The organism is Microbulbifer maximicatervae (SeqCode) (genome assembly GCF_052467385.1).
The window spans coordinates 1129376-1244718 of record NZ_CP174311.1; the positions used below are offsets into that span (position 1 = coordinate 1129376).

Annotated in this window: 111 protein-coding genes (2 of these 111 running past the window's edge); 81 read left to right on the forward strand and 30 right to left on the reverse strand. The window is 48.3% G+C overall.

Going from position 1 to position 115343, the window contains the following annotated elements; all coding sequences use genetic code 11:
- The 14 genes from ACJJIR_RS04920 to ACJJIR_RS04985 all read left to right on the forward strand — a co-directional run.
- Positions 1-404 carry the 3' portion of a LuxE/PaaK family acyltransferase gene (locus tag ACJJIR_RS04920; protein ID WP_152454489.1) on the forward strand. Its footprint begins 784 nt before the window's first position, so only the last 404 of its 1188 coding nucleotides appear in the window; the start codon falls outside the window, past its left edge; its stop codon occupies positions 402-404.
- A 28-nt stretch (positions 405-432) separates the two neighbouring features.
- Entirely contained in the window at positions 433-813 is a 381-nt protein-coding gene (locus ACJJIR_RS04925; protein ID WP_152454488.1) for an iron-sulfur cluster assembly scaffold protein, read from the forward strand.
- Positions 810-1991, forward strand: coding sequence for a cysteine desulfurase family protein (locus ACJJIR_RS04930; RefSeq protein WP_152454487.1), 1182 nt, complete (start codon positions 810-812; stop codon positions 1989-1991). The genes ACJJIR_RS04925 and ACJJIR_RS04930 overlap by 4 nt, the downstream gene beginning before the upstream one ends.
- Positions 1992-2003: 12 nt before the next feature.
- Entirely contained in the window at positions 2004-3713 is a 1710-nt protein-coding gene (locus ACJJIR_RS04935; protein WP_152454486.1) for a fatty acyl-AMP ligase, read from the forward strand.
- Positions 3714-3734: 21 nt separating this feature from the next.
- Entirely contained in the window at positions 3735-4007 is a 273-nt protein-coding gene (locus tag ACJJIR_RS04940) for an acyl carrier protein (protein WP_216646255.1), read from the forward strand.
- Positions 4007-5074 carry a flavin-containing monooxygenase gene (locus ACJJIR_RS04945; RefSeq protein WP_152454485.1) on the forward strand — a complete coding sequence of 356 codons (1068 nt, stop codon included), beginning with the start codon at positions 4007-4009 and terminating at the stop codon, positions 5072-5074. Before ACJJIR_RS04940 ends, ACJJIR_RS04945 begins: the two co-directional genes overlap by 1 nt.
- Complete coding sequence (locus ACJJIR_RS04950) at positions 5071-7416, forward strand: efflux RND transporter permease subunit (protein ID WP_152454484.1); 2346 nt, start codon at positions 5071-5073, stop codon at positions 7414-7416. The genes ACJJIR_RS04945 and ACJJIR_RS04950 overlap by 4 nt, the downstream gene beginning before the upstream one ends.
- Entirely contained in the window at positions 7406-8203 is a 798-nt protein-coding gene (locus ACJJIR_RS04955; RefSeq protein WP_152454483.1) for an outer membrane lipoprotein-sorting protein, read from the forward strand. The genes ACJJIR_RS04950 and ACJJIR_RS04955 overlap by 11 nt, the downstream gene beginning before the upstream one ends.
- Positions 8204-8207: 4 nt before the next feature.
- Positions 8208-9395, forward strand: a complete 1188-nt coding sequence (locus ACJJIR_RS04960) for a hypothetical protein (RefSeq protein WP_444907522.1) — start codon at positions 8208-8210, stop codon at positions 9393-9395.
- 54 nt (positions 9396-9449) lie between these two features.
- Positions 9450-10163, forward strand: coding sequence for a 4'-phosphopantetheinyl transferase family protein (locus tag ACJJIR_RS04965; protein ID WP_172975418.1), 714 nt, complete (start codon positions 9450-9452; stop codon positions 10161-10163).
- A 67-nt stretch (positions 10164-10230) separates the two neighbouring features.
- On the forward strand, positions 10231-10923 hold the full coding sequence (locus ACJJIR_RS04970; RefSeq protein WP_282933835.1) for a MaoC family dehydratase: 693 nt from the start codon (positions 10231-10233) through the stop codon (positions 10921-10923).
- 322 nt (positions 10924-11245) lie between these two features.
- Positions 11246-11554 (forward strand): transposase, encoded by a 309-nt coding sequence (locus tag ACJJIR_RS04975; protein ID WP_282933834.1) that lies wholly within the window; start codon positions 11246-11248, stop codon positions 11552-11554.
- Positions 11555-11562: 8 nt separating this feature from the next.
- Positions 11563-12408, forward strand: coding sequence for an IS3 family transposase (locus ACJJIR_RS04980; RefSeq protein ID WP_282933833.1), 846 nt, complete (start codon positions 11563-11565; stop codon positions 12406-12408).
- 438 nt (positions 12409-12846) lie between these two features.
- Complete coding sequence (locus tag ACJJIR_RS04985; RefSeq protein ID WP_413662993.1) at positions 12847-13032, forward strand: hypothetical protein; 186 nt, start codon at positions 12847-12849, stop codon at positions 13030-13032.
- Positions 13033-13229: 197 nt separating this feature from the next.
- Here ACJJIR_RS04985 and ACJJIR_RS04990 read toward each other — a convergent pair whose 3' ends face one another.
- Positions 13230-15503, reverse strand: a complete 2274-nt coding sequence (locus ACJJIR_RS04990; protein ID WP_444907523.1) for a nitric-oxide reductase large subunit — start codon at positions 15501-15503, stop codon at positions 13230-13232.
- Between the two features lie 767 nt (positions 15504-16270).
- On the opposite strand from ACJJIR_RS04990, the gene ACJJIR_RS04995 reads away from it, so the two are divergent.
- A complete protein-coding gene (locus tag ACJJIR_RS04995) occupies positions 16271-16738 on the forward strand; it encodes an RrF2 family transcriptional regulator (RefSeq protein ID WP_413662991.1) in 468 nt (155 codons plus the stop codon).
- Between the two features lie 449 nt (positions 16739-17187).
- Here the strand turns inward: ACJJIR_RS04995 and ACJJIR_RS05000 are convergent, their stop codons facing one another.
- Entirely contained in the window at positions 17188-17457 is a 270-nt protein-coding gene (locus ACJJIR_RS05000; RefSeq protein WP_108734168.1) for a YMGG-like glycine zipper-containing protein, read from the reverse strand.
- A 148-nt stretch (positions 17458-17605) separates the two neighbouring features.
- Between ACJJIR_RS05000 and ACJJIR_RS05005 the strand changes: the two genes are divergently transcribed.
- Complete coding sequence (locus tag ACJJIR_RS05005; RefSeq protein WP_282933831.1) at positions 17606-17815, forward strand: DUF3820 family protein; 210 nt, start codon at positions 17606-17608, stop codon at positions 17813-17815.
- A 368-nt stretch (positions 17816-18183) separates the two neighbouring features.
- On the opposite strand, the gene ACJJIR_RS05010 is transcribed toward ACJJIR_RS05005, so the two are convergent.
- The 5 genes from ACJJIR_RS05010 to gltA all read right to left on the reverse strand — a co-directional run bounded on the left by ACJJIR_RS05010 (position 18184) and on the right by gltA (position 24757).
- Entirely contained in the window at positions 18184-18732 is a 549-nt protein-coding gene (locus tag ACJJIR_RS05010) for a Tll0287-like domain-containing protein (protein WP_282933830.1), read from the reverse strand.
- An 11-nt stretch (positions 18733-18743) separates the two neighbouring features.
- Positions 18744-20096 carry a cytochrome c3 family protein gene (locus tag ACJJIR_RS05015; protein ID WP_444907524.1) on the reverse strand — a complete coding sequence of 451 codons (1353 nt, stop codon included), beginning with the start codon at positions 20094-20096 and terminating at the stop codon, positions 18744-18746.
- The gene (locus tag ACJJIR_RS05020; RefSeq protein ID WP_444907525.1) at positions 20097-22124 is read right to left on the reverse strand and encodes an FAD-dependent oxidoreductase; all 2028 of its coding nucleotides are present in this window, start codon (positions 22122-22124) and stop codon (positions 20097-20099) included.
- 489 nt (positions 22125-22613) lie between these two features.
- The gene (locus ACJJIR_RS05025) at positions 22614-23150 is read right to left on the reverse strand and encodes a hemerythrin domain-containing protein (protein ID WP_413662988.1); all 537 of its coding nucleotides are present in this window, start codon (positions 23148-23150) and stop codon (positions 22614-22616) included.
- 317 nt (positions 23151-23467) lie between these two features.
- Complete coding sequence (gene gltA / locus ACJJIR_RS05030) at positions 23468-24757, reverse strand: citrate synthase (RefSeq protein WP_444907526.1); 1290 nt, start codon at positions 24755-24757, stop codon at positions 23468-23470.
- 439 nt (positions 24758-25196) lie between these two features.
- On the opposite strand from gltA, the gene sdhC reads away from it, so the two are divergent.
- The 10 genes from sdhC to ACJJIR_RS05080 all read left to right on the forward strand — a co-directional run bounded on the left by sdhC (position 25197) and on the right by ACJJIR_RS05080 (position 37632).
- Positions 25197-25571, forward strand: coding sequence for a succinate dehydrogenase, cytochrome b556 subunit (gene sdhC / locus ACJJIR_RS05035; RefSeq protein ID WP_282933825.1), 375 nt, complete (start codon positions 25197-25199; stop codon positions 25569-25571).
- The gene (sdhD, locus tag ACJJIR_RS05040; RefSeq protein ID WP_282933824.1) at positions 25565-25933 is read left to right on the forward strand and encodes a succinate dehydrogenase, hydrophobic membrane anchor protein; all 369 of its coding nucleotides are present in this window, start codon (positions 25565-25567) and stop codon (positions 25931-25933) included. Before sdhC ends, sdhD begins: the two co-directional genes overlap by 7 nt.
- 3 nt (positions 25934-25936) lie before the next feature.
- Positions 25937-27709 (forward strand): succinate dehydrogenase flavoprotein subunit, encoded by a 1773-nt coding sequence (sdhA, locus tag ACJJIR_RS05045; RefSeq protein ID WP_282933823.1) that lies wholly within the window; start codon positions 25937-25939, stop codon positions 27707-27709.
- A gap of 19 nt (positions 27710-27728) precedes the next feature.
- A complete protein-coding gene (locus ACJJIR_RS05050) occupies positions 27729-28433 on the forward strand; it encodes a succinate dehydrogenase iron-sulfur subunit (protein WP_282933822.1) in 705 nt (234 codons plus the stop codon).
- 211 nt (positions 28434-28644) lie between these two features.
- Positions 28645-31476 (forward strand): 2-oxoglutarate dehydrogenase E1 component, encoded by a 2832-nt coding sequence (locus ACJJIR_RS05055; protein ID WP_282933821.1) that lies wholly within the window; start codon positions 28645-28647, stop codon positions 31474-31476.
- A 46-nt stretch (positions 31477-31522) separates the two neighbouring features.
- Entirely contained in the window at positions 31523-32722 is a 1200-nt protein-coding gene (gene odhB / locus ACJJIR_RS05060; RefSeq protein WP_282933820.1) for a 2-oxoglutarate dehydrogenase complex dihydrolipoyllysine-residue succinyltransferase, read from the forward strand.
- A gap of 65 nt (positions 32723-32787) precedes the next feature.
- Positions 32788-34230 carry a dihydrolipoyl dehydrogenase gene (gene lpdA / locus ACJJIR_RS05065; protein WP_282933819.1) on the forward strand — a complete coding sequence of 481 codons (1443 nt, stop codon included), beginning with the start codon at positions 32788-32790 and terminating at the stop codon, positions 34228-34230.
- Between the two features lie 161 nt (positions 34231-34391).
- On the forward strand, positions 34392-35558 hold the full coding sequence (gene sucC / locus ACJJIR_RS05070; protein WP_282933818.1) for an ADP-forming succinate--CoA ligase subunit beta: 1167 nt from the start codon (positions 34392-34394) through the stop codon (positions 35556-35558).
- Between the two features lie 2 nt (positions 35559-35560).
- Positions 35561-36433, forward strand: a complete 873-nt coding sequence (sucD, locus tag ACJJIR_RS05075) for a succinate--CoA ligase subunit alpha (protein WP_108734154.1) — start codon at positions 35561-35563, stop codon at positions 36431-36433.
- A 479-nt stretch (positions 36434-36912) separates the two neighbouring features.
- Entirely contained in the window at positions 36913-37632 is a 720-nt protein-coding gene (locus ACJJIR_RS05080) for a M12 family metallopeptidase (protein WP_413662985.1), read from the forward strand.
- A 114-nt stretch (positions 37633-37746) separates the two neighbouring features.
- Here the strand turns inward: ACJJIR_RS05080 and ACJJIR_RS05085 are convergent, their stop codons facing one another.
- Both ACJJIR_RS05085 and ACJJIR_RS05090 read right to left on the reverse strand, forming a co-directional pair.
- Positions 37747-39132 carry an MATE family efflux transporter gene (locus ACJJIR_RS05085; RefSeq protein ID WP_444907527.1) on the reverse strand — a complete coding sequence of 462 codons (1386 nt, stop codon included), beginning with the start codon at positions 39130-39132 and terminating at the stop codon, positions 37747-37749.
- 12 nt (positions 39133-39144) lie between these two features.
- Positions 39145-39711, reverse strand: coding sequence for a DUF2239 family protein (locus ACJJIR_RS05090; protein WP_413662983.1), 567 nt, complete (start codon positions 39709-39711; stop codon positions 39145-39147).
- A 254-nt stretch (positions 39712-39965) separates the two neighbouring features.
- On the opposite strand from ACJJIR_RS05090, the gene mtnP reads away from it, so the two are divergent.
- The 6 genes from mtnP to ACJJIR_RS05120 are packed head-to-tail and all read left to right on the forward strand — an operon-like array spanning position 39966 to position 45337.
- Entirely contained in the window at positions 39966-40865 is a 900-nt protein-coding gene (mtnP, locus tag ACJJIR_RS05095) for an S-methyl-5'-thioadenosine phosphorylase (RefSeq protein ID WP_444907528.1), read from the forward strand.
- A 5-nt stretch (positions 40866-40870) separates the two neighbouring features.
- The gene (arsS, locus tag ACJJIR_RS05100; protein ID WP_444907529.1) at positions 40871-41818 is read left to right on the forward strand and encodes an arsenosugar biosynthesis radical SAM (seleno)protein ArsS; all 948 of its coding nucleotides are present in this window, start codon (positions 40871-40873) and stop codon (positions 41816-41818) included.
- A 32-nt stretch (positions 41819-41850) separates the two neighbouring features.
- Complete coding sequence (locus tag ACJJIR_RS05105) at positions 41851-42534, forward strand: TVP38/TMEM64 family protein (RefSeq protein WP_444907530.1); 684 nt, start codon at positions 41851-41853, stop codon at positions 42532-42534.
- A gap of 7 nt (positions 42535-42541) precedes the next feature.
- A complete protein-coding gene (locus ACJJIR_RS05110) occupies positions 42542-44017 on the forward strand; it encodes a dihydrolipoyl dehydrogenase family protein (RefSeq protein WP_444907531.1) in 1476 nt (491 codons plus the stop codon).
- Positions 44017-44691, forward strand: a complete 675-nt coding sequence (locus tag ACJJIR_RS05115) for a TIGR04283 family arsenosugar biosynthesis glycosyltransferase (protein ID WP_444907532.1) — start codon at positions 44017-44019, stop codon at positions 44689-44691. The genes ACJJIR_RS05110 and ACJJIR_RS05115 overlap by 1 nt, the downstream gene beginning before the upstream one ends.
- On the forward strand, positions 44684-45337 hold the full coding sequence (locus ACJJIR_RS05120) for a TIGR04282 family arsenosugar biosynthesis glycosyltransferase (protein WP_444907533.1): 654 nt from the start codon (positions 44684-44686) through the stop codon (positions 45335-45337). The genes ACJJIR_RS05115 and ACJJIR_RS05120 overlap by 8 nt, the downstream gene beginning before the upstream one ends.
- Before the next feature lie 25 nt (positions 45338-45362).
- Here the strand turns inward: ACJJIR_RS05120 and ACJJIR_RS05125 are convergent, their stop codons facing one another.
- Positions 45363-45767, reverse strand: a complete 405-nt coding sequence (locus ACJJIR_RS05125) for a hypothetical protein (protein ID WP_444907534.1) — start codon at positions 45765-45767, stop codon at positions 45363-45365.
- A gap of 94 nt (positions 45768-45861) precedes the next feature.
- The gene (gene mltF / locus ACJJIR_RS05130) at positions 45862-47340 is read right to left on the reverse strand and encodes a membrane-bound lytic murein transglycosylase MltF (protein WP_413662975.1); all 1479 of its coding nucleotides are present in this window, start codon (positions 47338-47340) and stop codon (positions 45862-45864) included.
- Positions 47341-47753: 413 nt separating this feature from the next.
- Between mltF and purL the strand changes: the two genes are divergently transcribed.
- The 3 genes from purL (at position 47754) to ACJJIR_RS05145 (ending at position 53426) form a co-directional block, all read left to right on the forward strand.
- A complete protein-coding gene (gene purL, locus ACJJIR_RS05135; RefSeq protein ID WP_444907535.1) occupies positions 47754-51620 on the forward strand; it encodes a phosphoribosylformylglycinamidine synthase in 3867 nt (1288 codons plus the stop codon).
- 394 nt (positions 51621-52014) lie between these two features.
- A complete protein-coding gene (locus tag ACJJIR_RS05140; RefSeq protein WP_282933807.1) occupies positions 52015-52338 on the forward strand; it encodes a TfoX/Sxy family protein in 324 nt (107 codons plus the stop codon).
- Positions 52339-52541: 203 nt separating this feature from the next.
- Entirely contained in the window at positions 52542-53426 is an 885-nt protein-coding gene (locus ACJJIR_RS05145) for an aldo/keto reductase (RefSeq protein ID WP_444907536.1), read from the forward strand.
- On the opposite strand, the gene ACJJIR_RS05150 is transcribed toward ACJJIR_RS05145, so the two are convergent.
- Together ACJJIR_RS05150 and ACJJIR_RS05155 are read right to left on the reverse strand one after the other, a co-directional pair.
- Positions 53423-53923, reverse strand: a complete 501-nt coding sequence (locus tag ACJJIR_RS05150) for a TrmH family RNA methyltransferase (protein ID WP_444907537.1) — start codon at positions 53921-53923, stop codon at positions 53423-53425. The genes ACJJIR_RS05145 and ACJJIR_RS05150 overlap by 4 nt on opposite strands.
- Positions 53924-53997: 74 nt before the next feature.
- Positions 53998-54594 carry an SLATT domain-containing protein gene (locus tag ACJJIR_RS05155; RefSeq protein WP_444907538.1) on the reverse strand — a complete coding sequence of 199 codons (597 nt, stop codon included), beginning with the start codon at positions 54592-54594 and terminating at the stop codon, positions 53998-54000.
- 397 nt (positions 54595-54991) lie between these two features.
- On the opposite strand from ACJJIR_RS05155, the gene ACJJIR_RS05160 reads away from it, so the two are divergent.
- The 3 genes from ACJJIR_RS05160 (at position 54992) to ACJJIR_RS05170 (ending at position 59613) form a co-directional block, all read left to right on the forward strand.
- Entirely contained in the window at positions 54992-56371 is a 1380-nt protein-coding gene (locus ACJJIR_RS05160; RefSeq protein ID WP_413662969.1) for an SLC13 family permease, read from the forward strand.
- An 84-nt stretch (positions 56372-56455) separates the two neighbouring features.
- The gene (locus ACJJIR_RS05165; protein WP_444907539.1) at positions 56456-58639 is read left to right on the forward strand and encodes a S9 family peptidase; all 2184 of its coding nucleotides are present in this window, start codon (positions 56456-56458) and stop codon (positions 58637-58639) included.
- Positions 58640-58944: 305 nt separating this feature from the next.
- Positions 58945-59613, forward strand: a complete 669-nt coding sequence (locus ACJJIR_RS05170) for a DNA-3-methyladenine glycosylase I (protein ID WP_444907540.1) — start codon at positions 58945-58947, stop codon at positions 59611-59613.
- A 68-nt stretch (positions 59614-59681) separates the two neighbouring features.
- Here the strand turns inward: ACJJIR_RS05170 and ACJJIR_RS05175 are convergent, their stop codons facing one another.
- Positions 59682-60470 (reverse strand): SIMPL domain-containing protein, encoded by a 789-nt coding sequence (locus ACJJIR_RS05175; RefSeq protein ID WP_444907541.1) that lies wholly within the window; start codon positions 60468-60470, stop codon positions 59682-59684.
- 373 nt (positions 60471-60843) lie between these two features.
- On the opposite strand from ACJJIR_RS05175, the gene ACJJIR_RS05180 reads away from it, so the two are divergent.
- Positions 60844-63027, forward strand: coding sequence for a hypothetical protein (locus tag ACJJIR_RS05180; protein ID WP_444907542.1), 2184 nt, complete (start codon positions 60844-60846; stop codon positions 63025-63027).
- Positions 63028-63163: 136 nt separating this feature from the next.
- Here ACJJIR_RS05180 and ACJJIR_RS05185 read toward each other — a convergent pair whose 3' ends face one another.
- The gene (locus ACJJIR_RS05185) at positions 63164-63772 is read right to left on the reverse strand and encodes a class I SAM-dependent methyltransferase (protein WP_444907543.1); all 609 of its coding nucleotides are present in this window, start codon (positions 63770-63772) and stop codon (positions 63164-63166) included.
- A gap of 638 nt (positions 63773-64410) precedes the next feature.
- On the opposite strand from ACJJIR_RS05185, the gene ACJJIR_RS05190 reads away from it, so the two are divergent.
- A complete protein-coding gene (locus tag ACJJIR_RS05190; protein ID WP_444907544.1) occupies positions 64411-65628 on the forward strand; it encodes a hypothetical protein in 1218 nt (405 codons plus the stop codon).
- An 86-nt stretch (positions 65629-65714) separates the two neighbouring features.
- On the opposite strand, the gene ACJJIR_RS05195 is transcribed toward ACJJIR_RS05190, so the two are convergent.
- Positions 65715-66629 (reverse strand): alpha/beta hydrolase, encoded by a 915-nt coding sequence (locus ACJJIR_RS05195; RefSeq protein WP_444907545.1) that lies wholly within the window; start codon positions 66627-66629, stop codon positions 65715-65717.
- Positions 66630-66701: 72 nt separating this feature from the next.
- Between ACJJIR_RS05195 and ACJJIR_RS05200 the strand changes: the two genes are divergently transcribed.
- Positions 66702-67232, forward strand: coding sequence for a redoxin domain-containing protein (locus ACJJIR_RS05200; protein ID WP_444907546.1), 531 nt, complete (start codon positions 66702-66704; stop codon positions 67230-67232).
- Positions 67233-67325: 93 nt separating this feature from the next.
- Entirely contained in the window at positions 67326-67769 is a 444-nt protein-coding gene (locus tag ACJJIR_RS05205) for a hypothetical protein (RefSeq protein ID WP_444896442.1), read from the forward strand.
- A 152-nt stretch (positions 67770-67921) separates the two neighbouring features.
- Here ACJJIR_RS05205 and ACJJIR_RS05210 read toward each other — a convergent pair whose 3' ends face one another.
- The 6 genes from ACJJIR_RS05210 to ACJJIR_RS05235 all read right to left on the reverse strand — a co-directional run bounded on the left by ACJJIR_RS05210 (position 67922) and on the right by ACJJIR_RS05235 (position 76146).
- On the reverse strand, positions 67922-68308 hold the full coding sequence (locus ACJJIR_RS05210; protein WP_444907547.1) for a DUF2750 domain-containing protein: 387 nt from the start codon (positions 68306-68308) through the stop codon (positions 67922-67924).
- 312 nt (positions 68309-68620) lie between these two features.
- Positions 68621-69865 (reverse strand): ribonucleotide-diphosphate reductase subunit beta, encoded by a 1245-nt coding sequence (locus ACJJIR_RS05215; protein WP_108734126.1) that lies wholly within the window; start codon positions 69863-69865, stop codon positions 68621-68623.
- A gap of 74 nt (positions 69866-69939) precedes the next feature.
- Entirely contained in the window at positions 69940-70074 is a 135-nt protein-coding gene (locus ACJJIR_RS05220) for a hypothetical protein (protein WP_444907548.1), read from the reverse strand.
- Between the two features lie 203 nt (positions 70075-70277).
- Positions 70278-73217, reverse strand: a complete 2940-nt coding sequence (locus ACJJIR_RS05225; RefSeq protein WP_444907549.1) for a ribonucleoside-diphosphate reductase subunit alpha — start codon at positions 73215-73217, stop codon at positions 70278-70280.
- Between the two features lie 807 nt (positions 73218-74024).
- On the reverse strand, positions 74025-74939 hold the full coding sequence (gene argF / locus ACJJIR_RS05230) for an ornithine carbamoyltransferase (protein ID WP_444907550.1): 915 nt from the start codon (positions 74937-74939) through the stop codon (positions 74025-74027).
- 22 nt (positions 74940-74961) lie between these two features.
- Entirely contained in the window at positions 74962-76146 is a 1185-nt protein-coding gene (locus tag ACJJIR_RS05235; RefSeq protein WP_444896447.1) for an acetylornithine transaminase, read from the reverse strand.
- Between the two features lie 316 nt (positions 76147-76462).
- On the opposite strand from ACJJIR_RS05235, the gene grxD reads away from it, so the two are divergent.
- Entirely contained in the window at positions 76463-76795 is a 333-nt protein-coding gene (gene grxD, locus ACJJIR_RS05240) for a Grx4 family monothiol glutaredoxin (RefSeq protein ID WP_282933784.1), read from the forward strand.
- A gap of 110 nt (positions 76796-76905) precedes the next feature.
- Here grxD and bfr read toward each other — a convergent pair whose 3' ends face one another.
- Complete coding sequence (bfr, locus tag ACJJIR_RS05245) at positions 76906-77397, reverse strand: bacterioferritin (protein ID WP_020412720.1); 492 nt, start codon at positions 77395-77397, stop codon at positions 76906-76908.
- Positions 77398-77577: 180 nt separating this feature from the next.
- On the opposite strand from bfr, the gene ACJJIR_RS05250 reads away from it, so the two are divergent.
- Complete coding sequence (locus tag ACJJIR_RS05250) at positions 77578-77838, forward strand: hypothetical protein (protein ID WP_444907551.1); 261 nt, start codon at positions 77578-77580, stop codon at positions 77836-77838.
- A gap of 663 nt (positions 77839-78501) precedes the next feature.
- Here the strand turns inward: ACJJIR_RS05250 and ACJJIR_RS05255 are convergent.
- Positions 78502-78732: a bacterioferritin-associated ferredoxin gene (locus ACJJIR_RS05255; RefSeq protein WP_413662956.1), complete on the reverse strand. Its 231-nt coding sequence runs from the start codon at positions 78730-78732 to the stop codon at positions 78502-78504.
- Positions 78733-79046: 314 nt separating this feature from the next.
- Between ACJJIR_RS05255 and ACJJIR_RS05260 the strand changes: the two genes are divergently transcribed.
- From ACJJIR_RS05260 to ACJJIR_RS05290, 7 genes are all read left to right on the forward strand, one after another.
- Positions 79047-79649: a peroxiredoxin gene (locus ACJJIR_RS05260; protein WP_143730920.1), complete on the forward strand. Its 603-nt coding sequence runs from the start codon at positions 79047-79049 to the stop codon at positions 79647-79649.
- Positions 79650-79890: 241 nt separating this feature from the next.
- Positions 79891-81093 (forward strand): serine hydrolase domain-containing protein, encoded by a 1203-nt coding sequence (locus ACJJIR_RS05265; protein ID WP_444907552.1) that lies wholly within the window; start codon positions 79891-79893, stop codon positions 81091-81093.
- Between the two features lie 100 nt (positions 81094-81193).
- Positions 81194-83113 (forward strand): molecular chaperone HtpG, encoded by a 1920-nt coding sequence (gene htpG, locus ACJJIR_RS05270; protein WP_444907553.1) that lies wholly within the window; start codon positions 81194-81196, stop codon positions 83111-83113.
- 246 nt (positions 83114-83359) lie between these two features.
- A complete protein-coding gene (locus ACJJIR_RS05275) occupies positions 83360-84391 on the forward strand; it encodes an NAD(P)H-dependent glycerol-3-phosphate dehydrogenase (RefSeq protein ID WP_413662953.1) in 1032 nt (343 codons plus the stop codon).
- Between the two features lie 13 nt (positions 84392-84404).
- On the forward strand, positions 84405-84887 hold the full coding sequence (locus ACJJIR_RS05280; RefSeq protein WP_444893086.1) for a DUF4389 domain-containing protein: 483 nt from the start codon (positions 84405-84407) through the stop codon (positions 84885-84887).
- Positions 84888-85012: 125 nt separating this feature from the next.
- Positions 85013-85465: a phosphohistidine phosphatase SixA gene (gene sixA / locus ACJJIR_RS05285; protein WP_444907554.1), complete on the forward strand. Its 453-nt coding sequence runs from the start codon at positions 85013-85015 to the stop codon at positions 85463-85465.
- A gap of 121 nt (positions 85466-85586) precedes the next feature.
- Complete coding sequence (locus ACJJIR_RS05290; RefSeq protein WP_444907555.1) at positions 85587-86465, forward strand: alpha/beta fold hydrolase; 879 nt, start codon at positions 85587-85589, stop codon at positions 86463-86465.
- Here the strand turns inward: ACJJIR_RS05290 and ACJJIR_RS05295 are convergent.
- Both ACJJIR_RS05295 and folE read right to left on the reverse strand, forming a co-directional pair.
- On the reverse strand, positions 86462-86806 hold the full coding sequence (locus ACJJIR_RS05295) for a 5-carboxymethyl-2-hydroxymuconate Delta-isomerase (protein ID WP_282933776.1): 345 nt from the start codon (positions 86804-86806) through the stop codon (positions 86462-86464). The genes ACJJIR_RS05290 and ACJJIR_RS05295 overlap by 4 nt on opposite strands.
- A gap of 54 nt (positions 86807-86860) precedes the next feature.
- The gene (folE, locus tag ACJJIR_RS05300) at positions 86861-87403 is read right to left on the reverse strand and encodes a GTP cyclohydrolase I FolE (protein WP_282933775.1); all 543 of its coding nucleotides are present in this window, start codon (positions 87401-87403) and stop codon (positions 86861-86863) included.
- A 342-nt stretch (positions 87404-87745) separates the two neighbouring features.
- Between folE and prmB the strand changes: the two genes are divergently transcribed.
- Both prmB and aroC read left to right on the forward strand, forming a co-directional pair.
- Positions 87746-88669, forward strand: a complete 924-nt coding sequence (gene prmB / locus ACJJIR_RS05305; RefSeq protein WP_444907556.1) for a 50S ribosomal protein L3 N(5)-glutamine methyltransferase — start codon at positions 87746-87748, stop codon at positions 88667-88669.
- A gap of 173 nt (positions 88670-88842) precedes the next feature.
- Positions 88843-89919, forward strand: a complete 1077-nt coding sequence (gene aroC / locus ACJJIR_RS05310; RefSeq protein ID WP_444907557.1) for a chorismate synthase — start codon at positions 88843-88845, stop codon at positions 89917-89919.
- Between the two features lie 58 nt (positions 89920-89977).
- Here the strand turns inward: aroC and ACJJIR_RS05315 are convergent, their stop codons facing one another.
- A complete protein-coding gene (locus tag ACJJIR_RS05315) occupies positions 89978-91057 on the reverse strand; it encodes an integron integrase (protein WP_444907558.1) in 1080 nt (359 codons plus the stop codon).
- Positions 91058-91501: 444 nt separating this feature from the next.
- On the opposite strand from ACJJIR_RS05315, the gene ACJJIR_RS05320 reads away from it, so the two are divergent.
- The 13 genes from ACJJIR_RS05320 to ACJJIR_RS05380 all read left to right on the forward strand — a co-directional run bounded on the left by ACJJIR_RS05320 (position 91502) and on the right by ACJJIR_RS05380 (position 99920).
- The gene (locus ACJJIR_RS05320; protein ID WP_444907559.1) at positions 91502-91798 is read left to right on the forward strand and encodes a hypothetical protein; all 297 of its coding nucleotides are present in this window, start codon (positions 91502-91504) and stop codon (positions 91796-91798) included.
- A 1271-nt stretch (positions 91799-93069) separates the two neighbouring features.
- Entirely contained in the window at positions 93070-93399 is a 330-nt protein-coding gene (locus ACJJIR_RS05325) for a hypothetical protein (protein ID WP_444907560.1), read from the forward strand.
- Positions 93400-93495: 96 nt separating this feature from the next.
- Positions 93496-93909 (forward strand): hypothetical protein, encoded by a 414-nt coding sequence (locus ACJJIR_RS05330; protein ID WP_444896917.1) that lies wholly within the window; start codon positions 93496-93498, stop codon positions 93907-93909.
- Between the two features lie 105 nt (positions 93910-94014).
- A complete protein-coding gene (locus ACJJIR_RS05335) occupies positions 94015-94416 on the forward strand; it encodes a hypothetical protein (RefSeq protein WP_444907561.1) in 402 nt (133 codons plus the stop codon).
- 86 nt (positions 94417-94502) lie between these two features.
- Positions 94503-95096, forward strand: a complete 594-nt coding sequence (locus tag ACJJIR_RS05340; protein ID WP_444907562.1) for a hypothetical protein — start codon at positions 94503-94505, stop codon at positions 95094-95096.
- Positions 95097-95214: 118 nt separating this feature from the next.
- Positions 95215-95664, forward strand: a complete 450-nt coding sequence (locus ACJJIR_RS05345; RefSeq protein WP_444907563.1) for a hypothetical protein — start codon at positions 95215-95217, stop codon at positions 95662-95664.
- 329 nt (positions 95665-95993) lie between these two features.
- Entirely contained in the window at positions 95994-96461 is a 468-nt protein-coding gene (locus tag ACJJIR_RS05350) for a TonB family protein (protein ID WP_444907564.1), read from the forward strand.
- Between the two features lie 281 nt (positions 96462-96742).
- Positions 96743-96892, forward strand: a complete 150-nt coding sequence (locus ACJJIR_RS05355) for a hypothetical protein (RefSeq protein ID WP_444907565.1) — start codon at positions 96743-96745, stop codon at positions 96890-96892.
- Between the two features lie 142 nt (positions 96893-97034).
- Positions 97035-97298, forward strand: coding sequence for a CPCC family cysteine-rich protein (locus ACJJIR_RS05360; RefSeq protein WP_444908403.1), 264 nt, complete (start codon positions 97035-97037; stop codon positions 97296-97298).
- A 108-nt stretch (positions 97299-97406) separates the two neighbouring features.
- Positions 97407-97796 carry a hypothetical protein gene (locus ACJJIR_RS05365; protein WP_444907566.1) on the forward strand — a complete coding sequence of 130 codons (390 nt, stop codon included), beginning with the start codon at positions 97407-97409 and terminating at the stop codon, positions 97794-97796.
- 582 nt (positions 97797-98378) lie between these two features.
- Entirely contained in the window at positions 98379-98690 is a 312-nt protein-coding gene (locus ACJJIR_RS05370; RefSeq protein WP_444907567.1) for a hypothetical protein, read from the forward strand.
- A gap of 512 nt (positions 98691-99202) precedes the next feature.
- Complete coding sequence (locus ACJJIR_RS05375) at positions 99203-99592, forward strand: DUF6678 family protein (RefSeq protein WP_413662489.1); 390 nt, start codon at positions 99203-99205, stop codon at positions 99590-99592.
- A gap of 73 nt (positions 99593-99665) precedes the next feature.
- Positions 99666-99920 carry a hypothetical protein gene (locus ACJJIR_RS05380; RefSeq protein ID WP_444907568.1) on the forward strand — a complete coding sequence of 85 codons (255 nt, stop codon included), beginning with the start codon at positions 99666-99668 and terminating at the stop codon, positions 99918-99920.
- 28 nt (positions 99921-99948) lie between these two features.
- On the opposite strand, the gene ACJJIR_RS05385 is transcribed toward ACJJIR_RS05380, so the two are convergent.
- Complete coding sequence (locus ACJJIR_RS05385; protein ID WP_444907569.1) at positions 99949-100890, reverse strand: IS110 family RNA-guided transposase; 942 nt, start codon at positions 100888-100890, stop codon at positions 99949-99951.
- 200 nt (positions 100891-101090) lie between these two features.
- Positions 101091-101279, reverse strand: coding sequence for a hypothetical protein (locus tag ACJJIR_RS05390; RefSeq protein ID WP_444907570.1), 189 nt, complete (start codon positions 101277-101279; stop codon positions 101091-101093).
- 334 nt (positions 101280-101613) lie between these two features.
- Here ACJJIR_RS05390 and ACJJIR_RS05395 point away from each other — a divergent pair, with 334 nt between their 5' ends.
- From ACJJIR_RS05395 to ACJJIR_RS05460, 14 genes are all read left to right on the forward strand, one after another.
- Entirely contained in the window at positions 101614-102006 is a 393-nt protein-coding gene (locus tag ACJJIR_RS05395; RefSeq protein WP_444907571.1) for a hypothetical protein, read from the forward strand.
- Between the two features lie 895 nt (positions 102007-102901).
- Entirely contained in the window at positions 102902-103279 is a 378-nt protein-coding gene (locus ACJJIR_RS05400; RefSeq protein WP_444907572.1) for a hypothetical protein, read from the forward strand.
- A gap of 165 nt (positions 103280-103444) precedes the next feature.
- Positions 103445-103744, forward strand: a complete 300-nt coding sequence (locus ACJJIR_RS05405; RefSeq protein ID WP_444907573.1) for a hypothetical protein — start codon at positions 103445-103447, stop codon at positions 103742-103744.
- Positions 103745-103846: 102 nt separating this feature from the next.
- The gene (locus ACJJIR_RS05410) at positions 103847-104305 is read left to right on the forward strand and encodes a hypothetical protein (RefSeq protein WP_444907574.1); all 459 of its coding nucleotides are present in this window, start codon (positions 103847-103849) and stop codon (positions 104303-104305) included.
- 115 nt (positions 104306-104420) lie between these two features.
- A complete protein-coding gene (locus ACJJIR_RS05415; RefSeq protein WP_444907575.1) occupies positions 104421-105005 on the forward strand; it encodes a hypothetical protein in 585 nt (194 codons plus the stop codon).
- Positions 105006-105190: 185 nt separating this feature from the next.
- Positions 105191-105499 carry a transposase gene (locus ACJJIR_RS05420; protein WP_444907576.1) on the forward strand — a complete coding sequence of 103 codons (309 nt, stop codon included), beginning with the start codon at positions 105191-105193 and terminating at the stop codon, positions 105497-105499.
- Positions 105500-105507: 8 nt separating this feature from the next.
- Complete coding sequence (locus ACJJIR_RS05425) at positions 105508-106353, forward strand: IS3 family transposase (protein ID WP_444907577.1); 846 nt, start codon at positions 105508-105510, stop codon at positions 106351-106353.
- A 1127-nt stretch (positions 106354-107480) separates the two neighbouring features.
- Entirely contained in the window at positions 107481-107933 is a 453-nt protein-coding gene (locus ACJJIR_RS05430) for a hypothetical protein (RefSeq protein WP_444907578.1), read from the forward strand.
- Positions 107934-108035: 102 nt separating this feature from the next.
- Positions 108036-108395 (forward strand): hypothetical protein, encoded by a 360-nt coding sequence (locus tag ACJJIR_RS05435; RefSeq protein ID WP_444907579.1) that lies wholly within the window; start codon positions 108036-108038, stop codon positions 108393-108395.
- A 152-nt stretch (positions 108396-108547) separates the two neighbouring features.
- Positions 108548-109093 carry an energy transducer TonB gene (locus ACJJIR_RS05440; protein WP_444907580.1) on the forward strand — a complete coding sequence of 182 codons (546 nt, stop codon included), beginning with the start codon at positions 108548-108550 and terminating at the stop codon, positions 109091-109093.
- 188 nt (positions 109094-109281) lie between these two features.
- Positions 109282-109401: a transposase gene (locus ACJJIR_RS05445; RefSeq protein ID WP_444907581.1), complete on the forward strand. Its 120-nt coding sequence runs from the start codon at positions 109282-109284 to the stop codon at positions 109399-109401.
- Positions 109402-109816: 415 nt separating this feature from the next.
- Positions 109817-110749: a hypothetical protein gene (locus ACJJIR_RS05450; protein WP_444907582.1), complete on the forward strand. Its 933-nt coding sequence runs from the start codon at positions 109817-109819 to the stop codon at positions 110747-110749.
- A gap of 122 nt (positions 110750-110871) precedes the next feature.
- Positions 110872-111129 carry a macro domain-containing protein gene (locus ACJJIR_RS05455; protein WP_444907583.1) on the forward strand — a complete coding sequence of 86 codons (258 nt, stop codon included), beginning with the start codon at positions 110872-110874 and terminating at the stop codon, positions 111127-111129.
- Positions 111130-111561: 432 nt separating this feature from the next.
- Complete coding sequence (locus ACJJIR_RS05460; RefSeq protein ID WP_444907584.1) at positions 111562-113502, forward strand: hypothetical protein; 1941 nt, start codon at positions 111562-111564, stop codon at positions 113500-113502.
- A 270-nt stretch (positions 113503-113772) separates the two neighbouring features.
- Here ACJJIR_RS05460 and ACJJIR_RS05465 read toward each other — a convergent pair whose 3' ends face one another.
- Positions 113773-114441: a FecR family protein gene (locus ACJJIR_RS05465; RefSeq protein ID WP_444907585.1), complete on the reverse strand. Its 669-nt coding sequence runs from the start codon at positions 114439-114441 to the stop codon at positions 113773-113775.
- A gap of 556 nt (positions 114442-114997) precedes the next feature.
- Between ACJJIR_RS05465 and ACJJIR_RS05470 the strand changes: the two genes are divergently transcribed.
- Positions 114998-115343, forward strand: partial view of a TauD/TfdA family dioxygenase gene (locus ACJJIR_RS05470; RefSeq protein ID WP_282933761.1) — the beginning only. Its footprint extends 443 nt past the window's final position; only the first 346 of its 789 coding nucleotides appear in the window; the start codon lies at positions 114998-115000; its stop codon lies beyond the right edge, outside the window.

Below are 115343 nucleotides of genomic sequence, written 5' to 3' on the forward strand. Positions count from 1 at the left end.
ACTTGGGCGTTGAAGAGAGCCAGATCCGTGACATCTACGCCTTGGTTGAATCCAATGTCATTGCTATTGACGATGAGTATGGAATCAAGCATGTCTCCCCCTTCGTTCATTTCTCGGTAAGAGACCCCAAACAACTAGATCGAGAGGTCGAACCGGGCCAGACCGGCCAATTGGCAATTCTTGACCCTCTCGCACGTTCGACGCCTGGTTTCATGCTTACTGAGGACTTGGTGCGACTGTTGCCTGAAGCGAGTCGTTCGGGAAGAAGTGGTCAACGCATGCAGTATGTAATGCGCCTACCTGAGTCAAAAGAATTTGGTTGCTGTGCGGTTAATTTAGATAAGCGGCTTGAAGATTTGGACGCAGAGCAGGCTGCTAGCGGCAGTTGTCCAGTCGTCGCCTAATTACAGCTGTCCAAGATGGAGCTACAACATGTACAACGACATCATCATTGACAACTTTTCCGACCCGGCTCATGTCGGTGATATCAACGAACCCAATTACGAATATGAAATTGGCAATCCAGTATGTGGAGATCGGATTCGCGTTCAGATCAACATCACCAATGGACTGATTGACAGTGCTCGCTTTAGAGCTTGGGGCTGCGCTACTTCGGTGGCGACGGCCAACATTTTCTGTGCCTCGCTTGAGGGGTTGGCACCGGAACAGCTTGCCGGGAGAACAAGTAGCGAAATAGAAGGCATGCTTGGTGAACTAGAGCCATCACAACACCATTGTGTTGAGATTTTGCAGCAGCTTCATCATAGGTTGCTGAGCTTAGTTGGCAAAGATTGTCGGGAGGTGATGCCATGACAAATGCTCACTCGATTGAGGGTTACTTCGACTACAACGCCACAACCCCGGTGTCGGAGGCTGTAGCTACGGCTATGTCCTCTGCGCTTCGGCTCTTTGCTAATCCATCGGGGCGTACGCTTCCTTCGACCAGTAATCGTGAGCTAATCCAGCGAGCAAAGACCCATGTCGCTAGCCTACTGGGTACCGCGCCGGAAAAAGTTTTCTTTACCTCCGGCGGTTCTGAAGCCAATAACTGGGCTATTAAAGGAAGCCTGATGAACGACCTGGGTAGGGCCGGCCATATCCTAACCACGGCGATTGAGCACCCTTCAGTTCTAGAAACTATCCGATACTGCGCCCACCAATTCGGATTCGAAGTCACCTGCTTGAAGCCGGGACCGAGTGGCGCCGTCAGTTTTGAGGCTGTCGCTGAAGCTATCCGGCCTGACACCAGATTGATTTCCATGATGTATGCGAACAATGAAACCGGCGTTATTCAACCTGTGGATCAGGTGGCAAGGCTGACCCGCTCCCGAGGCATTCCGTTCCATGTCGACGCAGTGCAAGCAGTAGGTAAGCGGCCTCTTGATGTCGAGGCATTAGGTGCTGATTTTGTTTCTTTTTCCGCACACAAATTCTATGGTCCCAAGGGTATTGGCGGCCTATATATCCAGAATATAGATCGCATATCTCCCTTGATTCATGGTGGTGGACAAGAGATGGCAATGCGCTCTGGTACCGAGAATTTGGTCGCTATCGCCGGACTCGGTGAGGCTGCTGACGAATGTCGCAGGGAGCTTGAGTACTGGGATCATCACTGTCTGAAGTGCAAACAGCACTTGATCGAACAGCTTGGCAAATCCTCTATCGAAACACATATCAATGGTGCTAGTCATTATGAGGGGGCGATTTCCAATACCTTAAACCTATCGATTCCAGGCATTCGGGGTGAGGCGCTTGCTCTGTTAATGGAAAAGAAAGATGGGATTGTGGTGTCGATTGGCTCTGCATGCAGTAACAACAAGACCCGTCAACTATCGCCTGTATTACAAGGAATGGGGCTAAGTGATGAAGAAATACAAAGTGCGATCAGGATTAGCTTCGGCCGCTTTACCAGCCTTGATGATATAGATCGTTTTGTTGATTCATTGCAGCGGTGCGTGGCACAGCTCAAAAGCATGAGCTTTAAAGGGTGAGGAGTTGGGCTCATGACGGATAAGATTTTTCCAGCTCAGCGCTTCATGGATCAGTTCGCCCGACACGTGGTTAATGAGCCTAGCCGTACCGCCTGCGTATTCCAGCCTCATGGGCCTGATAGTGCTCTATCGCTGAGTTACGGTGAACTGAATCAGCAGGTACTGGAACGGGCCCGACTGTTAGTCGAGCGCGGATATAGAGGCCAGCCGCTTGCTCTGCTTTTCCCTGCTGGTCTTGATTTTGTGGTCAACTTCCTCGCCTGCCTCGCGGCTGGCGTCATTGCTGTACCCCTGAACCTGAGTCGCAATGCTCAGCAATTAGAGCGCACTGTTCGTATTCTTGGTGATGCAAAGACCAAAGCCATTCTGACGACCGCTGAGACTCGTGAACAGCTATTTGAGCAATTAGCAGAATTACCGGCGATTAATTTGGGCGACCAGGCCTGGATTGATGAGCAGCAGGTTGGTGCTGCTAAAGATGTAGAGTTACCTCTTCCGGCTCCAGATGAGTTGGCGTTTGTTCAGTACACCTCAGGCTCTACTGATCTACCCAAAGGTGTGATGGTAAGTCACGCCAACATTATCGATAACCAATTGGCTATCCAGCAGGCGTGTGGCCACCGCGAAGGTGTAATTGCTGGCGGCTGGCTGCCACAGTTCCACGATATGGGACTGATAGGCCATATGCTGCAGCCATTGTTCCTTGGTGGTACCTACGTCTTCATGCCACCGATGAAGTTCGTTCAGCGTCCACGCCGGTGGTTAGAATTGATATCTCACTATCGAATTCATAGCTCTGCTGCACCTAATTTTGGCTATGAGCACTGCATCAAGTTCATAGGTGAGCGAGAGGACTTATCGGGATTAGACCTGAGTTGCTGGAAGGTGGCTTTGAATGGCTCTGAGCCTGTCAGCGCCGACACTATGAGGATATTTGCTGAACGTTTCCAGCCTTACGGTTTTTCCTCTACTGCTTTCTTTCCCTGCTACGGCATGGCTGAAACCACTTTGTTTGTCTCTGGAGGACCGAAAGGCGTAGGCATTGAAACCCTGGCTTTCGATCCCGCAGCATTTGACTCTGGTCGACTGCAATCTACTGGTGAGGGGCGTCAAGTGGTTAGCTGCGGTCGTATCACGCCAAGGATGATTTTGAAGGTTGTTGATCCGGAGAGTGGCCGGCTAGCAGATGAGGGTTGTATTGGTGAGATATGGATTAGTGGTGCCTCAATAGCACAAGGTTATCTTAACAACCTTGAGATTAGTAAGCAGCAATTCGGTGCTCGTATATCGCCCTGCGACGGTCATTATTACCTCAAAACCGGGGACATGGGCTTCGTCCGTGACAATAAGTTGTATATCACCGGGCGGATTAAGGAAATGTTAATCCTGCGCGGCCGCAACCTTTATCCATACGATATTGAACGTACCTGTAGTGACCATCCTGATGCGGCAGGCAATAACGGAGCCTCGGTTTTCACTGTGGATAGCAATGGCCAAAACCGACTGGCAGCCATTGTTGAGATTCGCCGCCACGCCTTTCTTAACCGAAACCACGATGAACTCCGACAGGAGCTGCGTGAGGCAGTGATGTTGGCACATGATGTCGCCCTCGACCAGCTTTTGCTGGTCAAGCCTGGCGGTATTCCGAAAACCACCAGCGGCAAAGTTCGTAGGACTGCCTGCAGGGATCTGATTGCAGCCGAAGAGGCGCAGCTCGCATGAACCGTTGATAGGAAATATAAGATGACGAATGAATTTAGAATGAAAAACCTGGTGGAACAGATCACAGATTTTATCGCTGCTAAGACACCAGAATTTTCGATTGATAAGCACAGTGACACCTCTTTCTCAAGTCTAGGTCTAGACTCGGCAGACCATGTCCAGCTATCGACTATGGTGGAGGACCACCTCTCTGTTGACATCGATCCGACGCTAGCCTTCGACTACCCAACGATTAACGCTCTTGTGGCACATCTCGAAAAGAATTTTTCAAGAACAGCTTTGGAGCGCAGTTGATGTCGCGACTTGATTGCATAGTTATCGGTGGAGGCCAGTTCGGTCTTCACACCGCACGAATGCTGCAGCAGGCTGATCTCAACTACCTTCTGCTTGAACGGGATAGTATTGGCGACGTTTGGCGTAACCGGCTCGAAGGTATGAAGCTATTCACTTCACGTCAATTCTGTGCCCTGCCAGGACTAGCCTTTCCGGGCGATCCTGAGGGCTTCCCGACTACAGTAGAAATAGCTGATTATTTGGTCAGCTATGCAGGCCACTTTGATCTTCAGGTTCGAGAAGGCTGTGAAGTTGTTGGTCTCGATCGCCTTTCGAACGGCAGTTTTCAGGTCGACCTTGCCGACGGCACGTCTCTGCTCGCCACCAGTATCGTCAATGCAACTGGTGCTAATCAGATACCCCAGGTGCCGGCGATAAGTTCCCAACTTGCTGGAGAGGTGCAGCAACTAGACGGTAGTCTCGCCTCAACCGATGTCATTTCTGATGGCCACACTGTTGCCGTTATTGGGGATGGTGCTACTGGGCGTCAGATCGTGGACCGGCTAGCGGGACGTTGCAATGTGTTTTTGGCCACGGGTTCCCCACGTGGCCTGCCTCCCAACCGTTTGTTCGGACGTGATATTTTTTGGTGGCTTGATCGCTTGCGTATCCTTTCCGCCGATAAGAACAGCCTCATCGCGAAGATATTAAAAAAGCGTAACCCTGTCCCCTGTGGTGAATACAACAATAGACGGCTGAAGGCTAAAGGCGTAAAGATTGTTGGCCGTGCTTTGGAGTGCTCTGGCCGTCAAATCCGTTTCGACTCCGTCGGTTGGCATGACATAGATACAGTGATTTGGGCAACAGGCTATTGCGACCGAACGAGCTGGCTAAAGTTGCCGCACTGTGTCGATGAGAGGGGCTTCATTGAAAACTATGGAAGGACTCCAGAGCCTGGGCTTTTCTTAGTGGGACGTAAATGGCTTAGTTGTCGAGCGTCGGAGCTGGTAATGGGGGTTGAGAAGGATGTAGAGCGAGTAATGGTGCCGCTGCGAGCCTTTTTATCCGAAAGGAAAGAAATACCTTGAACAAAAATATAAAGACCGATTGGATCATTCGCTCTGGCGCCAGTAAGTGGCTATTAGCGCTGGTGCTGTTGCTCACATTGATGTCGGCTGTTGGCCTAAAACGGATGGGGCTGGCCAGTGATTATCGCGTTTTCTTCGATGATAACGATCGTGACCTACTGCGCTTGGAGCAGATGCAAGATACTTATAGCACGACTGATAACGTGTTCATCATGATTGAACCGGTGGATGACAACATCTACAACCAGCGTACTCTGAGCCTTATACATGAAATGACACGCGCGTTGTGGCGGACGGCCCATGTCTCTCGAGTAGATTCGCTAACGAACTTCCCCTATAGCTCTGCTGAAGACGATGATATTTTGATTGAGGAGTTCGTCTACGAGCTTGACGAATTGACGCCGCAAAGGATCGCCTTTATTGAAACTGCCGCTAGTAGTGAGAGGGACTTGGTTGGCAATTTGGTTAGTAAGAACGGACGATTTACCGCGATCAATGCGACCATTCGGTTGCCAGGGTTAGACCATAAGGCCGAAGTGCTAGCCGTTACCGGTGCTGTCGATGAATTGATTAAGTCATTCAAGATGGAATATCCGGATCATCGTTTTTTTGTCACCGGTGTGGTGGAGATGAACGGTGCCTTTTTCCAGGCGGCAAAAAAAGACTTCATCACGCTGATACCGTTGATGATCCTTTTTGTGCTGGTCAGCGCTGCTCTAATTCTCGGATCACCTGCTGCAGGTGGCGCTATTTTGACGGTAGTAGTGTTGGCACTGCTAGGGTCTTTGGGTCTAGCTGGTTGGCTCGGTATTCAATTGTCTGCGCCATCAGTATCGGCTCCAATCATCATGTTCACGGTGATAGTAGCGTCGGCCATCCACATCCTCAGCTATATTCAGCGCCAGATACGCAGTGGTGTTTCTCGTGAAGAAGCAGTCTTGCAATCCTACCGGCGCAATCTCAAGCCGATTGCGGTGAGCCATGTCACTACTATTATCGGTTTTCTGGCGATGAATTTCAGTGACTCACCGCCGTTTCGAGATCTTGGCAATATAGTTGCCTTAGGTGTGCTCTTCTCGCTACTTTTGTCGTTGACGGTTCTACCACAGCTTCTGCTGCGTATTCGTTTTTCAACGCGGGAAACAGGTGCCAACCGACTGATTAATCGCATGGCTTTGTTGTCAGGCTGGGTTATCGCTTACCGCCAGCGGATATTGTGGCTAATGCTACCTTTGTCCCTATGCGTCGCTGCACTCAGTCCATTGAATCAATTAAACGATGATTTAATCCGCTATTTTGATGAGTCGCAGCCCTTCCGTGCTGATTCTGAACGTATCGATCGCCACTTTTCTGGTATTTATACAATCGATTACTCGCTCTCGGTACCAGAGCAGAACGGTATGTTTCAGCCAGAGTTTTTACAGTTTCTTGATACATTCGATGACTGGCTACATGAGCAGCCAGAAGTTTTTACAACTGCAAGCCCCCTGCACCGAATCAAGGATCTTAACCGTTTGATGAATGGTGGTGATGAGGACTCTTACCGGTTACCTGGCGATACAATTACCGCTGCACAGCAGTTCCTGCTATACGAGATGTCGTTGCCGTTTGGTCGTGATGTGACCCATCAGGTGAATTTGAATAAATCCTCGGTGAAACTGACTGCACGATTAAAGAATCTAAGCTCGGTGGGCTTAATTGCTTTTGAAAAACGGGTCGAAGAGTGGTTATTGCAAAACCAACCTCGCTCCATTGATATCTATCACAGCAGTCCCGCAGTGATTTTTTCCCACATTGGTCAATCAAATATTGTAAGTCTCCTTGAAGGTGCCTCGCTAGCGTTTGTGGTGATTTCATTGACGTTGATGCTGGTATTCCGCTCACTCGATATTGGTCTATTGAGCTTGGTTCCAAACCTGCTTCCAGTCGCGGCAGCATTTGGATTTTGGTATCTCGTTAATGGTCAAATCTCAATGGGGCTGGCTGGGGTGTCGGCAATGGCGATCGGCATAATCGTCGATGATACAGTTCACTTCCTCTATCAGTATGTCAACGGTCTAAAGCGGGGGCTCAGTCCTGAAGATAGCGTAAGCGAAACCATTAGTAAGACTATGGGTGGGATCGTGATTAGCTCAATGCTGCTAGTGATAGGCTTCCTTCTATTGTCGACCTCGGCGTTCGAGAAAAATGCCCAGATGGGTATGCTCACGGGGATGTCTATTGTGTTGGCATTGGTGTTTGACTTGATATTACTACCGGCCTTGGTTCTAACCTTTATGCGCAGGACACGTACGTCGAACCTGCAATTTCGTACCGACAAGGAACTAAATAATGCGAACTGATTACCGTCTCCTCCTTCCAGTGACAATACTTTGTGGCCTAATCGGTTTGCCGGTTCAAGGCGCTGCTAGCGATGTTAGAAAGGGGCGGGAGGTCGCAGTGGCAGTGGATAACCGTGATCTTGGTTACGGCGACAGTGTTGCCGAATTGACGATGATTCTACGCAACAGGGCCGGAGATGAAACTCGACGTGAACTGCAGATCAGCTCACTTGAGAGTCACGAGGGTGGAGACAAATCGTTAATCCGCTTCAATTTTCCTGCCGATATCCGGGGCACGGCGCTTCTAACGCATCCGCAGTTAGAGGATACCGATAAGCAGTGGTTATATTTGCCTGCCTATTCCCGTATTAAGAGGATCTCATCTCGCAATAAGAGTGGTGCGTTCGTCGGTAGTGAGTTTTCGTTCGAGGACTTGTCTGATAAGGCGGTCGACGATTTCCGCTATACCTACGTGAGAGAGGAATCATGCGAAGATGGTGCCCTGGTTTGTGACGTAATTGACCGAGTGCCAGAAGACTCTCACTCTGCATATAGCCGGCAGCGGGTCTGGGTTGATCAGAGTGCTCGACGTATCTTCCGTATAGACTATTTCGACCGTAAGGAAACGCTGCTCAAGACTTTTTCCGCAAGGGATTTTCGCCTCTACGACGATCGTTATTGGAGGCCCATGGAGGTGGTTATGCATAATCAGCAGAGTGGAAACGTAACGATCTTAAGCTATAGCCGCATCGAGTTTGGTACCGGTCTCTCAGTTGCGAATTTCCATCGCAATACACTCCGGGATTAAGGGTATGGGGGTCTTGCGTTTAGCGTTTTGGGTGCAGCTGTGTCTAAGCCTTACCATTATGCCGGTCCTCGCAGAGGTCAAGGTTGACAAGTATTCTGTTGATATCGCGGCCACGGCTCGTATATTTGCAGAAGAGGAGTCGCTGGCCATTGATGATAGCTACCGCTTCGGACCGGGGCTGGAAATTGAAGCAAATGCTGAGGGGGATATTGGTGATACTGGCTATAAGCTGCGGTTGTTTGGTAGCTGGGATAAGCAGGATGGGGAGCGTCGTTATGCCGATATCCGCCAAGCCAGCCTTCACTGGCGCCGTGATCAGTTATCGCTGAATCTTGGTGTTAGCACTTTCTTTTGGGGCGTTTCTGAATCTCTGAATATAGTCAATGTACTTAATCAGGCTGACTTGCGCCAAGCTATCGACGGAAAGGAAAAGATGGGGCAGACCTTCGCATCTTTAGGTCTGCGTTTTGATAACGGCGAACTATCGATATTCTATCTGCCAACTTTTCGTGAGCGAGAATTTCCAGAGCGCCCGTCATTCGGACTACCGATTTCGGACCGGGCACTTTTTGAAAGCTCGAATAGAGGTGGAGATGTTGCTCTGCGAGGCCATTTTTACGCTGGTGATTTAGAAACAGGGATCGGTTACTTCAGAGGCACTAGGCGGGCGCCACTACTGGTAAGGCCTAGCCCTTCAGCGACGATGTTGACTCCCTTTTACATCGAAACCGAGAATTTTTTACTGGACACACTTTATCTCCTCGGCGACACGACCTTGAAGTTGGAAGCGAAAACTGGTCGCGAACTGGAGCAAGGTTTCTTTGCTGCAAACGTTGGCCTTGAGCACCCGATTTATTCGCTACCGGATAGTATGCAAGATCTGTCCTTGATCGCCGAATATCTAATCAACGATAGGGATGAGCAAGCTGAAACATTAGGTCAGAACGATCTCTTTGTCGGCCTTAGAGCTAGCTTCGGTGATACCGGTGACAGCGAATTTCGAGGGGTCATAAGTTATGACTTCGATAGTCATGGCAACTACCTCGACTTAGGCTTAGAACACCGTCTGAGCGATTATTTTAGAATCGAAACTCGGGCGTTTTTATTCCTCAATGTGGGCCGCAGTGATACTTGGCTGTATCCAGTACGGGATGAGGATTTTATCGAGTTTAAGTTGCATTATTCTTTTTGAGCGGACCCTATGAAGACTGGAGTTAACAGGGATATAGGTCTTTGGATTGCTACCGTGAAGGAGTTTGAAACTCTAATCGAGCATGATCCGCAAACTGTCTTCACCACAGTTAGCGAGGCTGAGCAGAAAAGATATAGTGGGATTGTTAATCGAGCGGCGGGCCTACATTTTCTGCTTGGTCGTTACCTATTGCGTTATGTTTTATCCGCTAAAAGTGGCGTAAGTATTTTGCCGGCAGATTGGGAAATTTTCCCTGATGAGCAAGGCAGGCCTAGAGTTTTAAACCAAAGTGTGGCCCCAATAAAATTTAGTATTTCTCATGCTAGTGGTGTGGTCGCGATTGCGCTTAGCTCTACCGTTGATCCAGGTATAGATCTGGAGCCCCTTGCTCGTGAACTGGGCTCAGGTCTAAATTTCAGGCATTTACTTAGTCCAGAGCAATATGACCAGGTAATGACTATCCCAAGCACTGCTCACTGTGAATTGTTAACAAGGGTTTGGTGCATTAAAGAGTCTGTGTCCAAAGTGTGTGGTTTGGGGCTTCGACTGCCTTTTTCTACGATCGAGTTTGATCTTGTATCTTTGCTTAACTCGCAACCAGCCACGTGGCTTGAGTGTAAGGTAAGAGAAATGGGGAGCTTTTGGTTTAACCTTTGCACGTTGGCGCAACGCTATTGGCTTTGTGTAGCGATGGAGTCGCCGGCGTTGTCGCCTTTGGGTCGATTGGAAACAAACCATTTTAACCTACTCAGCCGCAAGGCGTTTTAGAAACAAGACGTGGAGTTGGAAGTAGCTGCCGCACAAAATTAATTTTAGGTCCAGTTACGCTGCTTCAATGTCATTAATACAGGATGAGATGATGGACGTGCTCGAGTACATCAGGGAAAAGGAAAGGTTGCTTAGGGCTCGGATTAACAATTTGGACCTCAAAAGCACCCATGATAATCACCTGCATCAGTTGTCCTATTACATCAGTAACTTGCTTAAAAATTCATGGACTTCGAAAGCTGGGCCGGTTGTTGATCCTGCTACCAATCGTGAATTACAAGTCATTAAGAACCCTAAGGCCATCGCTTTCTACCAAGACTGGCAAGCACGTATTGGTCAGCAGATATATATTGGGCGCTGGATTGTAGTTGACCAGTCGCGCATTGACAGTTTTGCCGAAGTAACTGGAGACCGCCAGTGGATTCATATTGATCCAGAACGAGCAAGGGCTGAATCGCCGTTTGGAGGCACAATTGCCCACGGCTTTTTGGTCCTATCGCTAATTCCCGAGCTCACCGATGCTGTCAATCCGGAAAAACCGCCTTACCCTGAAGCTAGAATGATTATAAACTGCGGCCTTGAACAGGTGCGTTTTCCTTATCCAGTTAAGACTGGCAATCGTATCCGAGCTCGTACGACTTTAAAGTCCCTGGTGCCATCGAAGCGTAGTGTGGAAATGATCAATCATATTGAGGTAGAGGTTGAAGGTTCAGGTCGCCTGGTTTGTGTTGCGGATAGTGTGCTGAAACTTTACTTCTGAATTCAAAATGCACGCGCACCCTCCCGGCACTTACTAATTATCATAGGCAAACTGGGAGGAGAGTAATTCTCGATTGATCGCTCTTGCAAGAGCGCAGAATTAGCCATCTCTGGATAGAGATATGAACCTTGAGTATCTGTGATTATCGAAAGGTGTATTCCTGCTATCTGATAGGGAATTTCAGAGGCTATGGGGGCTGGGGTTTATTAATTTCCCTGGTTAAGTAGGGAAATGCAGCTGGGGGCGGCGTTAGACGTAAGACTTACCCACGTTTAGTAGACACCCTGTATAGTTAGGTTTAGGCCTAACACGGAGGTGTATCATGGGTAAGAAAAGAACTCAGGCGTATACGGAGGAGTTCCGCAGAGAAGCAGTTAAGAGAGCGGAAAAGGCTGGAGCAACAACGGCTTCTGTGGCGCGAGAGCTAGGCGTCAGCGCACAGCAGATCTACAACTGGCGTCGTCAATTTAATCGACTGTCTGATAAGCAGTTCAATAGTTTAGACGGTGTCGACTATTCCAAACAGGAAAGCGCTGAAGTTCGCAAACTCAAGAAGGAGCTGCATGAAGCTCGTCAGGAGGTTGAGTTTCTAAAAAAGGCAGCTGCGTACTTTGCGAACCACCAAGAGTAAAGTACGCATTGATACAAGAGCATGTAGGGTCATTCCCGGTTAGCTTGATGTGTCGGTGTTTAGAAGTCTCAAGATCGGGTTATTATCGATGGCGGGGGCGATTGCCATCTGCTCGCACGATTAGAGAGATACGAACAATCGAGAAAATCCGAGAGACGTTTGTTGAGTTTAAAGGTCGTTATGGCGCGCCTAGAATTGCTTGCGAGCTTCAAGAGTTAGGTGAGCCATGCTCGCGGAACTACGTCGCTAAGCTTATGCAACAGGAACATATTAAAGCGAGAAACGGCAAAGGCTTTCGATATAGTCAGCCCGTAGAGGGGAGCATTAACGTCTCCGCCAACTTACTTAAGCGTTGCTTTGATGTGGATCGACCAAATTGCCGCTGGACCAGTGACATTACGTATATCTGGGTTCTGGATAGGTGGCTATACCTCGCGGTAGTTATGGATCTGTACTCTCGACGTATTGTAGGTTGGGCATTCGACTCGCAGATGACCGATGAATTGACACGTCGAGCATTGAAAATGGCCCTAGAGCGACGACCAATAAAGCCTGGACTGCTAGTTCACTCTGACAGGGGTGTGCAATATCGATCGCAGAAATACCAGGATCTCTTGTCCGAAAGCAAGTGCAAGCCGAGTATGAGTCGCCAGGCTAACTGTTGGGATAATGCGGCAATGGAATCATTCTTTAGCAGGCTAAAAGTCGAGCTGGTCTATGCCGGAACATTCGAAAGCGAAGAGCAAGCAAAATCTGAGGTGTTTGAATACATTGAGATTTTCTACAATAGAGTTCGTAGGCACTCTGCATTGGGCTATGTAAGTCCAGCAGAGTATGAGCGAAAATACGCATAGTTAGAGTGTCTACTTTTTGTGGGCAAGACCAACGTGTCTTTACCACCTAGATAACTCTTTTATTTCTGACCTTTCTGACTGAGCGCTCCATTGCCGAGGATTAGTGGCTGCGTTGCTACAAATCTAGATGGATTCCATCAAAGATCGGGTGGTTCACTTGTAATGATGAGGTATGAGCGCTAGATTTGTAACCAACCAATAAGCAAATAAATAGAAAGAATTTTTTTAATAAAGATTTTTTTGGTATGCTATATCTAATTTTTTCTTTTTTTAGGATAAAATTGTCGGTATGTGTGTGTAATTTGAAGCAACTTACCTCTTCATTTATCTCACCTGTTTGATACCCCAAAGGTACATTTAGGCTCTTGAAGTGATTAGTGTTCAAACTTTATTGTTCCAAAATAAAATTAGTGTTCAAACTTTATTGTGCGAGAACAAATGGGAGATGTTATTCCTTTCAAAAGAAAAACCGCTTGGCAAAAGCACAAGGGCAGCACCCTGTGCAGGGAAGGTTTTCATAAATGGAAAGTGGTCACCGAGCGCAAGTTCGACGTAAAGCAGGGAAAGTTGGTTACTGAATATCGCTGTGAACGCTGTGGAAAAACGAAAATTAAACACTTGTAAATTTTCTCTCTCCAAATCCGATATTCATGGGGCAGTTCAATTAATAGTTAAGTAATTTACTCTCCCCTGTTAAGAAAATTGTCAAAACTCAGTGTCTTTAATACGGGTGATTACTGAGAAAAGATATTTTGGGGACAGCAAATAATGCAACGTTACTGTTGAGTTACGCAGTAACGTTGCATAGGTTTATATGTAAATTAAGAGGCTTGCCCTGATAGATAGTCTACTGAACTGTGCCTCTTTAGGTTCAGCACACCTTGTGTTACTTGCCATGTGATAGCCAGTGCACCGACGATAAACACCACATCACCAATAGTTCGTATCCATCTTAGAGTAACTAGCGTTCCACTTTGCATTAGGGTTTCACTGCGGGCATACCAAAGGCCTTCTGAAGCGCTCGCCATAAACTGGATAATACCGACAGGTAAAAGGCTGGTGAACAACATTAAAGCCAAACCCATATTCATCCACCAGAATGCCGTTTTCATTAATTTCTCGCTAAATATAAACTGGGGGCGAATATATCTAAGAACGAGTAAACTAAAGCCCAAAGCCAAGAACCCATATACTCCAAACAATGCACCATGGGCATGTGTGGCCGTGGTATTTAAGCCCTGAAGATAATATAACGCTATCGGTGGGTTAATAGTAAAGCCAAGTACGCCTGCTCCTAACATATTCCAGAAAGCAACAGCTACAAAAAACATCAAAGGCCATTTAATTTTTACCATCCAGGGTGCACGATTTTTTAAGCTATAGTGATCCCAGGCTTCATAACCCAATAAGATAAGTGGGACCACTTCGAGCGCACTAAATGTGGCCCCTACCGCCATAACTGGTGTTGTCGTCCCTGAGAAATATAGGTGGTGAAAAGTTCCCGGTACACCCCCTAGTAGAAATAATGAAGCTGATGCTAGAGAAGTCACAGTAGCCATGCGTTTAGATACAAGGCCCATATTGAAGAAGATAAATGCAAGCGCAGTTGTAGCAAAAACTTCAAAGAAACCTTCTACCCATAAGTGCACTATCCACCAGCGCCAAAACTCCATGACCGATATGTGTGTGCGCTCGCCATAAAAGAAGCCTGCACCATAAAATAATCCTATGGCAATTACGGAGGCGGCAAACAGGGCTAGCAGGTTTTTATCACCCTTTTGCTTTAATACTGGAACAATACCGCGCAGCATTAATGCCAACCATAGTACGATGCCGGCAAATTTACCGATTTGCCATAGTCTACCAAGATCTACAAATTCATATCCTTGATGGCCCAGCCAAAAGCTGAGCTCTGGTGGCAGAGTTTGTGCAATGGCTAGATAATTGCCGACAAATGATCCAATAACGACTGCTATCAATGCCCAAAACAATATATCAACACCAAGTTTTTGGAACTTAGGATCTTTACCACCGTTGATGATTGGAGCAAGAAATAGCCCGGCAGCTAAAAATCCTGTAGCTATCCAAAATAGAGCAGCCTGTATATGCCAGGTGCGTACCAGGCTGTATGGAAACCACTCCGATGTCTCTATCCCATAGAACCCTTGTCCTTCGACAGTATAGTGGGCAGTAAAACCACCTAAAAAAACTTGGAAAGTAAATAGTCCTACTATAGCTAGTAAGTATTTTCCAAGAGCTTTCTGTGAGGGGGTTAATTTGAAGGTGCTGATTGGATCTTGCTTGGGGGCAGTAGGGTGTTTGTCTTCAGTGCGTAGGAAGGCCCATGCCCAAACTAGGGCGCCAATGCCGGCAATCAATAAGACCACGCTAATAATAGACCAAATAATATTTTCGCTAGTTGGCTTATTATCAATTAATGGTTCGTGGGGCCAATTGTTAGTGTAGGTTGCGCCACCTGTTGAACGCTCGGTTGAAGCTACCCAAGATGTCCAAAAGAAGAACTCTGTAAGTCGTGCTCGGCGATCAGCATCGGGCAGTGTAACCTCTTTCATTGCGTAATTTGCGCGGGTTGGCTGTAAAGTGGGGTCACCTCCAAAAAGTGCATCATAATATTTTGCGGTTTGCTCTATAGCTGTGACTCTTCGCTTAGATAAAGTGGCAATTCCAGATTCGCTGCTATAGGTGTTGGTTCTATAATCTAATTTAAGGTCATACAGAAGTTTGTGTTTTTCCCTTTTGGATAAAGATTCATATGGTAGGCCAAATTCCTCTTTTGCCGCTATTGATAACCAATTAATTAGCTCTCGATGTAACCAATCAGCGGTCCAGTCTGGGGCTTGGTAGGCACCATGCCCCCAAATAGATCCCAGTTGCATTCCTCCAACGGATTGCCAAGAAGTTTGACCATCTAAAATTTTATCTTTAGTGGTCAGTATTTTGCCATTTTCTGAGACAAAGGCGTCAGGTATCGGAGGTGCCTTCCGATATATTTCACTGCCAAAATATCCGAGTATTGAAAAGGTTACAGTTAAAACGCCGATCAATGTCCACCAAAGAAATTTGTAAGTTCTCATCAGAGTTATCCTTGCCAATATAAATTGGCTTTTTTAGCAATATGCTATTTAAACTATTAATTTTCGTATATCTCCCTAGGCTGCTTGTAAACCAAAACATCGTAAACATCGGGTATCTCTAATTTTTTGGAGTGGATCTATGATGCCTGATTGAGTGTTAATAGGTTTTAAGCCTGACTTTTCGCGTTCTTGCTTAGCTGCGTTGATCTCATGAGATTGGCCTCCAGTAGAGGCGTTAACTTGCAACAGAAAAAACATAAACTCTCCTTTTCCTTGTGTTGCTTGAATAAATCAAATTGAGAATGGGCTTCTCAAAATAATGTTTGGTCTTGTAAGACATTGAATTTTTAGGTGACCGATACCTTGTATTTGGGTAATGAAAAAGGGCCAATAATCGTTGTTAACCTGCCGCCCCTGGGTAGAGTTTGTGTAAGCGAATATATCGAAGTTCACTTCTTGGCCTCTTAAATTAATTAGCGGCCTTAAATTCAGGAAAGCAGCCCCTGACTTCAGAGCGCTTTCGCTCGAAATTCCTCTAATAGCTTTTGGGGCAGTCATAAATAGCACATTCGGCTGTAACCGTAGCCTAAGGGCTAGGTTGAACGAGCATTTGAGACTGAGCATTCTCTACCCCTTTATCTATACATGTATATGAGATGCATCTTTTACGTGGCAATTTACACCTAAATTCCAATGATGTAAAATAGATGCATCTTTAAATTTTCAAGGGATGAAAATTCTTGGCTTCACAATGAGGGACTTTGCCAATGAAGATCACGCAATTTACCGACTACTCTTTGCGAGTGTTGATGTACCTTGCTATACAGGATCGAGAGTTAGTAACCATCAGAGAAGTTGCTGAGCGCTACCAAATATCTAAAAACCATCTAATGAAGGTGGTACAAGAGTTGAATCTCAAAGGCTACTTGATTGCAACCCGGGGTAAGTATGGTGGCATTCGGCTAAGCCGAGCTCCTGAAGACATTAATGTTGGAGAGCTAGTTCGATTATTGGAGCAAGATACCGTGTTAGTAGAATGCTTTGGGACAAATAATCAATGTGTCATAACTCCTGCGTGTAGGTTGAAGAAAATGTTCGCCGAGGCTATGGAAAGTTTTTTTATTTGTTTGGAGCAATACACCTTGGAAGACCTAGTATCCGGCCCGAGTCAGACTGACCTTATCAATATACTAGCTTTTCCTGCGAAAATTGAGAGGGCGCAGCAAGGTCCCTAGGTTAGGCTTATCTTATATTTGCTTGAGGGAGAAAAAGTACAGTTTTCCATTCAAAGCCTGGAAGATTCATACTCTAGGGCCCTTATTACATAAAGGGCTTTGTATTCCGCCAGATGAAAAGCCTATCTTCAATTTCCTCTCACCCTATATCAGGTAGCCACTCAATGCACGTTGGTCTAAGGGGGGGGTATTGGGAATGCTTCCTGGAGTAGGGAAATACTCAGCACAAATTTATTGCTCCTGCTCAAGCGCAATGCCTTTATCTGAGAGATGGTTACTGAATATCGTTATGAATGCTGTGGTAAAACGAAAGCGAGGATTGTGTCAATTTTGTCTTATAGGAACCAGTTTAATTGGGAGTCGGCTTCCCTGCCTGCCTCAGTAGTGCGAGTATCGGAGTACAATGACACTCGCAACATACTGATTAAATACTTAAAAACAGCAGCGAATTAATAACGATAGTAGCGACCGCGATAACGATAGTAATCCCTGCGCTTTCTTTCCCTATCATAGAGGTAGCCTGCACCTGCACCAATAACCGCACCTGCGGCAGTGCCACCGGGGCGTCCGCCACTGATCAAGGCACCTGTTACTGCGCCTATACCGACGCCGGTGCCTATTCGGCGGTCGGTATCACTCATATTGGCGCAGCCCGTACCTCCAAGGCTTGCAGTCAATACTGCGGCCAAGCTGAGATATTTGATAGCTTTGATACGCATAGACACCTCTATTACTGGAAGGTTGAGGTATAAAGAATCGGCGCAGGCCGACTATTTCGGAGCCAGTGTAGAGTCCGCATGCACTGGCAACAAATCCAAATTGGGAGTTTCATTCCCTTTTTTTGTCGATATTTAGGTGGTTGTAAAGGTGTTCGAAAAACAAGACTTGGTAGAACTGGCTCGACTCAAAATGCCATTTGGAAAATACTCGGGCCGGGTTTTAATAGATTTGCCTGAGGAGTACCTGCTTTGGTTCGCAAAAAAGGGGTTTCCAGAGGGGCGTCTAGGACAGTTGATGGCATTAGCCCTGGAGATAAAAGTAGAGGGATTGCAGGGGCTTATTGATCCACTGCGCTGACCTTTTAGCAGGTTTTCCCAGTATTGCAATCACCTTGGTCGGTTTGCTCTGCGGGACTTTGACATTAATATAGTAATGCCTAGGTGTGCTTTGCGGAGCGAAGCCCAAGAAAAAGCGGGCCGTAATGGAGACTGGACTGACCCGGAAATAGGCCCACAGCGGGTAACCACTGGTCTGAATGATTTCAGCGAGGTAGTAGCGGGAGTAGAGCCAGTCAGCTTAAAAGAGGGAGCGGTCGAAACGAATTCGGCCGCCACTCTTTTAAATTATTCTAAACTCAGTTCTCACCGACTAATATCCGCCGGCAATATTTTGTGAGAGAGTTGCCCGACTCGAAAGTCGGACGTAGCTATCTACTGACTAACTGATCAGAGTGGGATTCGGATAACAACACCACCCATAGTGTGGCCCAGCTCAAAGTCAGTGCGCGGGCTGTCTACGTGATCGTTGTGACAGCTCACGCAAGCAGGTGAAACACCTACATCCGCATATACTGCAGTGAAGTACTCGGTATCACCTAGTTTTTCGCGGCCGTAAAAATTTTTCCCTGGGTTGTCGATTACGTACTGCAAGCCCTCTTTTTCCATCTCAGTGCGCGGTTTGTTTTGCTTGTTGATTGGCCACAGGGAGAGCAGGGCATAGTTAAAGCCAGACTCATTTTCGGCAACACGCTCAGCTCCCATACGCATCATCTGCGCGGGGAGTGGTAGCAGTTTCTTATCTTGCCAGTGCTCATCAGCATCGAGGATTTTCTCCTCGTTCTGCAGGCGGTTTACAACCTTGTTGGTGTAGTTGGCCCTGTCTGCCTCGATAACGGCAAAGATGGCATCCGCCATTCGCTCCGGAGCAACTCCCTGGTTTTTCTCACAGCCGGTGAGCAGTGCCAGTCCAGCGATAATACAAGCGGCAATACGCATATTTTCCCCTCCTATTGGGATTGATTTTGCTTGTTTTTGCTATTGGTAATCCTTGCAATACGCTCGCGGATCAGCTCGAATGTTTCATGCTTCTCTGCGGGTTTATGCTTGAAATTATTGTTAATCAGAGTTTTGTCAGCCAGGGCAGCAAGGGAGAATTCGGCTCCATGACAGCTCAGGCAAACGGGCATCATTTTTTCATTGGGGCGAAGGTTATGATTTTGATTATGGTTAACTACAACCTGTTCGCCATGGGTTTCCCGTGGTAAATGGCAGCTGGCACAGCTTACGCCACCTTCTGGGTTTGAATTCCAGGTATCGAAGTGAGGGGACTCTTTGTAAGAGAGACTGTGCTCATCACTGTGGCAACCCAGGCAAGCCTCTACAGCGGCAAATTGCAGATTTACTTCATGGGGCCCGTGACAACTGACACAGCTCAATTCATCCGTTGCGCTGGCATTCATGGGAAGGCGGGCCTGTTGCGGGGAGATGGCGCCGACCTGCTGGATAAAGCCCTCTTCCAGCTTGTTGGACATGCGCATTCCATGTTTTCCTTGAGTGAAGGATTCTTTTTGATCGCTGTGGCAACTAGCACATTGCTCGACAATCTCAACACTACTGAATTGCATTTGCCCATCGACGTGACAGCTGCTGCAGTTCACCTCTGTTTGTGCGTGAATACTCTGTGCCCAGACCGTTGCGATTTCTGCAGTCTGGCTAGAGCTGCTAATGTCTGCTTCGCTAACTTTTAAAGGGGCTTTATCTGAATGCTCATTTAGCCAGGACTGAACGGCTGTACGAGCGGGTAGCTTGGCAGTTTCCAATAGATCAGGTTGATTAACATGGGCGATAAGGAAGTCTTCATACAGGGAGCCATTATCGTGATAGTTGTGGCAGCCCGCACTCGCGCAGGTTTCAAATCCCAGGTCTTTGTGACTACTGCGCTCCTCGGCAATATCGTTGTGGCAGTGAAAGCAAAAGTCGCCCGCCAGGGTTACGCCCATCTCTCCTGTGATCTGTGGTTTGTGTTCAGTGTGACAACTTACACATAGCCGTGCGTCAAGAGTTTCCAGAAGTACAGCATTGCGCGGATCTAAAAATTTCTGCCGGGGGTGTGAGTCGTCTACAAGCTCCAGTTCTTCCGCATGGCAATTCAGGCAAGCTTGCTGAACAGCATCCTCACCGGCAAAGCCATCGGTATGGCAGGAAGTACAAGCCAGCTCAATTTGATGGTGACCGTGCGTGGCATCTCCACTGATAAATAGAGATTTATCGTCAACGTTAAGGTTGTATGCCACCGCAGAGCCGATAGCCAGCGTTAGCAATACACCGTAATGCCAGAATTTAAATTGATATGATTTCATCTAGAAGTAATAAACCGCAAAAATATGGTAGGCGAGAAGGACCGGTAAGGCCCAGAGCAGGGCATAGTGAACTCGGGACCACCATTTTCGGTGTTCGCGAAGTTTCAGGTCAGTCCAATGGTGGTTGCGCGCCATAAAAACGCCGACGAGAGAACCAGTTGCGGTTGCAGTTAGAAATACCAGCATCAATGCTAAATTCAGGTTTTCACCAAGGCGGAAGCCTGAATGTACAGCGAGTGCAAGTAGAGCGATTAAACCTGTAACGCTGTGTGCATAGCGCCAGTGATCGACATGCCCAATGCTAAGTTTATTCCAACGTTTCCTGATACTGAGAGCGGCAGTAAATAGGCACATAGCGAGAATGGTATAGCCCGTAACCTGCTTCCAAAAATTGTCGTACCAGAGCTTTTCCCAAAAAAGTGCAGTCTGTACTGAGGGGGAAACTGGAGCTGGCGGCATCAGGAAAGCCAGGGCTATCAGGATTAATGATAGAACAGAAGTTATCAATATCCCCTTGGAGTGTCGCATTACCAAGTTGGGAGCTGGCACATCCAGAAGCTCAGCCATTAGCGGGCGGCAACTACCGCAAACAGACCCGGCTGTTGTCGCTTGTTGCAATTCGTTTAAATTGCGCTTCCCAGCGGAAATAGCCTTGCATAATTCCCCTTTGGTGACAGAGTTGCACTGGCAGACCAGATAACTATCGGGAAAATCTTTAATGCTATTGCCGCTTTTTTTGGCAAAAACTCGCCCTTCGCTTTCAAAGTCTTTCAGTGTGCGGAGAGAGATTTTTTGCTCCTGTGCTACGGTCTGGCGCAATTCATTGGCTTCATCCCAGCTGCCAATATAAATGGCCCCAACGATGTATTCGCCTTTGATAAATAAGCGTCTATAGATCCCCTTAAAACGATTGCGATAGACATGGCTCTCAACGCCCTCTTCCTGATTGAGGTTTTCCGGGGTTACCTCTCCCATTATTCCGCAGGGAATATGGGCAATTTTCAGCTGAATATCGGTATAAGTGCCGGAGTAGGGCTGCGAGAGAGATTTACCGCTATGGTTGCGACGAATATGTGAGCAGCAGCTTTCAGCTTGTTCGTAGCCCGGTCGGACCAATTGGTAGACTTTCTTGTCAAACTCAGCGCACTCGCCTACGGCGTAAATATCCGGGTCGGAAGTTTGCATCCATTCATTGACTACGATTCCGCATTTAGTTGAAAGTCCGCTCTGTTCGGCCAGGCTAATTTCCGGCTTAATTCCTGTGCACAACACGATAGCGTCGACGGGAATTTTTTCGCCACTTTCAAAAGTGAGTAGGCGCTTGCTATCGCTCTCTTCAATGGATGTTAGGGAGTCCGAAATTTTTAACTCTACACCCAGTGCAGTGAGTGCGGACTTTAGGAACTCTTCTCCTTCTTCACCCAGGAGCCCGCTGAGTAAGTGTCCTCTGGATTGTAAAGTGATGTTGTTTTTAGGTGTTTTTAACGCGGTTGCAGCTTCAAGGCCCAGAGCACCAGCACCGATAACACAGATGTCTGCATTCTGCTCCCTTAACTCAAGTAAATCATTGGTGTTACGCAGACTTCGAAAAGGGTAAACACCAGGCAGATCCGCACCCGGAATCTTCGGAATAATAGGATTTGATCCAGTCGCTATTATTAGCTTGGAATAAGGTTGTATATTCCCTGCAGCATCGGTGACTGTTTTTTGGGAGCGATCAATAGAGACTATTTTACGGTCAATATATTCTGCCAGGCGGTGGTCACTTTGACTGAGAATAGGGTTATCAAGCTCCTCCAACTCTACATGGCTTGATAGATATTGAGAAAGTTTAACCCGGTTGTAGGGAGACTCTGTTTCTGCTCCATAGATAACAATTTGAGCTTCATCACAGAATTCTAATAACTTTTGTGCGCAACGCACACCCACCGGACCAGTACCGATAATTACATAAATTGGGTAACTGTTATCATTAGTGTGGATGCCGCTTGGTAATTGCTCGACAAGTGTGTCGTCTAGCTCAGTCATACCTCCCCCCGACTGCTTTGATTTTCTATTAGTCTTTGTATTTTTAATTTGTCTGCCAGATGGCCTGCTAATTTTCTTAGACTAATATCCCACTCTTTGGTGTTTTTTTGAATTCTAATCCCTATATGTTTAAACAAAATTAAATAAACGTCTAGTACCGATTAGAACATGACGATAGAGAATTGGGTGTAAAGTAAGGTCAGGTCGGAAAATAAGGCTGGATTTAACTGATGCGCACAGTTTTTTTGGGGGGCTAAATGTATCTTGCCCAAATTCAGTGCTTAAATTTAATTTGGCTGTGAAAAATTGGTGGGGTGAGGGAAGTGCTTTCCAGTTACTTTGTGACCGCTGAGCGGCCAAAAAATATGCGGCCCCGTCCTTGTGGGCTGCGGACTGTAAAATAGTATGCCTATTGTAAAGATTTGTTTCTTATCGGCATTCCTAGGTTAAATATCTCACTACTCCTGATAAAAAAACTAAACGTTGCTTTTAGGAGGGTTGGTAAAGGACGTAGAGTTCTTTTTCTTCTAGGGCAGTACGACGAGTTAGTGCTTCACCGATTTTCTGATAATCCATTTTGAAATCGCGAACCATTTCAGGAGTGAAGGCTTCGTGGTTATAGCGTTTGCAAAATTGCACAACCGCATTTGCAATTTCATTCATATCGGTGCGGAAATCTTTAACTACTTGCAGTGTGTGGGCATCGCCAGCCAGTGCTTGCTCCAGGTATACGTAAAAACGTACATTTTCTTTGATTAGATGGGCCTGGAAGCCAGATTTAAATTGGGTCAGTAGCTGCGACAACTGGCGGTAGTTCTGCTTCTCATAACCCTCTGACCACATGCGCTGAAAAATACTGATCAAGGTGCGGTGATCGTCTTCAAGGGCTTTGATTAGAGTGGGATCGTAAGAGATTGTGCGGGCACCTTTAGCTCCTGCATAAGAGCTGCGAGTATATTTTTCCTCAAGGTCCGCCGCGTCTTCTGTTTTGTTACTTCGGAACATTCCAGAAATAAAACTAAGCATGAATTTAGTCTCAGTAAATTTAAAGGTTTGTTATTAGGTCTGATCGCGCCGCGAAGTTGGGGGTAACTTAAAGAAAGCAAAGCTATTTGGGTCCCGGCGGGCGTGGCGGATTTTACATTGGATGACAGTTGGTTTAACTGTTATGGAAGGGGCGAGTAAAGCAAAATTTTCAAAGTGGGACTTGTGTCACATTTTAGATCTTTGCTTTTTAATTTTTATCGAAATGCAGTTGATTATCGCCAGTGGAATCAAAATAAATTTAAATATCTAATTAATAAAAAACCCGGCATAGCCGGGTTTTTTTAATTGCTTTGAGCTTAGCGTTGCTCGAGCGGTACAAAATCGCGCTGAGGGTAGCCGGTATACAGCTGGCGAGGACGACCAATTTTGTACGGATTGGAAATCATTTCATTCCAGTGTGCAATCCAGCCTGAAGTACGGCCGGTGGCGAAAATTACGGTGAACATATCGGTGGGGATACCGATAGCCTTCATAATAATGCCGGAGTAGAAATCTACGTTCGGGTAGAGTTTCTTCTCTACGAAGTAATCGTCCTCAAGGGCGATTTTCTCCAGCTTCTTGGCGATCTTCAGCAGAGGATCATTTTCTGCACCCATGGCACCCAGAACTTCATCACAGATGCCCTGCATTACGCGGGAGCGAGGATCGAAGTTCTTGTAGACGCGGTGACCAAAGCCCATCAGGCGGAAGGGGTCATTCTTATCTTTGGCGCGCTTCACGAATTCGTCGATACGGCTTTCGTCGCCAATTTCCTGCAGCATGTTCAATACCGCTTCGTTGGCACCGCCGTGAGCGGGTCCCCACAAAGTGGCAATGCCGGAAGAAATACAGGCGAACGGATTGGCACCAGAAGAGCCAGCCAGGCGAACAGTGGAGGTGGAGGCGTTCTGCTCGTGGTCTGCGTGCAGCAGGAATATGATGTCCATTGCCTTGGCGACAACCGGGTCTATCTTGCTGGGCTCGCAGGGGTTGCCAAACATCATGTGCAGGAAATTCTCGGAATAGCTGCGGCTATTGTCCGGGTACATGAAGGGCATGCCCTGGGAGTGCTTGTAGCACATCGCTGCCAGGGTTGGCATCTTGGCAATCAGGCGGTGGGCGGAAATCTCGCGGTGCTCCGGATTGGTGATATCCAGGGAGTCGTGATAGAAGGAAGCGAGGGCACCGACTACGCCACACATCATCGCCATTGGGTGGGCATCGTAACGGAAGCCTTTAAAGAAGCTCACCAGGGATTCGTGAACCATGGTGTGAGACATAATGGTGTCTACATACTTCTTCTTTTCTTCTGCGTTGGGCAGTTCGCCATTCATCAGCAGGTAGCAGGTTTCCAGGTAATCGGATTTTTCTGCCAGTTGCTCGATGGGGTAGCCGCGGTGCAGCAGTTGGCCCTTGCCGCCATCAATAAAGGTGATCTTGGAATCACATGAGGCGGTAGATACGAAGCCCGGGTCGTAAGTAAATAAGCCTTTACTGGTCAGACCGCCGACATCAATAACATCGGGGCCGAGGGTGCCGGAGCGAACTGGCATCTCAAGGGCGCCGTCGATACCATCGACTGTGAGGTGCGCTTTTTTATCGGACATTGCGGACTCCTAAAAATGTTCTTATGCCGGCCTTTTCCCGCTGTTTTCGGGAGCTAGCGGCCTTTTGAGCGGGGCCAAACTTAAGTGCCGCGCCGCAAATTGTCAAACCAAAAGGAATGGACGACCAGTCTATTGGCGACAGGATATCCGGTTCCGCTCCATACTCGTAGAGTATTTGTCTAGATAATGCACAGGAAAGTCTGAGGAAATCCCGCGATTCCCGATTTACTGCGCGATACTGGTGGGAACCCGGCGTAATCGCAGGCGTTCGTTGTGTTTTGACTAGTGAATGCCTATAATCCGCGCGGCTTGCGCCATGGTACGGCTACTTTGTATAAGGCTTCATCAGGTCGAGTGCAAAGTAATCAGCAAGCAGCTCGTCCCTCCATTGAAAAGCTAACGGGCGCCCGGTCGTTCAGGGCAACAAGGTGTTTTTCCTGTGAACAAAAACAGACCTGTCAATTTAGACATTTCCACTATAAAGCTTCCCGCTACCGCTGTGGTTTCCATTTTGCATCGTATTTCCGGTGTAGTGCTCTTCGTTGTTGTTGCACTACTACTGTGGATGCTCGATGTCAGTTTGGAATCCGAGCAGGGATTCGCCGAAATTGCAGCGGTATTTAACAGTATCCCTGCCAAGCTCATTCTCTGGGCATCGCTGGCGGCACTTATTTACCACATTCTGGCAGGTGTTCGTCATCTGTTTATGGATATGGGAGTAGGTGAAAGTCTCGAAGGCGGCCGTCGCAGCGCTGTGTCAGTGCTGGTGCTGGCTGTAATCCTTATTCTTCTGGCGGGAGTATGGTTGTGGTAAAAACAGTAACAAGCTTTGGCCGTAGCGGTACTTTCGATTGGCTCTACCAGAGAGTCACTGCGGTAATATTGCTCGCCTATACCCTCTTTATAGTGGGTTTTATCTTTTTTAGTAAAGACTTCGGCTACCAGGCCTGGTCCGAACTGTTCGCCCAGCGCTGGATGCGTGTTTTCAGCCTGGTTGCCTTGCTGTCCACCATTATTCACGCCTGGATTGGCCTCTGGTCCGTGGTAACTGACTACATCACCAACCGGATGATGGGCGGTAAAGCCACTGTTCTGCGCTTGTTCGTAGAAGTGATTCTGGCTGCCGTTGCCGTGTTGTACGCGGTGTGGGGCATTGAAATTCTTTGGGGTGTATAAGCAATGGCGAACATGCGTACTATTTCATTTGACGGGATTGTAATTGGTGGAGGCGGTGCCGGTATGCGCGCTGCCCTGCAGATGGCCCAGTCCGGCTATAAAACTGCGGTTATTACCAAGGTATTCCCGACTCGTTCTCACACAGTATCTGCCCAGGGTGGCATTACCTGTGCAATTGCCAGTTCAGATCCAAACGACGATTGGCGCTGGCACATGTACGATACCGTTAAGGGTTCCGACTATATCGGTGACCAGGACGCTATTGAATATATGTGTTCCGTAGGTCCCGAAGCGGTATTTGAGTTGGAGCACATGGGCCTGCCTTTCTCCCGTACTGAGGAAGGTCGTATTTATCAGCGCCCCTTCGGCGGTCAGTCTAAAGATTTCGGCCGCGGTGGCCAGGCTGCACGTACTTGTGCCGCTGCTGACCGTACCGGCCATGCACTGCTACACACCCTCTATCAAAACAACGTTAAGCACAAAACCGAATTCCTGAACGAATGGTTTGCGATTGACCTGGTGAAGAACCAGGACGGTGCTGTTGTAGGTGTGATCGCCATGTGCATCGAAGATGGCGAAGTGGTTTATATCAAATCCAAAGCGACTGTATTCGCTACCGGCGGTGCCGGTCGTATCTTCGCTTCCACCACCAATGCACACATCAATACCGGAGACGGTGTCGGTATGGCCCTGCGTGCCGGTATGCCGGTCCAGGATATTGAGATGTGGCAGTTCCACCCCACTGGTATTTACGGTGCCGGTGTACTCGTGACCGAAGGTTGTCGCGGTGAGGGTGGCTACCTGATCAATAAAGATGGTGAGCGTTTTATGGAGCGCTATGCGCCCAACGCCAAAGACCTCGCTTCCCGCGACGTTGTGGCTCGCTCTATGGTTCTCGAGATTCTCGACGGCCGCGGCTGTGGCCCGGAAGGCGATCACGTATTCCTGAAGCTTGATCACCTGGGTGAAGAGCTGCTCAACAGCCGTCTGCCCGGTATCTGTGAGCTGTCCAAGACCTTCGCCCACGCCGACCCGGTTAAGGTGCCGATCCCGGTAGTACCTACCTGTCACTATATGATGGGTGGTATTCCCACCAACGTTCACGGTCAGGCTCTGACCCAGGACGCTGCGGGTAACGACCAGATTGTTGATGGCTTCTACGCCTGTGGCGAAGTTGCCTGTGTGTCCGTACACGGAGCCAACCGCTTAGGTGGTAACTCCCTGCTGGACCTGGTGGTATTCGGTCGCGCTTCCGGCCTGTTTATTGAGAAGTCCCTGCGCGAAGGTATCGAGCACCGCGAAGCTTCCGAGTCTGATCTCGAAGCCGCTATGGCTCGCCTGAATCACCTGGAAACCAATGAGAAGGGTGAGAAGGCTGCCGACCTGCGCAAAGAGCTGCAGGGCGTGATGCAGAACCACTTCGGCGTATTCCGTCGCGGCGACTTTATGGCCGAAGGTGTGAAGAAGCTTGCAGATCTGCGCGAGCGTATTGAAAATGTGCGCCTCGAAGACAAGAGCCGTGCGTTTAACACCGCCCGTGTTGAAGCGCTGGAGCTGCAAAACTTACTGGAAGTTGCCGAGGCCACTGCAGTTGCTGCAGAGACCCGCACTGAGAGCCGCGGTGCTCACGCCCGTGAGGACTTCCAGGAGCGCGATGATGAAAACTGGCTGTGCCACTCTATGTATTTCCCCACGGAAAAACGTGTTGGCAAGCGTGCAGTAAACTTCGCGCCTAACACTATGGAAGCCTTTGAACCGAAAGCTCGGACTTACTGATTCGGGAGCGGAATAGAGTATGTTGAAAGTAAGCATTTACCGTTACAACCCGGAAACCGACAAAGCGCCTTATATGCAGGACTATGAACTGGACACCAAGGGCAAGGACCTGATGGTGTTGGACGTTCTGGAACTGCTGAAAGCCGAAGATCAGACCTTGTCTTTCCGTCGTTCCTGCCGTGAGGGCGTTTGTGGCTCTGACGGTATGAACATTTCCGGTCGCAATGGTCTGGCGTGCACTACGCCACTGTCTGAAGCTGCCCCCAAGGGTAAACTGGTTCTGCGTCCGCTGCCTGGCCTGCCTGTTATCCGCGACCTGGTTGTGGATATGGAGCAGTTCTACGAGCAGTACAAGAAGATTGAACCGTACCTGCAAAACGATACTCCGGCTCCGGCCATCGAGCGTCTGCAGTCTCCGGAAGATCGCGAAAAGCTCGACGGTCTGTACGAGTGTATCCTGTGCGCCTGCTGTTCCACTTCCTGTCCGTCTTTCTGGTGGAATCCGGACAAGTTTATCGGCCCAGCTGGTTTGTTGCAGGCTTACCGCTTCCTGGCAGATAGCCGCGACCTGGCTACTGATGAGCGCCTGTCAAATCTGGATGACCCCTTCAGTGTATTCCGTTGTCACGGTATTCAAAACTGTGTCAATGTTTGCCCGAAAGGACTGAATCCGACGCGCGCGATCGGCCATATCCGCAATATGCTGCTGACCCGCGCCGTGTAGGGGATGCTGCGGCCGGTTATCGGCCCGCTGGGGTTCGCGCTCTGCGAACCCGGTGCCAGGTAGGGTGCCAAGCAAACGACAAAAAGCCGGTTCTAACCGGTAAAAAACTGAAAAGGGGAGGTGGCTTTGTGCGCCTCCCCTTTTGTGAGTGAAAGGAAAGCGCAGTGGCTCAAGAGAAGATAAGCACACTGCAATTGAGGTAGGCATCAACATGCACGAAAGTACCATGGAGCAGCTGTGGCGTAGCTCCCATATCTCCGGGGGCAATGCTGCCTACGTGGAGGAGCTTTACGAGACCTATCTGCACGACCCCAACGGTGTCCCCGAGGAGTGGCGCAATTATTTCGATAGCCTCCCCCGCGTTGAGGGCAGCAGCGATGTTTCTCACGCCGCTGTTCGCCAGCACTTTGAGCTGCTCAGCAAACACCGCGCGCGTCCGGTGGCCGCTCCCGGTGCGGCCGGATCTGCCAATATTGAGCACGAGCGCAAGCAGATTAAAGTTCTGCAACTGATCGATTCCTACCGCCATCGCGGCCATAAAAAAGCGACCCTCGACCCCCTGGGCTTGATGGCTCGCGAACAAGTGCCCGACCTGCAGCTGAGCTACCACGGCCTGACTGAGGGTGATTTCGATACCACCTTCAATACCGGTAGCCTGTTCCTCGGTAAAGAAGAGGCGACCCTGCGTGAAATCGTCGAGGGTTTGGAGAATACCTACTGTGGCAACCTGGGTGCGGAGATCATGCATCTCTCCAACCTGGAAGAGCAGCAGTGGTTCCAGCAGCGCCTTGAGCGCAGCCAGTCTAAAGCCAACTTCGGCACCGACATCCAGATTGAAATCCTGCAGCGCCTTTCTGCCGCTGAAGGCCTGGAGCGCCACCTGGACTCCAAGTACCCCGGCACCAAGCGCTTTGGTGTAGAGGGTGGTGAGAGCCTGATCCCGATGATGGACGCTCTGATCCGTCGCTCCGGCACCTACGGGGTGAAGGAAGTGGTGATCGGTATGGCCCACCGCGGTCGTCTGAATACCCTGGTCAATATCCTCGGTAAAAACCCTGCGGATCTGTTCCAGGAGTTTGAAGGCAAGAAGACCCTCGATACTTCCGGTGACGTGAAGTACCACCAGGGCTTCTCTTCCAACGTGATGACTCCCGGTGGGGAAGTGCACCTGGCCCTGGCCTTTAACCCGTCGCACCTGGAAATCAGTGCGCCCGTGGTAGTGGGTTCCGTACGCGCCCGCCAGGATCGCCGCAAAGATGCGACCGGTGAGAAAGTAATGCCGATCAACATCCATGGCGACGCGGCTTTTGCCGGCCAGGGTGTGGTGCAGGAAACCCTGCAGATGTCCCAGACCCGCGGTTACTACACCGGCGGTACTGTGCACATCGTACTGAACAACCAGGTGGGCTTTACCACCAGCAAGCGTGAAGATGCCCGCTCCACTGAGTACTCCACCGATCCCGCTAAGATGATCGATGCGCCGGTGCTGCACGTAAATGGCGACGACCCGGAAATGGTCGTACTGGCTGCGCTGCTGGCGGTGGATTACCGCTACGAATTTAAGAAAGATATCGTTATCGACCTGGTCTGCTACCGTCGTCGCGGCCACAACGAGACCGATGACCCCTCTGGTACCCAGCCGCTGATGTACCAGACCATCCGCAAGCACAAGACTACCCGCACGCTCTATTCCGAGAAGCTGGTGGGCGAGGGCATCCTGGACAAGGTTGCCGCAGACAAGCTGGCCAACGATTACCGCGATAAGCTGGATGCCGGTGAAGACGTTGCTACCGGTCTTGTGAAGAAGCCGGACTCCTCCATGTTTGTGGACTGGAGCCCCTATCTGGGCCACGACTGGCAGGTGCCTGCAGATACCGGCTATGCGCTGCCGAAGCTGCAGGATGTCGCCACTCGCATGACCAACGTGCCCGATGGCGTGGTAATGCAGCGCCAGGTCTCCAAAATTTATGAAGACCGCCGCAAAATGGCCGGTGGCGCCCTGCCTCTGAACTGGGGCATGGCGGAAACCCTGGCTTACGGCACTCTGCTGGAAGAGGGCTTTATGGTCCGCTTTACCGGTGAAGATGTGGGTCGCGGTACCTTCTCCCACCGCCACGCGGTGGTTCACAGCCAGAAAGACGGTCAGAGCTATGTGCCTTTGCAGCATATGTTTGAAGACCAGCCGCCTTTCTATATCTACGACTCGCTGCTGTCCGAAGAGGCGGTGTTGGCGTTTGAATACGGCTACGCCACCACGACACCAAAGTCCCTGGTGGTGTGGGAAGCCCAGTTTGGTGACTTCGCCAACGGTGCCCAGGTTGTAATCGACCAGTTCATCACTTCCGGTGAGCACAAGTGGGGCCGTATGTGCGGCCTGGTAATGCTGTTGCCGCACGGCTACGAAGGCCAGGGCCCAGAGCACTCCTCTGCGCGCCTTGAGCGCTTTATGCAGCTGTGTGCGGAGCACAATATCCAGGTGTGTAACGCCACTACCCCGGCACAGATCTTCCACCTGCTGCGTCGCCAGGCGGTGCGCCCAATGCGCCGTCCTCTGGTGATTATGAGTCCAAAGTGGATTCTGCGTCACAAGCTGGCCACCTCCAGCCTGGAAGAGCTGGCGGAAGGTCGCTTCCACAACGTGATCCAGGACCAGGGTGTAGATCCTGACAAAGTGAAGCGTGTGGTTCTGTGTTCCGGCAAGGTTTACTACCACCTGCTGGAAGCCCGTATGGAGCGCGAACAGGAAGATGTGGCGTTCGTGCGAATCGAGCAGCTGTACCCATTCCCGGACGAAGAGTTTGTGGAAGCGGTTTCCGCATTCAAGAAGATCAAGAGTGTTGCCTGGTGTCAGGAGGAGCCCATGAACCAGGGCGCCTGGTACTCCAGCCAGCACCACTTGCGTCGCCTGTTGTCGGAAACCCATCCGAAGCTGGATCTGGAATATGTGGGCCGCGCCCCATCCGCAGCACCTGCGGCGGGCTATATGTCCACGCACCTTGAAGAACAGAATAAGTTCATCAACGAGGCGCTGACCGTCAAATAACCGGCGGCAGTAATAAGTGAAGAGTCAATCTCAGGAAACAGAAAAAATGACGATCGAGATTAAAGCGCCAACTTTCCCTGAATCAGTTCAGGACGGAACTGTCGCCACCTGGCATAAACAACCTGGTGAAGCTGTGTCCCGCGATGAACTGATCGTGGATATCGAAACCGATAAAGTTGTGCTGGAAGTTGTTGCACCTGCCGATGGTGCCCTGACTGAAATCATCAAGGGTGAGGGCGATACCGTTCTCTCCAATGAGGTGATTGCCAAGTTTGAAGCGGGCGCTGGCGCAGCTGCTGCCCCGGCGGAAGAAAAAGCAGAAGCTCCGGCTGCCGAAGCCGCAGCTCCTGCGGCTGGCGACAAAATTGCCATGCCATCTGCCAAGAAAATGGCTGCTGAGAAGGGCGTAGACCTGGCCGGTGTTGAAGGCACTGGCAAGGGTGGTCGCGTTCTCAAGGAAGACGTAATGAAAGCGGGCACTGCGCCGGCTGCCGCTGCTGCACCTGCCGCCGCTGTTGCTGAAGTTGCGGTTGCTCCAGGTGAGCGCGTAGAGAAGCGTGTTCCCATGACCCGTATGCGCAAGCGTATCGCTGAGCGCCTGCTGGACGCTTCCCAGTCCACCGCCATGCTCACCACCTTTAACGAGGTGAACATGAAGCCGATTATGGACCTGCGCAAGAACTACAAAGACCTGTTCGAGAAGACCCACAACGGCACTCGTCTGGGCTTTATGGGCTTCTTCGTAAAAGCTGCAGTAGAAGCGCTGAAGCGCTACACCGCAGTGAATGCGTCTATCGACGGCAACGATATCGTTTACCACGGTTACCAGGATATCGGTGTAGCGGTTTCCTCTCCGAAAGGCCTGGTTGTGCCGATTCTGCGCAATGCGGAGAACATGGGCCTGGCGGATATGGAAAACAATATCCGCGATCTGGGTGTTCGCGCCCGGGATGGCAAACTGTCTATCGAAGAGATGACTGGCGGTACCTTCACCATCACTAACGGTGGTGTATTCGGTTCCCTGCTGTCCACTCCGATTCTGAACCCACCGCAAACTGCAATTCTGGGTATGCACAAAATCCAGGAGCGTCCGATGGCGGTAAATGGCAAGGTGGAAATCCTGCCGATGATGTACCTGGCGCTGTCCTATGACCACCGTCTGATCGACGGTAAGGAAGCGGTTGGCTTCCTGGTAGCGATCAAGGAAATGATCGAAGATCCAGCGCGTATCCTGCTCGAAGTTTAAACAATAAATCTTGGGGCCTGCGGGCCCCCTCGATCACACTGCATTAGAAATATCTGGAACTGATCATGTCCGAAAAATTTGACGTAATCGTAATTGGCTCCGGTCCTGGTGGTTATGTCGCTGCCATCCGTGCCGCTCAGTTGGGCTTGAAAACGGCTTGTATCGAAAAGTGGAAAAACAAGGAAGGTAAATACGTAAATGGCGGTACCTGCCTGAACGTTGGCTGTATTCCTTCCAAGGCACTGCTGGACAGCTCCTGGAAATACCACGAAGCCAAAGATGCTCTCGACGTGCACGGCATTGAAGTCGGCAAGGTCAAGATGGATGTGAGCAAGATGATCGAGCGCAAAGGCGAGATCGTTAAGAAACTGACCGGTGGTGTAGCAGGTCTGTTCACCGCCAATAAAGTGACCTCCATTTTCGGCACCGGCAAACTGCTGGCGAACAAGAAAGTGGAAGTAACCGACGACGAAGGCAACAGCACCGTCTACGAAGCTGAAAATGTCATTCTGGCTTCCGGTTCTGTACCGGTAAATATTCCGCCCGCTCCGGTAGACAACAAAATTATTGTCGATTCCACCGGTGCACTGGAATTCGCTGAAACTCCAAAGCGTTTGGGTGTTATCGGTGCCGGTGTTATCGGTCTGGAGCTGGGTTCTGTATGGAACCGCCTGGGCTCCGAAGTGGTTGTTCTGGAAGCGATGGACAAGTTCCTGGCGATTATGGACCAACAGGTTGCCAAGGAATCCCAGAAAATCTTCAAGAAGCAGGGCCTGGATATCCGCCTCGCTTGCCGCGTAACCGGCTCCGAAGTGAAAGGCGAAGAAGTGGTTGTTACTTACCAGGACAAAGATGGTAAAGAGCACCAGGAAACTTTCGACAAGCTGATCGTTTGCGTTGGTCGTCGTCCTTACACCGAGGGCCTTCTGTCTGAAGATGCCGGTGTGAAGATGGACGAGCGTGGATTCATCTATGTCAACGACCTGTGCATGACTTCTGCACCGGGCGTATGGGCGATTGGTGACGTGGTACGTGGCCCAATGCTGGCACACAAGGCCTCAGAAGAAGGTGTTGTGGTTGCCGAGCGCATCGCTGGCCAGAAGCCGATGATGAACTACGACGTGATCCCCAACGTTATTTACACTCACCCGGAAATCGCTGCGGTCGGCCGCACCGAAGAGCAGGTGAAGGCCGATGGTGAGCCCTACAACGTAGGCAGCTTCCCGTTTGCTATCAACGGCCGCGCTATGGCCGCCAACGATACCCAGGGCTTTGTGAAAATCATTGCTCACGCGGAAACTGACCGCGTACTGGGTGCCCATATTGTTGGCCCGTCTGCCGCAGACCTGGTTCAGCAAGTGGCGATCGCGATGGAATTCGGCTCCAGTGCTGAAGACATCGGTATGACGGTATTTGCGCACCCGACTCTTTCCGAAACTGTGAAAGAAGCGGCGCTGGGCGTGAACGGCCATGCGATTCATACCGTAAATCGCAAGAAGCGCAAGTAAGAATATTTTTCGATTTCGGGGCACTAATTATTGATTAATTAGCGCCCCGGTTTCATTTGTGGAATTTGAAATTTGCAACGACGGAAATTTTAAATTTCTCTTTCAGGTGCAGAGTGATCTGCAATTAGTAAACACATTTTATATGTGAATTGGTATTGACTATGAACTTGCATGAGTATCAGGGCAAACAACTGTTTGCGGAATACGGATTGCCGGTTTCCAAAGGCATTGCAGCGGAAACCCCGGCAGCGGCAGCAGCAGCGGCTGACGAAATTGGCGGTGATAAGTGGGTAGTAAAAGCCCAGGTACACGCTGGTGGCCGCGGTAAGGCTGGCGGTGTAAAGCTGGTAGATTCCAAGGCAGAGATTGAAGAGTTTGCCAAGAAGTGGCTGGGCGAGCGTCTGGTAACTTATCAAACAGACGAAAATGGCCAGCCGGTTTCCCGTATCCTGGTTGAAAGCTGCACTGACATCGACCAAGAACTGTACCTTGGCGCCGTTGTTGACCGCTCCACCCGTCGTATCGTTTTCATGGCTTCCACCGAAGGCGGCGTTGAGATCGAGAAAGTAGCGGAAGAGACTCCAGAAAAAATCCTGAAAGCCACCATCGATCCACTGGTAGGCGCTCAGCCTTACCAAGCGCGCGAGCTGGCTTTCAAACTGGGCCTGAACCCGACTCAGGTTAAGCAGTTCACCAAGATCTTCCTCGGCCTGGCAAAAATGTTCCAGGAAAAAGATCTGGCCCTGCTGGAAATCAACCCGCTGGTAATCACCACCGAAGGCAACCTGCACTGCCTGGACGCCAAAGTGGTAATCGACAGCAACGCGCTGTACCGCCACGCTGACCTGCGCGAAATGCACGATCCTTCCCAGGAAGATTCCCGTGAAGCGCACGCTGCCAAGTTCGACCTGAACTACGTAGCTCTCGATGGCAACATCGGCTGCATGGTAAACGGTGCTGGTCTGGCCATGGGTACCATGGACATCGTAAACCTGCACGGCGGCAAGCCAGCTAACTTCCTGGACGTTGGCGGCGGCGCGACCAAAGAGCGCGTTGTTGAAGCGTTCAAGATCATCCTGTCTGACGAGAACGTAAAAGCCGTACTGATCAACATCTTCGGTGGTATCGTTCGCTGTGACATGATCGCCGAAGGCGTTGTGGGCGCAGTAAAAGAAGTTGGCGTTAAAGTACCGGTTGTTGTACGCCTGGAAGGTAACAACGCAGATCTGGGCGCCAAGGTTCTGAGCGACAGTGGCCTGAACATTATCGCGGCTACCAGTCTGACCGATGCGGCTCAGCAAGTGGTTAAAGCTGCGGAGGGTAAATAATCATGTCAGTATTGATTAACAAAGACACTAAAGTAATCTGCCAGGGCTTCACCGGCTCCCAGGGTACTTTCCACTCCGAGCAAGCGATTGCTTACGGCACCAAGATGGTTGGTGGTGTAACTCCGGGTAAAGGCGGCCAGACTCACCTGGGCCTGCCAGTATTCGACACCGTTAAAGAAGCGGTAGAGAAGACCGGCGCTGAAGCTTCCGTAATCTACGTACCTGCGCCTTTCTGTAAGGATTCCATCCTGGAAGCGGCCAACGCTGGTATCAAGCTGATTGTTTGTATCACCGAAGGTATTCCGACTCTGGATATGCTCGACGCTAAAGTGAAGTGCGACGAGCTGGGCGTGCGCCTGATCGGCCCGAACTGCCCGGGTGTTATCACTCCGGGTGAGTGCAAGATCGGTATTATGCCAGGTCACATCCACAAGCCGGGTAAAGTGGGCATCGTTTCCCGTTCCGGTACCCTGACCTATGAAGCGGTTAAGCAAACCACCGACTACGGCTTCGGCCAGTCCACCTGTGTGGGCATCGGTGGCGACCCCATCCCGGGTTCCAACTTCATCGATATCCTGGAAATGTTCCAGAACGATCCGCAGACCGAAGCAATCGTTATGATCGGTGAGATCGGTGGCACTGCTGAAGAAGAAGCAGCTGCTTACATCAAGGAAAATGTTACCAAGCCTGTAGTTTCCTACATCGCTGGTGTAACTGCTCCTCCCGGCAAGCGTATGGGTCACGCGGGCGCGATCATCTCTGGTGGTAAAGGCACCGCCGATGAGAAATTTGCTGCTCTGGAAGACGCTGGTGTTAAAACCGTGCGCTCCCTGGCTCAGATCGGCGACGCTCTGAAGGAAATTACTGGCTGGTAAGTAATTGCCAACTTTTAGTTTTCAAAAAAGCCACCCATTGGGTGGCTTTTTTTATGGTTGTATAAAGTCGGGTCAGATTAGGCAGAGTTGCGCTGGGCTCCTCCAGTAAATAGTTTTACCTATCTTTACATTTTCATGGTGTTTACAGTTTTATCTGTTGTTAAGTTTTCTTTTTATCGCTGAAAGTTGATTTTCATTCTCTCTTCATTTTTGTACTTCTATCTATAGGTCACGTAAGTCTGCGTTTTGTAAGGCTTTTCTTGTGGTTCCTAGTTCTTTTGGTTGCTTGCTGAAAATATTTGAATATTTTTTATTACAGGAATCGATTTTGGTTTGGGTGTTTGGGAAAGGTTTTTTGTGATCTCTTCCCTCTTTTTGTTTTCTATTTCTGTCGGGTGAATTTTGACTTGCCGAATTTGGTGCGGCAGTGTTGGTTCTCGTTATGGCAGCGAAAATAACTTTTCAGGAGGTGCGTCAGCATGGGGCTAGCTATAGATAAAAATATTCGAAAAATATCCTATAAGATAGACTTTGGTGGATTTTCTTTGGATAGGAATGAAGAGGTAGGTGGGGTTTGGCCGAATGGTGTGGTGAAATATTATGTGCCCTCCAATTTAGATTCCGGTTATGTTAATTCGGTAAAAAAGGCTATGTCTCATTGGGAAATTTGCATTTATCGAAAGTTCAGATTTGCAGCGATTAAGTTCCTGCAGGTTGGAGCGGCAGGCCGTGGAGTGGTTACAATTAAGGACGACCGCAGTAGTGCGACGGTAGGGTTTACCAATAAAACCGATCAATATTGTGGTGTAGATTGGAAAACTAATAGAGCAGCGATTGCCTCCCTTCCCCATGAGATCGGTCATACACTGGGTTTGGCCCACGAACACATGCGTGCCGACGCCCCTCTGTCAGTGAAGAACACACTGGACTCCCTGCAGCAGCAAACTCGGGTGCAAACCCTCACCAGGTTTTTAACACACAATTCTGCTTTTGATGGAAACTCCATCATGATGTATGACGACCAGGCAAGGGCACTGGGGATTGTAAAAAACACTCGTGAGGGAGGCTGTAAAATATCGGCCAATCAGGTGAATAGTTCTACCTGGAATCCCAGTGCTGGGGATCTGGATATGCTTTCATATCTTTATGATGGCAATCGTCAGACCTTGCCCCATTCTTTTGCTGGCCCCTTGGGCTAAGGGGCGGGAGGCGTAACTCTAAAAAGGGAGTCAAAGACTCCCTTCAATTTATAAATCTTAAGTGAATTTTTAAGCGAGGTAATCAGCAGCCACGAATTTCGGCAAAGAATTTACTTAAGCAGATACCCGGGAAGTGTATAAACCATATTTATTCCCCTGGTTGCGACTACGGTGATAAAGTACAAAAACTGTTAAAATAAGCAGCATCAGTTCTGCAACTGGTCCTGCATACCAGATCCCCACTTCACCAAACATCAACGGTAAAATCAAAATTAATGGCAGTACAAAAATATAGGTTTTTGTCACCCCGAGAATAGCGGCACGTTTGGCGTCACCAATGGCCTGGAAAAATGTGCTGATCATCTTCAATGGTCCCGCCAAAAAGTAGACAAGCGTCATCATCGGCAGGATACGTGCAACCTCTGCAATAATTTGCGGGTCGCTGACGAACAGGGTTCCCAAAGTGTCTTTTAGTAATAGCACGCCAAGCTGTAATACCAGGCAATAAGAAAAGGCTATTGTCAAAGCTAGATTGATACTGCTGTCGGCACGGGACCAGCTTTTAGCACCGAAGTTACTGCCTACGAGGGTTTGAAATGCCTGGCTTAATCCGAGAAGGGGCAGGAAAATAAAGGTCATGATTCGGGTAGTAATGCCGTAGGCCCCCACCGTTGTATCATAGTTGGTACTGCTCCAGGCCTGGATACTGAAAATTACAGCGATAGATGTGAGTGATATACCGATGTAGCTCAAGCTGGATGGGAGGCCTAAAGACAGGTACTCAGGCCAGAAATTCCGTTTAATCGAGAGTCGGATAATTTGTATATCAATCACTGGTTGGCCGTAATGACGGTAGCCTGCAATTATCAGAAGGGCAATTGCCTGTGCCAGGGCGGTGCCATAGGCAGAGCCAGCCACACCCATATCCAGGTGGGCGATAAAAATATAATTGAAAATAATGTTGAGCATAACCGATGATAGGGAAACCACGGCCATTAGAGATAATCGCCCTTCGCATCGTAAAGTGTCGGAATTCACTGAGCAGATAAATAGCGTTGGTGAAAGAAATATCAATATTGTTAAATAGGTGTACCCCATCTCTGCAAGGTCTACCGAGCCATTGGCAATCAATAATGTTAATTGTTTGCCTCCAGCTAAAAAAAGCAATATTAATAAAATGCAAACAATTAGTGCTAGTGTAATGGCTTGAGAGAAGGCCTTCTTCGCTTTATCTATATCCCTTGCACCAAGTAATCTGGCCTGGACACTCGAATATCCACTGGAAATCAATGAAGAAAGTGCTATCAGAAACATAAACACTGGAAAGGTCAAAGTCACTGCAGCTAGTGCCTCGGCTCCTACATACTCCCCCAGGAAGTAGGCATCCAATAAAGTAAAAGAACCGTTTACCAGCATTATTAGAATAATAGGCGCAGCCGTTTTAAAGAAAACCGGCAGCAAGTCCCCACTAACAAATATATTGTCTTGTTGTTCACTCATAGTAAGTCCGTTTTAAAGTTTGCCGCTATGCATCTCTGCAATCTCTTCAAATTTACTGAATACTAGCTTTTTGAGATCACTCGGCCATGAGTGGATGGCTTTTTTAAAGCTGATCCTACTGTTCCTATACAGAGCACGACTGGCTTCCTCGAAGCCTGGAGTATCCCCTGCAACTAACAACATGAACTTATCCAGTTCCTGTTGTTTGCGGGTGATCCGCTCTTCAGGAGAAACCTGTTTTTGTGCCTGCTCAACCAGCTTACGAAGTGTGACGGAGGCACCGCCGGGCTGCTGACTCAGCCACTCCCAGTGGCGGGGAAGCAGGGTAATCTCCCTGGGAATAACTCCTAATTTGGGACGTCCGCGCTTGGCTTTGTGAGTCGCGGTATCTACAGCTGATACTGCCAATACCTCCTCCGTGTCTCCATGCCAATCCACTTCAACCCGTTTACAGCTTTGGGCCTCGAAAACAATGGGTTCATGGTTTGCGCCCATATTTTTCACTTGGCGAATAACGACTTCCAGTGTCCCTCGGGCGATGATCTGTTGCTGATCGATAGCGATATAGTCGGTGCTCAAAGTTTTGCTCCTTATTTACCCGGGTTAAATATTTTTATCCGGGTAAATATAATTCGTCGGTTAGTTAACCTGCAAGTGTAATTTTCTGCCGAATGGCGATATTCGAAGCGGCATTAATAAAGAATGAGTTTTTCTGGCTGTGCTTGCCCGCTTTCCTGCTGGCGTTCGGTGGTTAATAGCTGCTCATTTATGAGTGATATACACGGTCAGCGAGCACTCCTATACTGCCGAAAACCAACTGTTTAGGAGCGAATATGACCAGGGCATTGATTGGGGTGATTGGAGGAAGTGGTCTTTACGATATGCCGGGGCTGACTGAGGTGGAGGAGGTCCATATCGACACTCCCTTTGGCAGGACTTCGGACGCCATTGTCTGCGGTAAGCTCTCAGGTGTGCCAGTAGCTTTCCTGGCCCGTCATGGTCGCAATCATCACCTGATCCCCTCCCAAGTGCCTTATCAGGCAAATATCCATGCCCTGCGCCAGCTCGGCGTGTGCTACATCCTGTCTCTCTCGGCTGTGGGCTCCCTACAGGAAGAAGTACGGCCACTGGATATGTTAATCCCCGATCAGTTCATTGATATGACTCGCCGGCGGCAGAGTACCTTTTTTGGAGATGGTGCGGTTGCCCATGTGTCCATGGCCGACCCTGTATGCTCTGCTGTCACTGATAGTTTGGCGCGTGCTTTCACGCTGACCCAGGCAGAGCAGCCAATTGAGTTACACCGGGGTGGCAGTTATATCTGTATCGAGGGCCCCCAGTTTTCCACCCGTGCCGAGTCCCACTGGTATCGAAGTATGGGGGCGTCGGTTATCGGCATGACCAATATGCCTGAGGCCAAGTTGGCCCGGGAGGCACAAATTGCTTACGCCACGCTGGCCATGGCTACTGACTATGATTGTTGGCACCCTCGTGAGGAGGCAGTAACCGCAGAGGTAGCGATTGCGAATCTTCAACAAAATGCCACGCGCGCGCAGCAGATTGCGATGGAAGCCATACGTATTTTAGGCGCTGAGCAACCGGAGTCCTCCGCTCATACAGCACTGTTGAGCGGTCTGGTGACTCCCCTCGAAGCTATGCCTGAGGAAACACAAGCTGTAATAAAACCACTGCTTGCTCCGACAGAACCAGAGCTTGAAGAAATGGAGCAGTGATATCGATGCGTGAGACCTTACCCCTGCTGGAACTATCGGACTTTCCCTCTCTGCACCGGGGGGCCATTGAGACCTTGCAGGTCAATATTGGTTACCGTTGTAATCAGCGCTGTTTACACTGCCACGTCAATGCTGGGCCTAATCGAACCGAGATGATGTCGGACGAAAATTTGGCGCTGTTATTGGAAGTTCTCACGGTCCGTAAACCCCGTGTGCTGGATGTGACTGGTGGGGCCCCGGAATTGCACTGGGGCTTTCGATCCCTTGTAAGAGGGGCGCGAGCGCGCGGAGTGCATGTAATAGATCGCTGCAACCTGACAGTTCTTTTTGAGCCGGGCCAGGAAGATACCGCAGAATTCCTCGCTGAAAACCAGGTTGAGGTCGTTGCCTCCCTGCCGTGTTACTCAATCGATAATGTCGATCAGCAACGAGGTAAAGGGGTATTCGATAAGAGCATTGCGGCGCTACAAAAATTAAATGCATTGGGCTATGGCAAGCCTGGCAGTGGCTTAGAACTCAACTTGGTCTATAACCCCCTGGGACCCTTTTTACCCCCGGAGCAAAGTGCTTTGGAGGCGGACTATCGAAGAGAGTTGGCGAACCACTTCTCTATTAAATTTAATCATTTGTTCGCTCTCGCCAATATGCCAATCAAGCGTTTTGGTTCCATGTTGGTTTCCAGGGGGCAGTTTCACGATTATATGACGCTACTCAAAGACAGTTACAGTGCGGATAATCTTGCTGATGTTATGTGTCGCAGCTTGGTTAGTGTCGATTGGCAGGGAAACCTATTTGATTGTGATTTTAACCAACAACTCAACATGCCTATTCCTGGCCGATTACATTTGCGAGATTTAATCGAGGTGGATCTGAAGGGGGCGGCAATTTGCGTTGCAGATCACTGTTACGGTTGTACAGCCGGGCAGGGCAGTAGTTGTGGTGGGGCTCTCTAGCTTTTTGTTATGGCGGATGGAACCTGAAAACGATGAGTAAAAAAATCCTGCTGGTAGCCGCCATTGTTGTATTGGTGGTGGCTTTCTACGTGCTTGATCTGCACCACTGGTTGAGCCTGGAAAAGTTAAAGGATGGAGCGGAGGACTTTAAGCGCTGGCAGATGTCGTCGCCGCTTTTAGTCGGATTTTTGTTTCTGGTCTTCTATATTTTGGTGACTGGCTTATCACTTCCCGGGGCAGCAATTCTAACTATTGCAGCCGGCGCATTGTTCGGTCTTTTCTGGGGTACTGTAATCGTTTCTTTTGCTTCCAGTATCGGTGCCACCCTGGCCTTTTTAATGGCTCGATATTTATTTCGAGACTATATTCAGGGGCGCTTCTCAGAGCGGCTTCAAGTCGTCAATAAGGGAATTGAGCGGGAGGGGGCATTTTACCTTTTTGCGCTGCGATTGGTGCCGGCTTTCCCTTTTTTCCTAATTAATATCCTGATGGGGCTCACCCATATTAAAGTCTGGACTTTCTATTGGGTTAGCCAGCTTGGGATGCTGGCGGGTACGATAGTTTACGTAAACGCGGGAACTCAATTGATGAGAGTGGAAAATCTCAAGGATATTTTATCTTTACCACTGTTGTTATCTTTTGTTCTCTTGGGTGTATTTCCCTTAATTGCAAAATATGCGCTCAACTGGCTTAAGCGCAGGCGTCAGGCTGGATGATCTAATTATGCAGAAACCTAAGAAGTTTGATCGTAACTTAATTGTCGTTGGTGGTGGTGCGGCGGGCCTGGTTACGGCTTACATCTCTGCGGCGATAAAAGCAAAAGTCACTTTGATCGAAGCAGGTAAAATGGGGGGAGATTGTCTCAATACCGGCTGTGTACCCAGTAAAGCATTGATTATGTGTGCGCGACAGGCCCATAGGGCAAGATGTGCGGGCGAGTTTGGGGTTGTACTCCATGAGCCAACAATTAATTTTCCCCGGGTTATGCAACATATCAGGGAGTCGATTAAAACTATTGAACCCAATGATAGTGTGGAGCGCTATAACGAGCTGGGGGTTGAAGTGCTCAAGGGAACTGCAGAGCTTATCGATCCCTGGACAGTTAAAACCCAATTAAATAGTGGAGGGGAGAAAACCCTGACGGCAAGGGCTATTGTACTAGCCACTGGCGCCGAGCCGAGTGTTCCGCCTTTTCCTGGGCTCGATCAAGTGAATTACCTCACCAGTGATACTTTATGGGAGCGGTTTTCTCAGTTAAAAACCCCTCCCCACAGGCTGGTATTACTGGGTGGGGGAGCTATTGGTTGTGAGCTGGCACAAGCCATGGCCAGGTTGGGTTCGGAAGTGGTTCTGGTGGAGAGGTCCGACACTATATTATTGGAGTTGGATGCTGAAGTATCTGCGGCCGTCGCTGAGGCGCTTACTCTGGATGGCGTTAAAATTTTGACAGACCACGAAGCTGTTGAGTTTGAAGGTGTTCCTGATCGAGAAGGAGGCATACTCATTGTAGAAAATAAGGGCGATAGGGTTAAGCTCGAGTTTGATGAGGTGATACTAGCTCTCGGCAGAAAGGCGAAAGTAACCGACGAAGGTCTCGAGAACCTGGACTTGCTGGATAATGGCAGGTTGAAACTTGATGGCTACCTGCGAACTCGCTATCCACATATCCTTGCAGCTGGGGATGTGGCAGGGCCATACCAATTTACCCATATGGCCTCACACCAAGCTTGGTATGCAGCGGTAAATGCCCTTTTCGGTGACATTAAAAAATTTGCCGTAGACTACTCTCTGGTTCCCAGTGCTGTATTTGTCGATCCGGAAGTGGCGACTGTAGGCCTTTCTGAAAAAACTGCTAGTGAGCAGGGAGTGAATTACGAGATAACCCGCTATGATATCGAGCATTTGGACCGAGCTATAGTCGATGGTGCGCGGCGAGGATTTGTCAAAGTCCTTACGGTGCCGGGAAAAGATAAAATACTAGGTGTTTCTATTGTTGGGGAAAATGCTGCAGAATTAATTGCGGAGTTTATTTTAGCGATGAAGCATGGGTTGGGGTTGAATAAAATTCTCTCAACCATCCATATCTATCCGACCATGAGTGAAGCCAATAAATTTGTCGCGGGCAATTGGAAACGTGCTCACGCACCAGCAGCTATTTTACGTTTCTTAGAGGTTTTTAACCGCTGGAGGCGCAACTAATGCAATTCAGTGTGATAGTTCCTCTATTAAATGAAAAGGAACACATAGCCTCTTTACTGGAGCACTTGCAGCAATTGAGCGTGCAGGAAGATTGTGAGGTTATTGTCGTAGACGGCGGCAGTACCGATGGTAGTGTTGAGACCCTAGAGCAGTCTGGTTTGCAGCTGGTCCACGCCACTCGGGGTAGGGCGGTTCAGATGAATGCCGGTGCGTTAATGGCTAAAGGTCAGTGGTTAGTGTTTTTGCATGCCGATAGCCGTCTACCCGCAGATGCCCTCAAGTCCATCACAAACCTCGAAAAGGAGAATGCCCACTGGGGGCGTTTTAATATTCAAATTGTCGGACACAGTTTTTGGTTTCCCTTGATTGCGACTTTAGTTAATTTACGCTCTCGTTTTAGTGGTATTGCTACAGGGGATCAGGCCATTTTTGTGCGCCGTGGTTTGTTCGAAACTATCGGTGGATTCCCTGCGCAGCCGTTGATGGAAGATATTGAGCTGAGTCGCCGTTTGCGCAGTTATTACTGGCCCTATTGTTCTCGTGAAAAAGTAGAAACCTCAGGGCGTCGCTGGGAAAAGTACGGCGTATTGAGAACCATTTTATTGATGTGGCGATTGCGTTTTGATTACTGGCGGGGCGTATCAGCAGAGAGTTTGGCAAAACGCTATGAGTAGTTTTCTATTGCCGCCCATGCGTCTTGTAGTGATGGCTAAGGCTCCGTTGCCAGGGTATGCAAAAACTCGGCTAATTCCTACTTTGGGAGAGAAGGGCGCAGCCGCTCTCGCATTACAGTTATTGCAGGATACATTGGCAGAAGCGGTTAAGGCGAATCTGGGCCCTGTCGAGCTGCATGTTGCGCCTAACTCCAGGCACCCTTTTTGGCAGGAGTTCAAGTTGCCTCAGGGGGTAAAGCTATACAGCCAGTCAGAAGGTGATCTCGGTCAGCGCTTGTGGCGGGCTGCGAAAAGTTCTTATGCCGCTGGCCAGGGGCTCTTTTTATTGGGGACAGATTGTCCGGCATTAAATGCAGAAAGACTCCGAGCCGCAGCTGTGGCGCTAGTGCACACGGACTCTGTTATGTATCCCGCAAATGATGGTGGCTACACCCTGTTGGGCTTGAAGTACCTGCATTCTCGCTTGTTTGAAGATATATGTTGGAGTACTGAAGTCGTTGCCCAGCAAACCCTGGAGCGATTACTGGAATGTGATATGCGCTGTCAGCAATTGGATGTGCTTGCGGATATTGATGAACCTGAGGATTTGCAGTTTTTACCTAGAGCTCTTTCGATGAATCTGGCAGATTTTCGGGAAGCAGATTAAAAGCAATTGAGAGTAAGGAGTATTTCTAGCTTGAACCAGGAAGTGCTGGCTCTAGGAATATAACTTCCCTCGTGACCTGCCAGCGCCCATTTTCATACACCAAATCTATCGCCAGTTTTAACAGTTGCTCCTGGCCAGCCAAATTGTTTTTTCGCGAGAAGATTACTAAAGCACTGTTTTCATTTGCCACTATGCGGTGAATTTTTTTCCAGTCGTTGAGAGGTAGTTCACCCGCGTCACGCTTGGCTTTAAACATATTGATGAAGGCCGTTTTGTCTGCCACCGTGACCCGGTCCGAAGGATCTAGTATGAAGACCTCCATTTCCCGGTGGTAGACACTTTCCAGTTCGTCTTCTCTGCAGTACACCCCGGCCTGCACGAGGTAGTCAATAAACTGCTCGATCTCTCTTACCGTATCTGGATTATCCATCGCTCAGGCACTCCAACCGGGACCAGATGAATATAGATTAAGGTGGAGATATTTGGGGCTTTCTTCGGCCAGGCTAAGCTGGCCTAGAGGGGGATTAGAGAGCGGGGGCGGCGCTGGCTTCGGAATTCACTGCGCTGTTCTCAGCAAGGATCCCGCCGTTTTCATCATTGGCTGCGGCCAGTCGTTGTTCCTCAATGCGGCTACTCCAGCTCAGAAGGGCTTGATAGTGGCGGATATTCTGTACATAAGTCACCGGTTCCCAGCCTCGGGCATAGCCGTGTTTGGTGGTCTTGTAATACTGACGCTTGGCCAGAAGGGGCAGGTGTTCGCGCACATCGGGCCAAAGATCTGGATTGCCGCCCATTCGTTCTGTCAGTACCCGGGCATCCTCAAGGTGGCCATAGCCTACGTTGTAGGCAGCCAGTGCCATCCAGGTTCTGTCGGGCTCGCGAATGCGATCCGGCAGTTTGTTGCGGATTTGTACGATATAGCGGGCACCACCCTCAATGCTCTCTTCGGGGTTTAGGCGGTTTACACCGAGATCTTTTGCGGTGTTCAGAGTCAGCATCATCAGGCCGCGTACACCGGTGCGAGAGCGGGCACGCGGATTCCAATAGGATTCCTGGTAGCTGAGGGCTGCGAGTAAGTGCCAGTCGAGGTCATATTGGTCGGCAACCTTTTGCATGGTGCCGCGCCACTGGGGCAGGCGCTCGCGGCTGCGCTTGGCAAAGGCTTTGGCGCCGCCCACATTTAGGTCGCTGACGTGGCCGAAAAATTCTTCCCGCAACTGGGCAATCATGCCATTGGTATTGGCGCGCAACATAAAGCGGCGTGCACTGCGATATAGGCTGTCGTCATCACTTTGTGGGAAGGCCCAGGAAACCGGTTGGAATTGGGTGAGGTTGAACGCAACTGCAGTGTTTGGGTAAAGGCCGCGGTGAACTGCGTAAGCGTTGGAATCCACAATTGCATAATTGTATTTTCCTTCCTGCACCATCTCCACCAATTCCATGGCGTCCACGTCGGAGACTTCCTCCCAATCCAACTCGGTATAGCGGGTGGAGAGTTTCTTCATTTCTTCTGCGTGAGCACTACCGGCAATGACGGCGACCTTTTTTCCTTCGAGATCGCTAGTTTTGCGCGGCCGCTGTTCGCCAACTCGGTAGATAACCTGTTGGCGAATCTCAAAATAGGATGGGGTAAAGCGGACTTGTTCGCGACGCTCTGGAGTTACCGTGAGGCCGGCAGCCGCGAAGTGCGCACCACCCTCCGGGTCGCGCAGCTGATCGAACATTTCGTCCAGATCGTGCACGTCGCGAATTACCAATTTCACCCCCAGCTCCTCAGCAAATGCACGCAGCATGCCGTATTCAAAGCCCGTCGGGTTGCCGGAGGCGTCTTCGTAATAAGTGGTGGGGCCGTTTTGTGACAGGACAACCAATTCACCGGTGGCTTTGACACGCTCGAGTGTATTCGGTGCTTTACTGGCAACCAGCAGGGAGGCGCAGCAGGATAAGGCGATCCCTTTGCACACACGGCGGACGTAGCGCAGCATACGGCTTTTCATCATCATAGGCTGTCCTCTCTAGCTAGTCCGTTGGTTTTTTTGCTGTTGTGCCTAAGGCCCTGTATGTCGATTTCGCTCTCAAATACGAGGGCAAAATTTGACGCAGTCCGCCAATTTTACATTATTTGACGACAATCTGCCCAGTTTGTCTTTTGAACACTGTGATCTGCACGCTTGCAAAGCATTACAGACTTAGGTAGGCGAACCTGACTTTGATACAAAGTTGGTATATTTACAGACAAGCTTGCTGCTCTTTTGAACATTCAGGTTACTAATTAGTTCATGTGTACCCAAGTGTCGGGCGGGTGTGTTGGAGTGGCGATGCTTCAGGTACAATTGCGCCTCTCAAATTTCCGGGGCCTTGTGCGAAATCCCATTCGCGCAATCTTTCTCATTTAGACAAGAGGCTATCTCCCGCAATGTTAGTTCTGCGTGGTGCTCCTGCACTGTCGAAATTCCGCCATAAAAACCTGCTCAATCAACTGCGCGCGCTGCAACCGACCATCGACGATCTCTACGCTGAGTTCGTTCACTTTGCAGACAGCGACTCACTGGATAACCAGGAGATGGCCCTGCTGGAGCGACTGCTCCAATACGGCCCAACCGAGGAAAAGCACGAGCCGAAAGGCGAGTTGATCCTGGTAGTGCCGCGTCCGGGCACAATTTCTCCCTGGTCTTCCAAGGCTACTGACATTGCTCATAACACTGGCCTGAACAAAGTTCATCGCCTGGAGCGTGGCATCGCCTACTACGTTACCGGTGTCGAGTTAACTGAAGCTGAACGCCTTGTGCTGGCCTCCCGCTTACACGATCGTATGGTTGAAGCGGTATTCACCGATTTTGCTCAAGCTGAGCAATTATTTGTGGAAGAAGCGCCGCGCCCGTTGCGCGGTGTGGATATTCTCGAGGGCGGTCGCGAAGCTCTGGAAGATGCCAATGTCACCTTGGGCTTGGCCTTGGCTGAGGATGAGATTGATTACCTGCTCACCAGTTTCCAAGAGCTGGAGCGCAATCCCACAGATGTAGAGCTGATGATGTTTGCCCAGGCAAACTCCGAGCACTGCCGCCACAAGATCTTCAATGCCTCCTGGACCATCGACGGCGAAGAAATGCCGCACTCCCTGTTCGGCATGATCAAGAATACCTACCAGAAGGGGGGGGACAATGTGTTGTCCGCCTATGCGGATAATGCAGCCGTCGTTACTGGTAGCGAAGCGGGGCGTTTCTACCCGGATCCTGACAGCAAGGAATACGGTTTCAGCACTGAAGCCATTCATCTGCTGATGAAAGTGGAAACCCACAATCACCCTACCGCGATTGCTCCTTTCTCCGGTGCTGGTACCGGGGCCGGTGGTGAAATTCGTGATGAAGGTGCAGTTGGCCGTGGCTCCAAACCAAAAGTGGGCCTGACCGGTTTTACGGTTTCCAACTTGCGCATTCCCGGCTGGGAGCAGCCTTGGGAAGCCAACTATGGCAAGCCTGAGCGTATTGTTACCGCTCTGGATATTATGATCGAAGGCCCGATCGGTGGTGCAGCATTTAACAATGAGTTTGGCCGCCCGAATATCTGCGGTTACTTCCGTACCTTTGAAGAAAATTTCGATGGCGAGCGTCGCGGCTATCACAAGCCGATCATGTTGGCTGGTGGTTACGGCAATATCCGCGAAGAGCATGTAGACAAGCCCGAGTTTTCCCCTGGCGCCAAACTGGTAGTGCTGGGTGGCCCGGCGATGTTGATTGGCCTCGGTGGTGGTGCAGCCTCCAGTATGGCCAGCGGCTCCAGCTCTGAAGATCTGGATTTCGCTTCAGTACAGCGCCAAAACCCGGAAATCGAGCGTCGCTGCCAAGAGGTGATCGACCAGTGCTGGCAGTTGGGTGAGAGCAACCCCATTGCCTTTATCCACGATGTGGGTGCGGGCGGTTTGTCCAATGCTTTCCCCGAGTTGGTGAAAGATGGCGGTACCGGCGGTAATTTTGAACTGCGCAATGTGCCCTGTGATGAGCCGGGTATGAGCCCGCTGGAAATCTGGTGTAACGAATCCCAGGAACGCTATGTATTGGCAGTGATGCCGGAAGACCTGGAGCGCTTCGAGCAAATCTGTGAGCGTGAGCGCGCGCCTTACGCCGTTGTCGGTGAAGCTACCGAAGACAAGCACTTGCTGTTAAATGACAAGAAGTTTGAATCCAAGCCTGTAGACCTGCCGATGTCGGTGTTGTTCGGCAAGCCGCCGCGCATGCACCGTGAAGCAGAAACTCGCCAGGTGGAAAGTAAGGCATTTTCCACAGTAGATATCGACCTGAATGAAGCGGCTGAGCGGGTGCTGCGCCTGCCCACAGTTGCTAGCAAGAGCTTCCTGATCACTATCGGTGACCGCACTGTAACCGGTCAGGTTTCCCGCGATCAGATGGTCGGTCCCTGGCAGGTGCCGGTGGCTGATTGCGCGGTAACTACCGTTGCCTATGACAGCTACGCCGGCGAAGCCATGTCTATGGGTGAGCGCACCCCGGTGGCATTGCTGGATGCACCGGCCTCGGGCCGCCTGGCAGTGGGTGAGGCAATTACCAATATCGCCTGTACTCCAGTGAAGCAACTGTCCGATATCAAACTCTCCGCCAACTGGATGTGTGCAGCGGGCCATCCGGGTGAAGAGGAAAAACTTTATCGAACCGTAGAAGCGGTGGGTATGGAGTTGTGTCCTGAATTGGGCATTACCATCCCGGTGGGCAAAGACTCCATGTCTATGCGCACTGCCTGGGAGGAAGAGGGCGAGCAGAAATCGGTTACTGCACCGCTGTCTCTGGTAATTTCTGCCTTTGCTCCGGTAACTGATGTCCGCAAGACAGTGACACCGCAGCTGCGCACCGATAAAGGTGAAAGTGAGTTACTGTTTATCGATCTGGGGGCCGGCAAAAATCGCTTGGGCGGCTCCTGTCTGGCGCAGGTCTACAACGAGCTGGGTGACAAGCCCGCAGACCTGGACGATGCCAAGAAACTGAAAGGTTTCTTCGAGGTGGTACAGCAGGCTCTGAATGAAGACCTGATCATGGCCTACCACGACCGCGCTGACGGCGGTCTGTTTACAACCCTGGCGGAAATGGGCTTTGCCGGCCGCGTGGGTATGGATGTGGAAATCTACGAATTGGGTGAAGACCCGATTGCGGCGCTGTTCAGTGAAGAGCTGGGTGCGGTATTGCAGGTTCCCGCCTGTGAAGCGGATATGTTGGTACAGCGCTTTGCCGCTGTGGGTGTACCCACCCACAAGATCGGTTACCTGAACAATAACGAACACCTGTGCATCACTAATAACGGTGTTGAAATCTTCAAGCGCTCCCGTGCTGAATTGCAGCAGATCTGGTCGGAAACCAGCTATCGTATCCAGTCCCTGCGTGATAACGCCGAGTGTGCCGAGCAGGAATTCGCTGCAATTGCCAAAGAAGACCCGGGCCTGACAGTAAACCTCACTTTCGATATCAACGACGATATCAGCGCACCCTATATCGCTAAAGGTGTTCGCCCGAAAGTTGCTGTACTGCGAGAGCAGGGTGTGAATAGCCAAGTGGAAATGGCGCACTCTTTCTACCGCGCTGGCTTTAACGCTGTCGACGTACATATGAGTGACATCCTGTCTGGCCGTGTAGCGTTGGATGAGTTCAAAGGCTTGGTGGGCTGTGGTGGCTTCTCTTATGGCGACGTACTGGGTGCCGGTGAGGGATGGGCTAAAACCATCCTGTTTAACGATCGTGCCCGCGACCAGTTTGAGGGCTTCTTCAATCGCAACGATACCTTCGGCTTGGGGGTGTGTAACGGTTGCCAGATGTTCTCAGTGATCAAAGAGCTGATTCCAGGTGCGGATCACTGGCCGCGCTTTGTGCGCAACCTCTCTGAGCAGTATGAAGCGCGCTTCGCACTGGTAGGCATTGAAGACTCACCTTCCGTGTTGTTTAAAGGTATGGCGGGTACTTACATGCCGGTTGCCGTTGCTCATGGTGAGGGGCGAGTGGAGTTTGCTGACCAGCAGGCGCTCGAGAAGTGTGAAGCTTCCGGCACTATCGCGATGCGCTACCTGAATAACAAAGGGGAAATTACCCAAACTTATCCGGCCAACCCCAACGGCTCGGTAAATGGTATTACCTCTCTGAGTTCTGAGGATGGCCGCGTGACTATTATGATGCCGCATCCTGAGCGTGTTGCTCGAGCTGTCAGCAATAGCTGGCATCCAGATGAGTGGAAAGAAGATTCCGGCTGGATGCGCTTGTTCCGTAACGCGCGGGTGTTTGTCGACTAAGACAAGTCATTCCCTCGGTTTTTGCCTGCCGAGGTACACGTAAAGATTGTGGTGGCCGTTTCAGGTCACCACAATCTTTAGCAAATATAGAAATATTTCTGTAATTTTTTTCAGCCCTTTCATTTCCTGGCGTATTTTTTCCCTTCCTTAAAGTAGAAACTTCAGCTACTGCTATACTTAAACGATTATTCGAAATAACGTTTTTGCTATGGTGCAGTTATCTGTTGTATTTGCAGTTTACTTGCTCATTGCTCCATCCAATGTCTTGCTGGGATTAGGGTTCACATTTAATTCCGCTCGATTCTTTTCAAATTTCATCGTTTTTAACCTTTTCAGAAAAAAGCAGTTTCTGAGGGGGTATTCCTGCCTGGTAAAAGTGATTAAGGAGAAAACTATGGCGTACAGCGAAACTCTGGCTGAAAAAGTGCGCAAATTACTTCAGGGAAATGAAGGCCTCAGTGAAAAGCAGATGTTTGGAGGTCTCGCTTTTATGTTGAATGGCAATATGGCCTGTGGGGTTGTTGGAGAGGAGTTGATGGTCCGGGTTGGGCCTGATGAGTATCAAACTGCGTTGGCCGAACGCTATACCCGGCCTATGGATTACACCGGGCGCCCCTTAAAAGGCATGGTGTATGTGGAAGAAGATGCTGTCGCAGAGGATTTGGATAACTGGGTCAGTCGTGGAGCGGTATTTGCGGGCTCACTTCCTCCAAAATAATCGCTTATATTCACTGAACTTAGCAAATTAGTTTCTTTTTATTGCATGGTGAGTGATTAGCAGTCAGGAGTTGGCGTGAGTTCGCTGTTTTCTACGCGTTGACTTCTGTACGGCCTACACTCAGCGAAATAAATGTGACCCCGGTTCTATTCCCTCTTGGTCCTTGCTGATTTACCGCTCAGTAGTCTGAAAGGATATTGATTATGTATTTTCTCGAATTGAATAACGGTGTAGAGATACCTCAGCTCGGCATGGGAATGGCTGCGATTGGCAGCTGGCAGCAGGATGATGAGTATGTAACAGAAGTTATCTTGAAAGCCATGTCAGTGGGATATCGTCATTTTGACACAGGATCGGTCTATGGAAATGAGCGAGCTCTGGGAAGAGCGATCAAAGAATCCGGCCTAGCGAGGGAAGAGCTTTTTATTACCAGTAAAGTTTGGGATACGGAGCAGGGAACCAATAAAACTCACGATGCATTTGCCCGTAGCCTAGAGCGTTTGCAGCTGGAATACCTGGACCTATATCTGATCCATTGGCCCATGCCGGCCTATACCCGGGAGACCTGGGGTGCAATGGAGGCGCTTTACCAGCAGAAAAAAGTGCGGGCCCTGGGGGTGTCAAACTTTCGTAAATCTGATATTGAACAACTGGCGACTTTCTCGGAAGTGCGCCCTGTTTGTAATCAAATTGAACTGCATCCCTATTTTACTCAGCAGCCTTTAGTAGATTATTGCCAGTTCCATAAAATTGCGATTTGCAGCTGGTCTCCTTTGGGGTCGGGATCTACATGGAGCGGTGTCGAGGCTCATGAAAAACCTCTCATAGATCCAGTAATTGTGGACATTGCGAATAATCATGGGGTGACTTCGGGGCAGGTTATCCTTAAGTGGAATATCCAGCAGCATCGCATAGTTATTCCCAAGGCGGAAAGCCTGGATCACATACGCAATAACTTCTTAATATCTGATTTTAATTTGAGCAATGCGGAGATCCAGGCAATTAATGGATTGAACTGCAATAAAAGGTTGGGCGGTGATCCCGATTATGTTAATCAGAAAAATATAATGGTCAAAGTGCCCGATTAAATTTTTTCCAACAAAGCATAGGTCGCTATAGCGCAGGCGGAAGTAACATTCATTGAGGAATTGATACCCTGCATAGGTATGTGTACCACAGCATCTGCCAGTTCAAGGAGTTCAGGGGTAACTCCATCCTTTTCAGAGCCCAATACCAAACATATTTTATCCCCTTTGGAAACGGGGGTATCTTTGAGTTCGACGCTGTTTGAGGCAATCTCCAGACAAATTAATCGATAGCCCTTATTTTTTAAGGTTTGCGCGATATTGACTGCAGATGAGTGATATTCGTAGGGAACGTACTTTTCTGTAGACCGGGAAACTTTTCGAATTTTGGAATTAGGTGGAACCAGGCTTTCACCGGTTAAATAAATTTTCTCTACGCCGAGTGCATCGGCGATACGAAATAGGCCGCCGACATTGCTCGGTGTGCCGATATCGGTGGCTAAATAGCATAATGGGTAAGTGTTTTTACTGGGTTGATGACTACTGTGATCTGTCTGCATTTTTCGATTTGTTACTATAGGAAGTAGGGAAGTTTCCACTTCCCCAGGATAATGTTGCGGTATTGATGGGGGAGTTAGTGACTGCTCTCTGCGATTTCGAGAGCCTCCTCGGCGACTCTTTGCGCAGTGGCCTGGCGATTACGCATCTGCTCTACCAGAGAGGGCTCCCGGTTGGCCTTTTGATTCTGGATATGCACCGCTTGCCTGTATACCTTATCTGAGACAATAAACTCTTCCGCTCGCTGGTTGATTTCACTGTAGCGTGTATTCAGTTCTGAGATCTTCTTGGATAGATGCTCAAGATCCAGGATATCGTCGAAGTAAAGGGCGATCAGCCGCTCGCACTCCCTGGCGATTGCCAGGTACTCGTTGCCTACCTGCCGATGTCCCTCATAGTTTTTCTTAAAATTGAAGAAAGTTTGCACGCCGCCCAATAGCGCGGCCAGCAGGGCCAGCGCCGCACCACTCCACTTGGTCCAATCAGGCAGCTCTGCATTGATCAGGGAGAAGAAAAGCGAACCGAGGAACAGGTTGACGACAACGATGGGCACCCCGCAAAGCACATGCAAATTGCGCCCCTTCATGGAGGCTCGGAAGTGGCTGTGTTTGCACAGGTGGGCATTCCAGCGGAGCTTCTCCAGGACTTCCACAGTGTTGGGTATATTGCTCATGATTCCTTTCCGCCCTCATTCTACTACTAGCTATTGTGGGCGATAGTTTGACGGATGCCAGCGAGATGTACAAAAGTGATGGTACAAAGGGCTAGTTTTTCAGTCTTGATAGTCAGGTATGTCCATATTTTGGGGTTCGCGTAAGTGATTGCATACCCTTGCTGCTCGAAATGCCTTCAGTTACATAGATTGCTATTTGATCACTGAACATCAGCTATTTAAGGGATTCAACGGTGTAACACCCAATTCCATGAGGGAATTTTACTCTAGGAATAAAAAGAGCTGCGCAAAAGGACCAGTTTCTTGTATTTTTATCGGCCATCTTGACCGAGGAGTTTATCCCCCTCCCAAGATTCAAACTTATAAAAATTAAACCCTTGAGTAGTTGGGGGCAGGTATGTCAATCGCGCGGCAGCGCTTTATAGTTTTGGGGCCTCTTTTTGCTGTGGCCTTCTATTTCTTTTTATCAGCGTTGGGGATGCAGTATCTACCGGCAGTAACTGCTGCAATTACCTTGTTAACTGTGATCTGGTGGATAACGGAAGCACTTCCAATCCCCGCAACGTCACTGGTGCCTTTTGTCCTCTTGCCTCTATTTGGAGTAGCGGATCATCGGGAGGTGGCAGCTTCCTTGGGAAGTCATGTCATTCTGTTGCTGATGGGGGCCTTTATTTTGTCCAAGGCCCTGGAGAAAAGTGGGGCCCACGAGCGCCTTGCCCTGTATATGTTGCGTATTGTGGGCGTCTCCAGCGGCCGCAGGCTGGTGCTCGGATTTATGCTGGCAGCAGGCTTCCTGAGCATGTGGATTTCCAACACTGCTACCACATTGATGATGCTGCCTATAGCCCTGGCAATTCTCAGTAAGATCGACAACGAGCGCTTAAGTATTGCCCTGATCCTGGGTATTGCCTATGCCGCAAGTCTGGGTGGGGTAGGTACTCCTCTGGGCACGCCGCCCAATGTTATTTTTATGGGAATATACGAGGAAGTAACCGGACGAGAGTTTAGCTTCCTGGGCTGGATGAAAATAGGAGTCCCAGTTGCTTTGGTGACGCTGCCTATAATGGCCCTCTGGCTGACCCGTCATGTGCATCTGAAAAATGATATTGAGCCCCCTCAAGTGGGAGAGTGGAGGCAAGAGGAAAAGCGAACCTTAATGGTTTTCGGTGTGGCAATTCTCCTATGGGTTACTCGCAATGCACCGTTTGGTGGTTGGAGCGAATTGATAGGTATTGATGCTGCCGGTGATGGAACCGTGGCTCTAGCAGCCGTTGTCGCTATGTTTCTAGTGCCCAACGGTAAGGGAGGGCGCTTGCTGGATTGGCAGACGGCAGAGACGATCCCCTGGGGAATGCTATTACTGTTTGCTGGTGGTATAGCGCTAGCAAAAGGTTTCTCCAGTTCCGGACTGAGCGATATGCTCGGCAACGGTCTTTCTTTCCTGACGGCGATGCCACTGTGGTTGTTGTTGGTAATTCTATGCCTTAGTGTGACCTTCTTGACAGAGATAACCAGCAATACAGCTACGGCAACCCTACTTATGCCAATTTTAGCTGTAGCCGCCACTTCAGCGGGTTTTGAGCCCATGGTGCTGATGATACCTGCGGCGATGAGTGCCAGTTGTGCATTTATGTTGCCTGTAGCTACAGCGCCTAATGCGATTGCGTATGGAACCGGTAAAGTACGTATACAGGATATGGTTCGAGAGGGAGCGATACTCAGTGTGACGGCATCGCTGATAATAGCGGGGATGAGTTGGTTGATCCTGGCTGGATAGTGTTTGTCTCCATCATAGCCAGTGTGAGATGTGCATAAGCAGGCGAATGGATAAAAGAAAAATAGATAGGAGAGATAGAGTTCGATGAATAAAACCACAGCAACACTGTTGCTCACCCTTGGTTTAACAGGGTGTGGCGAAGAGAAGAGCAACCAAGCTGTAGAGGAAAAAGCCTTGTTTAGTGAACAAACCTCTGCTCCTGTAGCGAAGAAAGTACCACACAAAATGGTTATGCATGGCCATGAGCGCATCGATAATTACTACTGGATGCGCGACGATGAACGTAAGGCGCCAGATGTTATTGCTCATCTGGAAGCAGAAAATGCTTATACCGATTCGGTAATGCACCACACCAAAGAGTTACAGGAATTACTCTTTGAGGAAATGACTGGCCGTCTGGAGAAAGATAAATCAACGGTCCCCGTTTATTATAATGGTTATTGGTATTACAGCCGCTATCTTCCCGAGAAAGAATACGCGATCCACGTGCGACGTAAAGGCACCCAGGAAGCACCTGAAGAGGTTATGCTGGATGTGAATGTGCTGGCCGAAGGCCACGGCTACTTTAGTGTAGGGCGCCTGGCCGTTTCTCCCAGTAATCAATTGGTAGCATATCCTGAAGATAGCGTTGGGCGCCGTGTTTACACGATTCGCTTCAAGGACTTAAAGACTGGTGAGATGCTGCCAGATAAATTGGAGAATGCTTCACCAGTTGCGGTTTGGGCAAACGATAACCAGACTGTCTTCTATATCAATAAAGACCATCAAACTCTGCTCGGCTATCAAGTGATGCGCCATAAATTGGGCACACCGCAGAGTGAAGATGTTGTTGTTTATGAAGAAATGGATAAGGCTTTCTATACGTGGATTTCCAAATCCCGGGATGGAGAACTGATACGCATTCACCACAGTTCTACAACTACCAGTGGCCAGTCAATCCTGGACGCAAATACCCCTCTTGCTGATTTTGCTCCCTTATATCCCAGGGAAGAGGACCATGAGTATTCTGCGCTAAAGTTAGGGAATGATTTTTATATCATGACTAATTGGCAAGCTGAAAACTTCCGCCTTATGAAGGTTGCCATGGAAGATGCAGCAGATAAATCAAATTGGCAGGAAGTCATACCTCATAGTAGTAAAATTTTGTTGGAAGATTTCACTTTATTTGATCATCATCTAGCAGTAATAGAACGAAAAGCAGGGCAAACGGGCCTCCGAATTATCAATTTAGAGAATAATAAGGACCTTCAAGTTGGGTTTAATGATCCAGTATACAGACTGGGCTTGAGTTCAAATCCAAACTTGGACTCAGAGAGTGTTCGAGTATCTTATTCGAGTTTAACGACACCAAATAGTGTTTATGAAGCCAAGCTGGATAGTGGCGATTTGGAATTGCTTAAGCAAGACAAAGTCCTGGGCGGTTTTGACCCAGAGCACTATCAGAGCGAGGGTATCCTGGTAGCGGCACGCGATGGTGTTAAAGTGCCGGTATCCTTGGTTTATCGTAAAGATAAATTTAAGAAAGATGGCTCTAATCCATTACTGCAATATGCCTATGGCTCATACGGTAGTACCGTAGACCCCTGGTTCCGCTCTTCAGTGGTGTCCTTGCTTGACCGAGGTTTTGTATTTGCTATTGCCCATATTCGTGGCGGCCAAAAACTGGGACGTGCCTGGTACGAAGATGGAAAGATGTTCAATAAAAAGAATACTTTCACTGATTTTATCGACGTTACCAAGGCGTTGGGGAAATTAAAATATGGGGCCCCTGATAAGATCTTTGCTTCAGGTGGTAGTGCTGGGGGGCTGTTGATGGGCGCGGTAGTCAATATGGAACCGGGTTTGTACCGGGGTGTTACTGCGGCGGTGCCATTTGTTGATGTGGTAACTACCATGCTGGATGAGTCAATTCCCCTGACTGTTAATGAGTATGACGAGTGGGGCAATCCTAATAATAAGGATAGTTATGAATATATGCTTTCCTATTCTCCCTATGACCAGGTGAAAGCTCAGGATTACCCCAATATGTTGGTAACCACTGGGCTACATGATTCCCAGGTGCAATACTTTGAGCCAATGAAATGGGTGGCAAAGTTACGCGAATTGAAGACCGATGAAAATCAGTTGTTATTCAATACCAATATGGAAGCAGGTCACGGTGGCTCTTCGGGTCGTTTCCGTCGCTATAAGGAGACCGCTTTACAGTATGCATTTTACCTCGATTTACTTGGGTATAAAAATGGAGAGACTGATAAGAAGGTTAAGTAATAAATATGTTATGCTTATTTTAGAGATATAGGTCTGATTATGGGTAGCTAATTATTCTTTATATCTCTACTTAAGTATCATGTAAATAAAGGGGAGCTAGCTCCCCTTTATTTGTTGGGGAAGTTGAAATGTCCTTTTCTTTTTCAGCTTTCTGAAATATTAACTTCTAGAGTCAATTGGCTTTTCGTGTTGTTTGGGCAGGATAAACACGCACCACCTTTTTAGTATTCCGCTAAAACTCCAAATGCTTTGAATTTCTATTTATAGGCGTAGAATGGAGATAGATTTACTGGAAGGTCTGAATTATGCGTGAGTTCGCCGCCATTGAGGCACCTGTGATTGATCGATTTGGAGGGTTAGACGGACTTCAGTCGAAGCTGGTTAAGCCAAAGCCTGCGCAGCTCTTGAGAGAGATACATGACAGTCAGTGGTTGTCATCGGCATCCCGGGCTGTTTTTCAAGCCGGTTTTAGTTGGAAGGTTGTTGAAAAAAAGTGGCCGGATATAGAGAAGATCTTTTATGGCTTTGATGTTTCATTCTGTCGTTACTTACCGGAGGAGGCATTAGATGACCTAATGCGGCAGGAAGGAATGATCAAGCACTGGACTAAAACTCGCTCCATTCAGAGAAATGCAGACTTCTTTTGGCATTTATCTAATGAGCATGGAAGTTTGGGAGCGTATTTCTCTAGCTGGAATACAGACAACTATATTGAGAATCTTTTGTACTTGCGTAAAGGTGGTGATCGACTCGGCGGTAAGACTGCCCAGGTATTTCTAAGACGAATGGGAGTTGATACTTTGGTTTTTGCAAGTGATACCATTCGAGCCTTAATCCGAGAAGGGGTTGTCGACAAGTCTCCCTCCTCCAAGAAAGACTGGGCTGCACTAAAAGCAGCCATCGAAACTTGGCAGTCTCAGTCAAATCGTAGTTTGAATGAGATTAGCCAGATATTATCACTTTCGGTAGGTTAAACAACTGGGGTATTTAGTTGGTAGAAGTATCTATTTCACTCCTACCAACCTGAATGCTTAATCAAAAGTTAATCGGTTGTAGCTGACGGCACAACCTGAAAATCCACGGACAATGAAGCCTCATACTGAACTTCGTCGAAGGAACTAACCTCTGTTTCTATATATGCTTCTGAAAAGCTATCTTCAAATTTGCTTTTTCGAGTTCTGGAAGCAGTAACGATAACCTCTTCTATTGCTCCAGCTCCCGCTGTCCCATGATAGCCGATATTATTTGTACGGACATTAACTGGTGTTAACTGAATGCTCAGGGTTCTCTCATAGTCAGCTTTTTGTTCCATGATTTTGGCTAGTGCCTTAGATCGGACCTTTTTTGTATATTCAGATACTTCTGAATGCTCAAAAGAAGTACTCACTATTTCTATTTCTTTATTTTCATCGGTTAGCCTTGCGATAGACTGTAAATGTCCCTCCTTGTTAATAGTTATTGCGACCCTATTAATAACTTTATAGCTGGAAGGATTTTTGCCTAGCCAACCAAATTGTGGGGAAGATGAAAATTTTGAATTTTTAATCTTAGCTCGGTCTATGCCAGCCTTTATTAAGCTCTCGGTTAATTGTTCACGCAAAGAACTATTGTTAGCAATGGCGTCTGATAGGAGGGGCTCTTCAGTGGTGACAATAATATTGACTATAGCCTGGTCTGAATAAGCCGTTTCTTTTGCACTGCCGTGGAGAGTCACAACTCTTGATATTGGGTAAATTAGGTCGCGTAAGTCCTGGGGGGAGCCTTTAATCTCTGGGGTTGCCATTGAAAGGCTGGGAATGAGTAGCGAAGCTAAAAGAGCAAGTCTTTTCATATTGACACTTCCAAACTGTGAATAAATGACAATCTATCAGGAAACTAGCTTATTGCCGATCAATAGCACTATATCGGCTTTCCTAGTTTCTATCCAATTGTTGCAGCTGAAACCGTTCGTTGTAGTTGTATATTCGCAAAGTATCGCCCAATTACCATTCATGATACGACTATTTCTGCTTTGGTATTTTAGTACCGTTTATCGCTGCAAAATTACCACTTATCGGTCTCAGCCAGGTTCTAAAACCAGTTCACAGACAATCGATTGCATCACTTTAAAGTGCGCACTTGGTCATCAATTGAGGATAAAAATTCAATGGATGACGGCAAGCAATAACAAATTATCTTAGTGACATACGAGTTGGGCAGAGCTGATGGGTTTACTGATAAATAAGAAGTTAATAGCGCTTTCTTTGACGGCATTGCTGGCCGCGTGTGGAGGTGGTGGAGGGAGCTCCTCTTCGGATTCGGACAACCCCTCTTCAGATAGTAGCGGTAGTGGTAGCGATCAGGGTTCGTCCGGCAGCGATGATAATCCGATCTCGGATAATGTGGGCACTACAGTTGTGGTGGGAGACGTAGAGCATACAGATTTAGGCTTCGCCTCATTGACTGCCATTGACGTAACTTTGCCAGAAGGTATGAACAATGCCCGTGAGGTTTACCAGATGGCACACTATATAGCACGAACTGACGGGGAGCAGGATGAAGAGGATATTGATATCCCGATACGTAGTTATACTGCGACCTGTGCAACAGATACCGATACTCCGAGAATGTTTGTTTCCACTACTTTGTCAGAGGGGGACACTGCTGCGGATACAACTCACGGTTCTATTTATGAGCTACAGTATGATCCGGATACTTCCAGTTTTGAGCCAACAGGTAATGCAACGCTGTTAAATCAGTGTTATGAATCCCACGGTGTGGCTGTAAGCTCTGATTGCTCCACAGTAGCAGTTCTATGCAATACAGATTATCAAGCCAATGAGCGTTATGAGGTTGAAGCTGACCTTGTTGAGCAATATGGTTCAACGTGGATGAAAATGGAAGATAACATTGCCACCATTGAATCCCGTATTGAGAATGAAATTGGTCTTCTGGTTGCGACTAATCACGGTAAATATATCGACTTCTTTACTGAACACCCTACGCTGACGTTTGATGATTTCCTTCCTGGTTTAAAGGCAAACTTCCCGGATACTGATTTTGGGGACTCGCCATCCTTTACCACTATTAAAGATTCCGATATGCAAGAGGAGATGGAGTATATTATTTCCAGTCTTTCCTCTGACGACTATGATGATTTACTACAACACATTCGAGATGCCAGTTATAGCTATAACGAGCAGATTTGGCTGTTAGAGTGGGAAAATCAGCCTTTAAGTGAAGTTCCCGATGCTTACGTAGTAAATAAAATGCACGGTGGAACTCATCTTGGGGCTCAAGAGCTGATTTATGTTGAGGATGATAGCCAGGGTCGTAGTAGCTATGGTTTCTCGGTTTCTGCTCGAGTATTTGATGGGAATGGGAGTTCTCACTATTCGGCGGGCTTAACGGTTATTGACCGTAAAAATTGGTCCCTGGATATGAGCAGCTCAGATAATCGTGGTTGGTATTGGGCCTGCGGCGACGGTCACGTAGTAAATATCCGCTCATTCTATAATCCAGACAATGAGATGTTTGGTGCAATTTGCACCAGTGATTGGAACGACTGGATAGGTAGCACTCATGGGCAACTGGGTACCATTGCAGTGAAAATGGAAACTTCCAGTTCGTCTACAGAAGGGCGCTTTAATCACTTCTTACCATCAACGTCTGCGATGGTATCTAATGGTGGCGGTCATACTGTTGTACCAGTGGATGCCAATACGAACCTTTCTTTGATCGTCTCGCCTAAATATATTGAAGATGCGGATATGGATCGCTTTCTCCAGGATGAAGTCGGTATTGATCCGTCTGGGGAAGGTCCGTTTGATGAAGATTGTGCAGATTACGACACCACAAACTGTTTCCTGTCCTATATGAGTTATAACTATTGGGAAGATGATGATAGTTTCGCCACAATAACAAGACAGGGACTTTATTCTGGTGATGCATTAGACTCCAGCTCTTTAACCCGTATTGGCATCGCCAAGGTCAGCTCTACCGGTAGTATGGAAGGCCAGGGTTTTAATTGGTTGGTTGAGGATGATGATTGCCAAATTAGTGATCCACAACTTATTGATTTAAAAAATGGACGCTACTTGTTTGGGTATGCAAAATTCCAGTGTATTTCTGATAACTTGTCCTATAACCGTATTTATGCCGACAGCGGCTCTAAACGGTTATTAGTACCAAAAGCTTATTATGTAATGGAAGTCGATGCAGATCTAAACGTACTTGAAGGGCCAATCGAGTTACCTAATTATGGATGGGGTGGTTTGGATGAGCCTATGTACTTAGGTGATGGAAAAGTAGCTTGGACTTATATTAAAAACCCCACCTACGATAACTATGTGAGTGGTCAGAAAAATATTTGGCAGGCGATGATTTACCACTCAAATAGCGTTAATTAATTTTTTCTCCTGAACTGTTGTAATGATACTGGGAGATAAATTTGGTAAGGGGGCTCCCCCTTACCGCTCTCCTGCTTTTTTACTGGAATTCATCCTGATTTCTGAAATGTGGCCGCGTATATGGGGAATGAAGAACTTACTTTTTTGCTATCAAAAAAATTGATTCCTTACTAGGCTGCCACTCCTGATCAATAAGAAAACCAACTCGTGTAAGCTTGTCTAAAAGCTCCTGTCTGTCAATTTTGTGGACATAAGGGGCCAGATTTATGCGTTGCATCACTGGGATCAGGAATCGCCAATTGCTTTTCTTAATTAATGCAGTACTTGATACAAATATGCCTCCCGGTTTTAATAAATTGTAAACCCGCGCGATAGCACCATCTATATCCTCCAGAAGATGTAATATATTTAGCCCTAAGATGGCGTTAAAACTATCTGGCTCGAATTTTAGTGAACCTAAGGTGCCTTGTTGAAAACTTATATTTTTAATAGCGGCACTTTTTACTTTTTGCTTGGCAATATCCAGCATCTTCTCGGAAATATCAGTGGCAGTTATACTGTTTACATAGGATGAGTGATGAATGGCGGTGCTACCGGTGCCGCATCCGAATTCCAATACAGACCAGTCTGCCTGAAAATATTCTTGTGTTATAGCCAGTTTTCTCTTGTAACTTTTTAAATCTTTTATAGGGCTTTTGGCATAGCGCGCTGCAGTTTTATCCCAAAACTTTTTTGGCTCTATCATTTTTCCCTTCCCTCCGTAGATGTTCAATGAGTATGCATTCGATCGGCGGATAACCTACTACTAGATGATTATCTTTTGATTTGAAGTGTATGTAGTATATTTCCCGAGTAGTTAGCCTCTAAAAATTATCTCCGTAGAGATGCTCATATATTTATACCTTGTAATTCTTGCTGCATGTTTTAATTTAGTGCCACAATTTTTTATGGGGAGGGTGCGTAACGTGTCACAGGTATATCGATAGAAAAAAGGCTGCGATACTCGTGTGCTACGATAGAGGGTGGTTGAAATTTAAACGATCCAGCCTTTTCTTTACATAAATCATTTCTTCGAAAAGATAGCTTGCTCCAAAATTTTTTTGGAAGTGCTCACTCACCTTTAGTTTCATCAATACTGTGACCTAGAGCGAAGTCGCGGTTCTTAGTTTTTGCGAACTATGTCACATTCATCTAAGCCTCCTTCTCTTTATGACTAAATAGTCATATTGCTTGTCGCCCTAAGATTCTGTTTGGCGCTATTAGTCATATTCTTGGCACTAATTAACCAGATACCTTTCGCAAGCCATAAAACAGTCTCGGCAACATAAAAAGACAATTTAAAAAATTGGGATCAAGCCCGAGCAAAAATAAAAGGACATCACAATGACACTTTATCAACGATTGGGTGCGAGCTTCTCTTTACTATTAGCGGGGCTTTTGGGATCAGCCTCTGCTAGTGCGGATAACTGCTACATCCTGGTTCATGGCCATGGTACTGAGGGCCATATCAAGCAGCGTACTAACTCCCAGGGTAATCTTGAGCAGCCGGCTTTAGATTATTGGAGTGAGGCTTACTTCGATGAATACGCGGGTAGTGACTTTATTGAACAGTTGCGTGTAAATGGCGGCAATTACGGTGTGGTTGGTTACAACTCCACCGATGAGGGCGAGATGCCCTACTGGCATGACGGCACAGCGGGTGAAATCGCTCGGCAGATAATCGCTATTCGCAATGGCGAAGGCGATGATTATGAGCATGAAAACCAGTGTGCTGCCGATGACACTTTCTACGTGATTGCCCACAGTCAGGGTGCCACCCAAATGATGTACCTCGCAGGCAATGCCGTACCGGGGTCCCCTTACTATAACCGTGCTTACAACCAGCTGGATTCCAATACTGTGACCGAAACCTCGAAGGTTTGTACTGGCTCCTGGTTCTGGAAAAGCTGTAAGACGAAAACCGAAACCGTTAATGTCGCAGGCCTGAATGATAGTTACGCGGTTGAAGTGGACTTTGACACTGCCATTAGCGGTATCGCGGCAATCTTTACTACTGGTGGTGCAATCACCGGTACTGAGGGGGTTGATCGACTGTGTAACGGTAGCTGGATCGAAGATTTGATCAACGATTGGTTTATCGGTCGCGAGTGCGCAGCAGTACGTTACCTGCAGACTAATGATGTCTATGCTGTGCGCAACTATGTCGGCACCAACCTGGCTGCACCGGTTTATACCATTGGAGGCTACGCCGGTTTCCCTGGTATTGAGAGTGCTAGCTCTTTGCTGTTGGGCGGTGAGGACGATGGTTACATCAATCTGGCTTCCCAGATGAACTGCTCTGGTTCTGCTAAGCGCAACTTGTGGTCAAATCTGAAGGAATACAAGACCTTCCTGGGTATCGCTTACGGAAGCGCTATCTTCTCCTGCGATAATGACAATAAGGGGACAGCGCGTTCCTATAACCTGGCGAGTATTTATACCGATCATGACGCTCAGCGTAACGGCGGTATTATGGCCCCAGACTACACGGGTATCCCCGATGGCCTGAACTGTGGTGCCGGTAAAAATACGGCTGGTCGTATTGCTGCCTGTACAGAGTAATTGGCTCATCGTTTTAAAAAAGCCCGCTTAAAAGCGGGCTTTTTAGTTTGCGGGAATCACATATTTACTTCTATTAGTTTTTAGCTCTAGTGATCCTCTACCACTTGCAAATTGTTCTCTGCTTTCATACGAGATATTTCGATCTCTTCTGCAAAAATCTCGTGGATGCCGAAACGGTAACTGTCAGTACTATTTGCCGCATGGGTACCGCCTGGAATCGTTGTAAATGCAATGCGCCAGGGAGTGGTCTCTTGTTCTTTCCAGTGCTTATGCCAGGAGAGTGCATCTTTGCGCAGGTTTGGCATGTCTTTGGAGCCACTTGTTACTACCAGAGTCAGATCCTCTCTTGTCGCTTGTACAGGTTCCCTGTAGAAAAATTCCTGTTGTGGTAGGAAGGTGGCATTGCTGGCTATCAATCCTTTAAACAAGTCGGGCTTAGAAAATGCTGTGTAAAGCACAAAATATCCCCCTCGACTTTGACCGAAGAGAACCCGTTGTCGAGGGTCTACCGAGTAGCGGCTTTCAACTGTTGGCAAGAGCTCCCGCTCTAGAAAGTTGAGAAACTGTGCTGCACCGCCATACGTAAGTGTGTCACTGTCATCGGGTAGTGAAAAGTCAAAACTGCGATGATTGATCTCGGGTTTAAATGAGCCGTAAGCAATACCTACGATAATCGCCTCGGGGGCGTAATCATCGTAATGCATAAACAGGTGATTAGTAGCCAAAATTGGGAACAGTGAATCCCCATCGAGGAGATAAATGACCGGGTAGGTTGTATCCTCGTTTGGATTATAGCCCTCAGGCAGGCGAGTATAGATATGGTAGGGGCGCCCAATAATCGCTGAATCCAGCTTAAAGTAGTCCCCTTTCAGGGCAGGTAAGAACTCAAGAGGCTGGGAATGACTTTCAGGAGAAGAGTTACTTTGGTGGTTAGCAGGGCAGCCACCTAGCAGTCCGGCTGCTAATAGCGTTGATAGAAAACGAATAAGGGGCTTTTTCATCGAGTCTCCTATACTAACGGTGGGATTCATTGGTTGACTAAGTCTCTTCTTATATTCTCAAGTGGGGTGCTAATGAGCAATATAAAGCTTGCTGCTGGTATCGATTTTCCTGCAATAGAAGTAAAGCGACTTGGTGGAGGTGAGTTGGTACTGGGGAAGCTTGAAGGTAGTTTCCCTTGGCAAATGGTAGTCGTTTACCGAGGTAAGCACTGCCCACTATGTACCAAGTATTTGCGTGTCTTGAGTGTACTACTACCCCGCTATCATGCGGAGGGTATTGACGTGGCTGTTGTCTCTGCCGATACGGAGGAAAAAGCTTCTCAGCATATGGAAGCAATTCAGCCGGGATTTACTGTCGGTTACGGTTTATCAATACCCCAAATGCAGCAGCTTGGGCTCTATATTTCAAAACCCCGCTCCCCTGAAGAAACAGACAGGCCCTTTGCTGAACCGGGTGTTTTTGTCATCAACGAATCTGGAAGGCTGCAAATAGTCGACATTTCCAATGCACCTTTTGCGAGGCCTGACTTGCAAACGCTATTGGTGGGTATCGAGTTTATCCGAAATCCTGATAACCATTACCCAATTAGGGGAACATATTAAGATTTTTTAAATACCCTGCTAATTCAGGGAGCTATATTTTGGATTAAAAGTTTGTAGTAAAGTTAGAGGTCTGGAATTTAAGGGGGTAGGGTAGTGACGAACGCTTTTCTCTCTGAGGTGAATCACTTCAAGCTTAATCCAATTGATAATAGTAAAGTCGTATTAATTGATGGCCCCAACCAAAGAGCTATACCCGTTTATGGTAGAGAGATTGTTGCTCAATACCAATTTCTCGATAAAGTGTTAGTTATCCTACATGATTGGTGGTCTCTGGATCAGGGAGTTAATATCTACCTACTCTCTAGAGGAAGAGTTTTGGATTTTGCTTTGAGTTCGGATATCGACTTATGGGGAGATTTAGATGACGTGAAAGTTATCCAACCGGATACTATTTGCTTTTCTTTTCCGAATGCTTTGCACTGGCGACTGCGCTGCTATAAGCGGGCAAGGCCGGCTTTATATCTTTCTCTTCCTTATAGTTTTTGGTGGCGTCGAAACTTATTTTATTCCTGGTTTTCATTGCAGCGCCTCAAGTGAATAGTATATATAAATATCAGGCGGCGAATCTGTAATTGTATATTACCCAAGTAAGATAACAGGTGTTTACCCTGTTATCTCACTTTTATTTAATAGAGCTGAACTTTCTTTGTCGGATTTTTGAAGCGATAGCTTCAACGTGAATAGCCTATTTAGAAATTGTTCAGCTCTTCCCGTAGATCGATCTCCAGTTCCTCTGAGCTAGTAATCCATACGCTTTTATCCGGCGCAGGAAACACACCTATTTCAATGCCGTCACCTTTTAAGCCAGAAAGCCATTTCTTTAAAAACTGTGGTAAGGGAATGCTTTTAGGGGTGAGGCCCGTTTCATTCTCAGCATAGGCTTGAGCAAATTCAGCGCTTGGCCATACTGGCAGATATTCAAAGCCACCATCTTCATCGGTGTGTATTTTAAGAAAGCAATTTTGGCTATCGATCAGTATCCAGATCTCCCGCTCTTCTCCGGCTATGCTCAGAAAATACTCGTAGCGATCTTCACAGCTGAGATTAGTTATTTCACTTAAATCTGGGGTGCTCATATATCAATTCATTGTAGCTAGGTAATAGGCGAGTAGGGATAACTGAAGGCCTGCTCATCTAGAGGCATAGCTGTTATACCAATTAATGCGGGGCATTATGCGCGAATACAAGCCGCTATCCAAATGCTTTGCCGAGATGGTCAGCGGCAGGGGGAGAGAAAGAGTTTCTATAGAACTTAAGTCTATGGTTAGAGTGAAGAGGAAACTGGAATGCTCAAAATAAAAAAAACGGGCATTAAGCCCGTTTTCAATACTTCTCTTCCTGTGAGCGACTACTTTCTCCTTTTTAGTAATTCGCTAACCAGGAAGCGCTTACCACTGCAGTGCGCCGCCGGTTTGGTATTCGATAACGCGGGTTTCAAAGAAGTTTTTCTCTTTGCGCAGGTCCATAATTTCAGACATCCACGGGAATGGGTTCTGAGCGCCAGGGAACTGCTCTTTCAGGCCCAGCTGGCTAAGGCGGCGGTTGGCGATAAACTGGAGGTACTCCTCCATCATATTCGCATTCATGCCGAGTACGCCGCGGGGCATGGTGTCGCGGGCATAAGCTACTTCAAGCTCCATACCCTCGAGAATCATCTGGGTGACTTCCTGCTGGAATTCTGCTGTCCACAGGTGTGGGTTTTCCAGCTTAATCTGGTTGATGACGTCGATGCCGAAGTTCAGGTGCATAGACTCGTCGCGCAGGATGTACTGGAACTGCTCGGCAACACCGGTCATTTTGTTGCGGCGACCCATGGACAGAATCTGGCTGAAGCCACAATAGAAGAAGATACCTTCAGTGACAGCGTAGAAGGCGATCAGGTTGCGCAGCAGCTCCTGGTCGGATTCAACGGTGCCGGTTTTGAAGTTGGGATCACCGATGGCCTGGGTGTGGGACAGGCTCCAGGCCGCTTTTTTGGCAACCGCTGGCACTTCGCGGTACATATTGAAGACTTCACCTTCGTCCATACCTAGGGACTCTACACAGTACTGGTAGGCGTGGGTGTGAATGGCTTCTTCAAAAGACTGACGCAGCAGGTACTGGCGGCACTCAGGGTTGGTGATATGGCGGTAGATCGCCAATACCAGGTTGTTAGCAACCAGGGAGTCTGCGGTGGAGAAATAGCCCAGGGAGTATTCCACGATGCGACGCTCGTCCTCGGTTAGACCGTTGGGGTCTTTCCACATGGACACGTCTTTGTTCATGTTGATTTCCTGGGGCATCCAGTGGTTGGCGCAGCCGTCCAGGTATTTTTGCCAGGCCCAGTCGTATTTAAAGGGAACCAGCTGGTTGAGGTCAGCGCGGCAATTAATAATGCGCTTTTCATCTACCTGGATACGGGCCGCACCCATTTCCAGTTCTTCCAGGCCGGGAGCCGGGTCCATATTAGCAACTGCGGCACGGGCGGCATCAACGGCGGTGGAGCCGCTTTGGGCCGCAGGCGACGCCGGAGCGGCTGTGTAGGAAGCGCTGGGCTCCTGCACGGATTTTGCCTGGGCCTCCGGCGTCGGTCGCGGTTCGGTTGCTTTTTCAGGTTGTTGGGGCTTGGTGTCGATGTCGTCCCAGCTCAGCATAGTTGGCCCTTTTGATCGGTCTCACTATCGAAAGTTCGATAAAAAATTCTTAAATCTTCCTGGTGTATTGCTCACTAATTGTGTGCAACCAGGGATGACATACCGGTGATATTTTTTACCGGTAATAATTCATTACAGGCTCGTATTTTTAACTCGCCTGGGCACAGAAAATCCTGTGCCAGATCAATTTTTGCTGCGCTTTTGTGCATTTATTTGCACTGAATTTTCGCTGGCAATTGCACTGGGTTTTCCCGGGAAAATAAGCCGCAGCCGATCCCCGGTCCCTATGGTATTACCCACTATTAAAATAATGGGTGGACCGGGGTCGCTGCGCATGGTCATGCCCGCACTTGCGGTTACGACGCTCTCCCCCGAGAGTCAGTGCAGCCCCTATAAAAAAGGGGCTTAAATTTTACTGGCAGGCCTCGCAATCCGGGTCGTCCAGTGAGCAGGCCTGAGGCACTGCGGCCGGTGCAGGTGCAGCTTGCTCAGCAGGTGCTGCCGCAGCCACTCCGTTGCTACCGCCGTGTGCACTTACCGCGTTCAGGGTGCCGCTATTTACCGTAGATTTCTCTGTGGTGGTGGCAGCCAGTGCGCGCAGGTAGTAAGTGGTTTTCAGGCCACGGAACCAAGCCATGCGATAGGTCAGGTCCAGCTTCTTGCCGTCGGCGCCGGCAATATACAGGTTCAGGGACTGGGCCTGGTCGATCCACTTCTGGCGACGGCTGGCAGCGTCCACGATCCAGCGCGGCTCCACTTCAAACGCGGTGCGGTATTTCGCTTTCAGGTCTTCCGGTACGCGATCGATTTTCTGTACAGAACCTTCATAGTATTTCAGGTCGTTAACCATGACCTGATCCCACAGGCCGCGATCTTTCAGATCGTGTACCAGATAGGGGTTTACTACGGTGAATTCGCCGGACAGGTTCGATTTCACATACAGGTTTTGGTAAGTCGGTTCGATCGACTGGGAAACCCCGGTGATATTGGCAATGGTCGCAGTAGGAGCGATCGCCATCACGTTGGAGTTGCGCATACCTTGGGCTTTTACTTTTTCGCGCAGGCCGTCCCAGTCCAGCGTGGAGCTGGTGTCCTGTTCGATAAACTGCTGGCCGCGCTGCTCGGCCAGGATCTGGATGGAATCCAGCGGCAGAACACCTTTGCTCCACAGGGAGCCTTCGTAGGTCTGGTACTTGCCGCGCTCGGCAGCCAGGTCGCTGGAAGCGGAGATGGCTTCGAAGCTGATCGCTTCCATGGTGTTGTCGGCAAAGGCGACGGCTTCGTCGCTGGCGTAGGCGATGCCGGCTTTGTACAGCGCATCCTGGAAGCCCATCAGGCCCATGCCCACGGGGCGGTGACGCATGTTGGACTGACGTGCACTTTCAACTGCGTAGTAGTTGATGTCGATAACGTTATCGAGCATACGCACCGCAGTTTTTACGGTATTGGCCAGCTTGGTGCGGTCGAGTTCACCGTTCTCACCAATGTGTTGAGCCAGGTTGACGGAGCCCAGGTTACACACGGCGATTTCGTCGTCGGCCTTGGTGTTGAGAGTGATCTCGGTGCACAGGTTGGAGCTGTGAACCACACCGGCGTGTTGCTGCGGGCTGCGCAGGTTGCAGCTGTCTTTAAAGGTGATCCAGGGGTGGCCGGTTTCGAACAGCATGCCCAGCATCTTGCGCCACAGGTCTAGTGCGCGGATCTTCTTGAACAGACGCAGCTTGCCTTCGGCAGCCAGCTGCTCGTAGTGGTTGTAGCGCTCTTCGAATGCGGTGCCGAACAGATCGTGCAAGTCCGGGCAATCGGCCGGGGAGAAGAGGGTCCACTCTTTGTCTTCGAACACGCGCTTCATAAACAGGTCGGGGACCCAGTTGGCGGTGTTCATATCGTGGGTGCGGCGGCGGTCGTCACCAGTGTTTTTGCGCAGCTCGAGGAATTCCTCGATATCCAGGTGCCAGGTTTCCAGGTAGGCACAGACAGCGCCTTTGCGCTTACCGCCCTGGTTGACGGCTACTGCGGTGTCATTGGCCACTTTCAGGAAGGGCACAACACCTTGGGACTTGCCGTTGGTGCCTTTGATATAGGAACCCAGGGAGCGCACCGGTGTCCAGTCATTGCCGAGACCGCCTGCCCACTTGGACAGCATGGCGTTATCGCGGATCGCGCCGTAAATGCCGTGCAGGTCGTCCGGTACCGTGGTCAGGTAGCAGGAGGACAGCTGCGGGCGCAGGGTGCCGGCGTTGAACAGGGTCGGGGTGGAACTCATGTAGTCGAAAGAGCTCAACAGGTTGTAGAACTCTACCGCGCGCTCGTTTTTGTTCTCTTCATTAATGCTGAGGCCCATGGCGACACGCATAAAGAAGATCTGCGGCAGCTCGAAACGAATATCGTCGCTGTGCAGGAAGTAGCGGTCGTACAGAGTTTGCAGGCCCAGATAAGTGAACTGGTGATCGCGCTCGCCTTTCAGAGCTTCGCCGAGTTTTTCCAGGTCGAAGGTGGCCAGTGCAGGGTCCAGCAGGTCCAGCTCGATACCCTTTTTCACGTAAGTGGGCAGGGTAGAGGCGTACAGCTTTTCCATCTCGTGCTGAGTGGCGCGCTCGGCAACACCGAGGAAGCGCAGAGCTTCGGAGCGCAGCTTGTCCAGCAGCAGGCTGGCGGTAGCGAAGGTGTAATTGGGCTCCTGCTCAACCAAGGTGCGCGCAGTGATTACCAGCGCGGTGTTGATATCGTTTTCGGAAACACCGTCGTACAGGTTTTTCAGGGCTTCGTTAAGAATTGCCGCGCTGTCGACATCTTTGAGGCCTTCACAGGCTTCTTTGACAACGGTGCGCAGGCGCTCCATATCCAGAGGTGCAAGGCTGCCATCGTCCTGCTTTACACGGATACTGGGGTGGGCATCGACGGCTTGCTCGGCAATTTGAGCAGTTTTTTCTTTCTCTGCGCGCAGGCGGGCGTGTTCTTCGCGGTAGAGTACGTAGTCGCGGGCAACCTTTTGTTCACCGGCGCGCATCAGGGCCAGTTCTACCTGGTCCTGGATCTCTTCAATGTGGATAGTGCCGCCAGAGGGCATGCGGCGTTTGAAAGTGGCACTGATCTGGCTGACCAGTTCTTCAACTTGCTCGTGGACACGGCTGGAAGCAGCGGCGGTGCCGCCTTCAACAGCGAGGAAGGCTTTAGTGACGGCGACGGCAATTTTGCTGTCGTCGTAGGGTACAACGGTGCCATTGCGCTTGATTACGCGGATCTGGCCCGGTGCAGTAGCGGCCAGAGTCGTGCCGCCAGTCGCCTGGTCGCTGGAGGTGCCTGATTTTTCCGCAGGCACGGCTTGAGAGCGCCCTGTCTCTGTGTGCATGTAAATCTCCGAAAGGTTTGTTCTGTTGTCTGTCCGCGTGCGTTCAAAAGAACGGCGGCCACATGACTGTGTGGCATGGCGGAGCGTGTCCTTCGCTTTGCCAGTGTTTATCCACAGCTGTGGACACTGGAAACAGGCGGCTTGTCACCGGCTATCTGAAAAGGTTTGCCAGCTGCTGCCTGTGGCGGAAATTCCATTCCGCCCGCTTACCTCTGATTCTGCTTTGAAAAAAGCAGCGCCTGACGCCCACCGCCAAAAAGTGTGGTGGTGCGCCGGAATTTGCCCCACATAATGGGGGTGCTCTTGAGCCTCTACCCCAATATATAGGGGGTCGGCCTCGAGTGCGCTACAAGATAATGCGGTAGGCGGGTCAGTTCAAGGCGAATAACTATGTAGTTGTTTGTGGATAAATTGTGGGTAGAGGTGCTGAGTCAGTAGCCACTTTCGCGGCAGAGCCCGCCAGCCCTGGGCTGCAAAGGAGTGGGTGCCGGGAAAGAACGCTGGGTACAGTGTCTTACAATTTTTTTTAATAGCTAGAGCGCTGTAAATTAACAACGGCAATAACCATTTGCAAATGGCTGCTCTTTGAGCAAAGTGGTACTCAATTGCTCAATTTACTGACGCTTATTTAATTCTGACATCTTGGCTGGCTGTAAATTAGTCGTTGGCGCCGATTGCTAAATTTAGTGATCTCTTGGATTTTTTGTCGCCAATCGCATCTTTTATACGTTGTCGGGAGGAGAGGCGCAGGGGAGTGAGTACAGGTAGCAGGGTACAACCGCAGGAGTGGCTGTACCCTATTAGGGTTTATCGACTGTGGTCTTGGAGGAATTCCATCAGGGCTTTTTGCGCGTGAAGGCGGTTTTCAGCCTCATCCCATACCACCGAGATATTGCCATCCTCTAAAAGTTCGGCACTCACTTCCTCTCCACGGTGGGCGGGCAAGCAGTGCATAAAGATGGCATCGCTATTGGCGTGGCCCATCAGCTCATGGTCCACCAGGAAGCTCTCGAAGGCTTTCAGGCGGATCTGTTGTTCAGTTTCCTGTCCCATGGAAGCCCACACATCGGTGGCCACCCAATCGGCCCCTTTAACAGCCTCCACCGGATCGTGTACTACGGTGACCCGATCACTTGCCGAAGCGAGGATATTGGCGTTGGGCTCGTAGCCGGGCGGGCAGGCTATACGCAGCTCAAAATTGCACAGGCGGGCAGCATTAATATAGGAGTGGCACATATTGTTGCCATCGCCGACCCAGGCGACCACCTTGCCCTCAGGGCTGCCGCGGTGCTCCACAAAGGTTTGGATATCTGCGAGCAGCTGGCAGGGGTGGTAGCTGTCGGAGAGGGCATTAATCACCGGTACCTTTGAATATTCTGAGAAGCGCTCCAGTACCTGGTGGCCAAAGGTGCGAATCATCACCATATCCACCATGCTGGAAATTACTCGGGCGCTGTCTTCAACGGGCTCCCCGCGGCCTAACTGAGTATCGCGGGGAGACAGGAAGAGGGCGCTGCCTCCCATCTGTGCCATACCGGCCTCAAATGAAACGCGGGTACGAGTAGAGGATTTTTCAAAAATCATCCCCAGCACTTTGCCGCGAAAAAGGTCAGTATTTATTCCTTGAGTGCGCAGTGTTTTGAGTTCGATCGCGCGCTCAATAATTTGCTTGAGCTCTTCCGAAGACAAGTCTGTCAGGGTGAGAAAATGTCTGATCGCCATAAGCTGTTCTCCTTTTTTTGCATCAGACTGCTTGCAGTGCAAACTGGTGAATCAGTGAGCTGACATCGTTTGCCAATTGATGGCACTCGTCGTCGCTGAGTGTGAGTGGGGGGAGCAGGCGCACTACATTGCCGGCGGTAACATTTATCAGCAATCCGCGCTCGCGGGCTATGTCCACCAGTTTGGCACAGGGCTGCTGCAATTCTATTCCGATCATCAGCCCCAAGCCCCGCACCTCTTTGACCTGGTCGCAATCGGATAACTGCTGTTTGAGTTGGTGCTGCAGGCGTTGCCCCAATGCCTCGGCGCGCTCTAACAGCCATTCACTTTCCAGCGTATCGATTACAGCCAGTGCGGCACTGCAGGCTAGAGGGTTGCCGCCGAAAGTGGAGCCGTGGGTGCCCGCAGAAAATAATTGTGCGGCAACTCCCCTGGCCAGGCAGGCTCCGATGGGGACACCGTTACCCAGTCCTTTGGCAGTGGTCACCACGTCGGGCAATATGTCCGCATGCTGGTAGGCAAACATTTTGCCGCTGCGGCCGTTTCCGGTTTGCACTTCATCCAGCATCAGGAGCCAGTTATGTTGATCGCAGATTTCGCGCAATTGCCCCAGGTAGTTGGAAGTGGGCACGCGTACACCGCCCTCTCCCTGAACCGGCTCAACCAGCACTGCGACAATATCGTTGCGCTCACCTGCGAGCTTTTCGATGGCTGCGGTATCGTTAAACGGCACACGCAAAAAACCCTCGGGCAGAGGACCGAAGCCCTCTTGGATTTTTTCATTGCCGGTTGCTGTCAGGGTAGCCAGGGTGCGGCCGTGGAAAGCGCTTTCCATTACCAATATTTGAGGGGTCTCAATGTTGCGGCTATTGCCTAGCCGCCGCGCTAATTTAATCGCTGCTTCATTGGCCTCAGCTCCAGAATTGGAGAAAAACACATTGTCCATGCCGGATAGCTGTACCAGCTTGTCTGCCAGTTTCTCCTGCGCAGGGATATTGTAGAGATTGGATACATGTAACAGGGTCCGAATCTGCTCGTGCAGGGCCAGGGTCACTTTGGGGTGGCAGTGGCCAAGGCCGCAGACGGCGATTCCAGAGATTGCATCCAGGTATCGTCGGCCCTGATCATCCCATACATAATTGCCTTCACCCCGAACCAGTGTGAGGGTTCGATCGCCATAGTTTTGCATGAGTGTCGGGGTGGCCACCGGGGCATCTCCTTAAATATTGACTATTTGGACTATTTATTTTCCGCAGAAAATTCTGTTTAAGCTTTTTAATCTGCACTTTATATTGATTGGGCAATGGTAACACAGCCTTTATAAGCTGTGTGCTATCTGGCTGGCTGAATTTTCAACATGGTATCCGGTGTTGCAGATCTGCGGTTTTTGCTTTCATCGAGGGGATGGTGTACTTATTGCCGGCCCCACTGGGGTACAATGGATGCCGGCGCGCTATATCAGATGATGGTATGGTGCCTGTACACTTACTTTTTGCTTCGACCACCTGAGGTTTTTCACGCTTATGGATACACTGGAGAACATCAAGCAGCAGATCGCTGATAACACCATTCTGCTTTATATGAAAGGTAGCCCTAATGCCCCCCAGTGCGGCTTTTCCATGCGGGCCTCCCAGGCGATGATGGCTTGCGGTAAGCGCTTTGCCTACGTTGATATTCTGGCTAACCCGGACATCCGCGCTGAGCTGCCTAAGTATGCGAACTGGCCGACCTTTCCCCAGCTGTGGGTTAAGGGCGAGCTGATCGGTGGCTGTGACATCATTATGGAAATGCATGAGAACGGTGAGCTGAAAACCTTGATTGATGAGGCATCAGCGGAGAGCGAAGGCGAGGATTAATTTCCGCTTTTGCTCCAATATGTCTGCTGCTATAGATGGTAGGCATACTGTAGAAACAAAAAAACCGCAGCGGAAGCTGCGGTTTTTTTATGCCTGTGAGAGGACTTAAGCTACTTGCCAGAGTGGCCGGCTGCAGTTTCCATTTGAGTTTGCAGGTAGTTTTGAATGCCAACTTTGTCGATCAGCTCCAGCTGGGTTTCCAGCCAATCTACATGCTCTTCCTCAGACTCGAGGATTTTCTCCAGCAATTCACGACTGCCGTAATCCCGAACGGACTCGCAATAGGCGATGGCTTCACGCAAGTCGGGAATGGCCTTGGATTCAATTTTCAGGTCGCACTTGAGCATCTCTTCGGTATTTTCGCCGATCAGAAGTTTGCCCAGGTGCTGCAGGTTGGGAATACCTTCGAGGAAAAGAATGCGCTCGATCAGCCAATCGGCGTGCTTCATTTCATCAATGGATTCGTGATATTCCTGTTTGCCCAGCTCTTTTAAACCCCAGTTGTCATACATGCGGGCGTGTAGGAAATACTGGTTAATAGCTACCAGTTCATTACCCAGTACTTTGTTTAAATGCTCAATTACCTTGGGGTCGCCTTTCATAGCCTGTGCTCCTGAAGCCCTGCCAACTCAATTAGGTTTGCAGAGAGTTCCTATTTGTTAGTCGCTAGAGATTAGTTGATATTTTTAGCTACTAAAGTTTATTAGTCACTAAAGTCTGCGGCTGCCTGATTTACCTAATTTTATTTTAGGGTTTCAGCTGCAATCGGGGCCGAGTTTGCGTTGCGATTTGCGGCAAGTCAAGGAAAAATTTTTCTTGCAGAATGCAGAAAAAACAAGGGTTTTAACGCAAATTTAGCCGAAAATAGCAACGAAAATAATTCTCATTTAGGTTGTGTGAGCAATACAACAATAAGTCATTTATTTCGAATATTAACCCTTGTTATTGGTGGGTTTTGCATTTCAGTTGAGGTTAATGTTTTCATGTTTGGTATTAATAATGCTTCTTATTTATATATGCGGGTGAAACGCTTGCAGTTATAAGATGAGCCAAAACCTTTTCTAGTATTCGAATGGCGCTTGAATAATTAATTTTTTTCTAAATTAAATGATCCCACCTTTTGATAGTTTGCCATCTGACCGACTTATTGAATGGTTGCCTGGAATATAAAAGCGATTGAGTTGATATTTTGTTGATGGACTCATGCCCTGAATTGATGTTGACCACTGTCGAATGTCACGTGGATTACGAAGGGGTTAACAAAGCGGTGTCTGAATAAATCCGTAATATTTTCGGGCTCCTGAAGTCAGCAGATTTTAGGTGCGTCGCTGCGAGTGCCCTGTCTAACAGGGCCGACCCTACAGGCTTTCATAGCGATTCACGCTCTGCGCTGTAAAAACCAAAAACATCACGGAATTGTTTTGAGGCTTTCTAAAACAGATTTTCTCAATATCCAACTTTTCCGATCCAAGGGGTATTGCAGTGAGATTGGAGAGGTAAGTAAATCGGAGGGCTAGAGTTTGGCCGGTATGCAAAGCTGGGAGACGCGTTTGCAGGTTGAGAGCGGAGATAAAGACAGTGGAGGCACGCTAGTTCGACTTGGATGGGAGTCTTATACAGGTTTTTAAGGTTTTACGAAGAGCTGGAGGACTGGGTAGATAAAAGTGGTATAGAGGCCACCAGAGGAGGGTGGCCATATTGGACGGTCAGCTGGCGGAGTAGAAGAGGCCGTTGTTGGCAGAGGACACCATCCCACCGCTCATGGTCTCGTCGATGATCTCCTTGGTCTGCTCGGCACAGCGTCCACATTGAGAAGAAACGCCCAGCTGGCGTCTCAACGCCTTCACCGAAGTGGAGCCATCATAGATCGCCTCTTTAATCTGGCGGTCAGTTATGCCCTTACAAATACATACATACATGGCGGTGGCTCTGTTCAACTCTTACTCAATAGTAGTCAGGTAGGAATCCTATTGCAATTGAGAATGAGTGTCAATAAGATTCCGGAATGGTCGCATTTTGCCCTCTTTGTTTGCTATTTGTACATTTTTGCGGGTAGGTCATCCTATTTTGGGTGTTAGTTCACGCATAGCCGTTCTGCTATCAGCCTGATTTAAAAAATTTATGGGCCTGAAATATGTGGGTGTGTATCATAGCGGCCCACTATTAATTCCCATTCGATTTATAGCTGTTGCTCATAAATTGAACACTCTACGTATCATCAACAACCCATCATTGGATTGAGGAGGTTTTCATGGCAGTTCTGGTAGGCAAGCCGGCTCCGGATTTCACCGCTGCAGCGGTATTGGGTAACGGCGAGATCGTCGATACTTTTAACCTGAAAGAAGCAATCAAAGGTAAGAAGGCTGTAGTTTTCTTCTACCCGCTGGACTTCACCTTCGTATGTCCTTCTGAGCTGATCGCTTTCGACCACCGTTTCGCTGAGTTTGAAAAGCGCGGTGTTGAGGTAATCGGTGTATCCATCGATTCCCAGTTCTCTCACAACGCATGGCGTAACACCTCCGTCAACGACGGTGGTATCGGCCCGGTTAAGTACACCCTGGTTGCAGACGTTAAGCACGAAATCTGCCAGGCGTACGACGTAGAAGCTGACGCTGGTGTTGCTTTCCGCGGTTCCTTCCTGATCGACGAAGAAGGCAATGTACGTCACCAGGTAGTTAACGATCTGCCGCTGGGCCGTAACGTTGACGAAATGCTGCGCATGGTTGACGCTCTGGCGTTCCACCAGGAGCACGGTGAAGTTTGCCCCGCCGGCTGGCAGGAAGGCGACAAAGGTATGAACGCTTCTCCGGAAGGTGTAGCGGCTTACCTGAGCGAGAACGCTGAGAAGCTGTAAGACGCTTTTTGCGCTGGGGTCTCCGGACCCCAAAAAGAAGAACCGCCGCAAGGCGGTTTTTTTGTTTGTACAAGCCTTGTTGCGCTGACCTGCGCTGATTGGCATGGCCGTCCGCGCGCCGGAGAAAAGTGCAGACTAGAATTCAGCAGTCAGTCCTGCGTGGCGCCTAAATAGAGTTTTTGCCCGCTGGCTGCTAGTCTTATCTGCAACTACCGGATTGCTTTGGCGGCTCGATTTGCTTATGAGACCTGCAATTCTTTCAAATATCGTCTACGTCATGCGCGCCTCTATGGCACGTTTATTTCTCTTCCTGTTGATTCTGGGGAGTCTGTCCCTGCCTGCGCAAGCGGCTGATATAGACGACAGGGCCAAACAGTTTGGCCGATACTTCAAACAGATGATGGCGGGTAAATCTATACCCGGCGGCGCCTATGTCATCGTGGATGGCAACCGGGTGGTCGCGATGGATACCTATGGCGTCAGGGTCAGGGGTAAATCCGGCAAGGTGGATCAGGACACGGTGTTCCGTCTGGCCTCGGTATCCAAGACCTTCGCTGCCAGTATGGCCACTATGTTGGAGCATGAAGATCGCTTCAAATGGGATGACAAGGTGGTCAACTATGTGCCGGACCTGAGCTTTAAGACGCCTTCACTGTCTCGCCAGCTTCAGGTGGAGCACCTGCTCAGCCATTCCTCGGGCCTGACCCCCAACGCCTACGACAACTACCTTGAGGACAACAAGCCTCTCAGCAAGATATTGCCCAAGTTTGCCAATATCGATCCGCGCTGCACGCCGGGAAAATGCTACGGCTACCAGAATGTGTTGTTCAGCCTTATTGAGGATGTGATTTTTGAGGCGACCGGGGTTTCCTTTGCCAGCCAGCTTAAGAAGAGAATTTTTGTCCCGCTGAAAATGCAGAATGCATCGGTTGGCTGGGAGAGCTTTATGGCCTCCGACAACCGTGCGGCACCCCATATCCAGACTGGTAGTGGTTGGCGCCCAGTGAAAGTGGAGAAGGAATACTACTTTGCTGCACCGGCGGCGGGAGTGAATGCCAGTATCTCTGATATGGCCCAGTGGCTGAAAGCCCAGATGGGCTACTACCCGAAGGTACTGTCACCGGAAGTGATCGCCGATATGACTACAGAGCGAGTCGCTACCCAGCGCCATATGCGCCATCGTATCTGGAGAGACTACCTGTCTCATGCAGGCTACGGCTTGGGCTGGCGCCTCTACACCATCGGTGATGACCGCATTATTTATCACGGCGGTTGGGTTGCGGGCTTCCGTGCGGCGGTGGCCTATTCGGAAAAGTTGAAAGTGGGTATTGCCATCCTGATGAATGCGGAGTCCCGTGTGATCTCAGATCTCACTGCCAATTTCGTGATCGATATTACCGGCAAAGGTAATCTCGCTACCGCTCAAACCAGTGGAGATCGCTGATCTCCACTGGTAAGTGATTGTCCCTCCCCCCTTGAAACCTGCTGGCTGATCCCAATATTTGCTCCCTGTTCCGATTGACGTTTACGGGGAGACCGAATAGATGACCGTTGAGGCCCAAAAAGAGAGCCATGGATTCCAGACGGAAGCCAAGCAGCTACTGCACCTGATGATCCACTCGCTCTACTCCAATAAGGAGATTTTCCTGCGCGAGCTGGTATCCAACGCTTCTGATGCCGCCGATAAGCTGCGTTTTGAATCGCTGTCCAAGCCCGAATTACTGGGCGAAGATGCAGACCTGCGTATTCGCATCGAGTTTGACAAGGAAGAGGGAACGCTCACCATTACCGATAATGGTATTGGTATGAGCCGCGATGAAGTTATCGAAAACCTCGGTACTATCGCCCGCTCCGGCACCTCTGCATTTATGCAGCAGCTGACCGGAGACCAGAAAAAAGATGCGCACCTGATCGGCCAGTTCGGTGTGGGCTTTTACTCCGCCTTTATCGTCGCTGACAAAGTGGACGTATTCACTCGTCGCGCCGGTTTGAATTCCGACCAGGGTGTGCACTGGGAGTGTCACGGTGAAGCGGAATACTCCGTAGAGACTATTGAATGGCCCCAGCGCGGTACCCGGGTGGTTCTGCACCTGAAAGAAGAAGCGAAAGAGTTTGCCGATAGCTGGCGCCTGCGCTCCATCATTAAAAAGTACTCCGATCACATCGCCATTCCGGTGGAAATGCTGAAAGAGGAAATGCCGGCGGCGGAAGAGGGCGAAGAGCCGAAAGAAGAAAAGGCGCCTGAGTTTGAAGCAGTAAACGCTGCCCAGGCCCTGTGGACTCGTCCCCGCTCCGATGTGAAATCTGAGGAGTACAAGGAGTTCTACAAGCATATCTCCCACGATTTCGACGATCCCTTAACCTGGAGCCACAACCGCGTAGAGGGCAAACAGGATTACACCAGCCTGCTTTACATCCCTGCGCGCGCACCGTTTGATCTGTACCAGCGCGATGCCGCTCGCGGCCTCAAGCTGTATGTACAGCGCACTTTTATCATGGATGATGCGGAGCAGTTCCTGCCGCTGTACCTGCGATTCGTGAAAGGCGTTCTGGACTCCAACGATCTGCCGCTGAACGTATCTCGTGAAATCCTGCAAAAAGATCGCAATACCGATGCGATCAAGAGTGCGCTGACCAAGCGTGTTCTGGATATGCTGGATAAATTGGCGAAGAAAGATGGCGATGAATACCAGAAATTCTGGGATCTGTTCGGCAATGTATTGAAAGAAGGTCCGGCTGAAGATTTCTCCAACAAAGAGAAAATTGCCAAGCTGTTGCGCTTTGCCAGCACCCATACCGATACCGAGAAGCAGGATCAATCCCTGGAAGACTATGTGGGTCGCATGAAGGATGGCCAAAAGGCGATCTACTACGTGTGTGCCGACAACTTCGCTACGGCCAAGTCCAGCCCCTACCTGGAAGTATTCCGCAAGAAGGGTATCGAAGTGCTGCTGCTCACCGATCAGGTGGACGAGTGGTTCGTGGGCCATATGAACGAGTTCGACGGCAAGCAGTTCCAGGACGTGGCCAAAGGTGCGCTGGATCTGGGTGAAGCTGAGAGCAACGAAGACAAAGCTGAGCGCGAAAAAGTTGAGCAGGAGTCCGGTGCCCTGGTTGAGCGGGTACAGGAAGTTCTGGAAGGTCGCGTTGAATCCGTACGCGCAACCACTCGCCTGGTGGACTCCCCAGCGTGTCTGGTGGTGAGCGAACAGGATATGGGCCCGCAAATGCGCCGCATCCTGGAACAGGCCGGCCAGGCCCTGCCAGATGCCAAGCCGATCTTTGAAATCAATCCGTCCCACCCACTGGTACAGCGTCTGGACCAGGAGGCGGATGAAGATCGCTTTGCGGATCTCACCAATATCCTGATGGACCAGGCTAACCTGGCCGCCGGTAACCAGTTGGCAGATCCGGCGGATTATGTGCGCCGCCTGAACACGCTGTTGCTGGAAATGCACGGTTAAGTCAGCGCTATTGATTGGTGCTAAGCGATGGCCAGCGGAGTTGTTTTAGACTTTGCTGGTCCCAGAAGCGGCCCCTGCCGGATCGAGCGGTGTTTTATCGGTTGGTCAAGGCAGAGGGCCGTTTTTGCTATTTACTGTGCCGTTTCGCACAATTGGCAGAAGTTTAAAACAAATTGACCCCATTGGGCTCAGCGGGTCATGCCTCTATAATCCGCAAGTCTTATAAGAAGCTTTATCGGTGTGACAATGCAAAAAGAAACTTCCAACCCCCTCGCTATTGCCGTATTGGGCGGCGGCAGTTTCGGAACCGCGATTGCTAACATTGTGGCGGGCAACGGCCACGACACCCGCCAGTGGATGCGCAACGCGGAGACGGCGGCTGAGTGTCGCGACACTCGAGAAAACCATAAATACCTGCCCGGCGTGCCGCTGCACCCGGAATTACAACTTACCAGCGACCTGGAGCAAGCGGTCGATGGTTGCAGTATCGTTTTTGTCGCGATACCCAGTAAATCCTTTCGCGAGGTGGTAAAAAAAGTAGCCCCGCTGTTAGCGCCGGGCACCATGCTGATCTCCACCACTAAGGGAATCGAGCACGACAACTTCCACTTAATGAGCGATATCCTGCGCGAGGAAACCACCGACATGCGTGTCGGGGTCTTGAGCGGACCAAATTTTGCAAAAGAAATTGTTGCGGGGCACTACACTGCAACGGTGGTGGCCAGTGAAGACGAGGCACTTTGCAAAGCGATTCAATCGGCACTGCACTCGGAGACTTTCCGGGTTTATTCCAGTAGCGATGTGTTTGGAGTCGAGCTTGCCGGTGCGCTAAAAAATATCTACGCGATCATCACTGGTATGGCTGCGGCGCTGGAGCGCGGGCAAAATACCATCAGTTTATTGATTACCCGCTCCCTGGCAGAAATGATGCGTTTTGCCGAAGCGATGGGTGCCGATCCTATGACGTTTATAGGCCTCGCCGGTGTCGGCGACTTGATTTTGACCTGCTCCTCAGATCTCAGCCGAAATTACCGGGTGGGGTATATGGTCGGTAAGGGCAAGCCGCTCGATCAGGCTGTCGCAGAAATTGGTCAGGTGGCCGAAGGTGTGAATACGGTTCGTCTGATTAAACAGAAAGCTGACGAAATGGGTGTCTACATGCCCTTGGTTTCCGCGATTCACGCCATATTATTTGAACAGCGGCCGATTCCTGAGGTGATTCGCAATTTGATGTCGGGCGCGCAAACTTTTGATGTGGCCTACTCGGCCAAGCCTTAAATGGAAGCCTCATATGAAAAATGACGATCTAAAGCGCAATCTTACTTCCGGCAACCAGTGGGTGCGCCTTATCTATATGGTGCTGTTTGCAGTGTGCCTTCAGGTTGCCGCGTGGTTACTGATGGCGGTAGTGATACTGCAATTCCTGTTTTCGATTATCAGCGGGAAATCCAACGATAATCTGCGTCGCTTTGGCGATCAGCTCGCCTCCTATGTTTACCAGGCGATTCAATTCCTGATCTACAACTCCGACGAAAAACCTTTCCCGTTTTCCGAGTGGCCTGAATCTGAAGTAGAGGATTTGTCCGGTTACGAGGGCGCCGAAGATGTTTCTGCAGAAGTGGTTTCTACAGAAGTAAAGCGTGAAAAGGACAAGGCTGAAGACGAAGCCGAGGATGCCATTATCCTGGGTAGCTCCGAGCCCGAGAGCAGTGAAAAGCCCGAGCTGGTTGAGGAAAGTGCCGACGACGCCGACAAACCTGTCGACAAGAACTGATCGCTTTTCCTATCGCTAATTTATCCGGTGCCTTATCCGAGGGCACCGGATAAATATCCGCTGCCCTCCCTACGAATACTCCCGCAGATATCGATAAAGTAACAACCCACCCTTGAGGAAGCCCCATGCAGCTGTTTATTTTGCGTCACGGTAAAGCCGAGCCCATGCTCGCCAATGATGCAGAGAGAGCCCTGACAGAGCGCGGGCGCAGGCAGGTTGCACAGGTTTGTAAAAAGCGCGCCGAGGAACTGGCGGAGGTAAAGGCTATTTGGGCCAGCCCATTTGTACGCACCCAGGAAACCGCTGAGATTGCTGCCGCCCAGTTGGGGTTGCCCGTTATTACCGAGTCGCTGCTGATCGGCAATACCTATCCACAGCAACTGCTCGACCATTTGCAAACCCAGGATACCTTCCCGCTTCTGCTGGTTAGTCACCAGCCTCTGGTGGGCAGTCTGCTCAATGGCCTCTGTGGCAGCGGTAACGAACACCCGATGGGCACTTCCAGCCTCGCCTGTGTCAGTGCGGATGTATGGGCTAATGGCTGCGCTGACTTGGAGTGGTTGCAGCACGCAGAGTAATTTTTCTGGTCGTGTCTGCCAGTAAATCCCTATTGCGCTGATCACAACTGTCATTGCGGATGTTGTTGGTGGGCCGCACCATTTCACCACCTGTTTTAGTCACTATCCGGTGGATATCACTTTGGCGATAAATCAATTCACTCCCCGTGAAATCACCCTTGAGTTTGATCACAAGTCGATTGCCGCACGCCAGTGGGGCGACCCGGAGGGAGAGCCGGTAATTGCTCTTCACGGCTGGTTGGATAACTGTGCCACCTTCAGTCGGCTGGCTCCCCTACTGAGCGGAATTAATCTGGTAGCGATAGATATGCCGGGCCACGGACGCAGCTATCACCGCTCACTCGATGCCAACTACAACATCTGGGAAGAGGCGGAAGATATTTTGGGGGCGGTGCACGCGCTCGGCTGGCGCAAGTTCTCCATTGTGGCGCACTCCCGAGGTGCTATCGCCGGGGTGATAACCGCAGGTGCTTTTCCCGATCGGGTAAAGCGCCTGGCACTGATCGATGGCCTGGTACCTCCCTCCACCGAAGATGAAAAAGCTCCGGAGAACCTGGCCAAGGCCATTGCCCAGAGAGCCCGTTACGGCACGCGCAAGCTGCGGGTTTACGGTACCTTCGAAGAGGCGGTCGAAGCGCGCAAAAATGGCATGTTCCCGCTAACTGAGTGGGCAGCGCAGGTATTGACCGAGCGGGGCACCCGGGAAGTGGAGGGGGGTTATATGTGGAGTAATGACCCCCGGCTGATGGCGGCTTCCACAGCCAAGCTCAATGAGCCACAGATTAAAGCTTACTTATCCCGATTGAAGATGCCGGTGCAGCTGGTTCTCGCTGAAGATGGTATTGCAGATATGCTCAAGCGCCTGCGCCCTGTACTGCAAGAGTTTCCGGGTATCGAGGCACGTGAGATTCCAGGAAGCCACCACTTACATCTGGAGGAGAGTGGTGCCCGGGCGATTGCAGAGTGGTTTGGGCCTTTTTTGCGCGGTGAGACCGCTTAGAAGGGAACCCGCTTGGAATAGCAGCTGGCATCCATCTCCCGCACCTCTACCGAGACTGCGGGAACTCCCTCGGCAAATTGGCACAGGCTGTTAAAAACCGCCGAGCTTAATGCCTCCCTTTCCCGCGTAGAGCGCCCTTCAAGCAAGCGGATCTCTGCGTGGATAAAGCTGTTGCCATTGTCCCCAGCAATAAACTGATCGTAGGACTTGGCGCGGGTCTTGATATTGTGGGAGGCGAACAAACCGGAACGGTGCATCGCCTCCTGAGCCGAGCTGACCAGTGCAGCGACAGAAATCTTCTCTTCCAGATTTTTCGCATACTCTATGATCAGGTGAGGCATAGCGGTCACTCCTCGGTCAAAGCGGCCCTGGCGGCCGCTGGGTACCTGTGGCGTTTACTGGCGCAGCAGGGAGAGGAACTCGTTGCGGGTAGCCTGGTTGCTGCGGAAAGTACCGAGCATAGCCGAAGTCTTCATCACAGAGTTCTGTTTTTCCACACCGCGCATCATCATGCACATGTGCTTGGCTTCGATGATCACGCCGACACCGGCAGCACCGGTAACGTTTTGCAGGGTCTCGGCGATCTCTACGGTCAGCTGCTCCTGGATCTGCAGGCGGCGCGCAAACATATCCACAATGCGTGCTACCTTGGACAGGCCAACGACCTTGCCATTGGGAATATAGGCTACGTGGGCGCGGCCGATAAACGGCAGCAGGTGGTGCTCACACAGGGAGTAGAGCTCGATATCCTTAACCAGCACCATTTCGCTGCAGTCGGACGGGAAGAGCGCGTCGTTGACTACATCTTCCACGGTCTGTTTATAGCCGCGTGTCAGGTATTCCATGGCTTTGGCGGCGCGCTCCGGGGTGTCTTTGAGCCCAGGGCGTTGCGGATCTTCGCCGATTGCTTCAATAATTCGCGCGTAATGTTCGTTCATGCTGCTCTTTCCAACATCTCAGCCCGAAGGGCGGGTGCGCTACCCTAAGCGTTTGTAACCCGAGAGTAAAGATCCTCGCGGCCCCAGGAGCTTGTTAGCTGTTATTTGACGACCACTGGCGAAGGCTATTTTGTTAGCAGGGCGGAGCGAAGTTGGGCGGAAAAATGGCTTAGGGTCTTTAGGTAGCAGCTGTAAAATGGCCACTTAACCTTACTCGTCGCTTATTTGGTGTGAGCAAACTACACTCCCCGGGCATTGATTGGCCCCTCTGCAGCAGCAACAGAGGGCACCCGCTAGTGACAGTGGGCCCCGACGAGATACAAAGCACTTAAGGATAGATTGATGATAGAAAGGCGTGAAACAAGCCTCCACGAACTGACCACTGTTTTGGACTATATCCGCTGGGGGACCAGCCGATTCAATGAGGCCGACCTCTACTACGGCCATGGCACCGACAATGCCTGGGACGAGGCCGTTTTACTGGTAACCCACGCCCTGCATCTCCCCCCTTACAGTAAGCCGGAGATACTCCAGGCCCGTTTGACCATGGAGGAGCGCCGTGACGTACTCACTATCCTGGAGCGGCGCTTTAGCGAGCGGGTACCGGCGGCCTACCTGACCAAGGAAGCGCATTTCTGCGATATGACATTTTATGTGGACGAGCGGGTACTGGTACCCCGTTCACCGATTGGCGAGATGATTCGCCACAACTTCCAGCCCTGGCTCAATGTTGAGCCCCTGGCGATTCTGGACCTCTGTTGTGGTAGCGGTTGTATCGGTATCGCCTGTGCCGAGGCCTTCCCGGAAGCGCGTGTCGATGTGAGCGATATTTCCGAGGACGCGATCGAAGTTGCACAGATCAATATCAATCGTCACGAGTTGAACGAACGCGTGCGCGCAGTGCAGTCGGACCTATTTTCCGGCCTGCACGGTATGAGTTACGAGTTGATCGTGTGCAACCCGCCCTATGTCGATGCCCGCGATCTGGCCGAAATGCCCAAGGAATACCACGCTGAGCCGGATATAGCCCTGGGCTCTGGCGATGACGGTCTCGATTTTACCCGCCGCCTGCTGCGCGAGGCTGCCAACCACTTGCAGCCCGATGGCCTGTTGATCTGCGAAGTGGGCAATAGCTGGGAAGCCCTGGAAAAAGCCTTCCCGGAGGTGCCGTTTATGTGGCCCGAGTTTGAGGATGGTGGCCACGGTGTTTTTGCCATCAGCCGGGAAGAACTGCTCGCCTATCAACCCTACTTCGAAAAGGAATAATTCCTTTTGCCTCCCCGGCAATCTCGGTTGCCGGGTTATGGGTACAAGCCCGGTTCTGCGGACACTTGTGCTTTTTGCCCCAGTCTGCGCACTGGGGCGGGCAGATCATTTATAATGCGCGCCCCTATTGTGGGCCATCCTGTTTTACCACCTACTAGCTGGAAAAGTCGTCTATGTCGGGCAATACCTTTGGCAAGCTGTTTTGTGTCACCACCTTTGGCGAAAGCCACGGCCCCGCGCTCGGCTGTATCGTCGATGGATGCCCTCCGGGTCTGGAGATTAGTGAAGAAGAAATTCAGCGAGAGCTGGACCGCCGCAAGCCGGGCACTTCCCGCTATACCACCCAGCGCCGCGAACCCGACCAGGTAAAAATCCTTTCCGGTGTTTTCGAGGGAAAAACCACCGGCACGCCCATTGGCCTGTTGATTGAAAATACCGACCAGCGCTCCAAGGACTACAGCAATATCGCTGAACAGGTAAGGCCAGCCCATGCCGATTTCACCTATTGGCAAAAATACGGCATTCGCGACTACCGTGGGGGTGGTCGATCCTCCGCCCGTGAAACTGCCATGCGGGTTGCCGCTGGGGCCATCGCCAAAAAATGGCTGAAACAAAAATACGGCATTGAAGTGCGCGGTTATCTCTCGCAATTGGGCCCGATAAAAGTACAAAAACTGGATTGGGACCAGGTAGAACAAAACCCCTTCTTTAGCCCGGATGCCGATCGGGTCCCCGAAATGGAGACCTACATGCAGGAGCTGATCAAAGAGGGGAACTCCATCGGTGCGCGTATCTCAGTACACGCCAGCGGCGTCCCAGCCGGACTGGGTGAACCTATTTTTGATCGCCTGGATGCAGATCTGGCCCACGGCTTAATGAGTATTAACGCGGTAAAAGGCGTGGAAATTGGAGCTGGCTTTGACAGCGTGGAGCAGAAGGGCACTGAGCACCGAGATGAAATCACTCCGGAAGAAGGGTTCCTGTCGAATAATGCCGGTGGTGTGTTGGGTGGTATTTCCAGTGGCCAGGATATCATTGCCCATATCGCCCTGAAGCCGACTTCCAGTTTGCGTATTCCCGGCCGCAGCGTTGACCGCTCCGGCAATCCCATTGAAGTCGTCACCAAAGGCCGCCACGACCCCTGTGTTGGTATTCGAGCAACGCCTATCGCAGAGGCCATGATGGCCCTGGTTCTGATCGATCACGCACTGCGCCATCGCGCGCAGAATGGCGATGTAACACCGGGATAATTCGATCGGCTTTTTTCTATTAGATACCGGCGGGAGCCGGTATCCGGTCTCCGCACTACTAAGATGCAGCCAATAAGCTAAGCCCCTGTACTTCCCCAACTTTACTCCCAACAAAATAGTTAGCTCCATCCTCCTCAATTTTATTAATGTTGCGCAGTCGATCTGAGGGGCTTAAAACGCCTTTATTTCCCCGATTTACGACATGGGTATAAATTTCAGTAGTACTAACATCCGAATGCCCTAGCAACTCCTGAATCGTACGCAAGTCATAACCCGCTTCGAGCAAGTGAGTCGCAAAGCTATGGCGAAATGCATGGCAACGAGCCGGCTTATTGACTCCCGCTAGCTTGACAGCTATACGAACCTGGCGCGCTAAAGTTGACGCGTGCATATGGTGCCTTCTGTTTTCACCGGAGCGAGGACATTGGCCGATGGTGCTGGAAGGGAAAAGGTATTGCCAAGCCAGTTGTCGGCTTGCACTTGGATACTTTCTTTCCAAAGCGTTAGGTAAATAAACCGAACCAAAACCAGCCAAAAGATCTTGTTGGTGTAATAGGGAAACAGACTCCACCTGCCTATGTAGCTGCACAATTAACCCATTAGGTAATATCGTAGTGCGATCCTTATCCCCCTTACCACCTCGAACAAAAATATTATTGCTGTCGAAGTCTATATCCTTTATACGCAAAGAAAGCAGTTCGGCGCTGCGAAGGCCGCTACCGTACATTAGCTCAACCTGTAATCTGTAGGTGCCTTCAAGGTGATCCAAAATTGCTGATATTTCTCTACGGCTATAAACCACGGGCAAGTACTTTTGTTGTTTTGCCAGTTTAAAGTCCAGAGCCTGAATATCCCTACCTAAGAATCTCTTGTACAGATATATCAAAGCGTTCAGAGCTATTCGCTGTGTATTTGCTGAGCAAAGGCCCTGAACTGCAAGGTGAGAGAGAAACGTCTCAATCTCAACAGCTCCCATATCGTTAGGGTGCTTCTTTTTATTGAAATGAATGAAGCGTTTAATCCAATGGGTGTAAGTTTGCTCTGTTCGGTACGATAGTCCCTGCTTTCGAATATGAAATCGCAGATTGTCCATAAATCGTTCAGGCTTACCTGGGATTTTGTGGCGAATGTCGTCCATGATATTGCCCTTAGACTGTTTTTATATACAGTATTTGCTCTTTTGTCCTGCTGTCAATATCAGAATTCAAGAGAAGCTTCTCCTATTTCTGGAGGTGACGATCTATCTCTTTGATTTTTATAGGGTTGGTAATGTTATAAAGAGCAGAAAAAGCAGGTAGATATATAGCGCCTGCTATATATCTACCTGTTGAGAAATATGCCAAAGTTCTTAACTTTTTGATATTATTGGGTTTTTTAGGTTATCTTGAAAGAAGTGAGTAGAATTATATTGAAGGGTGATATAAAGACGCTTCTTTTGAATTAACTGTTATAACTTTTTGAGGATATCGAAATCGGTCAGAGAATTACGAACGATCATAGCTTTGAATGCGCCTCTCTAACGAGTAAGACAATTGAGAATTTCATTGTCATTTATACGGAAGAGAGTGAAAGCAATGTTTTAATGCTCATTTTGAAGTTAAAAGAAGTTGAACTCTACCAACGCTTTTTTCTCGATGCTGCGCTCGGATTTTGGGAAGAGTGGAGTGAAGAAGATGCATTTTGCGACGTGGATGATTTGGAGCATGTAGATCTTGCTAAAGAGCTAGACCTGAAGCATAAGAAAGTTTTATCAATTACTTGCAAAGGGTCTTTCGAAGAGTTCTCCTCAATAGAGTTTAGATTTGAGGGGGTCAATTTATTGCTAAGGCTCAGTGATAATACTGATCTTGAATCAGATGTTGTGCTGGAAAGGTTATAACCAAGTGCTGCAGTTGACAGTCAAAAGCGTCACGCCTTTTGATTCAAAAGTCGCGCCACTTTTGCCAGCAATTGAGCACGGCGTTATTGTGGCGGTCATTTTTTAGATGGTTTGTAGTTGCTTCAAGTAACAATCTCTACCTGAACACGCTTCGCCAGAGAGTTCTCCTTCAAACTGGTACCGCAGTTTCGTTCAAGTGCCTTCGTTTAAAGCCAACAAGTTCTGCAAGCCAGCTGCACCATTGTGGAGTGCCAATCAGCTAGTTAACTGGTGGGGAAAGTATGGTATTTTTCCCTGTAAATTTATCGGGCAGTGGCCAGCCAAAGTTGGCTGGCAGAGAGCAAGTAGGTCGTTCAGAGCGCGCCAGCTATAACCAGGCCAGGCAAGATCGCCCAGCCGGAGGCTGGGCTGGACAGCCTACGCTTCGCTTCGGCTGCCCTTGCTGGCAACGTTAAGCATCACGAGGGATCGAGTGGAAATCTACGAAATAATTACAATGACTTTGCTTTCTACCTGGCCGTCTCTTCTGGTTGCGATAGTCGCCGGATACAGCATCTTAAAGCAAAGCTCGTCCTCCTCCGGGTTGTTTATCATTGGCCTCACCATAATGCTACTGCCTAGCATATTAGCAATTCCTACAATGGAGTGGCTGTGGGCTACTTACCCTGATTCATTATCTAGCTCACCCACTTACACTGCTATTTCCGTAATGTCTTTTGATTTTTTATATTCCGTAGGGCTGGCTATGTGTGCCTATGCATTTTATAAGAGAGGTCATCATGCTTAACAAAGCAAGGCAACACCGCCCACTACGTGGGCTGGACCTACATTCCGCGGCTTCGCCGCTACATTTCGGCCGTTGCTTGCGGCGTTATTGGTCGCTCGCTCCAGTTTTGCGGGGGTTCAATAAAGAATAGCAGGTAATTATTAGGTTGCTGTATAAAAAAACAGTATTGGCGGGAAAGCCCATAGCCAACGGTTCGACCTTCATGTAAGCTTCGAAGCTTCAGCGACGCTCGCATAACGAAGTTAATGCGGACGGCGCAGCCGCTTCGAAGCAAGGCCGCGAACCTAGTGCTGCTAGTTTCTCTCTCCGAATCGTGGTAGACAATAAAAGAAAGATATTTGTAGTGGATTTGTACACAGTGCCACGAGCAACAAATAACAACCCGATTATGCGGAAACCTAAAAGTTGTCATTCCCTTTGCTTGCACAAAGGCACTGCCAACTTTCTTAACGGTTCCGCATATCTATTTTCGTTATGTGGCCACATGAATTACTACATACTTTCAAAAGATTTTTACATAGGTCAATCGAGGCTGGAGCATGCTGATTTAGGTGTGGGTATGGTTCATGGACGTTTTATACAAGGTCCTGACTATCAAAAAGTAAAAAGTGTTTTTAAGCTATTCGCCAGCGAGCAATATGATGAGTATTATCAAAAGAGAGATGGTCTGGAGTTGATGCTTCAAGATGAGTCAGGTAATAAAATTTCCACTGACTTTATTCATATTGAAGATTATTCTCCAGAATTTGAAGAGATTAGTGTAGAGGTTAAGTTAGTAAACGGCCAGTCATGGGCAGGTATTGAAAACACATAACTAGGCCAAGCAGGCTCGCCCAGCTGATAGCTGGGCTGGACGGCCTACGCGCTGCTTCGGCCGCCCCTGTTGGCAACGTTAAGGTTCCGAATAGAAATGAGGAAATTTATAAGCTTACTGTTTATATTTTTCGGTCCTACAGCTTATGGCGGGGAGTGTCCGGAAAACCCTTTTGATTTAGAGAAAAATTGGGATATTCGAAATCAAGTATTCGTGGCGCAAGTCATGAAGGGAACTTACGCTCCAGAAAACTCTATTGAGACATTTAGCTATGAATTGAGAGTTACAGCTAAGCTAAAAGGGGAAATAGCTGATAATTTTATGCTATACGGCGATTCAAACTCGCTCTCTCTTGAGCTGTCTGGGGAGTACATATTTTTCATGGATGATAAAATGATGAGTTTATGTACGCTAGTATTCCCATTTAGTTTTTCCTGGGCTGAGAGAAATGACATTCGGGAGGCAGTATATGTCCGTAAAGTTATCAAACTTAGTGGGTACCAACCCTAACGAGTACAAGCAGGTTGCTACGGGCCTTTGGCCCTTCGCGGGACGGCCTACGCTACGCTCCAGCCGCCCCTGTTGTAGTCGTTATGTTTCACCGAGATTTAGAGAATGCCAGTAATATTTGATTTAAAGGAATCTAAGTCACCATGGGCAGCTTCAGTTAACGAAGTTCTTGAGGCGGATTGGCCAGAGTATATTGAATCCAATGGGGTTGTAGGTTCTCGTCAGTGGTGGCAGAGCTATGAAGCTGGTGCTATGCCCCATAAAAAAAAGAGTGGTGTTGTCACTTTTGTCGGCGAGAGAATCGACCAGTTTAACGAACAGTACGATGCTGTAGAAATTGATCTTGATGGTTCGCTGATAGAGTATGATCGCTGCGGCTACTGGGATAGTGAAGACGTCGCTGTAGGTACTAGGCTGGTGATTGAAACATTCGAGATTTGCGTAAAACAAAAATACGGTCCAACTACTTTTATATTTGAGCGGTTAGTTGAAACAATCAAAACATAACAAGGCGCTGTTGTCGCAGCCTTCGGCTGCTGGGACGGCCCACTGCGTGGTCCGCCCCAAAGCTTGGCGTTAGGTTCGGGGAGAGTATGAATAGGTTTATTTTATTGATTTTACTTTTTCTTCCAGTTGTATCGGCCGGTACTACTTTGCCGAGGGTTGAAATTGGTGAGCTGCTAGATCGGTCAGATGTTACTGCTATTGTTAGAATAGAAAATGGTAGTACATTAGGAACTGAAGAGAAGCCATGTGGAGTTTCTTACAAGGCAAAGGTAATCAATCCTATAAAAAATTCAAAAGTAGGTGAATATATAGAGTTCGGTTATTTTATTGGCCACGGTTTAGGTAATTATTATCTTGTATTTCTAAATAGGAAAGAAAGTGTCTTTAGACCTTTAATGAGTACGAATTCTACTTCGCAAGCAGCTGAGGCAGAATTACGGAAAAATTGTCTATCAAGTTTTCCTGATTTGATTGTCATGCACAGTGGTTATGGTATTAGAAAGTTAGAGCGCCCAAGCGAAAATGGATACAAGGATGCCATATTACTTCCTACTCGTTATGTGGATATCAATACACCTGAAAAACTTTTAGAAACAGAAAGGGAAATATGTTACAGCTGGGAAAACTGTAAATGGATTGCTAAAGAATATTTATTGGAATATCTTGGTAGGAAAAAATAAAATACCTAACAAATTGCTGCAGCTGACACCTTGAACTTAGTTTGAATTTCGCGCTGATGCGCAAAATCACCCTAAGTTCAATGCGCAGCTGAGCAAGGCGTTAGGTGTCAGGGATAGTATGAAGAAAATATCAGGATCAACATTCTATTTTAAGAAGCTTTTTCCAAGTATATGGTTTGGGTTTCTTTCATTCTTTCTAGTCACATCTTTGGCAGCTGGGGCAGCCCAGGAGTCCATAATGTTCTTGGTTGTGCCAGTTATTATGGCTGTCTTTGGCTTTTTCTTCTTCAAAAAGTTACTCTGGGATCTAGCTGATGAAGTCTATGACGAGGGAGACTCATTGCTCTTCCGTAAAGGAGGGCAAGAACAAAGAGTCCTACTCAAAGATATCATTAACATTAGTTACGCCCAGATGAGTTCGCCGGAAAGGGTTGTATTACAAATTCGTTCAGATGGCGCTATCGGCAAGGAGCTTGCGTTTAATCCTCCAATGAGGTTTAACCCATTCTCTAGAAACCCCGTTATCACGGAGTTAATCGAGAGAGTAGATCGTGCTAGAAACACCTAACAAATTGCTGCAATTCGTTCCGGGCCTACGGCCCTCCACCGGACGCGCAAACTGCGCGCGCCGTTGAGCAAAGCGTTATGCGTCATAAGGGAATTTTGTGTTTTTTAAGAAGAAGGGAAAATATAAGCCTCCTCAAAAGTTAAAAGAATGGACCAATGACACTCCAGGTGGAGAGTTATATGAGGTTTACATTTCCTCCGATCACAAAGTCTGGTGTACGTCAGGTCGGTTCGCTCATTCATCAGGTGCTTCAAGTACCACATGGTCAGGGTTCCTATCCGGCGAACTAAATGAGCTTGTTATTAAAACAATGGGGCAAAGGGTGCTAAATGAAATTATTTCTTACCTTAAGCAGCAAAACACATAACAAGTGCCGGCAACCGACTGCCAAAACGGCCACTTGTTTTGCAAAAGGCCGCAAAACAAGCGCCCATTTTGTCAGCGGCTGCGGCAGGCGTTATGCATCAGTAATGAAAAAATTCGTACTTACACTTAGTTTGGTCTTTTCTTCAGCGATCTCAGTTGCCCAAGAGGCAGTTGAGGAGGTAGAGCCAATCTACCCAATGCCTCCATTTTGTAGAGAGCTATCAGGATCAGTAAAGCTAGCCTTCCAAATTGATGAAGCTGGAGAAGCTAAAAACATAAAGGTCGTCAAGGCAGAAACGGAAATATTCAATAGAGCTGCCATCAAGACGCTAAGTAAGTACCGGTTCAAAAAAGGGACCTACGTTGTAGGTGACACGTACAACAAAGTCCTAGATTTTAAGCCCAAACATAAGTGCCAGCGCAATGCATAACAAGCAGCGGCAGAGCGACAGCCAACGCTACACACCTTTTGTGTTACTCGCTGGCGCACAAACATTAACACAAAATGCGCTCCGCGCTGGCTGCGCCTGCGCTGGGCGTTAGGCATCATTAAGAAATGGGCGTTGAAAGGGCGAAGAGAGTATTAACTGAAAACTCGAAGGTCCTTTATGGTATTTTCGGTGTTGTAGAGTTGTCCGGATATTTTCCACCGCACAATTTTTTAAATCAGTTTCTAATACAGGGAAATGACCCATGTGATCAGGATGGTAGAATGGACAGCTGGCCTCCATTCGAAATCTCAAGTCGCGAATATAATTTAGTTAAAGACTGGTGGTGTTCTATTAATCCAGGCGCTGTCGTAGACGACTTGGGAGAAGAAAGCTGGAGTGATTGGGCAGCGGAAATTGTAGAGCGGGAGTAAATGCAATGCCTAACAAGTTGCGGCACAATCGCCGCTTCGCGGCTGGACAGCCAAACCTAAGGTTCGGCTTCCTGTGCGCAAGGCGTTATACGTAAGTCGAGACCGAGCGATGGAATTAAAGGAATTCCCCATGAGTGAAAATATGAAGCAGTGCCCGTGCTGTGATTATTATTCACTAGCGGAGCGAGGCAAATGCCTAGTATGCCCAGTCTGCTTCTGGGAAGACGACTGTCTTGATCCAGAAAACCCAGATTGGGATGCGGCATCTGATTTAAACGATGATATGAGTCTTCGTCAAGCGAGAAGCAATTTCGTAAAGTTCGGAGCCTGGAAGGCTGAGTTTAACAACGTGGTAATAAGCGCAAAAGAAAGACGTACATTACATGTTACAAAGCGCAACGTATAACAAGCGGCTGTAGTCGCCATGCTTCGCATGGCTGGGACGGCTTTTCCGCAGCTTCGCTGCTACAAATCCGCCCTTAAGCCGGGCGTTATGTGAGAGTAGGCTCAAAGAATGAAAGCGCACCTCATACTTTTAATGACACTATCGATTGTTTCAAGTTTGGCGTTCGCAAATCCCCTGATGAACTGTTCAATTCGTACAAAAGGGAGTGCTGGAGAACACGAGCTAATCGAATTTACTGAGAATCTTCCAAGAAACAGAAGATTCAATGTTGAGGCATATGTATACGTTTTCGAATGCCCGGAAGGCGCTCGCTGTATTCAAATGCCAGGAGTATACATTTCGTCAGAGTATCCTCCAGGAAAAGAGTCAGTGCGTATTCGTACAAATACTTTATTTTGCGCCAAGCAATTTAAATCTGGTGCCAAGTATTTAATTTCACTAGAGTGGCATCAAAGCGGTCACTGGAAAATCGTGGGTTATAGCAAGCTTGATTCTTAATCACATAACAAGGCCAAGCAGTTTGCTCCGGGCCTTCGGCCCTCCGCGGGACGTCCAACGCTGTGCACCTTTTGCGCGGTCGCTGCGCTCCCATTATTGCGCAAAAGGCGCCCAACGTTGGTCGCCCCTGTTGGCGGCGTTTAAGCATCACGAGGGATCGAGTGGAAATCTACGAAATAATTACAATGACTTTGCTTTCTACCTGGCCGTCTCTTCTGGTTGCGATAGTCGCCGGATACAGCATCTTAAAGCAAAGCTCGTCCTCCTCCGGGTTGTTTATCATTGGCCTCACCATAATGCTACTGCCTAGCATGTTAGCAATTCCTACAATGGAGTGGCTGTGGGCTACTTACCCTGATTCATTATCTAGCTCACCCACTTACACTGCTATTTCCGTAATGTCTTTTGATTTTTTATATTCCGTAGGGCTGGCTATGTGTGCCTATGCATTTTATAAGAGAGGTCATCATGCTTAACAAAGCAAGGCAACACCGCCCACTACGTGGGCTGGACCTACATTCCGCGGCTTCGCCGCTACATTTCGGCCGTTGCTTGCGGCGTTATAACTTTTAGGAAGTTACGATGTTTGAAGCATCAATGAATACGGATAGTTCTATTATCCAGCCACTACTTGCTAGAGTTGTCTCAATATTCGATGACGACTTTGGAGATAGTCACGTGCAGCAATTGATGGATATTTACGATGCAGTACCCGACCATGAAAAGGATATGGTATCTCTTGCCGTAACCTTTGAAGGAGAGCAGGAAGAACTCATCTTTGTAGTAAATAATGACGGCGGTTCACGTGACTTGCATTTCTTCTCTGACGGTGAGTCTTTAGTCAACAAAATACAATCCGTTTACCAAGAGTTCTGTATTGAAATCGGTACTTAGTTATAACAAGCGCAGGCAATCGGACAGGAAAAAGCGTCACGCCTTTAGTTCCAAAAGCCGCGCCACTTTAGCCTGCCGTTGCTGCGGGCGTTAAGAGCCATAATCGAAAGATCGAGTTATGAGTGAGTTTATTAAAATAATGAATGTATTTCATGCTAAGAAATTTGCATGGTTTCCATTTACATTTCTCTGCCCAATGCAAGGGAGTAGATTTGGTGTTGCGCGCTTTATAGGTACTGTCATTCTGAACACCTCGTTCTTTGCTTCACTTTTGGTATTTTTGTTGTATTCCAAATTTGGTAGTAGTGCTATAGATCACGTGGGGTTTACAATTATGTGGATATACGCCCTATTTGGTAGCTACTACTTGTTTGTGTGTTTTTGTTGGAATCAGGAACATGGTGCCAATAACTCTTAACAATCACAGGCACGCTGCTTCGGCCCTTCGGGCCTCCGCGGGACAGCCTACGCTGCGCTTCGGCCGCCCGTGCTGTGGGCGTTATACGTAGGCAATGAACGAAGAAACACTAAAATTTATTGAAGAGCGGCACCTTGTTTCGTATATGAACAAAACAAAGTGGCGAGAACTCGCTAATGCCATTACAAGTAACAGTGATTTCGAACCTCAAGTAAGGCTTAAATATCTACGAGACTTAGAGGCAATGCCTGGGTTTTCGCTGCTTGATTGGGAATGGGTTCGCTACGGTCAATCTAGCTGTATCGAGTGGATGGATATTGACCCATTCAAAAGAGAGCGAAGGGGCAACCTTTTGAGTGATAGAATTACTGACTTCAGTGGCTTTATAGCAACTGTTCTGAAAAAGTACAATATCCCATACTCCTTAGAAAATGGGTGTTACAGGGTATGGGGATATGCAGACCAGCAACCAGTTTTCGTATAACAAACGCAAGCACACGGACCCGTTTTCCGCTGCGCTCAAAACGGCCCGGTGTTGCGGGCGTTATGTGTAATCCATGAAAAAGATCTCTAAGTGGTTTGTAAGGTTTGGTTGGATATTTATTGCATATTCAGGGTTGGCTTTTATGAGCAATTTCTTGCCGGTAGATTTTTGGATAACAATAAGTAATTTCTTTACCGGCGAGGATAGTCACACTTACTATAAAGTTGTAGCTACAGAGGGTGGCCAAAACTATGTATTGGCTACATTAATTTTAGGGGCTGGCTTAGTTGTTTTAGGTAAGGTTATTGCCGCTAAATCAAACACATAACAAGTGACTATGGTTGTTCGTCAAGTTATTAAGCCATACTTTCATCCCAGTAGGTGTTATTTTTTACCATCGTATTCAGGATCGTAATCTGCTTTCTCATGCAGGCAATCAGAGCGACCTTTTTAGGTTTGCCAGCGTCGACTAATCGCTTATACATCGGCTTTAGTTTGGGATGATGTTGTATGGCCGACATGATGGAAACAAATAGAACCGTACATACACGATGCCTTCCGCCTCGAATATATCTCTTTCCCTGGAAGCTGCCGCTATCACGGTTCATCGGGGCGACACCTACAAGTGCAGCGATCTCTTTACGGTTCAATTTTCCGAGCTCAGGAAGTTCACTCATCAGCGTATAAGCCAATACATTTCCGACTCCTTTAGCGCTCAACAATAGGTCGCGCCTTTGCCGCCACTCAGACACACTGTTAACCAGTTTATCCAGTTGCTTGTCGATACCTTGTAACTCTTTCTTGATGGTGTTTAGAATGGTCTGGATAGGTTTGTGTACCGATTTCGGCATCCTCTGAAGCCGGTTCTTTTGCATTGTGCTCATCTCTAAACACTGACTTCTTACCGCCAGTAAGTCACTGATCTCCCAAAGCTTTTCTGGCTTTAGCTCCGATAGTCTTGGCTTCATGGCCTCACCAAAATGTGCAATATCCATTGCATCTAGCTTGTCAGTTTTGGCGAGTCGCCCTGTGGATTTAGCGAAGCTCCTTATCTGTGAAGGGTTGCAAACAACAACAGGTAATCCTGCTTTGTTAGCGGCGCAAACAAACTCTAATTCGAGTCTTCCTGTAGACTCTATTAATACTCTTTGAGGTTTAAGAGGTTGTAATTGTTTAATGGCATTCTTAATGCCATTTTTATCATTGGCAACACTAAAGAATTGGCCAGTAGGTCTCACATAAATATCGAGTTGTTTACTGCTGGTATCGATACCGACATTGATCTCTTGAGGTTCCATAAGATAAGCTATCTCCGCCTTGCTATTCGGGCTCGAGGCCCACATGACTATCCGAGTTATGCCTAGTGAGTGCTTATCACGTTCATACTTGTTATCGGTCTTTTACGAACCGGCCAAGCAGCGAACTGTGACAAACAAGGCCTTCGGTGGCCGCCGAAGGTGGGTTTCAATTTACCCGTTAGTGAAAAGGATTTTCAACATTAGAATCGATCAAGAACAACCATACAAGCAGCGGCAGAGCGACAGCCAACGTTACGTACCTTTTGTGTTACTCGCTGGCGCTCAAACATTAACACAAAATGCGCTCCGCGCTGGCTGCGTCTGCGATGGGCATTATTGTGGCGGTCGGCTTTATTGATTTTACGCAGTAACTGGGACTTTAGCGTCACTAAATAGCACTCGGTATTGAGCAATTTTATTGATTATTATTTCGGCAGTTTCGCTCCTAGAGTGTTCGCTCAGCTGCTGTAAAAAGGGGCAGTCCGCTGCAATTTCGTGGAGTGCCAGTAAGATAGGAATTGGTTGGGGAAAGTGCGGTATTCTTTCCTCGTGAATATTGGGCAGCGGCCAGCCAAAATGTAGCTGGTAAGGTGCTAGTAGGCAGTCCCGAGCGCGCCAGCCATAATCAGGCTAGACAAGCTCGCCCAACCCCTTCGGGGCTGGGCTGGACAGACTACGTGCTACTTCGGCTGCCCTTGCTAGCGGCGTTAGGAGTTTAGAGTATTGCGTGCTTTATTCTTGATAGCTTTATGTTGGGCAATGGTTGATTCAGCTGCTGCCGCTGAGAAGGATCAGGCAACTACAATCGCCGTGTATGGATCATTGTCTAAAGCTCCAGAAAGTGCTGAGCTCTATCGAGAGTTTCATTGGGCAAGGCGCGCTAACGGAGGGCTGGCACTCATATTTCGGTGTAGTAAAGGCCAATTCAGGTATGCAGTTTTGAAAGCGGATGCTGGGAGCTATTCCTTCGAAGTAGACACATCATATGAAGGGAGTAGGTGTCCTTTAGGGAAGTACTCAATTGAGTTGCTTGAAGATCGTTTAAAACTAAAGATAAGCACTGAAAACGGGATTGTAATTGAAGAGGCTCTTCCAAAGTGGCCAGGCAACTCCTAACAAAGCGTTGTAGTGGGACTCCCAAAGCTATGCACCTTATTTGTGTAGTTCGTTGCGCTCACATTTTACACAAAAGGGTGCGCCGCATTGGTAGCCCCTGAACGCGGCGTTATTGTGGCGGTCAATTTTTAGATGGCTTGTAGTTGCTGCAAATAACAACCTCTATCTGAACACGCTACGCCAGAGAGTTTTCCTGCAGGCTAGCACCGCAGTTTCGTTCAAGTGCTTTGGTTTTAAGTCAACAAGCTCTGCAAGTCAGTTGTGCCATTGTGGGGTGCCAATCAGCTAGTTAACTGGTGGGAAAAGTATGGTATTTTCCCTGTAAATTTATTGGGCAGTGGCCAGTCAAAGTTGGCTGGCAGAGAGCAAGTAGGTCGTTCAGTGCGCGCCAGCTATAACCAGGCCAGGCAAGATCGCCCAGCCGGTGGCTGGGCTGGACAGCCTACGCTCTGCTTCGGCTGCCCTTGCTGGCAACGTTATGTGAGCTTGTGATGCAAAGTTCAAAGGCTTTAAAGCATATATCGAACGTCGAAATTGGCCTTGGCTTTATACTTGCGCTGATTTCCATGTGGCTGTTCCTAAATACTGCTCTGGAGCCAATCCACCAAGAGCCGCATAGTATTGGTAGGATCATCGCCTCAGTATCATTGCTAGGGTCCCTAAGCTTATTGATTCCTGGCGTTGCTCTGCGTGTTTCAGTCAAGGTGGGTGCCGTACTGCAGTCTTTAGTGATTATTTTTGCTGTGTTTATCATGTGGTTGGGGTCTCAATAGGATGCAAGCCCGCTCACTTAACAAACACAGGCAGAATGCTCCGGCCCATCGGGCCTGTGCGGGACGCCCTACGCTTCGCTTCGGTCGCCCCTGCTGTGGGCGTTATGGTTCATGGAAGTAGAATGATCAAAAATTCCATAGTAATTTTTTATACGTGCTTTTTGGCTTCTTGTGCAAGCAGCGACAAGCACTCTTTGCAAAATCATGAAGGCTCCGAACCTTTTTATCTAACACCGGATGGTAATCCAACTGCTCCGGATTCAGATCCGGAGTTAAAGTCGATCTTAGATCAATGTACCAATGAAATTTTCCAAAATGGAGTCTCAATTGGTGGGAAGATATTTACATCCTGGGACGCTGCCAAACAGCATGTGATGATTCTGCTTTTGAGGACTTTACCAGATGGTGGCAGCCGGAAGAGGCGGAAGATTCCTGAAGGATTTAACGATCTTCAGTTTATCCAAAACAAAGTATCTACTTGTCGAGAGGAGAGAGTCTAGAAACAATGAACTCTCGCCACCATAACAAACACAGGCAGTAGAGCTCCGGCCCTCCGCGGGACAGCTTACTTTGTGCACATTTTGCGCGGGTCGCTACGCTCCCATTTTCGCGCAAAACGCGCACAAAGTAAGCTGCCCCTGCTGTGGGCGTTATGAATAAAAACTATGTCTAATCTCAAAGACCGCCGATGGCGTCGAAAAGGCCTCGATAGAAAAATCAAGACTCCTTCATGGGGGGAGCTTGCTTTTGGGAAAAAGCTTTTCAATTTGCGGCATATGTTACTAGCTGTATTTACTAGTGGCTTCATATCTTTTGCAATGCTATATCAGCTTATAACCTATGGGCATTGGGAGGCCAAAGGAGCTAAAGTAGATGGTGCCGTGGGCTATGGTGTTGCCTTTTTCCTTCTAGTAATTTTCATAGCCCTACTTATTGCAACTATTAAAGACTGGCGGAGAGGCTAATGCATAACAAAAAGCAGCACGATTGCCCACAAAATATGTGGGCTGGACGGCCTACGCTTTGCTTCGGCCGCCCGTGTGCTAGGCGTTATGGCTAAGGTAACTATGAACAAATATCTCGCTATAGTTTTACTGGTTTTCTCACAACTTGCTATATCTAGTGAAACTGAAGTTGCTGAAGTTCATGAAAACTATCTCAGTGGATCGCTGCCTATGCCTTACGGTTCATTTAAGGTCAGCATTTCTTTACACGAAGGTAATCGCAGTGTTTCAAAAGCTGAAATAAATGTCGGTGCTCTTACTTTCTCGGTGCCGAAAGAGCAGCTCGTAAAACTAAAAAGTGTAGATCTTTCTTCTGTATTTGTCGGCCATGAGATATATCGATCAGAAAACACGCCTTTCGACAAATTGGATGCCCTTTCCAGTGATCTATTCATAGTAAAGATCTCTTCGACTGAAGGCTTTTCTAGGGGCAATATTTGGTACACTGATTACTACACAGTTTTAATAAATTTGGAATCTCAACAGCTAGATGTATCCAAGTTCGAATATGCTAGGCCATAACAATACAAGCCAGCCTGACGGTTTTTTCGTTCCTTATTTTGCGGTTTAACGCTACGCTACCGCAAACTAATCCACTACAAAGCCGCAGCTACTTGCGGCGTTATGTGACAAGAGGATGAGAGTCATAGATTTAAGAAAAAGTATCGAGAAGCGCCTAGCTCAAATTTTGGAGACTCAAAGCTCCATTAGGGCTGCGCACCCATTAATTGCAGATTTGCTATCTCAGATAATCGACGAGGTTCCCATTTCCTCTGAAATTTCTGTTAGAGTCATTGATATTAATGAAATTAGATATTCTGTGTTCTACCAGTGCGGTCCAAATATTTCTGAAACAGCAATTGTAGTATCACAAGCTAGCTCGACATTTTATCTATGGCGAGATGAGGGTTGGGTTCTCGATGATGATTACTATGAGCCGGAAGAAATATCTAAAGTAATTTGTACTTTACCAATATTGTGCGCTGAACCGAAGAATGTTAAGCAATTGGTCGAAGCTATCGAAAGTGGAGTATGGGCATTTAAACCGGAGTATTTCCCGAAATTTGGTGGTGTTCCTCCTGAAGACCTAGAAGAAGTACTGTCCTGGGATTCTGAAAAAGTATTAGTAGGTACTAAGCATTCAAATATGGAAATTCTAAGTAGAGAGTCCTGGCAGGAACTTAGTTCAAGAGAAAACGGTTGGTTCAAAAAAACGGAGTAAGAGCACATAACAAGAAATTGCAGTCGGACCCGATACTCCGCGCTTTTAATTTTGCTTTCATTACATTACAACATAATTAAAAGCACTCCGCATCGGGCCACTGAATTGGGCGTTAACTTTAAGACTTACCCACGTTTAGTAGACACCCTGTATAGTTAGGTTTAGGCCTAACACGGAGGTGTATCATGGGTAAGAAAAGAACTCAGGCGTATACGGAGGAGTTCCGCAGAGAAGCAGTTAAGAGAGCGGAAAAGCCTGGAGCAACAACGGCTTCTGTGGCGCGAGAGCTAGGCGTCAGCGCACAGCAGATCTACAACTGGCGTCGTCAATTTAATCGACTGTCTGATAAGCAGTTCAATAGTTTAGACAGTGTCGACTATTCCAAACAGGAAAGCGCTGAAGTTCGCAAACTCAAGAAGGAGCTGCATGAAGCTCGTCAGGAGGTTGAGTTTCTAAAAAAGGCAGCTGCGCACTTTGCGAACCACCAAGAGTAAAGTACGCATTGATACAAGAGCATGTAGGGTCATTCCCGGTTAGCTTGATGTGTCGGTGTTTAGAAGTCTCAAGATTGGGTTATTATCGATGGCGGGGGCGATTGCCATCTGCTCGCACGATTAGAGAGATACGAACAATCGAGAAAATCCGAGAGACGTTTGTTGAGTTTAAAGGTCGTTATGGCGCGCCTAGAATTGCTTGCGAGCTTCAAGAGTTAGGTGAGCCATGCTCGCGGAACTACGTCGCTAAGCTTATGCAACAGGAACATATTAAAGCGAGAAACGGCAAAGGCTTTCGATGTAGTCAGCCCGTAGAGGGGAGCATTAACGTCTCCGCCAACTTACTTAAGCGTTGCTTTGATGTGGATCGACCAAATTGCCGCTGGACCAGTGACATTACGTATATCTGGGTTCTGGATAGGTGGCTATACCTCGCGGTAGTTATGGATCTGTACTCTCGACGTATTGTAGGTTGGGCATTCGACTCGCAGATGACCGATGAATTGACACGTCGAGCATTGAAAATGGCCCTAGAGCGACGACCAATAAAGCCTGGACTGCTAGTTCACTCTGACAGGGGTGTGCAATATCGATCGCAGAAATACCAGGATCTCTTGTCCGAAAGCAAGTGCAAGCCGAGTATGAGTCGCCAGGCTAACTGTTGGGATAATGCGGCAATGGAATCATTCTTTAGCAGGCTAAAAGTCGAGCTGGTCTATGCCGGAACATTCGAAAGCGAAGAGCAAGCAAAATCTGAGGTGTTTGAATACATTGAGATTTTCTACAATAGGGTTCGTAGGCACTCCGCATTGGGCTATGTAAGTCCAGCAGAGTATGAACGAAAGTACGCATAGTTAGAGTGTCTACTTTTTGTGGGCAAGACCAGAGTCAAAACATAGATATTCAATGAGTACTAATAAAGAGTTATTTTTACATGTAGTAAAGGTCTTAGGTTATCTGAATTTTGGGCTATTTATTCTGGGTTTCTTTAACTCAAAAGGTGGGAGTGACACTGTTGTACTGTTTCTGCCGGCCAGTTTAATCTTAGCAACAGCCGTCACTCTTGTTTATATTTTTGGCTTTAAGTATCTTCATTTGACTGGAAATCGCATGGACTATTGGTTTTGGTTCAGACCATATGTTTGGCTCATAGTAATTTTTGTATTCCTTGTAATTAGTATTGCTTCTATTGGGCACTTCGGAAATGAGAACTCTTAACAAAGTCAAGCACGATCGCCAGCAAAGCTGGCTGGACCTACATTCCGCAGCTTCGCTGCTCCATTTCGGCCCGTGTTGGCGGCGCTATAGCCACTTGGATCCGAAACATCAGCTAAATATATGAGAAAGAGTAAAACAGTACTATTAAGCGTAAATGTCCTAGTTGAGGTTCCGGAAGACGTCATAAACAATGACGAATTCAATGACTTTGATAAATTGGAGAATGCTTTATCTGAGGCAGTGGAGGCTGTTGAAACATCTTTTCAGTTATCATGGGAGTCAACACAATCGTTGGTTCTTGATTCATCGACAATGAATTGTGGAAAATGTGAATCGTGTGGATGCTGGGTAAGTGACAGAGAAACGGCTGATCCTATACAGCAACTTAATATTGCAGCCACTTTTAATGGTAAGCTACTGTGCGATGAATGTTTGCCACATGATCACAAGTTGGCGTTTTAAAATGAGTAAAAGCTATAACAAGTACAAGTAAGTTGCTATGGGTCTTTGGCCCTTCGCGGGACCGCTTACGTTACGTTCCAGTCGCCCCTGTTGTAGTCGTTCAGGCTGTAGAAAAACTAATTTATGTCTTTGTTTTCTTAGGCGCGATCAAATATTGACCACAAATGGTGGTTTTACGTGAATTCTGATCTAGCTTTAACTGATGAACAGGCTATTTTTCACGTAGAAGCACAGTACGAAAAGAGGGCTGAATTTTCTACACCCTCGTTATATTTAGTTTCAAGTAATGGAGTTTTTAAAAATGAAAAAAATATTGTTCGTATCAATAGTTGGAATGGTTCTTACCGCATGTGTGAATGTTCAAGCTGTTAAGAGCCTATCCGTGGAGGATACTCGAAATAGTGATCCTATCAATGGCGCAACAGCAGGATGTTCAAGTTTTGGTGTATCCAAGGACTGTAACATCATTAGTGGCGCTACTAGAGTTGTATCCATTGAAGGTAGCAAGATGCGTATCGCTGGAAGTGAGGATGGAAGAACTGTAATGATCATGCATGATTCTGACGAGTGCGGCATAACAGAAACTGACTGCCAGACTAATGTAAATAATCGTAACTATGCGGCTATAAAAAAATTCTATTCAAGTATTGGTGTTTCAATATCATCAGTTAGGGCAATTGCTGCAGCAGACTTTATTGGAGGTTATTCGCTGACTCTAGATAATGATGGCTACTCAGTCCTTGAGAAATTGTGAGTAAAATATAATAAAGCAATTAACTATGCTGCGGCCGCAAGCAACCTCCGCTGGATACGCTAACACGCGCCAGTTATTGCGACGTTATGAGCCTCTCAAAGTATGAGTATTTTTAGAGTAATTTTTATAGCTTTATTAATGGCATCTTGTACAAGCCCCGAGAATTACCGAGAGGGTTTTGACTGGATTTTACACGCCAATCCAGAGAGCGAGGCTATCTCTGCAGCTGATAATGGTGATTTACGGCTGATTGGCCTTACGGGCATGCTTCTAAACGAAGTTCCTCTCATTGATAAGAGCTGCGAATATGGCAGCAATGTTAGGTATTTAAAGATTGACGACGTAATAGATAGCTTCGCAGAAATAAAGTATCAAGTAATTGCGCCAGTTTATGCAGAAGCATATAACTATCATCTCATCACCTATCTTAGAAAAAAGGGCATTGATATATGCAGCTCATAACAAGGTACTCAAACATCGTTTCGGCCGAAAAACAGCCTCCACTAGACACGCGAAAGGCGCGCGCCGTTATGCGTTGAAGTAGTCTTAGAATGAAAATTCTCCTGTAATTTATATTTTTAATCCTAATTTCTTCTTGTGCAACTCAAGAAAACATGGAGCACACAAGAGATGTAGCCTGCAGCGAGAAACGAAAAGAGCAGGAGAGCACCTGGCATCAAATATATAGAGTAAGGTGCTACCTCCATTTTGGTAGAGTAGCTGAAGCTAAACAGCAATTAGAGGCAGCAAAGCTCTCTATAGCTAATAGTCCAGAGGATGAGCAAGACTCTTACCTAACTGTTCTTAATGTCTATCAGGAATCTATATATTTAGGAAAATATAAAAAGCTTCAAAGAGTTAACCAGCTAATTGACGGAGATTTCTGGTTAATCCAAAAAAGTAAAGAATACTATCCCAGAGATGCGCTAGAAAAGAAGATTGAGGGATATGTATTAGTTGAATTTACGATTGGAATAAATGGCGAAGTTAAAGATGTCATAGTTCTCGAATCTAAACCAGCTGGTATTTTTGATAGAACTGCTTTGTTTTCTGTTTCTAATGACAAGTATTTACCACGAGTAATTGATGGCAAAGCCTATGAGGTAACGGGCGTTAGAAGTAGAGTAAATTTTGGAATTCTGGAAGAGTCGGTGAATTAAGTTCACATAACAAAGCAATGCAGTCGACGTTTTACTTAGTGTACTTCTTACACGGTCGCTGCGCTCCCATTTTTGAGCAAAAAGTACACAAAATAAGCCGCATCTGATTGCGGTGTTAAATGTAAGACTTACCCACGTTTAGTAGACACCCTGTATAGTTAGGTTTAGGCCTAACACGGAGGTGTATCATGGGTAAGAAAAGAACTCAGGCGTATACGGAGGAGTTCCGCAGAAAAGCAGTTAAGAGAGCGGAAAAGCCTGGAGCAACAACGGCTTCTGTGGCGCGAGAGCTAGGCGTCAGCGCGTAGCAAAATTGTATCTGGCAAGTTTATTTTAAGAGGCTATTTGATGTGTAATTCAATGGCATGGATCATATTGAATATTCGAAGTGATAAATAGCTGAGGTTTATTAATAAAAAGGACGTATTTAACGTTCGTTAAGAGGTAACGTTACCTTGATAAGGTCCTCTATCCTATATGATTCACGAAGAGAGTACAACGGTATACCTGATACACTCGGTATATCAGTAATTATACTACTTAGAGTTTAAAGATTTTCAATTGATAAAATTTGCATTTTGGTATGCCTGGAAGGGCCTTTGTGGATTTATTGATTTTTTATTATTACAATGAATGATAAGCTCTGATGGTCAGCATAAAAGATAAGATATATGCTACCGTCGGTAGCATCTTTAGTTAGATTAAGTGTGGAAATATTGAGTCATGGAAGTAGACATAGTTACATTTGTTTCTTCATTGGGGGTTTCTTCTTTTACTGCTGTCTGGCTAACAAAATTACTTGTTTCTCATCGGCTTAAAAAAGATTTGCAAGTCCATAGGGTTAAGCTTGAAAAATCACTTGATGCATTTAAAGGTGAGCAAGATGGTCAGGTTAGGAAAGATGTTGAACTATATTTAAAACAGCATGACGCAGATATTAAGTATAATTTTGAGGCCAGGGCTCGTCTTTATCACGCTATTGGGCCATTAAAATTTCAGCTTTTGTTGGCTGCTCGAGACTTTAAAGTCAGGGTGTCAGAGATGCCAAGAAATCCATATAGTATTAATTTGGGTGGGCATTATGGTAAAAGTACCATATATCGTTTGGCTAGACTTCTCTGTCTTTCAGAGCTTATAGAAAGCAAGGTCGCGTATGCTGATTTTGCTGTAGATGATTCATCGATTAAGTTACTAGAATTTAAGAAGTCTTTGTTTGTTATGCTGTCTGGCTCAAAAGTGATTTGCCATCATCCTAAGGCTAATTGGAAAACACAAAAAGAACATATATTTTTTGATGTACTGTCGAATATTGGTAATGCTCTAGTTGTTCACGAAGGTCAATCAATAATGCGATGTATGTCTTTTTCAGAGTTTTCTGACGAGCTTGTGAATATTGATTTTGTGGATAAACTTTCGCCCCTTGTTGATGTCATGTCTGGGTTTTGTCTCAAAGATACACCAATTCTTTGGGTTAGATTATCTTGTATTGCCGTACTGTGTAACAAATTAATCGATGAAATTGGCCGGCCAGTTGGGTTTAAATATACTTCTATTGATTTGGTTTCTCTTTTAAAAAACAGTGATGATAAATATATTCATTGTAAAGCTGATAAGTATGTAAGATTATGTCGTGAAACAATGAGTGAGGGACTTTAGTCGGGTACATTATAGTAGGCTCGTGTATGATGTTTTCTAAATATGATATGAGTGTTATTTAATATTAGGTTCTGCCTATGCTGCCAGATTAAATCTGCTTAATTGATAAATCCAAGGAGCTTGTGGAAGCTTGGAGTGAAGTATTTGAAGATGTTGAAAGTGTAGATTTTATTGAGGGTGATTTATTTTCCAGGTCAACTGATGTAATGGTTAGCCCTGCCAATAGCTTCGGAATTGTGGATGGAGGGTTAGATCTGCCAATTAGGGATAGGCTCGGTTTTCAAGTAGAGGATCGGGTGCAAGAACGGATCAAATACGACTTTCATGGAGAGCTTCCGGTAGGATCAGCAGTCGTAGTACCTACCTCCCATGAGAATTAGCCATATTTAATATCAGCTCCAACTATGCGAGTGCCGGAAGAGGCTTCCAATACGCTAAATGCATATTACGTTTTTCGAGCAATCTTAAACTCTTTGCAGCTATTTAACCGATCAAACTCCTCGGAGAGAATTAACTCGATTCTATGTCCTGGCCTGGGAACAGGTATAGATAGCTTATCGGCTAGGCGTTGTACAGGCCATATGCGAGCAGCCTATAACTCCTTATCCAAGCCTTCAAGAATACCCAGTTATACAGAAATACATGCAACACATAGAGGGCTGCAATTAGCTTACTAGTGCATAGTAAGTATCTTTATAGAAAGTGAGTGAAAAATAGTCAGGAAAGCTTTAAGCTGCATTGAGTTGAGAAGTACATCTTCTTTTAGCAGATTAAGGCTTTAGGCATAAGTACCAGTACTAAGGGGATACTCTATGGCGTTTGATTACGGCTCGATTGATTTGGGCCTGAAGAACCCTTTTAAGAAAGAAGGCCGGGTTACCGCAATTAGGGGGGGAGTTCAGTTTCTTGTAGCCCTAATCTTGCTGTTTATCGCTGCTGGCCAGGTGAAGTCGGACCCGGTAAGTGGTTGGGTGCTTGTCGTGGTGGGGGCAATCCTGCTGGTCGGCGGTATCAGGGCTCTATCAGGCGGCATTTTGGCCTTATTGCGCTTCTTTGTTGGTCGAAATCATCCCGTATCATTAGCTTTTAACCATTCTAAATCTGAAACGAGTACGGCATCAGAAGAGAAGAATGAAGTGGCTTATACCGCTTCCGGCTTAGAAGAGATGTTAGTTGGCCGTAAGAATCCAACCTTTCTAGAGCCTAAGGGCTTCTTGGCTCGGGTATTACACAGTATCTTCCCTAAATTGCTTTATATGCCATACCCCATTCGAAATATGGCTCAGGCACAGTTTGGCGCATGGGTAAGTACATTAACTGTCTTGCTTTCTTATGTCATTGTCGCTTTTATTTGTCTTAATGGTTTTGCTGGTGATATGGGAGAAAAGCTATTCCCGATGTACTCTGCCATCGCTTTACTTTATACATTGATTGTATGGCACTCTGCGAGTAAAGGTATTTCACGGGAAGCCCAGAAAAGTGTAGCGAGCCTTACGGGGGGAAGTATTGCAAAAACGATATTATTCTCGATTGTGGTGCCTCTGTTGCTAGGATTGGGGTTAAGTTTAGGCGTTGAGGCTTTTAAGGGGGAAGGTACTACTTCCCTAGATGAAATAATCAGTGTGTCCGGCGTATTGACTGAAGCTTTACCGAGCTTTAGCCCGTTCTTGTATATTCTTGGGGTTATATTTGTAGGCGCTGCTTGTAGTTTTGCTGTTGTCTATATGCTGCGCTTTAGAAGCGAAATAGCAAACCCAGTCACTGAGGTTTCTGAATTAAGGGATAACTGGCAGGAATCGGTTCACCCGAAGGAAATCTTTATAAACTTGGATAACCTTGTGATGGCAAATCGTCGTTATAAGGAAGTGCCCAATCGTATTTACAGAGAGCTTGATCCAAAACTTGAAGAGCAAGTGGATGGTAAAGGTTCATTCAATGGGGAAATGATCCAGGAAGTACAACCTACCGTTCGTCCTGTTGATTTGGGTGATAAATTCAAGCTGATTCGCGATATTAGTCTTTTCGCAGGTAATGCGCTTTATATCGTTGTTACTGCGCTAGCTATTTGGCTTGCATATTCTTTGATTGATGTTATTCACTTCTTTCAGCCGGAATCTCTTACAGCCATTAAACAGGAGTTTGGAGCCTTAGACGAGGAAGCTGGCCGCTTAGCTCTGCTAGAACAGTATATTTCAGCAGGCGGCGCGCTCTGTATGACGCTAATTCACCTGCTATTGATAGGATTTATTCTTAATACATTTGCTCGCTTGTTGGTCAATACGGCACATATCTTCTTTGCTGAGATGCAGTTTGAATCACTATTGGTGTATTTTAAATGCGAAGGGACATTCACTGAATCTAAGATCTCAACGGGCACTGGAATACATGACAGTACTCGTTCTGAAAATGTACTAGTCAGAAGTTCGATTACGCCTTGGGTGATAGTAACCAGGGTTGTCTCAAGTACATTTGCCGCATCTGGCATGAGAAACTTGGAGTATCCAAGGCATATACTTGAAATGCATAAGTCTGAACGCGATTTATCTGAAATCAGGGATGACGTAATTAGTTTCTTGAAAGATAGAGAGTCTATTGCCTCCATTACAAGCAGCAGAGACCTAGAAAACACTTCGAATATTCATGCTATTAATCGGCAAAGTCGCGCTCTGCCAATGACAGAACAGGGACAATTAGCTCAAGATGAAAATGCGGCTGGTTATTTGAGGCAAGAAGATAAGGACACGGTTGAGTAGGATTTACAGCCTTTTCTTTGGCTCTACTGTCACTTACCTTGAGTGAAAGTGATAAAAAAAGCTGGCAAGGTTCGGAGTCTCTGGACCAGAAAGAGAATTCCTGGTACCCCTTGCCAGCTGAGGGTACTAGGCTAGCAAATTACGTATTTTTAGTAATACTGAGCCCCTAAGATTGACCGTATTTGCTGGTAGAATTACAGAAAAGTACTGTTTTATCTTTATTGTTAGGTACACAAGACCACTTTTGTTGGTATTTAACAAGCTAGGTTATTATTCTGGAAGCAGCTCTAGCACTGTGTGAGACTCTTCTTTTGTGATTTTCAGGTTATAAGATTTGCTCAGACAGAGCACGGTATCTTCTATATGATTCAGGTCATAAACTCCACTAACAAGTAGTCTACTAGTGTTCTGGTCTCTCGTCACAAGTGGTGTATTTGTAAAGCGATTTAGCGATATTAGAAGTTCTGTTAATCTGATGTTATCAGCCTTTGTAAATCCACTTCCCCAATCCTTATAGCTGGAAACCTCAAAATCTTTGATTGCACCGGTGTTGTGCTCAGTTACTTTGAGCATCTCCCCTTTCTTTATTTCGGCGCGATTTTTATTTTGTTTTATTGGGCTGACGGTGATATTCCCTTCTAGAACAGTGACTTCTGTTACTCCATATCGCTGGTCAATATTGAAGGTGGCTTTATGTGTACGGATCAATGCTTGTCGTGATTCTACTATAAATGGCCAGGTTACCTCTTTACAAATGCCTATTTGGGCCGCCCCATTTAATAGACGTATGCGTCTGCGTGTCTCTGAATAATTGACGAGTACTTTAGTTGTGGCGCTCAACTTTATATGGCTGCCATCGGGGAGGGTTTGTTTAGATATTTCCTTGGGAGCTGTTTGGTAACGGCATTTAAATGGCTCCCGTGTCTTTAAATCTTCCATACTTTTCCCCTCGGCTTGGCTCGAAAGCAGAATTGGTCCTTATAGGTGGGACCTTAGTCCGTTTTATATATTTTGTTGTGAGCGCCTGACTTTTTATTATTCCACCTGATTGGGGAATTAATAGGGCATGCTTGTCTCCGATACTGGCTCTTATCTTGCGACGCTTTCTTTTCTTTTTTAAGGGGGATTTGTTGTGGTTTTATTAAATGGTCATGACTAGAGAGCTATTTCGCTGTGTTTTACCGTACTACGATAAATTTTATCTGCTTGGAGGTAGGTTATCTTGGCCTGAACCGGCGATTGTTGCTGTTTTGTGAAAACAGGGGGCTAATTAGGGTGGCCTGGGTTACTTTGTGATAGACGATTCAGAGAGTTTCCACGGGGACACTTACTTTTTCGATGTAAAAGAGCTTTAAACGCCATCATGGACTAAAGTTGGAGACGTATGAGTTTGGTACATGTGTGATATTTGGCATAAAGATTGCTCCTTTTATCTTGTGGGTAGAAGTTCATATTGTGGAAATCGTAAAGGAATTGTTCATCAAGGGAGCTGAAAATGTCGTCACTCTATTTTTCATCGCATGCCATGCCACTTAGAGTCCCAAGTTACTGCTGCTTTGAACTTGGGTCCTGTTCGGACATAGAGTATGAAAGTTATAAGATCGCCCTGTTTAAAAAGGGGATTGCGCTTATCCATCTCAAATTTTCTGATGATTCTGCTGAAGTGATGGAGGATATTGTCAATACCATTGGGTTGGTACATGAGCATGATTCTATGGGGCGAACGGTTTGGGATGTGAGGATTGGTGGTGAGACAGGTGATGAGGCATTGGCTATATCTCATAGTGATAGAGAATTCTTCTTGCACAATGACGGTGCTTTTGAATCGGAGATGCCTGGCT

Bases quoted from the DNA above. Each gene is read 5' to 3' on its own strand.
- ACJJIR_RS04925 (WP_152454488.1), top strand. From the start codon at position 433: ATGTACAACGACATCATCATTGACAACTTTTCCGACCCGGCTCATGTC.
- ACJJIR_RS04930 (WP_152454487.1), top strand. From the start codon at position 810: ATGACAAATGCTCACTCGATTGAGGGTTACTTCGACTACAACGCCACA.
- ACJJIR_RS04935 (WP_152454486.1), top strand. From the start codon at position 2,004: ATGACGGATAAGATTTTTCCAGCTCAGCGCTTCATGGATCAGTTCGCC.
- ACJJIR_RS04940 (WP_216646255.1), top strand. From the start codon at position 3,735: ATGACGAATGAATTTAGAATGAAAAACCTGGTGGAACAGATCACAGAT.
- ACJJIR_RS04945 (WP_152454485.1), top strand. From the start codon at position 4,007: ATGTCGCGACTTGATTGCATAGTTATCGGTGGAGGCCAGTTCGGTCTT.
- ACJJIR_RS04955 (WP_152454483.1), top strand. From the start codon at position 7,406: ATGCGAACTGATTACCGTCTCCTCCTTCCAGTGACAATACTTTGTGGC.
- ACJJIR_RS04960 (WP_444907522.1), top strand. From the start codon at position 8,208: ATGGGGGTCTTGCGTTTAGCGTTTTGGGTGCAGCTGTGTCTAAGCCTT.
- ACJJIR_RS04970 (WP_282933835.1), top strand. From the start codon at position 10,231: ATGTCATTAATACAGGATGAGATGATGGACGTGCTCGAGTACATCAGG.
- ACJJIR_RS04975 (WP_282933834.1), top strand. From the start codon at position 11,246: ATGGGTAAGAAAAGAACTCAGGCGTATACGGAGGAGTTCCGCAGAGAA.
- ACJJIR_RS04985 (WP_413662993.1), top strand. From the start codon at position 12,847: ATGGGAGATGTTATTCCTTTCAAAAGAAAAACCGCTTGGCAAAAGCAC.
- ACJJIR_RS04990 (WP_444907523.1), bottom strand. From the start codon at position 15,503: ATGAGAACTTACAAATTTCTTTGGTGGACATTGATCGGCGTTTTAACT.
- ACJJIR_RS04995 (WP_413662991.1), top strand. From the start codon at position 16,271: ATGAAGATCACGCAATTTACCGACTACTCTTTGCGAGTGTTGATGTAC.
- ACJJIR_RS05000 (WP_108734168.1), bottom strand. From the start codon at position 17,457: ATGCGTATCAAAGCTATCAAATATCTCAGCTTGGCCGCAGTATTGACT.
- ACJJIR_RS05010 (WP_282933830.1), bottom strand. From the start codon at position 18,732: ATGCGTATTGCCGCTTGTATTATCGCTGGACTGGCACTGCTCACCGGC.
- ACJJIR_RS05015 (WP_444907524.1), bottom strand. From the start codon at position 20,096: ATGAAATCATATCAATTTAAATTCTGGCATTACGGTGTATTGCTAACG.
- ACJJIR_RS05020 (WP_444907525.1), bottom strand. From the start codon at position 22,124: ATGACTGAGCTAGACGACACACTTGTCGAGCAATTACCAAGCGGCATC.
- ACJJIR_RS05025 (WP_413662988.1), bottom strand. From the start codon at position 23,150: ATGCTTAGTTTTATTTCTGGAATGTTCCGAAGTAACAAAACAGAAGAC.
- gltA (WP_444907526.1), bottom strand. From the start codon at position 24,757: ATGTCCGATAAAAAAGCGCACCTCACAGTCGATGGTATCGACGGCGCC.
- sdhA (WP_282933823.1), top strand. From the start codon at position 25,937: ATGGCGAACATGCGTACTATTTCATTTGACGGGATTGTAATTGGTGGA.
- ACJJIR_RS05050 (WP_282933822.1), top strand. From the start codon at position 27,729: ATGTTGAAAGTAAGCATTTACCGTTACAACCCGGAAACCGACAAAGCG.
- ACJJIR_RS05055 (WP_282933821.1), top strand. From the start codon at position 28,645: ATGCACGAAAGTACCATGGAGCAGCTGTGGCGTAGCTCCCATATCTCC.
- odhB (WP_282933820.1), top strand. From the start codon at position 31,523: ATGACGATCGAGATTAAAGCGCCAACTTTCCCTGAATCAGTTCAGGAC.
- lpdA (WP_282933819.1), top strand. From the start codon at position 32,788: ATGTCCGAAAAATTTGACGTAATCGTAATTGGCTCCGGTCCTGGTGGT.
- sucC (WP_282933818.1), top strand. From the start codon at position 34,392: ATGAACTTGCATGAGTATCAGGGCAAACAACTGTTTGCGGAATACGGA.
- sucD (WP_108734154.1), top strand. From the start codon at position 35,561: ATGTCAGTATTGATTAACAAAGACACTAAAGTAATCTGCCAGGGCTTC.
- ACJJIR_RS05080 (WP_413662985.1), top strand. From the start codon at position 36,913: ATGGGGCTAGCTATAGATAAAAATATTCGAAAAATATCCTATAAGATA.
- ACJJIR_RS05085 (WP_444907527.1), bottom strand. From the start codon at position 39,132: ATGAGTGAACAACAAGACAATATATTTGTTAGTGGGGACTTGCTGCCG.
- mtnP (WP_444907528.1), top strand. From the start codon at position 39,966: ATGACCAGGGCATTGATTGGGGTGATTGGAGGAAGTGGTCTTTACGAT.
- arsS (WP_444907529.1), top strand. From the start codon at position 40,871: ATGCGTGAGACCTTACCCCTGCTGGAACTATCGGACTTTCCCTCTCTG.
- ACJJIR_RS05105 (WP_444907530.1), top strand. From the start codon at position 41,851: ATGAGTAAAAAAATCCTGCTGGTAGCCGCCATTGTTGTATTGGTGGTG.
- ACJJIR_RS05110 (WP_444907531.1), top strand. From the start codon at position 42,542: ATGCAGAAACCTAAGAAGTTTGATCGTAACTTAATTGTCGTTGGTGGT.
- ACJJIR_RS05115 (WP_444907532.1), top strand. From the start codon at position 44,017: ATGCAATTCAGTGTGATAGTTCCTCTATTAAATGAAAAGGAACACATA.
- ACJJIR_RS05120 (WP_444907533.1), top strand. From the start codon at position 44,684: ATGAGTAGTTTTCTATTGCCGCCCATGCGTCTTGTAGTGATGGCTAAG.
- ACJJIR_RS05125 (WP_444907534.1), bottom strand. From the start codon at position 45,767: ATGGATAATCCAGATACGGTAAGAGAGATCGAGCAGTTTATTGACTAC.
- mltF (WP_413662975.1), bottom strand. From the start codon at position 47,340: ATGATGATGAAAAGCCGTATGCTGCGCTACGTCCGCCGTGTGTGCAAA.
- purL (WP_444907535.1), top strand. From the start codon at position 47,754: ATGTTAGTTCTGCGTGGTGCTCCTGCACTGTCGAAATTCCGCCATAAA.
- ACJJIR_RS05140 (WP_282933807.1), top strand. From the start codon at position 52,015: ATGGCGTACAGCGAAACTCTGGCTGAAAAAGTGCGCAAATTACTTCAG.
- ACJJIR_RS05145 (WP_444907536.1), top strand. From the start codon at position 52,542: ATGTATTTTCTCGAATTGAATAACGGTGTAGAGATACCTCAGCTCGGC.
- ACJJIR_RS05150 (WP_444907537.1), bottom strand. From the start codon at position 53,923: ATGCAGACAGATCACAGTAGTCATCAACCCAGTAAAAACACTTACCCA.
- ACJJIR_RS05155 (WP_444907538.1), bottom strand. From the start codon at position 54,594: ATGAGCAATATACCCAACACTGTGGAAGTCCTGGAGAAGCTCCGCTGG.
- ACJJIR_RS05160 (WP_413662969.1), top strand. From the start codon at position 54,992: ATGTCAATCGCGCGGCAGCGCTTTATAGTTTTGGGGCCTCTTTTTGCT.
- ACJJIR_RS05165 (WP_444907539.1), top strand. From the start codon at position 56,456: ATGAATAAAACCACAGCAACACTGTTGCTCACCCTTGGTTTAACAGGG.
- ACJJIR_RS05170 (WP_444907540.1), top strand. From the start codon at position 58,945: ATGCGTGAGTTCGCCGCCATTGAGGCACCTGTGATTGATCGATTTGGA.
- ACJJIR_RS05175 (WP_444907541.1), bottom strand. From the start codon at position 60,470: ATGAAAAGACTTGCTCTTTTAGCTTCGCTACTCATTCCCAGCCTTTCA.
- ACJJIR_RS05180 (WP_444907542.1), top strand. From the start codon at position 60,844: ATGGGTTTACTGATAAATAAGAAGTTAATAGCGCTTTCTTTGACGGCA.
- ACJJIR_RS05185 (WP_444907543.1), bottom strand. From the start codon at position 63,772: ATGATAGAGCCAAAAAAGTTTTGGGATAAAACTGCAGCGCGCTATGCC.
- ACJJIR_RS05190 (WP_444907544.1), top strand. From the start codon at position 64,411: ATGACACTTTATCAACGATTGGGTGCGAGCTTCTCTTTACTATTAGCG.
- ACJJIR_RS05195 (WP_444907545.1), bottom strand. From the start codon at position 66,629: ATGAAAAAGCCCCTTATTCGTTTTCTATCAACGCTATTAGCAGCCGGA.
- ACJJIR_RS05200 (WP_444907546.1), top strand. From the start codon at position 66,702: ATGAGCAATATAAAGCTTGCTGCTGGTATCGATTTTCCTGCAATAGAA.
- ACJJIR_RS05210 (WP_444907547.1), bottom strand. From the start codon at position 68,308: ATGAGCACCCCAGATTTAAGTGAAATAACTAATCTCAGCTGTGAAGAT.
- ACJJIR_RS05215 (WP_108734126.1), bottom strand. From the start codon at position 69,865: ATGCTGAGCTGGGACGACATCGACACCAAGCCCCAACAACCTGAAAAA.
- ACJJIR_RS05220 (WP_444907548.1), bottom strand. From the start codon at position 70,074: ATGCACAAAAGCGCAGCAAAAATTGATCTGGCACAGGATTTTCTGTGC.
- ACJJIR_RS05225 (WP_444907549.1), bottom strand. From the start codon at position 73,217: ATGCACACAGAGACAGGGCGCTCTCAAGCCGTGCCTGCGGAAAAATCA.
- argF (WP_444907550.1), bottom strand. From the start codon at position 74,939: ATGGCGATCAGACATTTTCTCACCCTGACAGACTTGTCTTCGGAAGAG.
- grxD (WP_282933784.1), top strand. From the start codon at position 76,463: ATGGATACACTGGAGAACATCAAGCAGCAGATCGCTGATAACACCATT.
- bfr (WP_020412720.1), bottom strand. From the start codon at position 77,397: ATGAAAGGCGACCCCAAGGTAATTGAGCATTTAAACAAAGTACTGGGT.
- ACJJIR_RS05260 (WP_143730920.1), top strand. From the start codon at position 79,047: ATGGCAGTTCTGGTAGGCAAGCCGGCTCCGGATTTCACCGCTGCAGCG.
- ACJJIR_RS05265 (WP_444907552.1), top strand. From the start codon at position 79,891: ATGAGACCTGCAATTCTTTCAAATATCGTCTACGTCATGCGCGCCTCT.
- htpG (WP_444907553.1), top strand. From the start codon at position 81,194: ATGACCGTTGAGGCCCAAAAAGAGAGCCATGGATTCCAGACGGAAGCC.
- ACJJIR_RS05275 (WP_413662953.1), top strand. From the start codon at position 83,360: ATGCAAAAAGAAACTTCCAACCCCCTCGCTATTGCCGTATTGGGCGGC.
- ACJJIR_RS05280 (WP_444893086.1), top strand. From the start codon at position 84,405: ATGAAAAATGACGATCTAAAGCGCAATCTTACTTCCGGCAACCAGTGG.
- sixA (WP_444907554.1), top strand. From the start codon at position 85,013: ATGCAGCTGTTTATTTTGCGTCACGGTAAAGCCGAGCCCATGCTCGCC.
- ACJJIR_RS05295 (WP_282933776.1), bottom strand. From the start codon at position 86,806: ATGCCTCACCTGATCATAGAGTATGCGAAAAATCTGGAAGAGAAGATT.
- folE (WP_282933775.1), bottom strand. From the start codon at position 87,403: ATGAACGAACATTACGCGCGAATTATTGAAGCAATCGGCGAAGATCCG.
- prmB (WP_444907556.1), top strand. From the start codon at position 87,746: ATGATAGAAAGGCGTGAAACAAGCCTCCACGAACTGACCACTGTTTTG.
- aroC (WP_444907557.1), top strand. From the start codon at position 88,843: ATGTCGGGCAATACCTTTGGCAAGCTGTTTTGTGTCACCACCTTTGGC.
- ACJJIR_RS05315 (WP_444907558.1), bottom strand. From the start codon at position 91,057: ATGGACGACATTCGCCACAAAATCCCAGGTAAGCCTGAACGATTTATG.
- ACJJIR_RS05320 (WP_444907559.1), top strand. From the start codon at position 91,502: ATGCTCATTTTGAAGTTAAAAGAAGTTGAACTCTACCAACGCTTTTTT.
- ACJJIR_RS05325 (WP_444907560.1), top strand. From the start codon at position 93,070: ATGAATTACTACATACTTTCAAAAGATTTTTACATAGGTCAATCGAGG.
- ACJJIR_RS05330 (WP_444896917.1), top strand. From the start codon at position 93,496: ATGAGGAAATTTATAAGCTTACTGTTTATATTTTTCGGTCCTACAGCT.
- ACJJIR_RS05335 (WP_444907561.1), top strand. From the start codon at position 94,015: ATGCCAGTAATATTTGATTTAAAGGAATCTAAGTCACCATGGGCAGCT.
- ACJJIR_RS05340 (WP_444907562.1), top strand. From the start codon at position 94,503: ATGAATAGGTTTATTTTATTGATTTTACTTTTTCTTCCAGTTGTATCG.
- ACJJIR_RS05345 (WP_444907563.1), top strand. From the start codon at position 95,215: ATGAAGAAAATATCAGGATCAACATTCTATTTTAAGAAGCTTTTTCCA.
- ACJJIR_RS05350 (WP_444907564.1), top strand. From the start codon at position 95,994: ATGAAATTATTTCTTACCTTAAGCAGCAAAACACATAACAAGTGCCGG.
- ACJJIR_RS05355 (WP_444907565.1), top strand. From the start codon at position 96,743: ATGGACAGCTGGCCTCCATTCGAAATCTCAAGTCGCGAATATAATTTA.
- ACJJIR_RS05360 (WP_444908403.1), top strand. From the start codon at position 97,035: ATGAAGCAGTGCCCGTGCTGTGATTATTATTCACTAGCGGAGCGAGGC.
- ACJJIR_RS05365 (WP_444907566.1), top strand. From the start codon at position 97,407: ATGAAAGCGCACCTCATACTTTTAATGACACTATCGATTGTTTCAAGT.
- ACJJIR_RS05370 (WP_444907567.1), top strand. From the start codon at position 98,379: ATGTTTGAAGCATCAATGAATACGGATAGTTCTATTATCCAGCCACTA.
- ACJJIR_RS05375 (WP_413662489.1), top strand. From the start codon at position 99,203: ATGAACGAAGAAACACTAAAATTTATTGAAGAGCGGCACCTTGTTTCG.
- ACJJIR_RS05380 (WP_444907568.1), top strand. From the start codon at position 99,666: ATGAAAAAGATCTCTAAGTGGTTTGTAAGGTTTGGTTGGATATTTATT.
- ACJJIR_RS05385 (WP_444907569.1), bottom strand. From the start codon at position 100,890: ATGGAACCTCAAGAGATCAATGTCGGTATCGATACCAGCAGTAAACAA.
- ACJJIR_RS05400 (WP_444907572.1), top strand. From the start codon at position 102,902: ATGATCAAAAATTCCATAGTAATTTTTTATACGTGCTTTTTGGCTTCT.
- ACJJIR_RS05405 (WP_444907573.1), top strand. From the start codon at position 103,445: ATGTCTAATCTCAAAGACCGCCGATGGCGTCGAAAAGGCCTCGATAGA.
- ACJJIR_RS05410 (WP_444907574.1), top strand. From the start codon at position 103,847: ATGAACAAATATCTCGCTATAGTTTTACTGGTTTTCTCACAACTTGCT.
- ACJJIR_RS05415 (WP_444907575.1), top strand. From the start codon at position 104,421: ATGAGAGTCATAGATTTAAGAAAAAGTATCGAGAAGCGCCTAGCTCAA.
- ACJJIR_RS05420 (WP_444907576.1), top strand. From the start codon at position 105,191: ATGGGTAAGAAAAGAACTCAGGCGTATACGGAGGAGTTCCGCAGAGAA.
- ACJJIR_RS05430 (WP_444907578.1), top strand. From the start codon at position 107,481: ATGAAAAAAATATTGTTCGTATCAATAGTTGGAATGGTTCTTACCGCA.
- ACJJIR_RS05435 (WP_444907579.1), top strand. From the start codon at position 108,036: ATGAGTATTTTTAGAGTAATTTTTATAGCTTTATTAATGGCATCTTGT.
- ACJJIR_RS05440 (WP_444907580.1), top strand. From the start codon at position 108,548: ATGGAGCACACAAGAGATGTAGCCTGCAGCGAGAAACGAAAAGAGCAG.
- ACJJIR_RS05445 (WP_444907581.1), top strand. From the start codon at position 109,282: ATGGGTAAGAAAAGAACTCAGGCGTATACGGAGGAGTTCCGCAGAAAA.
- ACJJIR_RS05450 (WP_444907582.1), top strand. From the start codon at position 109,817: ATGGAAGTAGACATAGTTACATTTGTTTCTTCATTGGGGGTTTCTTCT.
- ACJJIR_RS05460 (WP_444907584.1), top strand. From the start codon at position 111,562: ATGGCGTTTGATTACGGCTCGATTGATTTGGGCCTGAAGAACCCTTTT.
- ACJJIR_RS05465 (WP_444907585.1), bottom strand. From the start codon at position 114,441: ATGGAAGATTTAAAGACACGGGAGCCATTTAAATGCCGTTACCAAACA.